The following is a 109,189-nucleotide window of genomic DNA, read 5'->3' on the forward strand; positions in this document are numbered from 1 at the left end:
GGCCAGCTCGATCGAGTGAATAAACGGTAAGGCATAAGCGATATGTTTGAATGTGTCACCGAGCAGGCTCACCTCCATCCAAGCCCCGCCCAGAAATTGCACGAGTGTAATATAAATCGTTCCGATACCTGAAATTTGTTTGTCCGTAAACACAGCCCCTAAACATAAACCGAAGAAAACGGACATCATCGCAATCGGCAGCAAGACAGCGATACCTGCGAGAAGATTCATCCACTCGGCGGATAAACCGGCAGCCGCTGCTGCGATAAAACAAATGACGATTTGTAAAATGGCTAACGGCAGCATCGGCATTGCATAACCGATGACATAATCGGCTGTTTTTAAAGGGGAAGCAAACAAACGGGTCAAAAGGGCGGTCTGTTTGTCTTTTGCGATCAGCAATGCAGAGAACATCGTAAGGAAAGCAAAACCGAAAACAATGAGTCCCGGTGCTAAATGCTGAATTTTAAAGGTATCAAGCGGCGCATTTTTTTCAATCGCCGTAAACAGAAACAATAGAATAACAGGCAGTGCGATTCCAAGGATAATAGACAGAGGGTCACGAAAAATTTCTTTGCGGTTGCGAATGGCGAAATCAAGCATAAAGACCCGCCTCCCCGTCACAAATCGCTAAAAAGGCATCTTCAAATGTAGCTGAATGAGTTTGCTTTTTCAGAGCCTCCGCCGTACCCAGTGCTTTTAAAGTCCCATTTTCTAAAATGCAAATACGATCTGCCAGGGCTTCAGCCTCTTCTAAATAGTGTGTCGTTAAAATAATCGTCATGTCACCCTTTAATGCCTCAAGATTTTTCCACAACTCGCGGCGTGAACGGACGTCCAGCCCTAATGTCGGCTCATCTAAGAAATAAATATCCGGCTTGGTGATCATTCCCATTGCGATGCTGAGGCGGCGCTGCATTCCTCCTGATAATGTTTTTGTTTTTGCTCTTTCTTTCTCTTTTAATTGAAACAATTCGAGCATCTCATCTGTTCTTTTTTTTGCTTCTTTTTTCGGAATTCCGTAGACTCCGGCTATAAACTCTAAGTTTTCCCGTACGGTTAGATGAGGAGCGATGGCTGTTTCCTGCGGAGACATATTCAATTTCGGTTTTATTTTATCCAAATCAGTCAAAATACTGTGTCCAAGCACTGATGCATCACCGTCATCCGGAGAAAGGAGTCCGCAAAGCATACTGATTAATGTCGTTTTTCCGGCTCCGTTCTCACCGAGTAAAGCGAAAAATTCCCCTTTCTCAACCGAGAACTCAAGACGGTCAACGGCGGCGGTTTCTTTATAATGTTTCGTTAATTGCTTCAGCTCAATCGCGTGCATTTACTCATCCTCGCTATCTTCATCGATTTGCTTAGCGTTTAAAATATCTTTTGCAAACTCGAAAAAGAGTTCTTGTTTAACAAGTGCGATACCTTGCTGGTCATCCCCGAGCATAAGCAGTGAATCCCCCGGATTTATATCGAAAACATCTCTTGCTTCTTTAGGAATGACAATCTGTCCTTTTGTACCCACTTTAACAGTCCCGAATATGTGTTTTCCTTTTGGTGCCGTCATGTTTATCCCTCCGAAATATGAATTGTACTTTTTGTATGAATTGTAATACTTCGCATACTAAACATACATTAACCTTCCATAAAATGCAATAAAATTCATGAAATAGTATTATTTTCATAAAAAAAGCACTCCTGCCATATCAACAGGAGTGCTTTTGATTTTATCGTTTGTGTTCCTTTATCATTTCCAGATGGGGGATGCCCGCATCGAGAAATTCTTCGCCGGATGTGACGCGGTATCCTTGTTTTTCGTAAAACGGAACCGCCTGCGTCTGCGCATGTAAGATAAAGCTGTCGGCGCCCTTGGCTGCCGCCGCTTTTTCAAGCGCCTGCATAATGATGGCTCCGACGCCTAAAGAACGATGGCTTTTCATCACGCAGATGCGCTCTAATTTTCCATGCCCGTCTTTCAAGCGCCATCTGCCGGCTCCGACCGGCTGGCCGCCGTCATATATGACTATATGCTCTGACGTGTCTTCGAATTGATCAATCTCTTCTTCTTCCGGAACGTGCTGTTCTTTAACAAAGACCTCTTTTCTGATGAAAAAAGCGTCGTTTAGCTGTTTTTCAGTTTTTGCGATGATGGATTCCAAGCAGTTATTCTCCTCCGCCTAATAAAAATGTTTCGTACACAGTCCATGAGCCGTTATCCAGCTGATAGAGCAAGTGAAAACGGTCGATGACTTCTTCGTGGGAAATGTCCAGCATTTTCAGCTGTCCGAGTACGTCGGAATGTTCATCTGACGACAGCTTCTGGCCGACCGTGACATGCGGAACGAAGCTGTATTCCGGCTCGCCGGATAATGCTCCTGAGTAGCATTTCTCACTCAGAGATTTTAATTCCTCCGTCGGCTCTGCTTTCATATATATCACATTATTCACAGGAGAAAACGAGCTGTATTTTGTGATTTTCAGAACGAGCGGATGCGACTCTTTCGCCGTCTGTCTCAGCTGTGATACGACCTGCTCGATTTCCTGTTCTGTCGCTTCAAACGGATCTCTTAGCGTCAGGTGCGGAGGAATGAGCGCGTAGCTCGGGTCGTAGCGTTTCCGGTACGAATTTGCGAGATCCTGTAATTTTTTTGATGGAAATAAAACAATACCGTATTTCATGAAAGTTCCCTCCTTAAATGAATGGTTACAGCATTTTTTTCAGCGCCGGCGTGATGAGCGGCTGCCAGTAGGTCCATTTATGATCCCCGTCGAAGGTTTCATACGTGTATTCAGACTGTTTGCTTTCCAGCAGCTGTTTGAGCTCTTCGTTCGGCGCGGTGAAATCCAGAATCTGGCCGTCTGTCGTGTGAACGCCGGTTTCTTTTTCTCCGATTTGATGATAAACGGAAATCTGTTTGAGATCCTCCGACTGCCGGACGGCATCCAGCACGTGCCCGTCAACATACGGAGACTGCATGATGACGTTTCCAAACATGTTCGGATAGTCAATCGCCGTCATGAGCGAAACGGTTCCGCCGAGGGAATCCCCGATCATGGTGCGGCCGTATCCGACTTGATAAGTCGGGTATTCTTTGTCGATAAAAGGAACGAGCTCATTTGCGATAAATCGCTTATATGAGGCGAACTTAGAGCCTTCTGGATGGTATGTGTTTCTTCGCTCCCGCACATTTTTATAAGGGACGCCGATAATGATGCAGCGGTCAATTTCCCCTTTTGACATAAGCTCTTCCGCCTGCCGCCCGATTCTCCCTAATCTGAAATAATCATGGCCGTCCTGAGCGATGACCGTATGATATTTATACAGGGGGGAGAAGGTGGCGGGCAGGTAGACCAAAACGGTCATTTCCTCTTCAAGCTCATGGGAGAAAAGTTTTTTCTCATGAATGATTCCGTTTTTTGATGCCACTTCGCATTCCTCCAGGCCGCTTCTTGTCTTGATGGTTTTTTCCTATTGTACCATGAATTATTAGAAATTTCTTTCTTCAGATGCACTTCTTGCGAGAGTTCAGATAAATAAAAAATTGTTGAAATCCATTTTATAGTGCGTTAATATAGAACAATCAGAAAATACAAAACAATATTCTTATCACGAGAGGTGGAGGGACTGGCCCTTTGAAACCTCAGCAACCGGTTTGCTTTGCCGCGGGAAGGCAAAGTGCCAAGGTGCTAAATCCAGCAAGCGATTCACATGCTTGGAAGATAAGAGGAAGAGAAAAGCTCCTTCTTCTTATGAAGAGGGGGCTTTTTTATTTTTGAAAAAGGATGGTGCTTACTGATGACGCAGCATGTTGATACAAAATTAGCCCAAATCGGAAATAGAAGCGAAGAAGCAACGGGAACGGTCAGTCCGCCGATTTATCTGTCCACCGCTTACCGACATAGAGGAATTGGAGAATCTACAGGCTTTGATTATGTGCGTACGAAAAACCCGACACGCCAGCTCGTTGAAGACGCTATCGCCGTGTTGGAAAACGGTGCGAGAGGCTTTGCTTTCAGCTCGGGAATGGCAGCCATTCAAACGATTATGGCTTTATTTAAAAGCGGAGATGAATTGATTGTATCCTCCGATTTATACGGAGGCACGTACCGTTTGTTTGAAAACGAATGGAGAAAATACGGCTTAAGCTTTATTTACGATGATTTCAGCGATGAAGACTGTTTACGCTCCAAAATAACGGAAAACACGAAAGCGGTATTTGTTGAAACACCGACAAACCCGTTAATGCAGGAGGCGGACATTGAAAAAATCGCCCGGATTACGAAAGAAGCCGGCCTGCTTTTGATTGTGGATAATACGTTTTATACCCCGGTGCTCCAGCGTCCGCTTGAACTGGGAGCGGACATCGTCATTCACAGCGCCACAAAATATTTAGGCGGGCACAATGATCTCCTTGCCGGTCTGGCTGTCGTAAAGGATGAAGAGCTCGGCGAGATCATGTTTAATCACCAAAATGCAATCGGCGCCGTTCTCCCGCCGTTTGATTCGTGGCTTTTAATGAGAGGGATGAAAACACTCGGACTCAGAATGCGCCGTCATGAAGAAAACGCCCGTGAACTTGCAGAATTTTTAGAACAGGAAGAAGAAATCGCCGACGTGTTATATCCCGGAAAAGGCGGGATGCTGTCTTTCCGGCTGCAAAAAGAGGAATGGGTTAATCCGTTTTTAAAGGCGCTGAAAACGATCTGTTTCGCAGAAAGTCTCGGCGGGGTGGAAAGCTTTATTACATACCCCGCGACACAGACGCACATGGATATTCCTGAAGACATCCGTATCGCAAACGGCGTCTGCAACCGTCTGCTGCGTTTTTCAGTGGGCATTGAACATGCAGAAGATTTGAAGCGGGATGTAAAGCAGGCATTACAGCAAGTAAAAGAGGGGGCCGTGTCATATGAGTAATCACAATTGGACGCTGGAAACCCAGCTCGTGCACAATCCATTTAAAACAGACGGAGCCACCGGAGCCGTCAGCGTCCCGATCCAGCATGCTTCCACATTCCATCAGTCTTCATTTGAAGAATTCGGGACATATGACTACAGCCGCTCAGGTACACCGACAAGAACAGCGCTTGAAGAAACGATCGCAGGTCTTGAAGGCGGAACGAGAGGCTTTGCTTTCAGCTCGGGAATGGCGGCGATTTCGACGGCGTTTCTGCTCTTATCCCAAGGCGACCATGTCCTCGTCACGGAGGATGTGTACGGCGGAACATTCCGCATGGTGACTGAGGTTCTGTCCCGTTTCGGAATTGAACATACCTTTGTCGATATGACGGACACAGAAGCTGTCGCCCGCGCCATCCGGCCGAACACGAAAGCCATTTATATGGAAACACCGTCAAACCCGACGCTCGGCATCACGGATATTAAGGGCGTCGTCAAACTGGCAAAGGATCACGGCTGTCTGACATACCTTGACAATACTTTTATGACGCCTGCTCTGCAGCGTCCGCTTGATCTCGGTGTAGATATCGTGCTCCACAGTGCGACGAAATTTTTAAGCGGACACAGTGACGTGCTGTCAGGCCTTGCCGCCGTAAAAGATGAAGAGCTCGGCAATCAGCTGTATAAGCTGCAAAACTCATTTGGAGCGGTGCTCGGCGTTCAGGACTGCTGGCTCGTATTGAGAGGCTTAAAAACATTGCAGGTCAGACTGGAAAAAGCGAGCCGGACGGCTGAGCGGCTGGCTGCCTATTTTGACGGGCATCCCGCCATCAAAAACGTTTACTATCCCGGCCTTGCCGGACACCCGGGAGCCGATACCCATAAACGGCAAGCGAGCGGAGCGGGCGCCGTCCTGTCCTTTGAATTGGAAAGCAAAGAAGCCGTCAAAAAGCTGGTCGAAAACGTATCGCTTCCGGTATTTGCCGTCAGCCTCGGCGCCGTCGAATCCATTCTCTCATACCCTGCAGCCATGTCGCATGCCGCCATGCCAAAAGCAGAGAGGGAGAAACGCGGCATCACAGACGGCCTTCTGCGCTTGAGCGTCGGAGTCGAAAACGCCGAAGATTTAGAGCGGGACTTCGAACAGGCATTGAAAAAAATAACCCCCGCCCAAGTGAGATCATAAACGAAAAGGGCGCCGTCAATTTTGTGACGCGCCCTTTTTTTATTTTAGATAAAAAAAGTGTTGACGAATGAGAAATCAGGATATATAATTATAAATGTCAGAGAGACAACAACATACCCAGCAACACATACATATCATGATTCCGTAGCTCAGCTGGGAGAGCGCTACCTTGACAGGGTAGAGGTCGCTGGTTCGAGCCCAGTCGGAATCATAGCCAAAACCCTTGCGTAGCAAGGGTTTTTTACTTTGCTTATTTATTGATTTTGTCATCATTCATCGAGTTGGGGACGAATTGGGGACGAAATTATTTTTTTGAGCTGATTTTGAAGAAGAATTTCAAAATCAACTCTGTTTTTGTGCTAGGTTTCTAGGATCGAACTGATTAAAGTGTTTTACTGTGCTATTTTCGAGTTTCTCGGTAACATGACCATAAATATCACTAGTTGTTCGAGCACTGGCATGTCCAGCTCTTCGTTGAATAGCACTGAGACTTTCGCCAGCTTCCATAAGGAGAGCCACCATAGTATGCCGCAAGTCATGAAGACGAACATCTTTTAGACCGTACTTCTTTTTTATTTTAGTCCATTTTGCGGTAGGGGTTGTATAGTAGTAAGGTTTTCCTTTACCACTGTGAAACACATATTGATGTTCTCCGCCTTCCCAGGCATCGCCAAGCAATAATTTTTCTTTTTTCCATATGCGATAATATTTAGCCAGCTCATTCATATAAAAATCAGGCATTTTGACGAATCGTTGAGAACTTTTTGACTTTGGGCTTTTGACATGAGGCTCTCCGTTAATTGTTTTAGAAATTGATCTATTTACGTATATTCCACCTTTGTCCCAATCTACATCCAAGTGCCATTCACAGGCAAGAGCTTCTCCTCTACGAAGCCCCCCGATCAGAGCTGCAAGATAATATAAGCGCCATTTAATATCTATTTCATACAACACTTTAATACATTCAGCTGCTTCGTCAGATTCAAGAAAGTTCATTTCTTTATTCTCAGCTTCTGGCGAACTCAATCCCTCAATAGGGTCGTCTTTTATCAATTTCCATTCCTCTGTGGCAGTTTTAAATAATGCTTGTAAGATTTTAAATATATCTTTGATTGTTTGATCACCTAATCCGCCAGGCTTTCCATCTTTTCTAGCCCCATCTTTAGATAAATCATCTATAAAATCAACAATATGAAGGCTTTTGATTTTGTCTATTTTTTTATGACCTAATGCTGGAAGAATGTGATTTTTTAAGTGATTTGAATATTTGACAGAGGTTGTAAAAGAGTAAGGCTTACCATTCTTATTAAAGAGTTTCTTTTCAATCCATTTTTCTGCAAATGAATCAAAAGTGGATTTTTCCGGAGCAATATACTCGCCGGCCTCTACTTCAATTCTGAAACGGTGCAGCTGGTCCTCAAGATACTCTTGTAATTTCCGTTTAGTCTTTAATAGCTTTGGATCTTCTATACGAATTGTTTTCTTTCTTCTATCCCTTTTACCTTTGGCATCGTAACCATTCTCAACAATTAATCTAAAAGAGTTTTTTCCACGGGGCTCTATACTGGCCATTTGGCTACCTCCTAACATTCAATTTACTTATTTGATGAAGATTTTTATGCCAGAGAATTGAAAACTGCTTTCTGTTGAATATTTCTAGCCGTTTAGCGGCCAAGGAATATGTCACATTAAATGTATCTCCTATTAATTTAATGGCCTCTGATTTAAGACGGGGCAGTTGCATTTTTATGAGCATGAACGTTGGTACACAGAAGTGATACATGAAACTGTTCGCCTGGTATTCCTGAAGCTGCCTGAACATTCTATTCATGTGAAATTGGTTTCCAGTATGTTTTAAGACATGGCATAGCTCATGAACAAAGTCTTGCCACTGTTCTTGTGGAGAGGCACGAGCATCAAGGACGACGCTATACTCACCGTTGATTTGAAACATGCAGCTTTCTCTTTGCTCATAATGCAGCCAGATACGAAATGCCGCGGCAATCCTTTCTAAATCAATGTCTTCAGGAGTTTCAATATTTAATCTGTGGTAGATTTTTTTGACTTCTTCTTCGAGGTACGATAGTTGGATTGACATTAAAAACACCACCATAAAGGGAATATATGTTCTGTTTTTGGTGTGAAAGAAAAGCCCATAGGGCCACTATAATTTTAAAAGCTGCTTTTTTTTCGCTGTAAACTCTTCTTCTGTCAAAAGACCTTCTTCTTTTAACTCAGCATATTTTCTAATTTCTGAAGCTATCATGTCAAAATCAGATAAATGCTGGTGAGTAGACTGGGCAGGGGACGGATCATTATTTTTTTGAGCAGTTTGTATTTCTTTTCTCACGTAGTTGACAAACTTATCATGATCCCCTTCTTGAATTCCCTTAATCAAGAATTCCTCTTTATGGGTTTTGAGATCTATCTGAAACCCTGTAAATGTTTCCTTTAAGATGGTGATGCTCGTAATTTCGTTATATGACCAGCTGATTATTCTATGGGCACCAGCTTTATCTGCAATATGATATAAGTTTTCTTTGGTAGCAATAAGTAAACCTTGAGTGCCGAATTTTTTGTCATTTAACACACCGAATATAGCTTCCATTATTACTTGGTTTTTCTTCCCCAATAATGGCTGGGCTGCATAATAAGTTTTCCTGAAAGCCCCTGAAGCTCTGCGTTTTTTTCCAAAGGCACTGTTATATACTTCCTCATTAGTGAACAAAAACGCCAAATTAATTTCCCCTTTATATGTAGTCACGGCTGAGTTTGTCTTTCTTTTTTTCTGATCCATTCCAGTTTGAATACTGAAGCAATCCAGAAGAGGACGATTGCTGAATCCCTTGATATAACTGGCTTCAACCTACTAATGAAAAATGCTTTCCCGTTCCAGTTCGGTTCTAATCCCGATCCAATCCCGATCTTATTAGTAAACAGAAATAACATAATAAATAATATAAATAAAGGTTTCGGCAGTTGTTACTTTTTAGGCTTGCGGCCTTCGCGTTCTTCTTTCTCTTTAAGGTACTTAATAAAATCAATTGCTTGTTTTTGACTTTCTTCTGAGAAATCACGAGCTTGTCTAAAGGCGAGTTGTAAATCAGGATCATCAAAAAGGTCAGTATTAAAAGCATTAGGTTCTTTGCCGGTTAGGAGATAGTCAGTAGTTACACCATACAGCTTTGCAATTCTCACAAGCATCTCGCCATCCGGTTTCCTTAAGCCGTACTCCCAATTCGCATATGTAGACATTGTTTTAATGCCCAATTTTTTTGCGACAAAAGATTTGCTCCAACCTTTTTTTTCTCTTAATTCAGTTAGAATTTTCCCTGTTATATTATCCATTATTATACACCTTTTTTCATTTGGTGTGTAAATTTTAACACGGTTTACACACAACAGATAATAACTTACACAAAAAGAATAAAAATATATTGACTTACCCTTATTGTGTATATTATTATGAGTTTAACGAGTTACACAAAAAGAGTAAGGTGGTGAGTTAAATAATGTTAGAAAATTTACGGGCGACTAGAATTTCTCAAGGAAAGACCCAAACCTTTATGGCTAAAAAACTCGGATACAGATCTGTAAGTGGGTATGCGAATATAGAAATGGGTCGTACAAAACCAAGTCTTGAAAAAGCACATCAAATATCCAAGTTGTTGAATAAAGATGTAGATGAACTTTTTTTTGATCAAAAGTTACACGTAACGAGTAAAGAACACACTGCTTAGGAGGCCGAGTATGACACGCAATACATTAACTGTGCAGGAAACAGCTGATTACCTGGGTGTTCACCATGACACAATTTACACAATGGTTCGAGAAAAACAAATTCCTCACTTTCGTGTGCGAAATCGGATTTTCTTTACCAAACACAATATTGATGCATGGATCGAAGCACAAGAACAAGCAATCATGAAAGAGGCTCTATAGAGTAAATATTTGTTTTTATTGTGGCCACAAAGCGAAATTTAGAGCCATGAGGCCGGATATTCGAAAAATCATAAGCCAATACAATAAAACATCTTTTGACCCTAATTAAATTTTAACAGCAAACAGCTGAATATATCAGGAGGCAAACATATGGAGAACAATCCGTACAACTTGCGGAATTTACCGAAGATCATGCGCTGTGTTCGTAAAGCGGCCGGGTTTACACAATATCAGATCGGCAGTTTGATAGGCGGGAAGGATCAACGTTACGTTTCCGATGTTGAAAATGGTTTTAGTAAGCTGACCCCTGAATTATGCATCAGGTGGTTTGAGGCGTGCGAGGCATACGAACATATTGATCTGGTACATTACCTTTTCAAACTGCACCCGACAACGGCTGCTCCAATAGACCCAGCTCTTAATGAGAGCGCAAGCACAGCGGTAATCAACATGATTCACCAGCTTGAAGAAGCATTGCAGGCAACAAAGCATTTAGCGCGCTGGCTGGCAAATGATAGGCCAGGCCGACAGGCGGAAGAACTGCCCATGGCCGATATTAAACAGATTTTTGATCTGATCCCAGCAAACAAAACGCTGATATATTCGCTGGCCCGCAGTCATGGCCTGAACATGAAGGAACTGGCTGAAAGATGGACGCGGAAAGCGCTAATGAGTCAAGTTGCAATGGCAAAAACAGAGGAAAGGCAGGCGGTGCTGGTATGAAAATCAATCAGTTTCTTAAAGCAGATGCAGATTCAGCAAAAAGGAAAATCGAGTCGGCGGAAAGGCTCTCTATCATGCTTTCGGAGGCGTTACGGGATGGCGATTATGAAGAAGCTATCAGTCTTGCAGGGAGCATCAAGGTTCTTACAGAGGATATTAACCGGCTGGCGAATAAAGGACGCTTACACCAAACCGTTTTAAATATAGCAGCCCGCGGGATTCAACTGAGTGTTGCGAGTAGGTGTTCACGATGAATATTGAAAATCCAATGGTCCTGAACAACTGGCATGATAAAACGACAGAACCGGAAACAAAAAAGGACTTTTTCGGGGATGAAGTAACGTCAGCAGATAATTATGTAATCGACAGCGGCGAGGTAATTTTACAAGACAATCTTAAACGCTATTTGAAAGAGCAACTTGGATTTAGGTTTCATTCAGCGCAGTAAAAAAAGCCCACTTGGCAGAGTGGACTTCAAAAGGTCTTTTGGTAAAGATTAGTTCCTTTATTATACCAAATTACCTCATAAAAGACAATGGAGGTTTTACACATGGCTAAACGAATAACAGCATCTTTCAGTGACCGAGCGGACGATCAGAAGCGTCTGGGACAAGTCGGCGGCTCGGTCATGTTCAGTAAGGGCAAACCGGTATTTTCCTTTCCGTCAATGGATGCATACCGAGAATGGCAGCGGCTCGGCACAGAAGCTTATTTGAGAAAGGTGGCAGAAGCACAATGAACGGACTATCTCAGGTAGATTACTCAGATTACATGCCGGCGCCCCAGCAGGATACTAGCGTGACTACGGAAGCGATGGTAAGCCGACAGGCTCAAGAAGTACAGGCGGCGATGATCATCGCAAAGAAATTCCCACGGGACGTATTCGCGGCGTTTGACCGGATTAAAAAAGCATGCGAACGGAGGCTTTTAGCCGAGAATGCGGTGTATGAATATCCTCGCGGCGGGACAAAGGTTTCCGGTCCATCTATCCGGCTGGCGGAGGCCTTGGCACAGAACTGGGGGAACATTGATTACGGAATTATGGAGTTGGAACAAAAAGCTGGTGAATCATCTGTCATGGCTTACGCTTGGGATCTTGAAACGAATACCAGGCAAACCAAAATATTCACTGTGAAGCATGAGAGAAAGGCAAAAGGTACAGTTACAAAGCTTAATGACGCTAGGGATATTTATGAAATGGTTGCCAATCAAGGAGCCCGTCGACTACGTTCCTGCATACTTGGAGTGATTCCTGGCGATATCGTTGACGCTGCAGTTGATATGTGCCAGAAAACGTTAATAAACGGCCATAAAGAACCATTGGAAGATCGGCTCAGAAATGCTTTATCAACATTCAAAAAAGAATTCGGGATCACCAAAGAAATGATTGAAGAATACATCGGCAGTAACGTCGATGCCTTTACAGAACAAGACTTTTTAAAGATTGGCCGCATTTATACATCTTTACGTGATGGTATGGCCAAGAAAGAGGATTACTTCAATGTGAAGGCCACAGGCGCGACTAGGTCAAAGGCTGAGGAAGAATTCAAAAAGCAGAAAGAGCAAGCTGACAAGCCTGCTGATAGTAAAGAAAAGGCGGGTGATCCTGCTAATGCGGATACCGGCGCTGAACAAGGAGAATTATTACTCTAACGAGATTGATAGACACTACATGTCAAATTCTCAATATAAAAGTTTTTTGCAGTGCGAGGCTGCCACGATGGCAAAGCTGAACGGAGAATGGACGCCGCCCACATCGGAGGCGCTCCTCTTCGGCCAATACGTTCATGCCTGGCTTGAGGGTGAACAGGCTTTTGATGAATTCAAGATGAATACACCTTCGCTATTTACTCAAAAAGGTCAGCTGTACAAGCAGTATCAGTTAGCTGATCTGATGATTGAGGCGATTCAAAATGATGATCTCTGTATGTTTGTTCTTCAAGGAGAAAAGGAAGTCATTGTAACTGCTGAATTGTTCGGTGTTCCGTGGAAAGGAAAGCTGGACGTATACAACCCAGCTGGCGGCCGTTTCTCCGATCTGAAAACAGCGCGGTCATTGCGGGAGAAAGTTTGGGACCCGGAAATAGGATATTGCTCTTTTGTTGAGGCATACGGTTACATCGCTCAGATGGCGCTTTACGCAGAAATTGAAAAACGGATGACTGGGCGTAACGAATGGCTTGAACCCCTGATCGTTGGAGTGTCGAAAGAAGACCCACCTGATAAAGCTGTCATCAATATTGATGAAGGAAGGATGGAAGTAGAGCTTGAGGAGATTGAGCAGCGGATGGGCCGGATTTTGCAAGTGAAACACGGCGGGGAGAAGCCGGAGCGATGCGAAAAATGCAAGTATTGCCGGGCTACTAATCAACTGAACAGTATCATCCATTTTTCGGAGTTGGTGAGCTGATGGAAAGGGAGTTGATTAGGATTCCTATCCCGCATTGTTATCTTTGGCTGGTCAAAACGGTTCAGCGCGACATGAGAAAGGACTTGTATACCCGGTACACGACTGACTACTTAAAGACAAATGAGCCGTCTCTGAGATTAGTAGAAATAGATTTCAAGGCTCTGACAGCACTGTGTGAAAGGAAGTAGGTGAGCGGCATGGATATGCAAGGTTTGGGGTATGTGGTCCTGCCCCGGCTGCCATTTAAAGATTCACGAGACGAGACAATATACGATTATTTATTCAAACGGGCGGAGTACAGGGCAGATCAAGAACTAAAGCTCGGGCAGACAATCATTAAGCTTGTAGATTTAGCCAAGCGCTTCAACTGGTCTTCTGATCAGATCAAATACTCGTTAGATCGGATGGTAAAGCAAGAGTATTTGAAGCTGGATCGGCTGCCGCAAAAACGTGGTTTCATTGTGACGGTGTTGAATTATGCCGAGTACATACAGCTTGGAAATTACAACAAGAAGATAGACCCGGCTCCAATACCTTTAGGACAGCAGGAGGTTGACGAAAAAATGAAAAACGCATTTGAACTATTCGAAAACAAAACAGCCCGCACCATTGGCACGATGGAGGTTCAGCGGCTCGGGTATATGGTGGATGATTACGGCGAAGAGAAAGTCATGGAGGCAATGAAACAGGCTTTCAGAAGCAAGGGCAACAACGTCAATCTAAATTACATTGAAGCAATCCTCTCAAACCCATTCAGCCAGAGACGAAAGGAGAAACATCAGTATGGAAGCTCGCAAAACGCAAGATATGGACGCGGCAATGAAGGCCATTCTAACCAAGCTCCGGGATCGGTCAGCAGCATCTTCAACGGGACAGGCCGCCTCAGAAGAAAAGGCTGAATACGAGTGCTCTGACTGCAAGGATAAGGGCATTATCGTTTACCGGATTCACCAAGACACCGAGCGTCAGCTGAGAAAAGAGCATAAGACAATGGAGAGCCTGGCCCCCGATCAAATGGTCAGGGAAGAGGATTATCTTGCGGGGAAAGTATGCTTGCCGGATAAGGCCCGGGAATGGAAAACCACATTTTCAAAGCAATGCGAGTGTGTAAAACGGAAAAAGATCGCCCGGCTTATGAAGGCCAGCGGCATCACGGAGGAATTCGAAAAGCTCCTTTTTGGAAACTTCATTAAGGACGGGAAGCCGGACATGATCAAGGACGCTTATGAGTGCGCAGTGGAATACTATAAGGATTTTCCCAACGTCATGGGAAAACGTTCAAACAGTATCGCTTTGCTCGGGCAGCCGGGCAGCGGAAAAACGCACCTGTTAACGGCGATCATGAACAATCTGATTAAGAAAAAATCAATTTACTGCATGTATTTCCCGTACGTTGAGGGAATGGGCGATCTGCGAAATGACTTTGACCAGTTGGAAACAAAGCTCGACGCCATGCGGAAAGCCGATGTCCTGTTCATTGATGACTTATTCAAGCCAGTGAAGGGGGAGCCGCGGGCGACGGATTGGCAAGTGGAACAAATTCAATCGGTTGTGAACTATCGGTACCTGAATCATAAGCCTCTGCTAATCTCTTCCGAGCTTGATACGGGCGAAATTTTGGATATCGACGAGGCGCTGGGCTCCCGGATTCATCAAATGTGCAGAGATTACACGGTGATCATTAAGGGCGACCGGATGCAATTAAACCATAGGTTAGGAGATTGGGAATGACAGAAAAAGCGAATTTCACAGCGACCGACGGAATGTATCTGTTCGGGCCCGCCGAGCAAACGGCCGGCCAGGACCTTACCCCGGCGATCCGGGTGCTTGAGGAAAAAATCAAACAAATGGAGCTGATGCACAGTGCTTAAAGCGGTGATCCTGCTGCCGGCCATCATCCTCACTGCGCCGTACAAGGAAAAGCAGATTCAGCACTGGGAACAAATTGACGGGAGGTAATGACGGTTGGATTCCATTCAGTTTATAGTTTACGGCGAGCCTGTTGCACAGGGGAGGCCGAGGGGATCTGTTATAAATGGCAAGGTTAAAATGCGTGATCCTTTGAAATCAAAGAATTTTAAACAATATGTTGCGCTGGTGGCGTCACAGTATCGGCCAAAACAAGTTATTACGGGACCTGTGGCAATGGATGTCAGAGTATTCAGACCAATGACGAAAGAAATTTCTAAATCCAAGACAAAAAGAGAAAATGCGGAAAAGGGTCTCCTGCGTCCCGTAACAAAGCCGGACGTTGACAACTATGTAAAGGGAGTTAAAGACGCCCTGAATCATCTGATTTACCGGGATGATAGCCAGGTAGTCGATCTGAAAGTTAGCAAGTTTTACAGTGAAGAACCCCGAGTGGAAGTCATTATAACGGAAATCCTGTCATAACGCTTTGCGGCAAAAGTTTGGTGCTTGAAAACTAAATCAATTCAGGAGGTTATCGCTATGCAAGAAAAGATCAATCCATACAAGCCTGGTCCAGTTAAGGAGTGGAAAATGACGCCGGAGCAGTTGGCGGCATACGTCGAAAAGCATCCAATCATCTACCGTGAGGAATTAAAGCCATCTGCTGGCGTAACGATGCGGCTGCCGTCATAAAACGTAAAAAAGCACCGAAGCTGCGCCTCAGTGCCCTTGATATGAACTGGTACTTCTATCATAGCACAGGGGGCGGCCAGAGTGAACAAGCCAACAGAAATAAAAAATCATGAAACAACTATTCAGCAAAGCATCGAGCCGGGGAAAGTCCGCATCATCGTTTTAGATGGCACTGAAGGGACTGCTCATCTAATGGACGCCCCGGAACACGGTAAAACAATCATTCAAACAATAAAAGGCGGCCTGGCTCGTTGTGATTACGAGATCGGCCATAAATTCAAATAGCAGGGGTTTCCCCTGCGGGGGAGGGACGGAAAATGTATCAAAACGAAATTGCCCGCAAGTGTGAACGCTGCGGAAAAATATATTATTCAGCTCAATGGGTTGTATGCAAAACATGTCTTTTAGACCGGGAGGCCCGGGCATGAAAGAATTCAAAATCAATTTGTCAAAAGGTGAAGTTTTATATACCGGTTCTTACATTTGCACCCTTTCAAAAACGGCGGCCAGTACACCGGAGCAAATTTCTTTGGAATCAGCAGCCGAAAAGCTCGCGGAAGAGTTAATCATGCAGCAGGCTATGAATCGGGAGCATCAGCGGCAACAGGAAGTCACGGTCATTCAGTTTCGGCAGGCTCAAGAAGAGATTAAGCGGCTTAAATACGAGAATGACAATTTCAGAAGGTTGCTTGCTACATTCACCGATGAAGAGGACGACCCTTTCGGAGTGGTAAGGAAGGCCTTAAACGGTCAGTTTCCTGCTGCATGGGAGGGTGATGCGGAATGAGCGGATTATCACAAGAACAAATTAACAAAAATTTGTTCGACGAAGTCCAGCGGCTCAGAAAGAAATCTAGGCATGACGAGGAAGAAATTCGACGGCTAAAGGCGGAGAACAAAAAATTAAGATCGGAAATTGAAGAACTGGAACAGATAACAAGAGATTTCGAATCTGCAAATAGCGATTTGGAAGATAAAATCTGGGGATTGGAGAATGATGCGGAATGAAAGTGAAACATGTTGATCAAGGTGGTTTGAAAAGTAACTGGCGGGAATTTGTTGATTTTGTTAAGTCAAATGGTACTGGCGCTTTTTTCGAATATTTCTTTGTCTTTCATGAAGACGAATGTGACGAAGCCTATATATTTGAAAATTCCTTGGAACTAGACGAATGGTTAGAACAGGAATTTTCGGAGGGGAATTATTACGAGGCCGAGGATATTGAGAACTCAATGGATGAATGGATAGTATGGGGGCTTGTTCCTGCTTCATCTGTTGAAAAATATCCGTCGTTATACAAGAAAGCAAGGAAAACATCAATTGTTATAGATGGTGAGACATTTCACAGAAAAGCAGCGACGATAAGCGTTGAGCAGACAGTTTCAGTATCAGCTTCAGTCATTTAAGGGGGAACAAAAATGATGCCATTACAAGTAGAACTTCAGCGGAACGTGAAGGCTACGAAGGACGAAGCAATGACCGTCGAGCAGGCGGCCGAGCTTTTAAAGGTTCACCCGGACTACATCCCGACGCTGGTCGCTCGGTCTGACGATCTGAAAATGATCGGCGATACCATTATCGCTAAACGGGATAAAACAAATATCTGGCTGGTCGGGGCATGCGTGGGGCTTTTCTTCTTCGCTGTTGCTGTGCTGCCGAATTTGATCGGGGGTTAAGGGATGGTACGCTCACCTTTAATCTTATTCGGCGGCAAAGGACATACGCCGAACACAACATAATGTACATCGAGCCTTTCGGCGGCTCGGCCAGTTCAGTGAAAACTATATATTAAATAGGGGGATTCAATGGCGCTGAGAATAATTTTTATGCTAATGGGGTTAGGATTCTGGTTTTATTTTCAGTACGAATACAGGCCGGACATGAAAGCAAACATCACGTTAATAGGAGCAATCATTGCATTCACGGCAGCGGCTTATTTTAATGATATTGATAAATTTAGAGAGAAGCAGGAATGAATAGGCTGTTTTGCTTAAAAATGAAGATAAGGACGGAAAGAAATGAAAATTTGGAAAGGAAATTATAAAATAGTTTAGAAATATATGGTATGATAGGCTCGTTGAATTCTGGTTAAAGGAGATTTTGTTATGATGCGAACTACACCTAGCCTATTTGATGTAAACCGTTTTTGGAAAGGTTTTAATGAATATAAAAATTACAAAGTTGATAATAAACAACATGATTTTTTTAAACTGTTTCGTAACGAAATTCCTGTAGCATTTGAGAAGGTATTAAAAGAAAAGCAGTTCAAGAATCGAGATTATATAAGCATCAAAGCTTCCACAGGTACTGGGAGGATTTCTGATTCATTCTGGATTGCTTTTCTTGATAATCGATTGACTACCAAAGGAAAAAGAGTATCGACTCAAGTTGGTATTTATATTGTTTTATTGTTTTCAGAAAGCGGAGACAATTTTTATTTAAGTATAGCAACTGGCACTGAAAACTTTAACTTAACTGAAATTAGGGAGCAAGCTAAAGCAGGTAAACAATTCTTTGCTAGACAGATTCAATCAAATGAAAAGTTACTAGGATTTAATACGGATGAATTTTATTTGGGTACGTCCGACAGGCCAAAAAAGTATGCTGCCAGCGCCCTCATCAACAAGAAATTTAATCTATTTACGTTTGATGAAGAGCAATTGCTTAACGATTTATTCATATTAAATGACCTCTTCTATGATTATGTCTATGAACATTATTTAGAAGAAAATAATGGCGAAACTGAACAAGAGAATTTAATAAAGAAAAAAACGATTAGAAGAAAAGTAATAAATGTTGAAAAGTACAGGTTGCTTCGCAAAGAAAAAGAGATTGCTAATGAATTAACTGGAAAGGCAGCAGAAGAGTTTGTCTTTCATAAAGAAAAAGATTATTTAATCAAAGAAGGCAGAAATGAATTGGCTCAAAAAGTTGATTGGATCTCTAATAGGGAAGACGGTCATGGATATGATATAAAATCTTATTTTCCAGATGGCTCTGACAAGTTTATTGAGGTAAAAGGTACCAAGTTTAAAAACAATGCTTATCAGTTTTATTTATCTGAACGTGAAAGAGTTGTTGCTGAAGAAAAGGGAAAAGAATATGTTTTAACATTGGTTGAGAACGTGGGGAATCCTAAGCTAATAAAAATCATAAAAGAGGTTAGGGACCCGGTTCATAAAATGTGTTTAAAGCCGCTAAATTATAGTGGCAAACTGAAACCAGAGGGATGCCAAGACAATGACGAATGAAATATTAAAAGACCTAAAATCAATATCAATTACATTCATAAAATTTCTTTGTGTTTTAGCAGTACTTACGATTATAGCAATTATATCTTGGCATTTGAAAGCATATGAAGTTATTTATTACATAATAGTAATAGGTGCTTACCTAATTATTTGGTTTTTAATATATTGTTTTTTAATAAGGCCGCAAAAAGTAAAAAGAGATAATTTGTACCTTTGGTTAGATTCTCCGAATTTCACAGACAAAGAGTTTATTCATGATTTATCGGAGGTTCCTGTTAAGGACTTGTTAGAAAATTTAGAGACAATTTATAAAAAATTATTGATTTATGCAAAACTCGATATAATTAAACTAAAATTATTAAAGGCATACTTCAAGACAAAAAGCTCAGGAAATATTATTGAGGTGCTTTTTCGCTCTTTAGTGGCAATAATTTCAGGACCTTTGTTATTATTTGTGATAAACAATAGACAATTATTTGTATTCCTAAAGCCCAAAGACTTCGCTGAGATTAATCCAACGTTTCTAACCGTGGCAAACATTTTAACTATAGTCTTGTTTTTCTTAAGTGTTCTTATGTTTTTGATATCTGATTCAGTAACAAATAAAAAAAGAAACCTTATAATTGAGGAAATACTTGACGTATGTATTAGCGAATGTAGTAACAAAAAATAAGTCCAAGACGGAAAGCCTGCGGACACTGATCATTGCACAGAATCACTGTGCTCTGATTGGTGTCCGTTTTTTATTTGAGCGGAGGGATGACATGAAGCAAGAAAAGAAAAAGCCCAATAATAACACGCAGGAGCGCTCAGATCGTTTCTGGCAACAAATGATGAACACGAACATGCAAACACTTAAACGAGGCAAGGACGGCGCATTTAAGCGCAAATAAGGGGGAGGAATCAGAATGCAGGATTTAATCATTGAATACAAACGAGCATTAAGAGAAACAAGAAAAATGTACCGGCTCTACAAAGATACGGCTGAAGTCAGTCTGACGGCTGAACAGATTAACGACAAAAAGATTATCAGTAGCATGATCAGCGATATTGAATTCACTCTCGAATGGCTGCAGAACGGAAGACAGCCGGGCGCCCGCCGAGGTGCTGACAGAAGAGATGCATATCAAAGGACGATTCTTGCTGATCCGCGCTTAATTGATGCGCTCCCGGAAGAATACGCAATCGTTCAAGAGGCTGAGGGAGAGGTAAGTGATTGGGATAAGGAAAGAATCGCTGATGCCCTATCCGTGCTTACCGAAAGAGAAAAAGACATTTTCATGATGCATGCTGTGCAAAACATGTCATTCGAAGAGATAGCGCAGTTATTGGGGATTAAAAAAGGAACCGTGCAGAAGAACATCGAACGTTCCCGCCTGAAAATGAAAAATAGAGCAGATCACAGCCTATTCTGTTTAGCATGAATAGGTTGTTTATTTATTGAAATATAAGAAAAGTTTGTGAAAAACCCTTTAAAGACTACTATTGTTATAGGTATAATGGTATTGTTTATTGTTACAAATTAGGGGATTCAAAGAGGATGATATTATGTACAATCTTAAAGAACGCGATGCAATTAAACGGTTCTTAAATGAGGAAACCGTTAATACAAGCGAAGCAATTGAAATGTTGGGCTTCACTCGTCAATACCTAAACCAGTTAGTTAAAAGCGGGGAATTAGAGCCGATGAAAGAAATGCCTCGGGACAGGCTTTTTCTGAAAGAGGATATTTTGGATTTTCAAAAACATAGAAGGAAATGAGCAAATATGAAAAAATTAATCGATGGTTCAACGATCTTATTCTTTATTCTGTTTGTGATATTGTTCACTAATTTTAATTATGGTCATCTCAGCACTCTCGATATTATTACTATGATTTTGGCAATGATCTGGTTGGTGTTGACTATAATTAATATAGCTCTAAAATGGAGAAACCTCCGAAATGGCTAAGTTTATTTTTGAGAGTATAGACGAGCTGAGAGATTTTATGGATAAAGAAATCATAACGACATCTGAAGCCATTGAGATAACTGGATGAAGCCGGCAGAACCTCAAGCAGCTGGTGGATTATAAAACATTGGTTCCGATTAAAACTACGAACAGTGATCGCCTATTCTTGAGAAAATATATTGAAGGCTATAAAAAGAAACGTTGATTGCACCCTGTCAAAAGGATGTTTTTTCGTCTTACGGTTGCCACCTATTTATGAAGGGCGCTTTCGTTCGACAAATCTTGCAAATAGTTCCTTTATCACACTCCTTAACCGATAATAAGGAGGGAGGTGAGAATATGATGCCAATGGTAAAAGAATTTAATGATTTTTTAGAGAAACAAGGGCATAGATCATGGGAAGAGATTGAAAAAGATATGCAAGATGAGTTGTGGCGGATTGGTAGAAAATACGGTGTGATAGGACCTACAGTATTCCATGAGTATATGGATTGGAAGGCAGGTAAACAGAAGAAAAAAGGATAGGTTTCATTAAGTTACTTTTGTTCATATTATATTTTTCAGATTAACTATAGAAGTGGTGAGAGAAATATGGATTTGAAAAGAATGGAAAAATCAATTGTGCATTTAAAATGTTACAGTGAAGATAAACAAGACTTTGGTACTGCTCTTTATGTGAAAAAAGGTAATAAGCAATATCTTATTACTGTGAAGCATCTAATTGTGAATAGAAATTCAGGAAAGCTCCATGAATCTATAATCAAAGCAAATAAATATGCTGAGAATCTCAAAACTGTAGGGGTCGATCAAATATATCGATTAGGATCTGGTGAGTCTGGAGAGGCGCCTGTAGTTTATGAAAATAATCACTTTGAGATGGACTTGGCTATTATATCACTTAATTTTAATGAGACAATTGAATTTAAGAGAAATTTAGAATCATCCGATTATACACCTTTGGATTTTAAACACATTTCTGATAAAAAGTTAACGGCAGGAGATGATCTATGTTTGATAGGGTATCCTGACTTTTCTGATTTAGGTGTCGTCAATCCTATGTTAACAAATCAGCATCTTCCTATTTATTCATTTGGCAAAGTGTCTTTGTTCCATAACGATTTAAACTACTTTATGGGCAATATGTTTAGTTATGGAGGTTTTAGCGGAGGCCCCATTATTTATAATAATAAGGTGGTTGGTATTAATACAGCTCAAATAGTAAACTATATAAATTGTGAGAAAGAGGAGCAACCAGTTATTAAGTATCCAATGAATTATATAATTAAGGGTGATATTATATTTTCGCTTATGAAAGAAATAGAATCAAATGAAAGCCAGCACCTGCACCTTTAAGGGTGCTTTTTTTGTTCCTTGTAAACTGGTTCCGGTAAGTCTCAGGAAAACTATTGGTGGTTAACGGTCTGAGTGCGGCGTCGGTTTAGAGGGAATATCTTTTCCAAAACAAACACGAATCAGAAGGGGGCGGCGGTGAATGTAGATGGCTGAAAAGCACATTCAGGCGTATAAGGATTACGTCAAAGGCATGAAATACAAGGATCTTGCCGAGAAGTACGGGGTGTCGGTGAACACCATTAAATCGTGGAAGCAGCGGCATGGTTGGGAAAGGAAAAAGGGTGCACCCATTGAAAAAAGTGTGCACACAAAAATAGGCGGGCAACCCGGCAACAAAAACGCATTAGGAAATAGCGGCGGGGCGGCTCCGGCAAGAAATCAAAACGCTGTAACACATGGATTCTTCTCAAAGTATTTGCCAGAAGAAACGCTTGAAATCATGGAAGAGATTCAGGAGCGTTCCCCTGCTGATATGATATGGGATCAGATTCAGATACAATATGCGGCTATTATTCGGGCGCAGCGCATTATGTTTGTGCAGGATCAGGATGACATGACCAAAGTTTTGAAAAAAGAGAAGCCGGGTGCGTTTGGTGATGAGCGAGAATGGGAGTTTCAATTCGCTTGGGATCGCCACGCAACATTCCTGAACGCTCAATCTCGGGCAATGGGGGAGCTCCGGAGCCTGATCAAGCAATTCGACCAGCTGGCGCATGAGCAAGATGAGCGGCGTCTTAAATTGGAACAAATGCGCTTGAATATCGAGAAGACGAAGAAGGCGGTTAATGGCGGCGACGGAAACACCCAAGAAAATGATATTGCCGCAATGTTGAGGAAAATGGTGAATGCCGATGGAACTGAATAAAAAGCAAAAGGAAGTTTGGGACAGCTTTATTAAAGAGCAACCCAAAATTCTGATTTGTAGCGGTGCAAAGAGGGCAGGGAAAACATTCGTGCTCCTTTTGACGTTCCTTGCTCACGTCAGTAAGTATCAGAATATGGGTTTATCCTTCATCATCGGCGGGGCTACTCAGGCAGCCATAAAACGAAATGTCTTGAACGATATGGAATTGATTCTGGGTAAAGAATTGAGGCTCGACAAGTCGAATGCCGTTGAGATATTCGGCAACCGTGTATATTGCTTTGACGGGGCCAATGCTGATTCATGGAAAAAAGCGCGGGGGTTCACGTCAGCCGGCGCATTCCTTAATGAAGCGACTGCCCTGCATGACTCTTTCGTGAAAGAAGTCATTTCCCGGTGCTCCTACAAAGGCGCTGTGGTCATGATGGATACAAACCCTGAGAACCCGATGCACACCGTCAAAACGGATTATATCGACAAAGACGGGCAAATGTTGAAAAGCGGACGGCTGAACATCCGGTCATTTCATTTCTCGCTGTTCGATAACAATTTTCTCGATCCGGAATATGTGGAGAGCATCGTGGCATCAACGCCGAGCGGCATGTTTACAGATCGGGACATACACGGTTATTGGGTGGCGCCTGAAGGAGTCATATACAAGGATTTCAATAAGGACATTCACTATATCAGCTCTGAGGAATTGGAAAATAGGCGTGTCAATTTCAAGAAGTATTTTGCGGGCGTCGACTGGGGATATGAGCACCCGGGTTCTATTGTTGTAATCGGACAAGATGACCAGGGGTGTTTTTATTTGCTCGAAGAACATGCAAAGCAACATGAGGAAATTGATTACTGGGTGAAGATAGCGAAGGGCATCAAAGAGCGATACGGCAACATCAATTTCTACTGCGATACTGCGCGGCCGGAACACGTTCAGCGATTCCGCAGGGAGAAACTGCGTGCATTGAACGCTGATAAGGCGGTCATATCCGGTATCGAAGAAGTGGCGCGGCTGTTTAAGCGAAATGAATTGTTCATCGTGAAAGATAAGGTCGCTCGCTTCGAAAAGGAAATTTTTATGTATGTTTGGAATCAAAAGACTGGCGATCCTGTGAAGGAATGGGACGACGTGCTGGACTCACTCCGGTACGCTCTGTATTCGCATAATAAACCGAAAAGACGGAGAGGGGTGAGCTGATGAATCATTTTATAGACATGATTGAACAGTCCGGCATAACGCCTGAATTGATTGATAAGATCATTCAGGAACATAAGCCGGATCATGACAGAATGAAAAAGCTTTATGATCGGTACCAGGCTGAGGTTCAGGGCGTTCCGATCTTATCCAGAGAAGCCATTGAATACGAGGATTTTGAAACAGGGAAATTAAAACGTATTGATCACAAAGTAAACAATAGGCTGAACAACTCGTTTGATTCTGAAATCATTGATACAAAGGTGGGCTATCTGTTTGGTCATCCTATTGCATATGAGTTTGATGAGAGCGGTGAAGCAAGTAATGCAAAACTTGTGAAACAGCTGATTGAAGGTTTCAATACGGAAAACAACATTGCTGATGAAGACAGCGAGTGGGGGAAAATGGCCTCTATTTGCGGTTACGGCGCCCGCCTCGCTTACGTTGATCGTTCTGGAAACGAGCGTATAAAAAATATTGATCCATGGGAATGCGCCTTTATTACTGATGGAAGCATCCATGAACCTGCTTACGCTTTGCGATATTACATGGTGTATGGCGGAAAGATCAAAGCAGAATTCTATGATCAGAAATATGTTTATTATTTCAGTACGAAAGAAAGCTCGGCCTTCACTCTTGATAAAAAAACTTTGCATCTTTTTGACGGCTGCCCCTTATTCGGTTTAGCGAATAACAAGGAACTAAAGGGAGATGCCGAAAAGGTTCTTTCGTTAATTGATGCGTATGACCGCACGTTGTCCGATGCATCGAATGAGATTGAGCAATATCGACTGGCTTATCTGATTTTAAAAGGGCTTGGCGCGGATGAAGAGACGCTTGATCAGCTCAAAAAGACCGGAATCCTTGAATTGTATGACGAAAAAGACGACGTAAGCTATCTGACAAAGGATATAAACGATGCCATCATAGAAAACCATCTTGATAGGTTGGAAGAGAATATCCTTCGCTTTGCGAAATCGGTCAATTTCTCCGATGAATCTTTTGGTGGGAATGTATCAGGGGTTGCGATGAAATATAAATTGATGTCGCTTGAAAACAAATGCATCACAATGGAACGGAAGATGACTGCTGCTCTGCGTTATCAATACAAACTGATCTTTTCCGCATGGGGCACTAAAAGGAAAGCGGCAGCGGAAGATTATAAAAAAGTTTGGTTTGGCTTTAAGCGGAACCTTCCGGCAAATGTACTGGAGGAAGCACAAACGACCGGACAGCTTAAAGGAATGGTAAGCGAAGAAACCCGTCTGTCTCTGCTGTCGTTTGTTGATGATGTCCAGTATGAGCTGAAGAAGATGGAAGAGGAAGAAGAGGAATACAGGCTCAACATGCCGCCGTTAACGGATGTGGAAACAGACGCGGGCGGTGATGAAGATGAACCAGAATGATATTGATAAGTACCTGGACGACATGATCACTGAGGATGCTCAAAAGATTGATGTCGTTTTTGCATCTCGCTTAAAGGAGATCAATGCACAAATTGCCCGGCTGTATGCGAAATACAGTAAGGACGGCCAGCTTACTTTAGCCGATGCCAACAAATACAATCGTCTGAACAAGGAAATGGAGAGGATGGCCGAGGAATCGCACAAGGCTTTCAAAACCATTCTGACTATTGTTGAGGCATTAGCAGCCAAGCAGTTTTTAGAGAATTATATGCGTTCTGCTTATCTATTTGAAATGGAATCCGTGGTTAACTTGGGTTTTAGCATTCCGACAGCCGAAGTCATTCGGCAGGCCGTTCTAAACCCTATAGCCGAATTGACTTTGTCAGCGATATACAGGCGGCATCGAGACGATTATGTCCGGCAGATTCAAATTTCCATCGCACAGGGCCTACAAGCGGGGGAGGATTATTCAAAGATCGCCCGCCGCATTGAAAGAGCGACCGAATTTGCCCGCAGGAAAGCCCGTGACGTGGCAAGAACAGAAGCTCATAGGGTACAAGTCTCGGCAAGGATGGAAAGCGCTGAAAAGGCCTCAAAACGGAGCAATCTTAAAAAGATGTGGAATGCTACCCTTGATCTAAAAACACGAGCCGGGCACAGGAAGCTGGATGGGAAGACAATAGAGCGCAATGGGCTCTTCAAATCAATTTACGGCGGCGGCGGACCGGCTCCGGGGCACATGAATAATGCGAAAGATGACATAAACTGCCGTTGTACGATTGCTTTTAAAGTAAACGGCGTCCTGCCGGATACGAGAAGGGCGAGGGAAGGCGGCAGCGGGGCAGGTCAAACAATCCCATACCAAACCTATGAAGAGTGGTACAAATCCATTGAGGAAAAGGGAAGACGTTAAACAGCGGATTTTTATTTTGTCCTGAGCATGACGTTAAAAGGCTTATTTTTCATGCACTCATAACAGGCGCGCACTGTAGAGGGCAAAGGAGGAAGAAGCGTAATGCCAACATTAGAAGATGTGAAAAAATTTCTTGAAGAAAATAAAGAGAACGAGGAAGTACAGTCGTATCTGAATGAACTTTCTGCCGTGTCTGCTGACAAGGTGAATGGGTTTTTAGATACAGAAGAAGGAAAACGTCTCATTCAGCCTCGGTTGGATTCTCATTTTACAAAAGGCCTTGATACGTGGAAGGCGAACAATCTCGATGCTCTGGTTGATGCAAAGGTAAAAGAGCTTTATCCGGAAGAGACAGAAGAGCAGAAGCGGATCAGGAAGCTGGAAAAGGAGCTGAAAGATCAAAAGACAGCAGCACAACGTGAAAAGCTTTTAAACAAAGCTGTTTCTTATGCTTCCGAAAAGCAACTGCCGGCAGATGTAGATGTAGTGGGATTCTTTGTCGGTGAGGATGAAGAATCAACGATGAAGAACCTCGGAGCATTCGAAGAGAAGTACAACGCTGCACTTCAAAAGGCTATTGAATCCAAGTTTCAAGAGAATGGCCGTGATGTCCAGTCCGGTAGCAACGAACCGACAAATCAAGATTTAGACATCAGCTCGCTTGCAGCTGAAGCAAGTATTAGAAAATAAGGAGGGCTATTAATATGCCGACATTCGATCCAAACAATGCATTAATGCAAGACTCAGTAAATGGGAAGGTTCCAACTGAACAAGGAACGCTGGTTTTAAAAGAGTTTATGACCCAATCTGCTGTCACAAAACTAGCAAAATATGAAGAAATGAGTAAGCCGGAGAAGGAATTCACGTACTTGGCTTCTGGACCGGGAGCTTACTGGGTTGGAGAAGGCGAGAGAATCCAAACTTCTAAGGCTCAATGGTTAACAGCAAAAATGATTTCAAAGAAATTGGGTGTCATTATCCCTGTTTCTAAAGAATTCTTGCGCTATTCTGTAACAGATTTCTTCACACAAATGCGCCCGGCTATCGCTGAAGCCTTTGCGATCAAATTTGATCAGGCTGCGTTATTCGGTGTAGATTCACCGTTTGGAAAAGGTGTATCTGTATTTGAAAAAATCAAGGAATCTGGTAACACAATTGCGTTAAACTCACTTGGCAATCTATATGATGAGTTAAACGGGGTCATGGCTCTTGTTGAAGACGCTGACAAAGATGTAAACGGCTTTACAACAACACGCCGATTCCGTCAAAAGCTCCGCGGCACAAAGGATGGTAATGGTCTTCCGATCTTTAACGATGCGACAGGCGGCGCCACACAGCAGGCTCTTGGCCTTCCGATTGGATATGCGGATTCTAAGTCATGGGATTACGAAAAAGCGGCATTTCTTGCGGCTGACTGGAATTACACACGTTACGGAATCCCTCAAGGAATGGAATACAAAATTTCAGAGGATGCAACATTGACAACGATTGTTGATGCAGACGGAAACCCGATCAACTTGTATGAGCGTGATATGGTTGCTCTCCGTGTAACTCAGCAAGTCGGATTCATGACATTGACCGATGATGCTTTTGCTGCTATTACACCAGTAACGGAGGCGTAAGCTTATGGGGTACACATCTAAAAACTATAACACTAATAACGGCGACAAATTGGTGATCGGCGGCGAGCTTGAAATAAAAGAGGGTGCGAAGGTGACCGGGTTATCGGGTTCTGCACCTGCTCCTAAAACTATCACTTCGGAAATGATCGGCGACGGAGAAGTGAAAAACATCAATATCGGTGATGGTTCTGTCCAAAATCGTAACATCGGCACCGGTAGTGTACAAAATGCCAACATCGGTGCCAAAGCAGTTACTTTAGCTAAACTCGGTGACGATGTGACAGCCAAACTATCTGATTTAGAGAATCGGATAAAAGCACTGGAAGGAGGCGGCGCGTGATATGAAAGCATCTAACGGTTCCAAAACCATTCAATGCACTGAAAAGGCTTTCGAGGTGGTTTATTCTCATATTGGCTTTAAGAGAGTGGATGAGGTCAAGAAGCCAGCTGCCGATCTTCTTGATATGACTGAGGCTCAACTGCAGAAGGTAAACAAAGATGAGGTTATTGCTTTCTTGAAAGAGAATGAATATGATTTTGACCCTAAAGCGCCTAAAGACGAACTGATCAAGATTGTCTTAGGTGAAGAGTAGGTGATTCAGTGGACATCGCACAAGTAAAGCGAATGACAGAGATTAAGACAGATAGGCATGACGAATATTTGTCTGAAATAGTCCCTATTTTGATTGAGTCTGCCAGTGATTTTTGTAGCAACACTTTCGATCCGAAGGCTTTACCAGCTGGCGTGAAGCTTTTTGTTGCGAAGGCTGCGGAATATAACATGAATTCTTCTGGACTCTCGGGAAGAAGCATGGGGGATGTGTCCTATTCGTACAATACAGAATTTCCTCGGTACATCACAAAACACCTTACGCCATATCGAAGGCTGAGAGTTAAATGATCTATGAGGAATTCCCGCACGTCATAACGTTTCAGCGGTGGGAAGAGGTGCCGGACGGCGGCGGGGGCTATGTTGAAAAATTCACTGATTATCTCACAACAGAGGCCTTTGTCGGCGGGATTACGTCCCGGGAATATTATCAGGCTCAGCAGCTTCAAAACCCGGTTGATTGCAATGTGTATTTCCCGTATCGCAATGATATTGAGAAGACAATGCGGATCATCTACGAAAACAAGGTGCTGACTCTCAAATCAGATCCGATCGACCAGGGCGGCATGCATGAGATTATGAATTTGAAATGTCAGGTAACGGGGGTGCTGAAGGGCAATGGCTGAGGTCAGTGGTAGATGGGTCAGGCAGATGAAAAGAGCCACGAGCGAGTTTAGAAACCGGGTCATAGACGATATTAAGCAGGTTGTCACAGACACAGCCGAGTTGATTTACAGCCATGCTGTTCTGAATGCTCCGACCGCCGCGATAGACGGGGGAAACCTGAAAAATTCAATTGAAATCGACTACCAAGAGGGCGGCTTACGGGCCGTTATTTCTGTTGGTGCCGATTACGCCGTATATGTGGAATATGGAACAGGGATTTATGCAGAGGAAGGCGGCGGCCGGCAAACGCCGTGGGTATATTATGACACCAAGCTTAATAGATGGGTGGTCACGCGGGGAATGCGGGCGCAGCCGTTCTGGAATCCAGCGGTGGACGAAGGCATGCGGTATTTTGCCAGTCAAATGTGATGGAAGGAGCTGTCATCATGCGATCTGCCCTGTGGCCGTTGCAGGCTGCTCTATTTAAGAGGTTATCAACAGACGAAGAGCTGAACGGGCGCGTCACAGGCGTCTTTGATGCAGTCCCGAAAGATCAGCAAAAGCCTTATGTAACAATGGGGGATGATGATGTTTCCCCATTTAAAACCAAGACATCCAGCGGTGAAGAAATCAATGTCGTTCTGCACTGCTGGTCAGGTTACAACGGAAAAAAAGAAGCAATGGAGATTTTGAGCCTCATGCTTCAAGCGTTAACAAGCAGGCCCCTAACAATAGAGGGCTTTTCTTTATGCCGTTCTGAGATGCGCAGCATGCAGGTGATCACTGATATTGACGGATACACGCGTCATGGCATTCTCAGAATGCGCTTCACAATAAACAATTGAGAGGATGAACAAAATGGCAGATTTATTGAATGGTATTGATGAGGTTTACTTTGTTCAACCGATGAATGCTACTTCAACTGAAGGTCTGTTTATCGCATTCCAAACAGAAGGCAGTCATACGAAAGAACAAGATACAAAAGATGAATCAACAAAGTCTGGCCGAATTGTTGGGTACGGCCCTAAATCTGAGAGCATCGAATTGACATATTATGCTGCTGTCTCTGATCCGGGTCAAACGGCGATTGAAGATGCTTATGACAACGAAGAGACAGTTCAGGTATGGAAAGTAAACCTGAATAAAAACAAAAACGATAAGCATGATTCTGAATATGGACATGCAATCATCGAGAACTTAGAAAAAAGTGCACCGCAAGATGGGTTTATTGAGGTTTCAACAACATTGCCTGTTCTCGGTAAGACCCGTAAAGGTGAGCTTGATCCTCTGCCTCAAGAATTAATTGACGAGATCAGATCTTCTGCCGGTGCCAAAGAGTTCATGCAGTTTGGCGAGAATGCCAAAAAAACAACTACGCCCTAATGCGCCCCAAAATCTATCGTTCACGGCTACAGCTGACAGCGTGACCGTGAAATGGGATGCGGTAGATGGGGCAACTTCATATAAGGTATACAGGGGAGCGAGCAAGCAGCTGGACGCAACTGTCATTGGCACATCCCACACCTTGACAGGAATTGCGGCCGATACGAAACTCACGGTCAACGTCTCTGCTGTGAACGATGCGGGTGAGTCCTCAATGACTGAGATTGTTACGCAAACACAAGCGGTTACGCCCTAACGTTCCCCGCAATATAACTGCGAAAAGCGCCACTTCAAATCAGGTGAGTTTTTCATGGGATGCGGTGAAAGGGGCGACATCTTACAATATTTACAGGTTTTATGCAAAAATAGCGACTGTCTCAAAGAATTCGTACACGTCGAATCCTAACCTAAAGCCGGACACCGCCTACATTTTTAACGTGTCGGCAGTGAACTCGGTCGGGGAATCGGAACGTTCGGCCAATTTTACGATACGAACAGAAAAGGAATCATAGGGTCCGGGCTTCCCGGGCTCTTTTTTAACATAAAAAAATAATCGGAGGTTTTATAAATGGCTTACTTAACTATCGGAGATAAAGAATACAAATCACGCTGCGACTTTGCTTTTGACAGATTGGCAAACGAAAAATATTCCACTGCGGACGAAAAGGGCAAAGGCGGCACAATGAATATTTACATGAGCTTGCTCAACGAAGAGGCTTCCTATCTTTCTGCTTTTTGGGATTGTGCACTCGCTTACTTGAAGAAAGAAAAGCCATCAATTGAGGCTATTGAAGAAGCAATTATTAAAATCATTGATGAGGACGAAACAGGCGACGCAATTGACAAGATGATCAATGAAGCATTCACAACGCTGGACTCGGCGGGTTTTTTCAAAGGCGTGATCCGTCAGCGCTGGAAGATGATGGAGAAGATGAACAAAGGGAAGAAACCGGCTCCGAACGAAACGCCGGAAATGGAAGCGAAGCGGCTGGAGGACGAAGAGAACGGCAAGGAAGTCTTGAAGATGATGAAAGAGGCATACAAAGAGAGAACGGGATCGACTATGACCAAATAATTACGAATTCTGCACATTGGCTCGGGGTTTATGATGTGGATTTAATCATGTCATGGACTCCTAACGAGTACAAGCTTCTGCTCAAAGGGGCCAAGTTGCGAGAAATAGATGAATTGGAGCTTATGGCAAGAAACGCCATGTTTCACCGTTACGCCATGAATGAGAAGCGCCCCAAAGAAACGAAAATGTTTGATGCGAAGAAGGCCAGACGCCAATTGGAGCGCAATATCACTGGCGATAACGACAAATGGCGTAAGACAGATGTAAACGAGCTCGGCAAGCGAGCCAAAGGGGTTCAGCGGTTTAATGATGCAATCCGCAACCACTTTGCAAAATCCGGACAAGGAATGGGGTGAGGGAATGACCGAAAGACTGACAGCAATAGTTGAAGCGCAGACACGAAGATTTACTCGCAGCATGGATCGTGTGAATGATATGATGCGCCGGATGAATGATCATCAGACGGTGGAAATTGACGCAGAGATCGCAAGCTTTCAGGCCAGAGTGCGGCAGGCCGAGCAGCAAATTGATAATTTTGTACATCGACATGAACGCACGCGGGTTGATTTAGATGCAGATTCAGACCCTTTAACTCGGGCCATCAATTGGGCGAAGCAAAGATTGAGACAGATTCCCCAAACTGTCACCACGCAATTAATGGGGAATGTCCGGCCGTTATCTTCCGCATTGGCACGCGCTAAAGCAGGGCTATCGGCGGTGGCGAACAGAATCACAACGACGATAGACGGAAATCCCACTCCTTTAGGGCGTGCTGTCGCTGTTGCGCGGTCAGCCATAGCATCAGTATCTCATAACGTAACTACCACTTTTAATGCGGCCACGTCGCCTATCATACGCGGGGTTTCGGCTGTCCGTTCAGCTTTGGCTTCACTGCCAAACAGAATTACCACGGTCATAAACGGAAACACGGCTGCGCTTATGCGCTCTGTGGCAACGGCACGCGCTGCTCTGGCGTCCTTGCCGAGAAGAGTATGGATTAGTATAGAAGCTCGAATTGATCGGTTTGAAACGTCAATGAACAGGCTTGCCAAGATCACAAACTCAGTTTCAACAGTCATCGGTCATTCAATTGCCGGGGCATTAACGTCCCTACTTCCTGCAATCTCGCCAGCCCTTGCAAGTATTGTCGGGGTAATCGGCTCATTGGGCCCCATGCTCGGGGTGGCAGCTGGCGGGGTTATGGGGTTAACGAGTGCATTTGCAACAGCGGGAACAGGCGCGGCGGCATTCGGTGCCCTGGCTATTACTTCAATAAGCGGTGTATTCAAAGCATCTGAAGACCTTGCAAAGCTGCAGGAGAAGCTGGACAATGCAACAAGCGCAAAAGAGCGCGCTAAAATCATGAAACAGATCAATAATCTGCAAAAATCTCTTGGAAAAGAAGAGAGAGAGGCATTAAAGAACCTCGAAGACTTCAAAGACAATTGGCGGGACATCGGTACGATGGTTCAAAAGCCGATCTTGAAAACATTCGGTATGTCTCTAAATACGTTTAAACTCGCTCTCAACTCACTCATTCCAATGTTTGACGGACTGGCGAAAGAGGGCGTGGGACTGGCGAAAAGCATGGACAAGGCTTTTAAAGCTCCGGACATGCAGAGATTCATTTCCTATCTGAACAAAGAAGCTCCGGGGGCGTTTGCTTCATTCGGCCGATCTGCCGGAAATGTCTTACGGACAGTTTTTAATCTGATCGTAGCATTCGGACCGGCCGGAAAAAGCATGACGAAATCCATCGAAGGAATAACCCAATCATGGGTGAAATGGTCAGCGAACTTGGGTTCTTCAAAGAAATTTCAGGCTTTCGTGGAGTATACAAAAACAAACGGCCCAAAACTGCTACAGATCATCAGAAACTTTTCGGGCGGTCTGACAAAGCTGTTTACCGGGTTCGCTCCTATGTCTCAAGACATGATGACATCTCTCGTAGACCTGACCAAGCGGTTCAATGAGTGGGCTGGCAGCGTTACGAAAACAAAAGAATTTCAATCGTTCATTGACTATATCAAGACCAACGGCCCTACAGTATGGAGCACATTGGGGCAGATCGCGAAAACTATCATCAACTTGCTTGTCGGCATGGCTCCACTCGGAAAAACGATTTTGGAGAATGTAAACGGGTTTTTGAAATTTACTAATGCGGCGATGGAGGCAAACCCGGCAATCGGGAAATTTATCGCAGTCGGTATCTCATTACTTGGAGCTTTAAGAGCTATTGTTCCGGCGATAGTAGCGGTCAGCGCTGTTACCAACGGTCTTAAAGATTTTAAAGATGCAGCTGAATATCTACGGACCTTTAAAACCACAGCTGCGGGTATAAAACTGACTGGCATGATTGGCCAATTAAAATCAGCGATAGCAACGATGGGTCAATTCATTGCGAAGTATACAGCGATGGCAGCAAGCGCAACAGCTAATGCTGTGAAAATGGCGGCATCGTGGACAGCCATGAAAATATCAGCGTTTGTTTCTGCTCTGAAGCGCGGCATTGTTCAAATGGGTTTATGGATCAAGAATATGACTGTAATGGCGGCTCAATCAATCGCAAGTGCTGCCCGTACAGCAACCGCATGGACAGCAATGAAGATCACCTCTTTTATCACAATGCTGACAAACGGGATTAAGCAGATGGTCCTTTTCATTGCCAAAATGACCGTGCTTGCAGCGCAGTCCATAGCACAGGCAACCCGCATGGCAGCGGCTTGGACGGCGGCGCAGATCAGCAATTTTATATCTTTGTTGGTTGCAGGCGGTAAGCAAATGGTTTTATTCGGCCGGCAACTCGTCGTGCTTGCGGCACAAGCGGCAGCACAGGCGGCACGTATGGCGGCATCATGGGTCATCGCAATGGGGCCTATCGGATGGATTACGGCGGCTGTCGTCGGTCTGGTTGCCTTGGTCATCGCGAATTGGGACACGGTAAAATCGGCTACAATTGCGGCATGGGGTGCTATTTCCAGTTGGCTGTCTACTGTCTGGACAGGTATAAAGACGATAGCAACATCAACATGGAACGGAATAAAGTCGTTCTTCTCTACTGTTTGGAATGGAATTGTATCGGCAGCTAAAAGCATTTGGAACGGCCTGAAAACATTCTTTTCATCAGTCTGGAATGGGATGAAAACTGCATTCACAACGGTATGGAACGGCATTAAGTCATTTGCCACTTCAACTTGGAAAGGCATTGTGTCAGTCGGGAAATCTGTCTGGAATGGTTTGAAAACGTTCTTTTCATCTGTTTGGAATGGAATGAAAACCGCATTCACAAGCATTTGGAACGGCATCAAAACAATTGCTACTTCGATCTGGAAGGGCGTTGTATCAGTTGGAAAATCAATCTGGAATGGATTGAAAACATTCTTCACCAGTTGGCTAAATACGCAAAAGAAAATCTTCAGCACCGTTTGGAATGCGATAAAAACTGTTGTTACCACAGTATGGAAAGCTGTATCGTCTACTGCCAAGAGCATTTGGAATGGGTTGAAGTCATTTTTTAGTAGCATGCTGAATGGCACCAAGAGTGTTTTTACAAGCGTGTGGAACGCTGTTAAAGGTTTTGTGACAGGGCTCTGGAAAGGGCTTGTGAGTACAGCTAAAAGCCTATTCAATAGTATGAAAAACGCTATTTCCGGCATAATGAAATCAGCAAAATCAACAATTACAAGCATATGGAACGGTGTCATGAAGTTTTTCCGCGGCATTAACTTGTGGCAGATCGGTAAGAACATCATCCAAGGCTTAATAAATGGTATCAGCGGCATGGCGGGAGCATTAGCGAGCAAAGTAAAATCAATGGCAAATGCTATTCCCAACGGCATGAAAAAGCTTCTCGGAATCCATTCTCCGTCAAGGGTAATGCGTGACCAGGTCGGTTATCACGTCGGTACCGGTATGGCGGCTGGTATTGATAAATCGCAAGGGAAAGTAAAAGCGGCCGCGGCAAAAGCAGCCAAAGCGGCTCAGAAGGCTGCTGAGGTAAAGGTATCCAACAAAATTAAGAACGCAGAAGTGAAGTATGACACCAAGAAAATGGGCGCCGATACGTATATCAAAACATTGCAGAAGATTCAGAAGCAAAACAAGCTGACCAGTGAGCAAAACCGAAAAATCCAGCGCGAGATATATCAGGCATCCAAAAGCGCCTCTGATAAACAAAAGAAGCTACTGAAAGAGCAGCAGCGCAAGGAAGCGAAGGCGAAACTGGCGTATACCAAGAAAGTATCAGATCAGATTAAGAAAGCTGAGGCAAAATACGATACAGGAAAAATCAGCGGGAATACCTATATCAAAACGCTTGAGAAAATCAAGAAGAACAAGCTGAATTCTGACCAGCAAATAAAGGTTCAACGGGAAATCTATCAGACTCAAAAAGCGATGGCTGATAAGGCCAGAAAGCAGAAGGAAGCCGAAAAGAAAGCGGCTGACAAACTTAACAAGGGCATTCTTTCTGCAAACAATACTTATCTCTCAAAATTCAAAAGTGTGAATGATAAACTGACTGCCGACATTAAGGCGGCCAACGATGCCTATAAAAAGGAGCTGCAAGACCGAACTGACGCGATTTATAACGCCATCGGTCTATTTGACGATGTATCAAGTGAAAAAGTGAACGGCTCCAAGCTGACTGCAAATCTTAAAAAGCAGCTGGACAAGATCAAAACGTTCAACAATGACATTTCAAAAATAGCAAGCCGGGCACCGAAGGCGTTCACAGACGAATTGAAAGAAATGGGTATCGGGTCAGCTGATCAGATTAATGCGATTTCACGCATGACAGATTCCGAGTTAAATGAGTATGTCAAGTTGTGGCAGGAAAAGCATAAGCTGGCGAGCACTCAGGCGGAACAAGAATTAACCGGACTGAAAAACGAGACAACTAAGAAAATAGTTGAATTACGCTCGGCCGCAAATAAAGAACTGGCACTTCTGAAAAATGACTATCTCCGCAAAATTGGGGAGCTTACAGTCGATGTAAAACAACTTGGTTCTCTCAAGAAAAGCGGAAAAGCCATCGGGTCAAATACAATGGCCGGCATTATTTCTGGAATGAAGAATATGAAGGGCGAGCTGGCGAAAGAAGCAAATTCCATCGCCTCGACAATCGAAAAAACCATTAAGAAGAAATTGAAAATCCATTCCCCATCGAGATTGATGCGGGATCAGGTCGGGATCATGGTTCCTGCTGGTATCGCTGTCGGGATTCAGAATGGTATCGGCACTGTTCAGAGAGCTATGGGAGCCGTCAGTGATGCTATGACTATTCACCAAGAGGATATGAATTTTGTATATGACACATCCATTTCTAGCGGTGAACTCGGCACGGTTAGAAAAGAATTGAGCGCGGACATCCGGAACCTTGAGTTGCCTGACAGGATGATTGTTATTGAGATGGACAGCAAGAAGGTCGGTCAAGGAGTAGAAAAGCCTGTCACAAACGCACAAAAAAGGTCAAACGCAAGGAGGGTGAGGTTTAATGATTAATTATCAGGAGTTGCTGCCTAACCAATGGAAAATCACGTTTGACGGCATTGATATATCACCCTTCTTTTATGTAAAGTCCACGGGCGGCCGAGGCGTGACAGGAAGAGAAGTGAATACAGCCACTATCGGGAATCGCCCCGGCGGTTTCCTGCGTGATACAAGAATTCCTGTAAGAGTCATAACCATTGAGGTTCTTTTTGCCTTCAGTAGTGAAGAAGAGCTGAAGAAAAAGCAGGAGGAATTGACTTTTATTCTGCACACTGAAGAGCCTAAACCGTTAATTTTTCACGATGAGCCTGACAGAGTCTATAATGCTGTCTTTGAAAGTATTTCAGAAGGTGAAGAACAGGGAGGCTTTCAGACTGCAACATTGACTTTTATCTGTCCCGATCCAAAAAAATACGGCCCGGCGAAGGATTTTGAATTTGATTCAGGTGTTCAAACTATTACTAATCCGGGCTATGCAGCCGTAGACCCAACAATCGAATGCGTTTTTGGTGAGAAAGCCACTTCATATGAGGTGGCTCTTCTTAATGCTGATGGGTCAGTATCGAAAACGATCAAGCTGCTGTACGATTTCATCGCTGGTGACACACTTGTAATTGATTCAGCAAAAAGAAAGGTCACTTGCAGCGGTAATTTAATCATGACAGCACTTCAAATTCAATCAGATTGGTTTCTGCTGCCGCCCAGGACGCCAGTTAAAATCAAGTTCAGTCATAAGAGCAGTATCAAATTTAATGAGGCATATTTGTAAGGAGGTCCGGTCATGGCTGACATTTATATACTTTCACCAGATGATAAATTATTGACAGTGCTGTCCAGCCACGGACGAGAAACCTGTACGTTCTGGGATGCAAAATACAAGGAAGAGCTCAACAAGGGCTCTTCTTTTTCTTTTGTAGCGGATGCCTCCCACCCTGACGCACGCTTCCTATTCGAAGAAAATCAAGTGGTATTCAAGGATAAAGACGGTGTAATGCGTCTGTTTGTCATTAAGGAATTGGATGATGCAGACGAAGAAGGAGAGGTTAATACCCAGGTTACCTGTGAGGCTGCCATAATGGAGCTTGCGGAAACCTTTGTAAAAGATTTCCGTCCTACCAATAAAACTGCACAGTTTGTACTGGACAACGTTCTTTCTCGGTCAAGATGGGTGGCGGAAGTAACGGCGGAGCTTGGAGTGAATACGACTACCTTCTATAAAAAAACAGCATTGGATTGTATCGCTGATGTGATCAATATATGGGGCGGAGAGCTTCAGGACACTATAGAATTTGATGGTAATAAGGTCGTCAAACGAATCATAAAAATACTTCCTCGTCGCGGTAAAGACAGCGGGAAGCGCTTTGAGAGTGATAAGGATACAACGAATATCCGGCGGACCGTTATCAGTTACCCGGTGACAGCTCTTTGGGGTTACGGGGCATCCATAGCATCTACAGATGAGGAAGGAGAGGAAACGGGCGGTTATTCCCGTTTTATTGATTTCTCTGAAGTAGAATGGAAAAAAACAAAAGGCGACCCGGTCGATAAGCCTTTAGGCCAGGAATGGGTTGGCGATCCGGATTTATTAGAAAGATTGGGGCGCCTTAAAGATGGGAAGTTGATCCATCGGGAAGGCCAGTTCAATAATGAAGATATAACGGAGCCGGAAGAGCTCTTAAAGGCCACATATAATCATTTGATTACGACTGCATGTAAGACAGAAATCAATTATGAGCTGTCCGTGCAACTGCTTGAGAGCGTGCCGGGACACGAACACGAACATGTGGAATTGGGAGATACAACGATCGCAATTGATCGAAACTTCGCTATCCCAATTGAGACATCGCAGCGCGTTATTTCAATGGAATACGATATTACCGACCCTGAAAATACTTGCGTTGTTGAGATCGGCCAATTTTTATCAGCATTACAAAAAGACGGCCGAATTGATCAAATTGAAAGCGTGATAGAAAAAAACCGCGGTACTTGGGAAAGTAAACCGGACGCTGGTGAGGTTACGGATGGAAGTTTCCCTGACAAAGCTCCGCCTGTTCCGTCGAATGTAGTGATCAAGCCAATGTTTCAGAATGTGGCCCTAACATGGGATTATGATCCGTCCAGTTTTATTGCGGCCTATGAGGTATATGCTTCACAAGTAAATGGATTCACTCCATTAAAAGAAAATCGTATTTTCAGAGGCAAAACAAGCGGATATGAGCATTTTACGGGAGTAAATGAAGTTTGGTATTATCGTTTGCGCTCAATCAACACACGAGGCACAGCAAGCGAATTCACGGATCAGTTTTCCGCAACCACTCAGCGTATTTTGACTGATGATATTGTTTTCGGAGCAATTACCAAGGAAAAACTGGCCGATCTGGCCGTTAACGCTGATAAGCTTTCCAGAAACTTTGATGATGCCAATATTTTGCCGGGTTCATTGTTAGATAGCAACTGGTGGTATGCCTATTCAGGCTCAAAGTACACGCTAGACAAAAAAGAATTCAATGAAATGACAATTTATCAGGATGGGAACAAGGCTTTTGGTGTAAGTCAACTTTCTGTAAAACAGACGATGTCGCTTATAAAAGATCAAGAATATACTCTGTCTTTTGAAGTGAAACGAAATAATACAACAGATATATCTTGGAATCATCTAAAAAAAGGCAGCACTTTTATTTCCTTGGATTCAAACGGGCTCACAGACATAAGCAATTACCCGGCTGATGAATTCGTAAGAGTGAATATTCAATTTACGGCACCGGAAACCGGTAATAATTACACAATTGGTTTGGGCGGCCGAGGTTCGGATGATAACAGTAATTGCAGTTATGTCGTAAGAAAAATTCAAATCAGAAAAGGAGCGGTAATTAAAGAATATGGCTACAGTCCCTATGACGTAGCCTTGGTTGATGGGGTTATCACGAATAACTATCTTGCAAACCTTGCGGTCGGTTCCGCCAATATTCAATCAGCCGCGATAACATCAGCAAAAATTGCAGACGCGGCGGTAGGGTCTGCGGCTATTGCGAACGCTGCAATTAAAAAGGCACATCTCGGAACAGCTATAATTGACACCGCACATATCATTGACGGAGCAATCACCAATGCAAAGATAGGGAGTTTGTCAGCGGACAAAATCACTTCAGGGACAATTAATGCTATTGATATAACGGGGTCTCTGATTAAGGGCGGACGCTTTGAACCGTTGAACGAATCATCTGCCTATAATTCATATATTGAAGGGAATAAGATTTATCAACGGTTTAACTATACAGTGACATCTGGAGAGCCGTGGAAAAGATATGATGAAATGACCATAACGAGTGGTCAAATTTCAATGGTTACCGGGGGGCGAGACACGGGAACAGACGAGCCTTCACGATATTTAAACCTCAGCAATGCTTCAATCAGTATGTCTGGTAATAAAAATCAAAGTGGATATGCTGAGATTCAGATGTACTGTAATGACTGGGATGCTTCAAAAGATTCAGATTCATCTGCGTGGTTACGCATGAAAAAAGGTGGGGCGACGACAATGTACATGGGAAGTTATGTTCCATCTCACCTTACTGACAACTATTTTACAATCAATACAAATGGTTCAAAGGCGACACACTACGTCGGAAATAAACAATATATGTTTGCAGAAGAAGATTTAATGCTTAGAGCAAAAACAGGTATAAACATCCAAGTTTTAGATGGTTCAGGTGGAATAGATCTTACACCGGGTGGGGAAAGAGCTGTAACAATGAGAGCGGGTGATAGTCCCGGATACCCGGGCGTGGCATTGTTAGGGATTCAAGTTGATAAGACTATCTCGGACACGCACGGGGCACTAAACACAAATGCAATTGTCCGACTGATGGAGACAGAAATAACGATGCCGTCCAAAGGAGATGCTTATACAGGGGTTGGAACTGATGTTTATTTACAAGGTATCTCAAGCATTGAGAATGTATTCTTAATTCTACCAACTGTATACGGTTCATATGCTGATCACGTTCACGCTCATGTAAATAGCCAGTCATCTACATCAGCGTTCCGGGTCTGGTTAAGAGGTACTGGGAGTTCAACGGCTATACTTGGCAGAAAGTTCAGAGTCAGATTTGCTGTTTTCATAGAACCAAGGTAAGAAGGGGAAAAATATATGATTAAAACAATTTTTGCTAATCCAGGTTGGTTTTATACCGCTGAAATTAAAGAGACCGAAGCAGGTATTGAAATTACAGCAGGAGAACTACGGGACGCGGAGGTCGAAGGGAAAATGTATCCTGTTGACGCTGCATATTTCGATCTGACACCGGACGACACTGCCACGGTCGAATATGTCCTGTGGTTAGATTTAGATAAAGAAAAAGAGATTGCTTCCCTTTCTCTAAGTAAGGCTTACCTTGACGGGAGAAGTTATTGTGCTTATGAAGGAAAAAACTTTTTGATTTCATTTCCTGTATCAGTGAGGGTGTCGCCAGATGGTACTAGGGAAGGCACAATTTTTATGTGCAGAGAAGACGGAGAGGAGAAGAAAGAAAATGAAGCTTGAACCAACAGTTGTAAATCCTAAACCAGATCCAAATAGTGAAAAAACAGAAGTCGAAAGGCTGAAAGAGCAAATTTTGGATCTTCAAAGAGCCTGTAATATCTTAATGGCAAATCAATCACAATGATCGGAGGAGAGCCCTATGGAAAGTCAAAGTACACTTTACGGTTTTTTTGAGGGCTGCTGGAATAACGGAACTGTTTTGACCATTGAAATGAAAAAGGCTGTTGAAAAAGGCCGCATCACTCAAGCGGAATATGATGAAATTACAGCAAAAGAGCGCGGTAATGCGTATCCGGATCAAGAATAGGGAGGGGAACGGAATGAAAGAAATGACAAAAGAGCAGCTTCAGGAACAGCTGCAGATTGAAATCTATAAATCCATTTCACTGCAAGAAGAATTGGATCAAAAGAATAAGGAACGCGCCGAATACAAGGCTTTATATACATTTGCGCAAAAGAAGCGCGAGGAACTTCAAGAACAATTAAATGCTGCACTGTCAGCGAAAGAAAATAATAGTGAACCAGCACCTGTAACCGAATAGGTGTTTTTATTTTGCCTCGAAGGAGGTGATCAAAATGGAGGGAATACATGTGTGGATGAATTTTGAAAGCTTACAGATCGCAAGAACATATCTTTTCGGGGAGGTGAAATACCTTGACTTGCTTTTGATACTCAGCATCTTGGATGTCATCACCGGCATTATCAAAGCGTGGAAAATGAAGCAGCTCCGAAGCCGCAGCGCGTGGTTTGGATATGTGCGGAAGATGCTCAGTTTTATGGTGGTCATCGTTGCCAACATTATTGATACGATAACAAATTTGAACGGTGTTCTGACCTTTGGAACCGTTCTTTTTTATATCGCAAATGAGGGTCTGTCCATCACGGAAAACTTGGCGCAGATCGGGGTTAAGATACCAGCCGTTATCACCGACAGGCTTCACGTTATTGAAAGCGACAACGATCAGAAAACAGAAAAAGACGATCAGGCAGCTGGTTAACCCGGCTGCTTTTTTATATTTCAAAACAGAATAGGAGAGATTTTTTATGACAATTGCAGTGAAAAAGAGATTAGTCCCAAGCGAAGAATACAGCCTGAAATGCCCGAATCCAATGACGCCGGAGTATATCACCATCCATAACACAGCAAACGACGCATCAGCCGCGAATGAAATCAGTTATATGACGGGAAACAGCGAATCGACAAGCTATCATTTTGCCGTAGACGATAAAGAAGTAATTCAGGGGATTCCGCTGGACCGGAACGCTTGGCATTCTGGCGACGGTACAAACGGAACCGGGAACCGTAAGTCTATCGGTGTGGAAATCTGCTACAGCAAGTCAGGCGGAGCGCGATATCAAGCAGCGGAGGCGCTGGCTATCAAGTTTGTCGCTCAGTTACTTCAAGAGCGCGGATGGGGCGTTGACAAAATCAGAAAGCATCAGGACTGGAATGGGAAATACTGCCCGCACCGTATTTTAGATGCGGGGCGCTGGGATGAAGTGAAAGCGGCCATTGCTGCAGAACTTGAACGCCTTGGAGGTAAAAAGGCATCCAAACCACAAAAAATAGATTCAAAGACCAACGGGGCGACGTACACCGTCAAGAAAGGCGATGCCCTTTCTGTAATTGCAGAGAAAACAGGAGTAAGCATGAAAACCCTGCAAAGCTTGAACGGCATTAAGAACCCGAATCTAATCAGAGTCGGCCAGGTAATAAAGCTGACGGATTCGGCTGGCTCACCATCCGGCGGCAAGAAATCATCCTTCCGCCTTCCAGCGGGTATTTTTAAAATCACAAGCCCGTTAACCCGAGGGGAGGCCGTAAAACAGATTCAAACGGCGCTGGCGGCTCTTCATTATTACGCGGACAAAAGTGCGAAGAGTTTCGGAATAGACGGCGCATATGGCCCGAAAACAGCGAATGCGGTGAAACGATTCCAGTCCATGTATGGCCTGTCTGCTGACGGCATCTATGGGCCGAAGACAAAAACAAAGATCGAAGCGCTTCTGAAATGAAAATGAGCAGGCATTAGGCCTGCTCATTTTGTTTTAAGTCATTTGTTAGGTATTCTATATCTTGTATGTACCGTTGTATAGTTTCCTCAATTGCATCTCTTACAACCCGAGGGTAACCCTTTTCACCTTCCTGTTTCTGCTCCTTCTTCAGTTCTTCTAAATCCTCTTTAAACAATTTAATAGCAGTCTTTTTTTGGTCAACATTCATATGATTGTAAATTTTTCTCATGATAAGTCTCCTTTTTTAACTAATTTTAAACAAAAATTATAAATTTTAGTATATAATACTATATTGGAAGGAGGTGGTAAAATGAAAAGGATTATGTCAAGCGTAATTATTCTGTCTCTCACAGGCTTACTTTTAGTATCAACACTATTACCAAGCGTTGCAAGTGCCGCAACTCCTAATAGTCAAACTGAGACTAAAGGAACAACACAGAGTGTTAATGTTCAAACTAACACTGTGAACAATTTGGCTGAGGAACAGAGTGAGGAGCCAGTGTTCCACACTACCGGCATTAAAGGCTATCTAGTCAAATTAGCTGCAAATACAGTCTCCTTAGGAATTAGACATGGCGGAGCAGCGGTTGGCCAAATATTAAAACATGCCGACGCTAAAGCAGCAAAAGCATTTAAAAAGAATTCAGGCTACATAGCAGATAAGATAGATGAAATAGCTGAACTTCCCGATGTTACTGCACATATGATTTCGGACAAGCTATTTAAGGCTTTGAAGGGTAAGATTGGCGGAGGATCGGCCAAAATAATTGCTGATGGTGTTTATTATGCTATTAATCTATTGTTGTTCTAAAAGCAGGTAAATGCCTGCTTTTCCTCTTGGTGAATGTATAAGCTCTGAAAAAAATCAGAGGCAGAGCGTTAAGAAGTATCGTTTGTATGATGAATGATTCCCTTCTCGTGACGAGGAGGTTTTTTTGTGATGTACGGCCTGACTGCTGATGGCATTTACGGGCCGAAAACAAAAGCGAAGCTTGAAGCTCTACTAAAATAAGAGAATCCCTTCTCGTTATGAGAAGGGACTTATCTTTTTATTCATCGTATAGTTTATTAACCAAATCGGTAAATGAATCAGATATATGACTCAAAGCTCCATCAGGGTCTTCATAAGCAATTTCATGATCCCAGAAAACCACAGAGGGATTTTCTTTATTCTGACGATAATCGAAACAGATTTCATTACCGAAAGGATCACAGGCGAAAGGGACTATCCCTGAAAGCATTCTTCCATCCTGATAATCTTCTAAAACCTCTAAAATAAAACTTGAACTATCCTCAGTTAGACCATGTAATCGATTAAAAACCGCGCCTTTTGTATTTTCATAGTCAAAAATCTTTTTACTTGGGCGTGCTCCATTGTTGTTTAATATAGTTGAAATGTAGTCGTTTGGAAACTTAATATCTAAAGCCTTTTCGATTTTTTTAACAGTTGTTTCCCCGATAGGTTCTTCGGCGAATCTCCACTCTGTCATATTGACCAACTCCTATCTGTTCTTACTTCCTCCACCCCAAAGGTGCCGGCCTCCTGTATGGCCTGTTTGCCGATGCACCTTTTGGTCAACTAATTGCATTCTCCCTGAATCTTGGTGATGATGCCAAGTATATCCGTCTGGTGTTTCACCAGCTTTTATCATTTCGATTTGAAGGTCATTGAATTGATTTCTAAGTAAAGGATCTCTTTCAATTTCTTCTTTTAATTTTAAGGTTGCATCTTTAAATTGTAAATAATCGCTTTCCTTATAAAGTTTGGAATCAATCTTTGTATCAAATTTTGCTTTGAAAATTGGGAAACCGTCTTTATTATATGGAACTCCAGTTTTAGGGTGTTTTTGGTTTTTTAGATGGCCCATTTTTAAGTTAACTGTTTTGAGGTTTCCATATTCATCTCTGTAAGTATAAGGTGCGGCTTTAGTAAACAAATCATCCTTTGATTGAACTAATCTCTTTAAAAGCGGCGTATTTTTAACATTAATAGTATTCCCGGCGTCTTGTAAAATCCCTTCTAATGCCGGGGTATATCTATTGGCATAAGGCTTGACAGATGGATTGCCATTTTTAATCTTTTCGCTAGCCGCCTTCCCAACTTTAGCAAGATCTTTTGAGCCTGTTGAGACAGAGGACTTTCCGCCTTTCAATAACAGAAGACTTCCGCCCAAGTAAGTAACATAGTGCATCCGTGTATATGCATCCCCGTGAATCATCTTTTTATCCCAATCATCCTTCAATGTGTCAACCATACTTTGATAGACACCTAGATAATCGTATTCCAGAACAGTATCCAGAACTTTTTGAGGATCTTTGTTTAAGTTGTCAATTGTCCAACCGATATTCCATCCGAGTTGAAGTGCTCCTTCACCGGTATCCTTGGCAAGATCGTATACACCAACAAGCAGACCTTTGGCGCCATCACCTATGATTTGCAATGCTTCTTTTCCGTTATCCATGAAAGCTTTACGCTGTTCCAGAAATGAAACAAATTCAAGCTGTTCAGGGGTGAGATTCTCATAGCCAACCTTTTTGGCGATTTCTAAGTATTCATCCGGGTCGGTTACGCCATCAGCCAGCTTTTTCTTCAGATCCTTGATTTCACGCTCTTTCGCTTCTTCCTTTTTAATCGTCAAATAAGCATCCGAATGTCTTGCGATATCGCCTTTTTTCTTATGGATGTCGCTTTCACGGTACGCTTTGGCGTTGTAGTGAAGCGGCGTGGCGCTTTTTCCTTTGCCCGTGGCGTTTTGGAGCTGCTGGAAATCTGCTTGGATAAAATGTTCATTTGCTTCGGTTTCTGCGTATTCTTTCGTTAGATCGTGATCAAGCTTGCCGAGTTTATGTATCGTTTCGCTTCTTTTTTTGTCAGCTGAAGAGAGCTTCTGATCTGTGCTTTCCGTTGAAAACAGATCAAGCGAGATGATGTCTTCGATCTCTCCGAGGATGGAGCGCATGTCCTTTTTCTGCTCTTCCATAATCGCCTTTGATTTACTGAGGGCGTGGGTGAGCTCATGCTCCAGAAATGATTCCTCCACATGCGAATTGGAAAGTCCGGCATCTTCGACCTTACCGGGAAGGCTTGTGAGAAATGCGATTTTCATATCGATCAGATCAAGCCAGCTGTCTGTGACGCCGGCGTGATCCTGAAAAAAGGCTTTGATATTGTCAGCGCCCCGGCCTGAAAAGTCGCTGTCACCGAGGTCAGCCATACCTTGAAACGCTTTTTTTAGATTGACCATCTTGCCGCGCAGTTCTTTGTATTCATTCGCACGCTGTTTGGCAGCGGTCAGCAAGCTGTTTGCTTCAAAAACTTTCATGACCATATCCTTTCATCTGAAATGCTTTAACAAGATATTACCATGGAAGAATGAAGAAAAAGACAAATGAGTATTTCGAAAGAGGAAAATGATTAATATGACCTGAGTCTTTGTTCTTATCTTTGTGTTATTAAGCAATTGAGAAGAGCTTAAAAGTGATAGGCGGGTAGCAGCTTGGAATCACCCAGCGAGGTTGATCACTCTTTTGACTTCAGGAAAGCTCAAACCGGTTAAAAAGGTTGGAGGAGTTACATTGGTTTTGCTTGAACATGTACAAGCACTTAAAAAAGAATTAGAAGCCGGCCGGAAGAAATACAGGCCGTATGATGACAGCCCTTCTCGAGACGAGGAGGATTTTTGTTTGTCATACGTTTGCCAACTGAATGAGAATGAGTGTTCTCTTGTCTAAAATAAGCCATGTTTGACTAAAATATTTTTAGAAATAAATTTTTAGGCTTAAACATAGGATTTAAAAGGGTTTTTTAGGGGTAAACAAAAATTGATTAAACTTTCCCACTTGTAAACTTAGTGTTGGTGTAGTATAGTGATCACAGAAAAACAAAAATTACCACTTGAATATTTTTGTAATACCAGATATACTAATAAGTTATCTGTTTGGAGGAATTGTTATGAGTATCAGAAAATGGTTTTGTTTAGAGGAAAAAGAAAACCCAAGTTTGGCAGATGTTTGTTTTGAAAAACTATTGGGTGTCTATTTTGAGTCTCTAACTAAGTATTTTTCTGTAGATGATTCGTTTGATATATTTCAATTTTTAGAAAAGTTAAAACATAAGAGCTTAAACCCTGTTGATAAATCGTTTTTAGAATGGGTGCAGCTCAAAGGTATTCAAAGAATCAAAGAAAACTCAGAATTAGACCTTCCCAATACAGATTCCTTATTGGCCATGCTTGAATACGACGAATTCATAATCAGGAATGAAATTGAACTTTCAAATATGGAAGAGGTAAGAAATAACCTTATTACCAGCATAAACAGTATTCCTGAATATATCTCATCTTCATTAGAGATTTCGGCTTCTGAAGAAATTGATGATAATGTCTTTAATGTTAATGACGTCGATGGAATAGGTTTTTTTAATGAAAGTTCCTATTTTTCTGAGGAAGCTTTTGTAGAGACGATAAACAACTCTGAACCTGCCATTACAGTGGGTTCTTTTTTTATGGAGGAATTTACATATGGAAACACTAGAATATTACAACCTGATCAAAAATTCTATGCAACTAAAAAAGGTTTATCTAAAATCGCTTAACTGTATAAATAATGGGTTAACTGATAAAAATAGAGCTTATAAAATTGCTTTAACAGTTAATCGGAAAGTAGAGACTATTTCAAGGAATTTAGTTGAAATCCAGTTAGCAACAGAAGTAAATTTTGGAGAAGAAGATGAAGCTTTTTCGTTTGAAATCGTGTATCAAGGTGTATGTGAATTAAGAGAAGAAGTAGAAATAGATGAGACAGAGTTTGAGGAGTTTGCGTATGATCAGGCGGTCCCTCTCCTATTACCATATGCAAGAGAATGTCTATCAAGTACCTTGGCTAGAATGAATCTTCCAGTATATAATATCCCGACTATTGATGTTTTAGAAACTCTAAAACAGAATACAAAAAGAGAACTTTTGTCGGAGTAAAACTATATGAAGGAAAATTATAAAACTATTGTTTTTAAAAGGACAGATAGTTTAGAACCTTTTATGATCGAGGCAACCAGAGAAATAGCCGATCACTTTAAATCTAAAAGGCCTTATTTTATGCAGTTTTGTTCAGTGATTAGAAGTTCTTATAGTTGGGATATTAGAAACTGGGAGAATCAATTTAAAAGACACGAAGTTATATTTGAAAGGTTAAAAGGAACAAAACTAGTAAAAATAATGAAAAAAGCTTTTAATAATTGCAACTCTAAAGCTGATTTAAATAAATTAAGGGGTACGATGGTAGAATCATTATTAATCGCTAAGAATGGCGGTTATAATATTCTGAGTAAAAATTCAAAAAAAACCTTTGGGTGGGGTGCGAAAGTAGTTTTACACAAGGGTGATCAACAGTCTGAGGTGGCATATATCTGCCCCTATAATAAGAGTGGGGTCGTTGACAAAAACGGTTGTCGAAGACGTTCTTCTATAGACTTTGCAAGCTGGGATGGATTTCATGGTCAATTTTATGAATGTAAAGTTTTACCCGATAAAATCGGGTGTTCAGAAGTAGAATACATGAAAACATTAAAAGAAGAGCTGAATCAATATCAAATTAGTCACGAAGTCTTCTTTGTTTCTGTTTATGATAAAGAGGCGGTAGAGGAAATTCTTAAAGGTTACGATTTAAAGGAACCGGCATATAAAGCGATAGGAATTAAAGAATTAGGTGTGTAATCTAAAAAGCTCACTAAAAGGTGGGTTTTTTTTGTTCCCTTGGGTATCCACATTTATCTTACACAATATCAGTATGCGCCGGCTCATTTTTCAATCCATCCATCGAAGAATCAGTCACTTGATAATTGGTATACTTCATATGCTGCAGTAGCTAAAAGAGAATTAAATGGAATAAACCATGTTTGTAATGAGTCAAAACATCCACTTCTCTTTTTTCTTATCCCACTTCAAAATGCGTTGCCTCATCAAATTTTTCACAGCAGCACGGATCGTCTGCTCATCTTTTCCAGATTTCCTTTTCAATTGTTCCATGGAGGGATTTTTCCCGAAACGGGTCATATTATAAATAATACGATATACTTTACGCTCAAAATCGGTCATTGCAATTCAACTCCTGCAAAGATGATATGCGAACTTAGGTTCTGTTGTCAATGAATCTGATTTGGGGACAGTTGGGGACGAATTGGGGACCAACTTGTTCAATTTTAGCCAAAACAGAAGATTTTTTATCAGAAAGACTTGTCAGCAAACCTTATAAAATCAGGTTTCAAAATAAAACTTCTGTTCGTATCAGAAGATAATCACTACCTTGACAGGGTAGAGGTCGCTGGTTCGAGCCCAGTCGGAATCATAGCCAAAACCCTTGCGTAGCAAGGGTTTTTTACTTTTTATTGAAACAGCTCTAGAGGCTTACATTATTCCAGTAAGAAGGGCAAGGAAATGGCATTGATAGCTATTATGCACTGAAAACCGAAAATTCGTCAGACGGTTCCTAATGAGTTCTCCAGATAGTAACTGCGGATCGAAAACAAAGTGAAACTTGAAGCGGTATTAAGTAATAAAAAGGTCCCTTGAATTTCAAGGGACCTAAAGTTTCAATCATCACTCTTATACCTTTGGGGGATCTTGTCTCTCCAGTCGAGTATAAGTTTTTTGAATTTTTCTGTCTCCATGGAGCTTCTATCGTTTTCATTTTCTGTATAAAGGTGTTCTATGACTGTTTGATCTTCTTTTATATATGCAATGGTTGTACTTAGTTGAATCTCATAATCTTCAGAAGAACCATCCAATACATCTTGAATAATTTTCAAGTATTCATCAGCTTCATCTACCGAAACAATGTCTTCAATGAAATCAGAAAAGTATTCTAACTCTGCGGGGAGAACTACTCGTAAGTATCCTAAATGGTCTCTTTTACATTCAAATATATATTCCATAATAAAATCAATCATTCCCTTGGTTTTTTATATAAAGGATATGCAGTAGCTATTGAGCCATCTTTATTAATATACATCTCTACATCAAATACAGCCGATATGGTTTAGCGACTTTTTGTTCATCAGAGAGATGGGAAAAATCCCATAAAATGAGATTAGAAGAATATAAATTAAGTCCATTATTATGGGATTTTTTACTACCCTCTTTTTCTGCAGTTTATACCACTTCAATTTATCTGTCATCAAAAATGCGGTCGAACGATTCAGTCCATGTTTGTTTTGAAGACATACGGCATTTACGGACTAAAAACGAAAGCGGAGCTAGAAGTGAAATTGAAATTATAAAAGAAGCCCTTCTTATAAGAGGGCTCTTTTTCTAACTATGTTGTTTTAAGGTGTTTTTTAATTTGTTCAGTGACTTGCTTAAGCCATTCTAATGGAGTTATATCATCTTCAGGAAAGTATATGCCATCCGCTGCTTCCTCTATAAATTCATTCTTGTCTTCTTCTGAATAATCACTATTTACAAACTCAGTTAGTGCTATTAAATCTCTTTCTTTTAGTTTTTGTGATGCTTCATTTAAATATTCATCAAGTGCATTTGCCGGAGACTCTATATCTTGGTGGAAATGTCCACCGAGAAATCTAAATAAAGGATCAGAAACTTTAATTTCAATCATTGCTTACCACCACCAAGAATCGTTATCTTCAAATATAAGAGATGGTAAGTATATTATTCTATATAACTTTCTGCTATATCAATATCATTTGTCATTTCTAGGCCAGGGAATTTTCATCTAATTTTCTTAAACAATCAATAAGGTCTTTACTTTGCAAACTTTCAGCTAAATCTTCAAATACCTCACTGACCCAATATAAATCTGCTTTATTACAATTTTCTAGAGTAGCTGATTGTATTTTCTTCGTTTTCTGAGAGCACTTCAATTATTTCATCCCAACTTTTTTGAATGCCATAGTCATCATTAAGATTAAGTTTTTTTCTTTTAATTAATATATCTTTCATTTTTTTCTCTAAATTCATATTGATTCTCTTAACTAAGAAGGGCTAATATTTTCATATTGCTTTTCCTATTGTTACATCTCCATCATGGAAAAATTCAATAACATAACCAGATTCGCTGAACATGAAGGTATCTGAACCTACAGCAGTTACATCATCAATTACGTTTAAGGCGTTGTCTAAGCTGGTTTTTACAGCTGGATAATCACCGTAAGCCCAAAGGAGAATAACAGTTTTATTATCTATTTTATTCTCAACTAACCATTCATCAATATCTTCAGCGTAATCAATAGATCTGTGATAAGTTACTTCATCCCATTTAATTCTTCCCCATGATGTGAAGGGGAAACTTTCGCCAAGTTGCTCATGATATTTACGTGTCTCAGAAATAGTGAGGACTTCTTTGTTATCTCCAAGAGCTTCTAGACATTCTTCGTATAAGGTCATATTAACACTTCCTATTTATTTAAATGTTTTAAAAGGGATTTATAAGTATCTTCGTTTCCGTTAAAAGGTATATAATATTTCTTTGCCTTATCTCCTTTTCCATTTCTATAATCCTCAACATTTATATGAGGTCCCTTTTCGGGGTCATAATCTAATCTCCAAAGGACTTTATTATCTCCAGACATTCGGCCAGTAACTTTACCAAAGCCTGCGCTTTTAGATAAAGTACCTATAAAAGGTTTTGAATCTATTCCTAAATCACCAATTAGATTTAGCGCCTCATTTCTAGCTTGTTCATATGTGTCTACCTTTGGAAGCGCAACTTCTCTTGATTTTTTGGAAAGGCCTTTTTTAACTGTCTTGTTTTTTGATGACTTACCATTGATTGATTTAAAGAGTACACTACCTTTAGTGGAATCGGCTATTCTTTTTAGGAGTGGTGTATTCTTCACATTAATAGTATTCTCAGCATCTTGAAGGATTCCTTCTAATGCAGGAGTATACCGATTGACAGGAGATTTGTAAAACTGTTTTACAGACTTTCCGCCTTTCTTAATTGTGCCACCAGCTTTAGCAAGATCTTTCGAGCCTGTTGAGACAGAGGACTTTCCGCCTTTCAATAACAGAAGACTTCCGCCCAAGTAAGTAACATAGTGCATCCGTGTATATGCATCCCCGTGAATCATCTTTTTATCCCAATCATCCTTCAATGTGTCAACCATACTTTGAAAGACACCTAGATAGTCGTATTCCAGAACAGTATCCAGAACTTTTTGAGGATCTTTGTTTAAGTTGTCAATTGTCCAACCGATATTCCGTCCGAGTTGAAGTGCTCCTTCACCGGTATCCTTGGCAAGATCGTATACACCAACAAGCAGACCTTTGGCGCCATCACCTATGATTTGCAATGCTTCTTTTCCGTTATCCATGAAAGCTTTACGCTGTTCCAAAAATAAAACAAATTCAAGCTGTTCAGGGGTGAGATTCTCATAGCCAACCTTCTTGGCGATTTCTAAGTATTCATCCGGGTCGGTTACACCATCAGCCAGCTTTTTCTTCAGATCCTTGATTTCACGCTCTTTCGCTTCTTCCTTTTTAATCGTCAAATAAGCATCCGAATGTCTTGCGATATCGCCTTTTTTCTTATGGACGTCGCTTTCACGGTACGCTTTGGCGTTGTAGTGAAGCGGCGTGGCGCTTTTTCCTTTGCCTGTGGCGTTTTGGAGCTGCTCAAAGTCGGCCTGAATGAACTGTTCGTTCGCTTCGGTTTCTGTGTATTCCTTCGTTAGATCGTGATCAAGCTTCCCGAGCTTATGTATGGTTTCGCTTCTTTTTTTGTCAGCTGAAGAAAGCTTCTGATCTGTGCTTTCGGTTGAAAACAGATCAAGCGAGATGATGTCTTCGATCTCTCTGAGGATGGACCCCATGTCCTTTTTTTGCCCTTCCATAATCGCCTTTGATTTACTGAGGGCGTGGGTGAGCTCGTGCTCCAGAAATGATTCCTCCACATGTGAATTGGAAAGTCCGGCGTCTTCGACCTTGTCGGGAAGGCTTGTGAGAAATGCGATTTTCATGTCGATCAGATCAAGCCAGCTGTCTGTGACGCCGGCGTGGTCCTTGAAAAAAGCTTTGATGTTGTCAGCGCCCCGGCCTGAGAAGTCGTTGTCACCGAGGTCAGCCATACCTTGAAACGATTTTTTCAGATTGACCATCTGACCGCGCAGTTTTTTATATTCACCCGCGCGCTGTTTGGCAGCGGCCAGCAGGCTGTTTGTTTCGAAAACTTTCATGACCATATCCTTTCATTCGAAATACTTCAACAAGATATTACCATGGAGGAATGAAGGGAAAGACAAATAAGTATTTTGAAAGTGCAAAATGATTAATTTGTTCTGGGTAAATTTACTTATTTTATGATCGGGAATTGGGGAAGAGTTAGCTTTAGGTTGAATCGGTTGTTAGAACATCATGTGACGCACCTCCTTTACAAAGCATACACACATATTAGAGGGCTGAAATTCACCCGTATGAATTGGATACGGCGGCCCAAACGGCTTTTCGCATGGAACCAACATGCGGCAACTGGTCAACAGCTTTAGAAATTTCATCCTAACAGGGAAGTCCGGCAAGCATTGGGAATATAAAGGAATATAGGCTTACAGCTATGAAGGATGTATGAAAATCCGTCAGATGGCGAAGGAAAGGCAATCTCCATGTGTCGTGACAGTTCGGATGCGGGTGTATGGAACTTCTCGTTCATCCGGAGTTATGTCAGGGGACGAAAAGACTTTTTTTGAGGAGGAAGCGGAATGATTGAATTTACACGGCCATCGCCTATGAAGAAAACATGCACGATGCACCCGGGAAAGGAATCTGTCAGATCGGTTTCGTTTACTGATTTTAACGGCAATTCTGTAACAGTAACCCTTTGTCAAATGTGTCTGGCTGAATTAAAAATGAAAGCCGCGACTGAATACAGGAGCATGACAGAGGAGCGGGCCAAACTGAATCGTTTCAAGATTGGTGATCATGTGTATTTAGAGCATTTGGGAGTAGTCAGCGAGATAAAAAACATGGAAGGCGCTCAAGTGGCAAACAGGACAGACACAGACGGAGTCCGGAAGGCTACCCCTAAGGAAATCGCAGAGTACAAAAAACAGGGGAAGCAATGACGGTGAAAAAACGATTCAGTCAATCATTTATCAGTTGTGTTACTTACAGGAGCGGCGGCCGTTGCGCCGCCTGCTTCCGCGGCTTGGTCCAGGTGGCAAAATGAATTCGGGTAGAGCGGCCGGGTGTTTACGGATGCCGCGATTTATACAAGAAGCACAGCGGGGCAGTTTTAAAACGGCAACGCCTTTGAAATCAATCAACGTGAAAACGATCCGGAATAAGACCGGAAAGGGAACCTATGTCATTCAGCTGGACTGATACTCTACATTCAGGCAAGCGGAACTATATCGGAACATTTGAATCAGCTAAATTTCAAATCAAATAAGGGAGATTCGATGGCGCTGAGAATAATTTTTATGCTAATGGGGTTAGGATTCTGGTTTTTTTCAGTACGAGTTTAGGCCGGACATGAAAGCGAACATCACATTAATAGGTGCAATCATTGCATTCACGGCCACGGCGTTTTTTCAAGATATTGATAAGTATATAGAGGAGCGGGAAGGTAAATAAATCCGATATAAATAGTGATTTCCCTAAAAGAACTAAATAAAATCCATAATTCGCCGATTCTAAAAAGAGACTATTAGAAGAGGAGGAAATGTTATAGATGTTGTTGGATTGTTTAAGAGTATTGGGATACCAGGTTATATAGCTGCTGCAGGTATCTTAGTTTACGGGTTAGTTGTAACATTTAGGCCAATAACTACTTTAACTGCCAATATATTTGAAAAGAAGCTTTTTTCTAAAGAGAAATTGTTTACTATAATGATTTGGCGGCACTTTTGGCAGACAGTATTTTGGACAGTGGTATTTCTTACTATATTAAGTTTGAGTAATTTACCAGAATGGACAGTTAATTTCAATACATCTACGACTGTTGGTACAATAACTGCTACGATTGGAGAAATAATATTCGCAATCATATTGTTTATCATAGAATTTGAGGACATGGACTGGGGATTTACGAATTTTTTCAAACCAAAATGGATAAGGTTTAGCGTTGTTATTGTTTTTGTAACATGTTTAATATTGTTCTATGTTGCGCTTGATGGTTGTATAATCGGAAGTATCAAAGGCGAGAACCAGTTAATTAAACTAATTTATATTCTGGGTCTTCCTTTTATTTTTTCTTTACCAGTTCCATTTTTAATGAGGCCTGTTTCCAGATTAGTCGAATGGTCAAAAGATAAATATATTGTTATAGATAGATCCGAACAAGAACGTCAACAAAATCCTTCAACAAATGAAGAGAGTGATGACTGTTGGTATATTTTACATGCTGTCAGCAAGGAACTTATTTTGTTAGGAAATGAACCAAATCCTAAATTATGCACGGAAACAAAAATAATAAAATTAGACGAACTATGTGATAAAAAAATGTTTATAAAAGACAAAACTTGATATAGTCCAAGACGGAAAGCCTGCGGGCACTGATCATTGCACAGAATTACTGTGCTCTGATTGGTGTCCGTTTTTTATTTGAGCGGAGGGATGACATGAAGCAGAAAAAGAACAAGCCCAATAAAAACACGCAGGAGCACTCAGATCGTTTCTGGCAATAAATGATGAACACAAACATGCAAATACTTAAACGAGGCAAGGGCGGCGCATTTAAGCGCAAATAAGGGAGGAATCAGAATGCAGGATTTAATCATTGAGTACAAACGAGCATTAAGAGAAATAAGAAAAATGTACCGGCTCTACAAAGATACGGCTGAAGTCAATCTGACGGCTGAACAGATTAACGACAAAAAGATTATCAGTAGCATGATCAGTGACATTGAATTCACTCTCGAATGGCTGCAAAACGGAAGACAGCCCGGCGCCCGCCGAGGTGCTGACAGAAGAGACGCATTTCAAAGAACGATTCTTGCTGATCCGCGCTTAATTGATGCGCTGCCGGAAGAATACGCAATCGTTCAAGAAGCTGAGGGAGAGGTAAGTGATTGGGATAAGGAAGGATCGCTGATGCCCGTTCAGTACTTACTGAAAGAGAAAAGGACATATTCATGATGTATGCTGTACAAAACATAAAACATGTCATTCGAAGAGATAGCGCAGTTATTAGGATTAAAAAGGAACTGTGCAGAAGAACATTGAACGTTCCCGCATGAAAATGAAAAATAGAGCAGATCACAGCCTATTCTGTTTAGCGTGAATAGGTTGTTTATTTATTGAAACATAAGAAAGGTTTTCAAAAAAATCTTTAAAGAATACTATTGTTATAGGTATAATGGTGTTGTTTATTGTAACAATTTAGGGGATTTTAAGAGGGTGATGTTAATGTACAATCTTAAAGAACGTGATGCAATTAAACGGTTCTTAAATGAGGAAACCGTTAATACAAGCGAAGCAATTAAAATATTGGGCTTCACTCGTCAATACCTAAACCAGTTAGTTAAAGTGGGGAATTAGAGCCGATGAAAGAAATGCCTCGGGACAGGCTTTTTCTGAAAGAGGATATTTTGGATTTTTAAAAATATAGAAGGAAATGAGCAAATATGAAAAAATTAATCGATGGTTCAACGATCTTATTCTTTATTCTGTTTGTGATATTGTTCACTAATTTTAATTATGGTTTTCTTAGCGCTATCGACATCATTACTATGATTTTGGCTTTGATCTGGTTGGTGTTGACTATAATTAATATAGCTCTAAAATGGAGAAACCTCCGAAATGGCTAAGTTTATTTTTGAGAGTATAGACGAGCTGAGAGATTTTATGGATAAAGAAATCATAACGACATCTGAAGCCATTGAGATAACTGGATGAAGCCGGCAGTACCTCAAGCAGCTGGTGGATTATAAAACATTGGTTCCGATTAAAACTACGAACAGTGATCGCCTATTCTTGAGAAAAGATATTGAAGGCTATAAAAAGAAACGTTGATTGCACCCTGTCAAAAGGGTGTTTTTTCGTCTTACGGTTGCCACCTATTTATGAAGGGAGCTTTCGTTCGACAAATTTTGCGAATGGTTCCTTTCTCCTACTCCTTAACCGATAATAAGGTGAGAGGGGGAAGAAGAGTTGAAAAAAATATTTATAATCATTCCTATATTGATTTTTGTTCTATCTGGTTGCGGCGTGGATACAAAAGAGGCTGAATTGTTTTTAAAAGAGCTATCAAAAAATAAATCAGTTTCACAATATCTTAGTGAAGCGCCAACTTTAGATTACACTAACACTATAAAGAAGTATTATGAGTTTAAAATCAACCTGTCCATGAATAAGGAATTCACGCAACTTTCTAATAAGGAAAAATATAAAATTCTTTACAAAGTTTATGAGTTAATTGAGGATAAAGGTTTTTCTTCTGCAATCAACTGTGGAGATAAGTATACTTGTTCAGTAGATGAAGTACATGCAAAGTATAAAAACGATGATTATACAATCGATTTTAAACACGGGGATTCTTTGTACCAGTTAGAAAAAAATGATGAAGTAATTTTTGATTTAGAGGATGAAAAAGAGAAAAGAAATGAAAATTCATCAGAAGAAGAGGCACAATCAGCTGATGACCAGACCATATATAATTACATGGAAAACGAATTTAATAGAATTACAAATTACGGGGAAAATTACACCCCAGAGATCCATGATTCAATGGTTGCTGAGCTAGCAAGCGAAAAGTTTGGTATAACTGTTGATGAAGCAAATGAAATATACGTGAGCATGTCTATGAATAAATATAAATAAATATAACAGGCGTAAATCCTAGAATAAGATTCATAATTTTAAAGCACCTCATTCCGAAAGGTGCTTTTTTATATTCTCTGTAAACTGATTCCGGTAAATCTCAGAAAAACAATTGGCGGTTAACGGTCTGAGTGCGGCGTTGGTTTAGAGGGAATATCTTTTTAAAAATAAACACGAATCAGAAGGGGGCGGCGGTGAATGAAGATGGCCGAAAAGCATATTCAGGCGTATAAGGATTACGTCAAAGGCATGAAATACAAGGAAAAATACGGGGTGTCAGTGAACACCATTAAATCGTAAAAACAGCGGCATGGTTCGGAAAGGAAAAAGGGTGCACACAAAAATAGGCGGGCAACCCGGCAGAGAAAACGCATTGGGAAATAGCGGCGGGGCGGCTCCGGCAAGAAATCAAACGCTGTATCACACGGGTTCTTCTCGAAATATCTGCCGGAAGAAACACTATCCATTGAAGAGATTCAGGGGTGTTTTCAATTAAATTTTCAGCTGATTTCCTAACTGTCACGGAAAACATCACACAGGAATTATATTGACTTTCATCCTGTTTGTAATGTTAATTAGAAGATGTATACAAAATCATTATAATGAGGAGGTCTGGATGTGAAAAATAAAGCGAGAATACAATTTGGAATATGCATTGGACTTTTATGTTTAAGCTTTACCGGTTTCAATCCTTTATTTGGCTCAGCGCATGCTGAAGCGAAATCTATAGAGGACGCAAAAATGACAAGCTGTATAACGAATCAGAAATTTGTTCAGCTTGAGAAAAAATTTGATGCCAGGCTCGGCGTTTATGCGATTGATACAGGTTCAAACAAGACAATCGCCTATCGGCCGAATGAACGGTTTGCTTACGCATCAACCTATAAAGTTCTGGCTGCCGCTGCTGTTCTGAAGAAAAGCTCAAATGAAAAACTTAATGCCATCATCCGCTACAGCAAAGACGATTTAGTTACATATTCCCCAATCACAGAAAAACACCTGGATACAGGCATGAGCCTGAAAGAAATCTCAGAAGCCGCTGTCCGTTACAGCGATAATACCGCCGGGAACCTATTGCTGCAGCAGCTTGGCGGCCCCAAAGGTTTTGAAAAATCACTGAAACAGATTGGGGATCATGTAACAAAAGCTGATCGATTCGAGACGGATCTAAACTCTGCGATTCCTGGGGATCGTCGTGACACAAGCACCGCAAAAGCACTGGCGAATGACCTTAAGACTTTCGCTTTGGGTAACACTCTCACGGCTGACAAGCGCACGATTTTAACAGATTGGATGCGGGGCAACGCTACCGGCGACGAACTGATTCGGGCAGGCGCTCCTGCAGGATGGGAAGTCGGCGATAAATCCGGAGCCGGAAGCTACGGCACACGAAACGACATTGCGATCGTTTGGCCGCCTGACAGAGCCCCAATTGTTTTGGCAATCCTGTCAAACCGGTTTACGGAAGATGCCAATTATAATAATGCTCTTATCGCTGAGGCTGCAAAAGTCGCTCTTAATGATCTTAAATAAACATTGCCGTTCATTTTTTATGGACGGTTTTTTATATGTTGAGAATGCGGTATGCCGGTTTCGTTTTTCGATAAATATTATAATGTAAAGCCATAAAAAGATGGGAAGAGGGGGAATTTCGATGCATTACATAACGGCATGCTTAAAAATCATCAGTGATAAAGACCTTAATGAAATAATGAAAGAGTTCAAAAAACTTGAGGAAGAAACGAACAAAGAAGAAGGCTGTATTCAGTTCCATGCTTATCCGCTCGAACCATCAGAACGCAAAATCATGCTTTGGGAGATTTGGGAAAACGAAGAAGCTGTTAAAGTCCATTTTACGAAAAAACATACAAAAGACGTTCAAAAACAAGAATTAACGGAAGTAGAATGGTTAATGAAAAGCAATGTGAATGAGTAAAAGGCTTTGTCTATTGTTGGCTGACTCTGCCGGCAACCATCATCAGTTTCATTCACTAAAACCCTTGCTGTGCAAGGGTTTTTTACTTTGAAAAGTTCTTTATATCGCAGTCTTTTTATGGGTAAGGAACAGACTTGGAATGAAGATGGCCGCAAGGATGATGGCGGATACTAAGAATCCGGCATGGTAGCCTTTTAAACTGTTCGAAATCGTCGGATGCAATCCTTGTATGACAGTTGCGGTAACGGTTGCGATCACAGCTGACCCAAAGCTGGAACCGAGGTTTTCAATCATATGAATACCGACACCTGCTTCCGGAAGCTGTTTGCTGTCAAGGCCTGTATAAGCGTCACTCATCAATGGGAGCATAATTCCTCCAAAACTGGTGCCGCGGATAAATAATACGACGGAAATCCAAATCATACTTGTGTTATCGGTGATAAAAATAAGCGGGATAGATCCGATCAGCGAAAGAACAAGACTGACCGTAACCACGTATTTCGCACCGATCTTATCAATCATTTTTCCGATCAGCGGACGAGTCACGAGCATTCCGACTCCTTGAGGGATTAAAGCGAGTGCTGCTCCGACTGCCGTGAACTGACGAATGTTTTGAAAAAACAGCGGAAGTATTAACATCGGCCCCATGATGGCAACATTCGCTAAGAACAACCCGATCGAAGATGCTAAGAAGCTCTTGTTTGCAAACAAATTCATAGGCAGCACGGTTTGGTTTTTCTTGATCAGATTATATACAAGATAAATGACTGCTGAAACAAGACCGATACCCGCCCATAAAATGGTGTCGCTATTGTTAAATGATGCATGATCCGCCGCTTTCGTAATACCGTACATCAATGCCGCGCTCATTAATGACAAATTGATAATCCCGAAAATATCGAGTTTACGATCTTTGTTGAATGGTTCAAAGTCTGGAATGGTTTTCATCATAAGCGGTGCAGCAATCAAAACGATGAACACGTTGATGTAAAAAATCCAATGCCATGAAGCGCCTTGGACGATGAAGCCTCCGATGACAGGTCCTAAGATCGGGCCGAAGATCATAGGGGTGCTGACGATTACCATCACTTTTCCCAGGTTTTCCGGACCTGCCGTTTTAACCAAGAGTGTTGACATAAGCGGAGTCATAATGCCGGCGCTGAATCCTTGAAGCAAACGGAAGAAGATGAAGCTGGAAACGTCACGGCTCATTCCCGCAAAAACAGAAATGACACCAAAGGCGATGACTGAGCCGATGAAGATTTTCTTACCGTTATATTTATTCATAAGCCAGCCGGATACGGGTACTGCAATCGCAAGTGCTAAGACATAGCCTGTAACGGACCACTGAATGGTATCCAATGTCGTGTTGAAGTCTTTGGTCAGTTTGTCGATGGCGATGTTTACCATCGTAGAGTCAAGCATTGGAGCGATTGCTCCCAGTGCAATAGCCCAGGCGGCTGTGAGAACTTCTTTTGGCACCCGAAGTTCCTTTCTTTTATGTGTTGACATATTACTCTCCTCTCAAAATTGCTATCTTTGTTTCCTCGTCAACAAAATAATAGAGTGATTTTGTTTCTTTGTCAACAATAAGAGGGATATAAAAAGGCAGCCCGTTTTCATGGAGAAGGGCTGCCTATGGTTTTATTCATATTTATTCCGATTTCATGTCTGCACCAAGTTTCTTTATTTCTGAATCCAAATGCCTGCTGTATGTTTCCACGAAGTTCAGCATCGTGTCAAATTGTTCATCAGTTACTTGTTCAAACACGATTTTGTCCCGTTCTTGAAACTCTTTGTGCAATTCCTCGTGAATTTTATAAATGACTTTTCCTTGCTCAGTAAGCCTGAAATAGATTTCTTTCTTGTTAAGCGGCTTCTGATAGCTTTCGATAAGGCCTTTATTGATAAGCTTCTTCGTTAATTTACTTATGGCGCCTCTTGTCATATAAAGGGACTCCGCAAGTTTTGTCACATTGGCGTCTTCAATTTTTTCGATGAATTCGATGCAATGCACTTCAGAAGGTTTATGCCCCTTAAGTCTTTCTTCCATCTTCAGCCTATTCAGCCACACCATCTTGTTAAAAAAGTCCCTGAAATCCGTGAGGAGCTGTTCTTTTTTGTCCATGTCCCGTCCTCCTGCTCGGTGGTGCTTACACAATATTATAAAATGTTTGTTTCTTTTTCAACAATCGTAAAGTTATTATTTAGGAACTGAGAGATAGTGCGCAGAAATAAGAAGGAGGGGGAACAGAAGAAGTATTCTATTTAAAAAGCGGTTTTTTAACCGAAACGTGGGTTTTCGGGTATTTTTCTTTCCGTATTCGTTACTTGCTCTTTTTCATAACAGGCTAACACTACAGCCTTATCAAAAAGCAGGCTGCGCAATGAGCCTGCTTGAGATTAGGCATCAATCATTTTCCTGTTGCGGCATCATGAAAAGCGTCGATTGCGGTTGTGTATTTCAAGACGTTTTTAGACACTTTGGCGGTTGCGCCTAATGGGTACGCGTCTGACAGAACGCTGGAGTGAGCTTCGGGTTCCCAGTAAAATACGCCGGTTCCTTTGCCGCTCGGAACGGCTTTCACCAGTTTTATGGTGTCTTTTATGGTCCAGTAGGAATCTTTCGGATTATTTTCATCTCCGCCCAGTTCAACCACCATGACTTCCTTGTTGTAGCGTGAGGCGATGTCATTCAAATTAGATGATAAATGGCCGGTGAGCTCCCAGTACGGCTTACCTTCCCAATAGGGATAGAACGAAACGCCGATAATGTCGGTTTTCCCGCCGTTTTTAAAGAATTGATCAAACCACCATCTGAATAGGCTGTTGTCCGTGCCGTGTGCCAAATGGCTGATGACCTTGGTGGCCGGGCTGACGGATTTCACGGCGTCATAGCCTTTGTTCAGTAAGGCGGTCAATTTGCTGAAATCGTTCGTGCTGCCGTCGGGCAGTAAAATTCCTGAATTCATTTCATTCCCTACTTGCACCCAATCAGGGGAGATGCCGTGATTTTTAAGTTCTTTCATGACATCGTACGTATGGTTATACACGGCTGCCTGCAGCTGGCTGTTTGAATAGCCGGTCCATTGGTTCGGCTTGATCTGGTGGCCTGGATCAGCGAACACATCACTGTAATGGAAGTCAACCATTACCTTCATTCCTAACGCTTTTGCCCTTTTTGCCGCCGCAAGTACGCCCGCTTTGTCACTATAGCCGAGCATGGTCCATGTTGTGCCGTCTTTCAGCCAATAATAGCTGCTTGGCGGATTCACAAACACTCTCAGTCTCACGGCATTTATTCCGTGATCTTTAAGAATCTGCAAGGCATCTTTCTGTTTTCCGCCGTCATCCAGCCAGCGCACACCTTCGTCCTCCATTTGTTTCAGCCATCCTATATCAGCGCCATAGGCAAACGGGGCATCCGCTTTTGCTTTAGGAGACTTCTCAAAGAATGTAAAAGCAGTGAAAATGAGAGAAAGACAGATTGCGTTTACAAATACACGTTTCAATCGGTTTTTGAACATCACAATACCTCCTGATAAAAAAGATTGTTGATTGATTTCACTCTGAATGTTTCAGCTGCCATTCTCCAATAACGTCGTGAAACGCTGAAACGCCTGAATTCCTTCGGGTGTCATTTTAAAAACGCCTGCATCGGTCAGCGCGCGTAAAAATACATTCGCGGTTTCTTTTTGTAAAACAGCGGCTGCATTTTCCGGTGTCACGTCTTCATCCGCTTTGATGTTTTCGGCCCACGGAAGATGAATGTCTTTGATGTCATGAGGTTCATTCAGTAAATACTTTTTCACTTCTGCCAGCTCATCTTTCAGGCGGGGAGGTAAAACGGCGAGTCCCATCACTTCAATCAGACCGATATTTTCTTTTTTGATGTGATGCACATCTTGATGCGGGTGAAAAATGCCATCCGGATAATTTTCGGAGGTGCGGTTGTTTCTGAGAGCGAGATCGATTTCAAAATCCGTTCCCCTGCGTCTGGCAATTGGGGTGACGGTATTATGGGGTTCATTTGTCTTTGCGATGATGCTGACGGTTTCGTCTGAATATTCCCGCCACTTTTCAAAAACATACGCAGCGGCATCTGTCAGCAAATCCGGATCTTTTGCGCGAAGGCGGATCACTGATACCGGCCACTTCACGGCTTCGGCCTGAACGTCTGGAAAATGACGTATATGAAAAGGGTAGAGGGAACCCGCTTTTGCCATCGGAAACTCATGGGCGCCGCCTTGATAATGATCGTGAGAAAGAATGGAGCCTCCTACGATCGGCAAGTCTGCGTTTGATCCCGCGAAATAATGCGGGAAGATTTCCGTTATGGCCAGAAGCCTTCTGAAGCTGTCACGGCTGATGTTCATCGGCTTGTGCACGCTTGAAAGAAAGATAGCGTGCTCGCTGTAATACGCATAAGGAGAGTATTGAAACCCCCACTGTTCTCCCGCTAAGTCAAGCCTGATGATGCGGTGATTTGAACGGGCGGGGTGATGCGGTGTTCCGGCATACCCCTCGTTTTCCATACAGAGCAGGCATGTCGGATACCGGTTTTCCGGACTGTTTTTTACCGCGGCGATGTCTTTAGGGTCTTTTTCGGGCTTTGATAAATTAATGGTGATGTCCAATTCCCCAAAAGGTGTTATTGAGCGGTACACGATATTTTTTCGAATGGCCCGCGTCTTAATATAGTCGTTGTTTTGGCTCAGTCGGTAAAAGTAATCTGTTGCTTTTTTCGGGCAATCTGATAACAATTTGCTGAATGCGGCATTGATCAGAGAAGGGGCCGGCGTGATCACGTCCATGATTCTGCTTCCCAGCATGTCTCTTTCAGCCGGCGTATCGTTAATGATTGACCGTTTTACCGCGTCTTTCACCATTTCGTCCAAATAGTGAAGCCTGTTTTGTTTCTTGATATGCTTCGGTTCTGCATAATCCGTCAGTCCGAGCAGATCGAGAAGTCTGTTTCTTGTGTAAATCACATCTGTTTCATTTATGTCGCCTAAGACAGTGCTTTCTTTCAGAAACCCTGCCACTGATTCAAAAACTTCAATGACCGCCGCCTCCATTTCATTTGTCCTTGTATCCGTTTGGATGTTGCCGATGCCAATTCCATGCTGACGCAATGATTTCCGATATGTCCGTTTGTTTCGGATTCCAGCCCAGAATGTTCCGCGCTTTATCGCTGGAAGCGATGAGGGTGCTTGGATCACCGGGTCTTCTTGCGGCCGCTCTTACTTTTATGTCTCTTTCGGTCACTTGCCGGGCCGCTTCCGCCATTTCTGATACGGAAAACCCGCTGCTTGATCCTAAATTGAAAATGCCGCTGTCTCCGCCGTTTTGCAAATATTCCAGAGCGAGAATATGGGCATCGATTAAATCGGAAACATGGACATAATCGCGGATGCACGTGCCGTCTTTTGTATCATAGTCAGTGCCGAATATCAAAACCTCCTCGCGCTGACCGAGCGCGGTTTGTAAAAGGATAGGGATAAGGTGGGTTTCCGGATGATGATCTTCTCCGATGGAACCGTCCGTTTTCGCGCCGGCAACGTTAAAATACCGAAGCGAGACATATTTTATGCCGCAGGCGGTTTCACACCACTTCAGCATTTTTTCTGCCATGAGTTTTGATTCGCCGTATGCGCTTTCCGGCTTTTCCGGCATGTCTTCTGTGATGGGCACTTTTTCAGGTTCGCCGTATACAGCGGCGGATGAAGAAAACACAATGTGTTTCACCCCGAATTCCTGCATGACCTCCAGTGTAATTTGCGTACCGTACACATTATTATTGAAATATGAAAGAGGGTCTTTCATTGATTCGCCGACAAGGGATTGAGCGGCAAAATGGAGAACGCCTGTTACGTTCTCCTTCGCAAACACAGAGCGAAGAAACGGTTTGTCACGGATATCTCCATGGTAAAAAACTGCTTTTTCATGAACAGCTTTCCGGTGGCCTGTCTGCAGATGATCCACAGCTATCGTTTTCAATCCTTTGTTTAATAATTGATCAACCGCATGAGAACCGATATAGCCGGCTCCGCCGAGAACGAGAATCGCCATGATTTATTTTCCCCTCCATTCAGCCGCGCCATCGCTTATATCAGCGATGTAAAAAGAAGCTTCAAGACCTGTCCTGCTGCGGTAGTGAGATGAAACGGCCCGGATAAAGCCGGCGGTTTCTTCACTTTCCACAATGGCTATGGCGCAGCCGCCGAACCCCGCGCCCGTCATCCGCGCTCCGAGTGCTCCTTCTTTCCAGGCTGCTTCAGCGAGCGCGTCTAATTCGTCACCGGTCACTTCATAATCATCGCGTAACGAACGGTGGGACGCATTCATCAGCTCGCCGAACGTTTTCAAATCATTCGATTTGAGAGCTTCCGCGGCTGAGAGGGTTCGCTCGTTTTCATTGACCGCGTGCCGGGCTCTTTTACGCAAAGTTTCACAGGAGAGAAGGGATTCGAGTTCGTTGAATTCTTCTGACGTCAATTCCGCAAGTGATGCGATATTCCGATATTGCCGCAGTTCTGAAAGAGCCTCGTCGCATTCGCTGCGGCGTTCATTATATTTTGAAGCCGCCAGCTCCCGGCGCTTGTTCGTATTCATAATGACGATTTTATATCCGTTAAAAGCAGCCGGAATCATTTCGTGCTCAAGCTTATCGCAGTTTAACAGAATGGCCATGTTCTTTTTGCCTTTTTGCACTGCGAATTGATCCATAATGCCTGAATTCACGCCGATAAATTCATTTTCGACTCTTTTTCCGATAAGCGCCAGTTCAGTATCGGAAACATCCAGGCTGAATAACTTTCTTAAAATGGAACCTGTTAACATTTCAATGGAAGCGGAGGAGCTTAAACCGGCTCCGTTTGGAATCGTACCGTGAAAAAGAATATCCATTCCGCTGTCTATTTGGCCGCCGGCTTTAAGAAGGTAATGGATCATCCCCTTCGGATAATTGGCCCAGCCGTCTTCTTTTTTGTATGCTGTGGCGGAAAGATCAAGGCAGACAATGCCGCTGTCAGGAAAGTTTTCTGAGTATAACCGGATCTGGTGATCTCCGCGTTTTGCGCATACGGCATAAGTTCCGATCGTGATCGCGCATGGAAGAACGTGGCCGCCTATATAATCCGTATGTTCCCCGATCAGGTTGATCCGGCCGGGTGCGAAAAACAGTTCTCCGTTACTTCTCTTGAAAATGTCTTCGAATCTTGATTTCAAAAGTTTGGCTTCCATGATAAACCTCCGATTCTATTTTGAGGTATGCTCCAGTATGAACTGAATGGCTTTTTGTGAATTTCTGGTGAGGCTGATATATTCTGCTCCTTTCGTTGCGATGAGTTTCACTTGCAGGCGGTCCGCATCTTCTTTAATGTCATCGTAATAAGAGCCGACCTGCGGAGCCAAAATGATCATATCGAAGTCTTTCATGATGTCGTAATGGGATCCGTAGGCGCCTGCTGAGGCGGTAATCGGCACGTTATATTCTTCGGCTCCTTCTGTCAGTGCGTTCGCAAGCATGGCGCTCGTTCCCGCTCCGGCGCACAGCACTAACACATTGGTGCTGTGTTCCAAGGCGGATGAGGATTCCTGAAGATTTGTGCTGATGACGGAGGACGCGTCTTCGGAGGCGCCGGCCATGGCGGGCTGTAATGTTTGCGGCGCGGTTTCAGGCTCGGTGTGTTGGGCTTCTTTCGCCGCTAATACTTTGTCATAAGCTTTACAGAATGGCAGGTATATCAGGAAATCGACAATGATTAATACAGCTGTCAGCACAAAAGCCGAGAGCCCCATGCCGGTTCCGAGAATCAAGCCGGCGGGCGCCGGGGTGGCCCACGGAAGAACATACATAAAACTGTTCATTCCGATGACATCCACGAAAAATTTAAACAGACAGACATTCACCATCGGCGTTACAACAAACGGAATGAAAAAATAAGGATTTAAAATGATCGGCGCAGCAAAGAGCAGAGGTTCGTTTACTGCGAAAGACACCGGAACCGCGGATGCTTTTCCGACTGCTTTCAATTGCTTGGATTTCGCGAAAAGAAGAAAGATAAACGGAACCACAAGGGTTGCGCCGGTTCCTCCCATTGTGCCGACGAAGTTCCCGAGTCCGACGGTCAGCACGTTGGACGCCTGCTCACCGGCATTATGAAGCTGAAGGTTCGCCTCCACATTTGCGTAAATAATAGCTGCGATGGCCGGTTCCACAATAGAAGGCCCGTGAACGCCGACAAACCAGAACAGCGCCATCATTCCCCAAATGACACAAATCCCCAGATAACCGTCTGCGGCGGTAAAAAACGGCGATAAGAGAGAGGAGAGAGCCTCTGCAAACGATACGTTCAGCGTGTTCCTGATCAATAAATCAACGATCACCATGGCCAAAACGGAAAAAGCGAACGGAAAAACATCTTTAAATGTTTGTGAAATGGTACCCGGTACTTCTTTAGGCATTTTAATCGTAATATTTTTCAGCACGCAGAATCTGTAAACGTTCACTGTTATGAAAGCGGATACAAAAGCGGCTAAAAGACCTTTTGTGCCGAGGTATTCCGTGGAGAATCCGCCGTCGATTTGAGTGACGCTTAAAATGAGAAACCCGACGACTGAAGCAAGCATCGCTGAAACGGGGTTGATCCCTTTGTTTTTCGGCATTTTTCGGTTCATTGATTCACTCAGGCATTTCGCACTTGTTGCCGCAACGATCAGACCGAGGACGCCCATTGAATAGTTATAAACTTTCCAAAGCCATTCAGAAACACTTTTAGGCCAAGTGAAACCCAACACTTCCGGCACAGCGGCGGTGAGGATGAAAATGCTCGCGAATAAAATAACAGGCATGGCCGTTAAGAAGCCGTCGCGGATCGCGCCTAAATAAATGTTTCTTGAGATTTTTTCAAAAAACGGTTTTCCCTTTTCGATTTGCTTGATGATACCGTTCATTTTTCCACTCCTTATCGGCGGCTTCGGTAGAGTTCTATAAAATCCTGAATAAGATCACGGAGCAAAAGGGTTGTCATCAAGTGGTCCTGACCGTGAACGAAAATAAACCCTAATTCCATGTCCTTGCCGTCAGCTTCTTCAGCTAACATTTTCGTTTGCGCATTGTGGGCGAGGGTTAAATTTTCATCGGCGCTTTTCAATGCTGCTTCCGTGTTTTCGAAGTTTCCGGCACGGACTTCTTTCAGGACTTTCAATAAAGTGCTTCTGGCGTCGCCGGCATAGGCGACGATTTCAAAACCGAGCATCTGCAATTCTTCCTTTGTCATGAAAAAAACCTCCTAAAGACGGCACACATGATGAAAAGAGACTCTTTTCACCATGTATGATCGTTAAATGATTGTTTTTGTTTCACTTACAAGTTTGTACCAGTAGGCCGATTCTTTCGGATATCGTTTTTGGGTGTCAAAGTCGACGTAAAAAAGACCGTAACGTTTGTTGTAGCCGTTGGTCCATGAAAATAAATCCATTAAGGACCATAAGAAGTACCCCTTTACATTGACTCCGTCGGTAATCGCTTTACTGACGGCTTCTAAATAGACTTTTAAATAGTCGATTCTTGCCTTATCCATAATGATGCCGTCTTCAAACTCATCTTTATAGCCCATGCCGTTTTCGGTAATGTACATTTTGTTATATTGCGGATAGTCCCGTTTGATGCGCATCAGCATGTCATACATGCCTTCAGGATAAATGAGCCAGTCCCAATCAGTCCGCTTCAGGCCTTCTTTGTAAATTCTTTCGCCGATTCCTTTTACTTTATAGACCGAAGTGCCCTTATCGCCCGTTCCGTTATGGTGAATAACGGTTTCTCCGTCGTACGCTTTGACGAAATGGCATTGATAATGATTGATGCCGAGATAATCATTGCGCGTTGAAGCTTTTTTCATCACGTCAAAGTCACTGTCTGAAAACTCGTATGAAGCGCCGTTTGCCTCACAGATTTCATCCAGAGCCCGCATGGTTTCCTCAGAATAATAGCCGAGGTAGGTGGCGTCGAGGAGGAATCTCACTGATAACGCGTCATCCAGAAAACAGGCGTGGCGGTCTTCTTCTGAGTCGCTGGCGGGATATTTTGTTTCCAATGAGTGGACGACACCGATTTCTCCCGGATAGCCGCCGTCTTTAAAAAGATTGACGGTCATCGCATGCGCTACCATCATGTGATGGAGGCATTGAATGACTTTTGTGATATCACTTTTAATTGATGGCGGGAAAACCCCGAGTAAATACTGGTTGGTGGCTGTGGGATAAATTTCGTTAAACGTGCTCCAATATCTGATTTCGCTGAATTCTTTAAAGCAAAACTCCGCATAGCTGACAAACGCTTCTATTGCAGCGCGGTTGAGGAAATCTCCCTGGTCAAATAATCCTTTCGGTGTATCGAAATGATGCAGCGTGACAAAAGGGGTGACGTTGCGTTTATGGCACTCTGAGAAAATACGATGATAGTAATCAACACCTTCCTGATTGATTTTGCCCGTGCCGTCAGGGAAAATTCTCGTCCAGGCTATAGAAAGGCGGATGCCGTTTATTCCGAATTTTTCACATAGTTTAATATCTTCCGGAAACTGGCGGTAAAAATCACTTGCCGGATCAGGGCTGAATCTTCCCTGTTTTTCAAGAAATTCATCCCAGGCCACAGGCCCTTTGCCGCCTTCTTTTGTGGCGCCTTCCGCTTGATATGCCGCAGTCGCCCCGCCGAAAATAAAGTCATGAGGTAATTTGAGCATTACTGAATCCTCCTTCGCCAATGTGGGAATTGAAGTTTGTTAATGTTTGTAATTGTTATCTTTTGTTTAATAGTAAACGCATACATTTTTGTTGTCAATAGCTTCATAAAGAAATAACATCTGTTTTCATAGGGGTTTTATAAGTTTTTCGTTGTTTTATATGTTGATTATGTTGTTTGTTAGTGTTTGTTTTTGTTGACCAGAGTGCCGCGGTGTGTTAGATTGTGTGTAAAGTTGAGGGGATGATTGAACATGTTAAAAAAAGAGCGTCTTTTAAAAATCATCGATATCGTAAACTCGCGGGGGTTTATTACGGTGAGTGATATTATCGATGAACTGGATGTTTCTGATATGACAGTGAGAAGAGATCTGGACGAGCTGGATAAGGCCGGAAAAATCGTACGTATTCACGGAGGCGCACAGAGCATATCTTATTCCATTGATCACGAATTATCGCATAATGAAAAACTGGGTGTTCAAATGGATGAGAAGGAGAAAATCGCGGAACTCGCAGCTTCATATGTAAATGACGGCGATACCGTTTTTTTAGGGCCCGGCACGACGATTGAACTTTTAGCCAAACACCTGCTGCATAAGCGAATCAGGATTATCACAAACAACTATCCCGTATTTGATATTTTAAAGCATGGTGACACTGCCGACACCATCCTGATTGGCGGCGATTTCCGAAAAAATACCGGTGCCTTCGTCGGGCCCATCGTGAACGGCAATCTGCAGAAATTCAATTTTACGAAAGCCTTCATCAGCGCCAACGGCATACATAATGATGAGATTTCTTCTTACAGCATTGAAGAAGGGGAAGCTCATCAAATCGCGCTGAATAATTCGCGGACGAAATTTTTGCTGGCGGATAATAAAAAATTCAACCGGGAAGATTTTTACGTGTTCTATAACTTGCACGATATGGATTATCTGATTACGGATGATAAAGTGATGAAAGATGTTCAAATTCATTACGAGCAATATGTAGATGTCAAAATCGCAAAAAAATAAAAAAGGCGGGCGGTTCGATGAAAGGGGTTATTTTTGATTTTAACGGCACGATGTTTCAAGATTCGCATCTGCACGAAAAAGCATGGTTTTTCATGGTGAAAAAATACGCGCCGAAAACCATTTCTGATGAAGACATTTTCGTTAACATTCACGGGAGAACAAACAGTGAAATCCTGACGTATTTTATTTCCGGCGATTTAACAAATGAAGAAATCAAGAAGCTGTCTTTTGAAAAAGAAGCCTACTACAGAGAATTATGCCTTGAAAACAAAGATGAGTTAAAGCTGACGAAGGGACTGACCGGCGTATTGAACCATCTGAAAAAATCAGAAACGCCAATGACCATTGCCACGGCTACGGTAAAGGAAAATGTCGAGTTTTACTTTGACGTCTTTCAGTTGGATCGGTGGTTTGATTTTGACAAAGTCACGTTTGATGACGGGAGCTTCCCCGGAAAACCGGCGCCGGATATTTTTCTCATCGCATCGGAAAAGTTAGGCCTCAGGCCTGAAGAATGCTTAGTCATTGAAGATGCCTTTTCGGGGCTCACAGCGGCGAAAAAAGCAGGTGCAGGCAAGATTATGGCCATTGACCCGCTCGGAAAAAACCGCGCGCTATTTGAAGAAAAACAGCTGGCGGATGACGGGATACTGACAGATTTCACCTCGTTTTTTGAGGTGATTGCCGGACATTCTGTTTGAGAGATCAGCCGGTTCTTCATGGCGATATGGCTGTACAGGCTGCGGACTCCGTTCGCAACACGGGATGTTTTTGTGTTCGGCGGTGTCTGCTTCTCGTGAAGAAAGGGGTTTCGCTTTTTAATCGGAGTCACTTTTAAGACAGGGGTATCCCTGTTTTTTTTATTTCCTCGTATTTACAAAGAAGCGCTAAGGTGCTTATTGCTGACTGTTTATATGTTTTACGATAAAATCCTGAGCATACAAGAAAACCAGCCATCCTGTAAGTCCAAGCCCTGATGCGGCAATGAAAGACAGTGAATGGCGAAGAGCGATGCCGATAATGACCAGCATAATGACTGTGGAGGGGATGCCGGAAGCCACGCTGAATGCCAAATGACTTAATGTCTCCTTCGTTTCGCCTTGGATGTACAGCCAAACCATGCTCAGCATACTGACAATTGGTAAAGCCGCTATTATACCTCCATAACTCGGGCTTCTTTTTGATATTTCAGTGATAATCCCAATAATAGCAGCGGAGACAATGATTTTAACGATCGTAAACATCTTCAGCACGCTCCTTCATCAAACTGAATGCTTTTAAGACAAGTGTTCTTTCTTCATTATTCATGCTGTCAAAAAGAAGCTGTTTAAGCTTTTCTTCATCAAGACCGGAATGCCGGTAAAGGACATCCGCCCCCAAACTGGTAAGTTTTAAAATGACTTTCCGCTCATCCTCAACACTTCTGGTTTTATAAACGTACTTTTTCTGCAGTAACCGCTTTATATGTTCCGAAGCGGTATTATGTGATACTTGAATCGCTTCGGCAATGTCTTTTATTCCGACTGCCTTCTCTTTTTGAATGACTTGCAGAATCCGTACACCTTGGTGAGTAATTTTTTCATGGTGCTGATAACGGAGCCGGTAGTAAATATCTGTCCAGAGGTCATTTAATCGCATGATTTCGTTTGACATCATCATCCACCTTCTATCGTTTATTAAGATTATATCTTATATTACGATATATTTTTGCAGATTGAAAGCAATTTTTGAGCATGAGGGAGCGGCATTCGTTCTGTTTTTAGTAGATTGGAAAAGACAAGCGGCCGCAGCTTCAACGAATAAACTTGTTTCATATACTCTCAATAAGTTATTTCCCTTATTTTGGAAACGTCAGCTTAATACCTTCCGCATATAAATAAGGGCGCTGACAATATGATAAAGAACCAAAGTATATATTCAAATGCAGTTTTTTTCAGCAGGGCAGTCTTGTGCTGAAAGAAAAAGATACGGGGGATAAAAAGCGGGTAAGAAGATAAGGACAGGAGAGAGACGGATGGAACTTGATTTTGTGATTCGTCTGGCGGTTGCGGGTCTGCTTGGGGCTCTTATTGGATTGGAGAGAGAATTCAGGGCGAAGGAAGCCGGTTTGAGGACGCATTTTTTAGTGGCCGTCGGCAGCGCCTTGATGATGATCGTTTCCAAATACGGCTTTTTTGATTTGTTATCCAACAGCCATACGTCCTTTGATCCGAGCCGGGTGGCGGCGCAGGTCGTCAGCGGCGTCGGATTTTTAGGAGCCGGCACGATTATTTTGCAGCGGCATGTCGTGCGGGGGCTTACGACGGCCGCGGGGATTTGGGCTACGTCGGGCATCGGGCTGACGATCGGGGCAGGTATGTATGTCATCGGCATCAGCGGCACGATTTTGGCGTTAATCGGGCTTGAACTGTTAAATTTTCTGTTTAAACCGGCGGCGCATTCTTTGTCTGTCAGTTTCAGGATTGAGGAGAAAGCCGTCATGCATGATATTTTAACTTCTCTTGAGGAAAAAGGAATTCTTATTACGTCCTATGAATTGAATAAGGCGGTGCTTGAAGTGAAGGGAAGGGTGAAAAGCAAAAGCGGGAAAGCGGCAGTAATGGAAAAAGTTCAAGCTCTCCCGTATATTCTGTCGGTCAAAGTTGAATAGCAGACAGGGGAAGCCTCCTGTCTGCGGTCATTTCTTTTAAAACATTAATACCAAGGATAGAACGGGATATACGGCCGCGGATAGTATGGATACGGTCTGGGGAAATAATAAGGCGGCCGCGGGTAGTATGGATATGGTCTGGGGTAATAATAAGGCGGCCGCGGATAATGATATGGCACCCGTTCGTGGCTCTCGGCTGTGTCTTCATGGTAGAAAGGATCGTACAAGAGGAAAACCTCCTTTTCAAATGTTGGTTCCGTTTACCTTATTCCTGTATGCCAGGTATGGTGTACGTACAACGGGCAAAAAAAGACGCCGGTTATCATCCGGCATCTTTTTTTACACTTTCACATCAATTGAATGTCCGGCAGTCGGGTGCTGGGACGGCAGCATTTTCACTGTTTCTTCCGCCGCAGCCTGTGCATGCTGCATGACCGTTTTTGTTAAAGCGATATTTACATTCTGCGCCAGAGATGCTTGGTGCATAGCGATTGATAACGCAGGGATATCCATAGCTTCCACCTCCTTATCCCTTCATATCGGCGGCGTGCTCCGATTATGAAGGGGACTGGCGGTTTCTTTTTACGGCCCATTCTAAAAATGCGGCAGCGCATACCCCGAGGGTATAGGCGAAAATGTCACTCCAGACAAATTGCCAGCCGAGGATCAGCCCGCCGAGCGTGCTGCTTCTGATTGCGTCAATCCAAGGCGCGTGATACAGCTGGCTGCATTCAATCAGACAGCAAAACGAGAGGCTCAAAAATGCGGCTGTTTCCGTCCGGATGTTCCGAAACAGAAGCCCGAATCCTGTAAAAATCATTGCCGCCCACAAGGCATCTCCTAAATAAGCGTTTATGATGCCGGGCAATAGGGCGGTGATGTATGCGGTTCTGGACAGCAAACCGAGGGCGATGATAAAAACGGTACATATTCCGTATGTCAATGGATGTCTATTCACTTCACACTGTTCCCCTTTTTTTGTACTCCCATGTATTGTAAGGAACGACGGAAAAGCTGTCTATGAAAAAACGGCCCGGGAGGCCGCTTTTTTTGCGTTATCTGGCTTTTAGGTTGACATGGTCTGCTTTTTGATCACTGCCGATGACGAAGCGGAGCTCATACTGCCCCGTATGGTAGACGTAATCTGTTTCGCCCGTTTTTGGCACTGTCAGGATTTTGTCAGCGCTGCCGATTTGTTTGCTTAAGACGTCAGGTGTGACGCTGCCGAGGTTTAAGCGCCGCTCAACCCCTGTTCCGAAATAGCGTATTTCCGAGATTTTTCCGTTTTTATGATAGGAAAATCCATAACCGGGGTTTCCCATGTTCCAGCTGTATAAATCAAATGGATTGCGGCTGTCTGCTTTTTGTTCCGGCTCGCCGATTTTATCGTAAACGTCCTGTCTTGTGCTTTGGTTGATTTTCAGGCCTCTCACATTTTGCGGCATTTCCCCTTTAAACGCCGATTGGTAAAGGCTGTACACCAGTTCTAGTGCACGTTGATTTTCCGTTTTTGAAGCGGCTGCGGCATGGACGGGCTGTATAACCGAAAATGCTTCTGCGCCGAATGCGCATCCCGTGAGCATCACTGCCGATAATCCCGTGGCGAGTGTTTTTTTCTTCAACATATGTGAACGCCTCCTTTTTACCGCTCATACCCGTATGTTTCCTGAGATAAACGAGATGTTTTAGTGAAAGGCCGGCTGGGAATCATAGAGGATGTATAGAGGGGTACAGAAAGGGGAAAAGAAAATGGCTGGTACAAAGAAAGTTACAATCAATGGGGTTGAAATGGAAGCGCCGGACGGCCAAACCGTTTTGCAGCTTTTGAACAATAGTTCAATTGACGTGCCGCACGTGTGTTATCATCCGAGTCTCGGGCCGATTGAAACGTGCGATACCTGTATCGTCAATGTTAACGGGGAACTGGTGCGTTCGTGTTCCGCGCAAATAAAGGACGGAGATGTCATTGATACGCTTTCGTCCGATGTGAAAAAAGCGCAGATTATCGGCATGGACAACATTTTGCACAACCATGAATTGTACTGCACGGTCTGTGATTACAACAATGGGAGCTGCGAAGTACATAATACCGTAAAGGAAATGAAAATCAATCATCAAAGCATTCCGTTCGATCAAAAACCGTATCCTAAAGATGAATCAAATCCGTTTTACCGATATGATCCCGACCAGTGCATTTTGTGCGGACGCTGCGTCGAAGCCTGTCAGGACGTACAGGTAACCGAAACGTTAAGCATTGATTGGGAGCGGAAACGCCCGCGGGTCATTTGGGATCAGGATGTGCCGATCAATGAATCATCATGTGTTTCCTGCGGACATTGCTCGACGGTATGTCCGTGCAATGCCATGATGGAAAAAGGCATGGAAGGCGAAGCGGGGTATTTAACAGGCATTAACCAAGAGACGCTTCGGCCGATGATTGACATCACAAAAGGGGTCGAAACCGGGTACGGATCGATTTTGGCCATATCGGACATGGAATCGGCCATGCGGGATGAAAGAATCAAAAAAACGAAAACCGTATGCACTTACTGCGGTGTCGGATGCAGTTTTGATATATGGACAAAAGGAAGAGACATTTTAAAGGTCGAGCCTCAGGCCGAGGCGCCAGCAAATGGCATTTCGACGTGTGTGAAAGGGAAATTCGGCTGGGATTTCGTCAATAGTGAAAAGCGCCTTACCAAACCGCTTATCCGGGAAGGAGACTCGTTTCGGGAGGCGGAATGGGATGAAGCGCTGCAGCTGATCGCTGATAAATTTACCGATATAAAAGAACATTTCGGCCCGGACGCACTTGCCTTTATCACATCTTCCAAATGCACGAATGAAGAATCATACGTGATGCAGAAGCTTGCGAGAGCCGTCATCGGCACAAATAATGTCGACAACTGCTCACGCTACTGCCAGTCTCCCGCCACGGCCGGATTGTTCAGAACGGTCGGATACGGCGGTGATTCAGGGTCGATTACAGATATAGAAAAAGCTGAGCTCGTGCTGATTATCGGCTCAAATACGTCTGAGTCTCACCCCGTCCTGTCCACACGCATTAAACGTTCTCATAAACTGCACGGACAGAAGCTCGTTGTCGCTGACTTGCGAAAACATGAAATGGCCGAGCGCTCCGATGTGTTTTTCCAGCCGCGTGCCGGATCAGATATTGTCTGGCTGAATGCCGTATCGAAATATCTGCTTGATCACGATTTGGCGGATACTGCATTTCTGAAGGAGAGAGTGAACGGATTAGATGAATTTGTGAAAAGCCTTGAACCTTATACAATGGAATATGCGGAAAAACATACCGGTGTGGACAAGGATACCCTAATCAAAGTGGCCCGGATGATTCATGAAGCCGGCAGCGTGTGCGCACTGTGGGCGATGGGTGTCACCCAGCATATCGGAGGAAGTGATACGAGCACGGCCATTTCCAACATGCTTCTTGTGACCGGAAATTACGGCAAGCCCGGCGCAGGCTCATATCCGCTTCGGGGCCATAATAACGTGCAGGGAGCCAGTGATTTCGGCAGTATGCCTGACAGCTTCCCCGGTTATGAAAAAGTAACGGATGAAAAAGCCCGCAAAAAGTATGAGCAGGGCTGGGGAACAGACTTGCCGAAAGAAATCGGAATGACAAATCATGAAATGATCGAAGGCATCCACTCAGGAAAACTGAAGTCCATGTACTTAAAAGGAGAAGAAATGGGGCTTGTCGACTCCAATATTAACCATGTTCATGCCGCATTTGAAAAGCTTGATTTCTTCGTTGTGCAGGATATCTTTCTTTCGCGTACGGCCGAGTTCGCCGATGTCGTGCTTCCGGCAAGCCCGAGCCTTGAAAAAGAAGGGACGTTTACGAATACGGAACGGAGGGTGCAGCGCCTTTACAAAGTGTTTGAACCGCTGGGCGATTCAAAGCCTGATTGGCAGATCATTACGGACATCGCCAACCGTCTGGGCGCTGATTGGCACTATGAACATCCGGCAGACATTATGGAAGAAGCGGCAATGCTTTCGCCGCTCTACGCAGGCGTCACTTACGAACGTCTCGAAGGCTACAATTCACTGCAATGGCCGGTTGCAGCGGACGGAACCGATTCACCGCTTTTATTTACGGATAAGTTCCCGTTTTCAGACGGCAAAGCGATTCTATATCCCGTTCAGTGGACCGAGCCGAAAGAATTTGGTGAAGAATATGATATCCATGTGAATAATGGGCGGCTGCTCGAGCATTTTCACGAAGGGAATCTGACTTACCGATCAAAAGGAATATCCGAAAAAACACCGAGTGTGTTCCTTGAGGTCTCGCCCGAACTCGCCGAAGAAAGAGGGCTGGAAGACGGAACGCTTGTCCGTCTGACATCACCGTACGGAAATGTGAAAGTCAAATGCGTCATCACAGACAGGGTAAAAGGCAAACAAGTCTATCTTCCGATGAACGATTCAAAAGACGCCGCCATTAACCTTTTGACAAGCAGCTATGCCGATAAGGATACCGATACACCGGCTTATAAAGAAACATCAGCGAAGATGGAGATTTTGAAAAAAGAAGGCGTTAATCCGCTTCCGAAAATCAATTTCCGTTACGGAAACCCGCAGCCGCAGATCGGTGTCCGGGTTGATCGGAAATGGGCGCGTAAAGATTATGTATTCCCGGGAGACGCCGTAAAAAGGGGGAAACAGCAAAATGGCTAAAGCAATCAGCGGCATCCGAAAACAGACCGTCACAGAAGAAGACAAACGAAAAAAGGACTTAGAAGAGATCGAGACGGCTCTTTTACGAAATAAAGACGCGATTTTGGAATCTCTGCATATTCTTCAGCACATGAACGAGCGCGGCGTTTTGGCGCTTCTGCGCGGGCTCTTCGGCCAGGGAGACAAAGTGATGGATATCCTCGTGAAGAAGGCGAATACTCCGGAAACGGCCAATATGCTGAAAAATCTCCTGTTGTTAAGCGGCGTTCTCGGCATGCTCGATGTAAAACAGCTTGAGCCGTTTATCGTTAAAATCAATGCGGGGGTCACAAAGGCCGTCGAGGAAAAAGACAGCGGCAGGAAGACCGGGTATTTTGATATCGTCCGCGCTTTAAAAGACCCGGAAATCAACAAGGCCGTCACTCTGCTGTTTTCTTTCCTGAAAGGCATGGGCGCTGATACGAACGATATGGAAAGAAATACGCAGCCTCCTGAAGACCAAAAGCAGCACCAGAAACCGCAGACGAATGAGTGAACATATCTCCCGAGCCTGGCCGAAGGCTCGGGTTTTTTGTGCGCTTCTCCTGTTTTCTTGGGAGAAATTTCACCTCCGGATTCATGACTTTTGTTGTGTTATGTTAATAGTTAAGGTTATGAATAGAAAAAAATTGAAAATATGTGCTAGGATAAAATTCAAGGTACGTCAACTATTCAAATATGAAACAATCAGGAGTGATGAAACATGAGTAAGCTGAGGAGCACGAGACAAGCCATCCAAAGAACCCTGATGAAAGGAAAAAACGGCCTGGACGTATACAACCCTTTTCCTTGGTACGAAAAAATGAGACGGGAAAGCCCTATACACTTTGATGAAGAAACGAAGGTTTGGAGTGTGTTTTTATACGATGATGTCAAAAAAGTCATTAGTGATAAAGAGACGTTCTCAAGCCTCATGACTGATGTGAAAAGCTCGATTGCAAAGTCCATGCTGAATATGGACCCGCCGAAGCATACCCAAATCAGATCCGCCGTCAATCGCGCTTTCACTCCCCGCGTCTTGAAGGAATGGGAGCCGAGAATTAAAGACATTACCGATCATCTCCTGAAACAGGCAAAGAACAAAGGGCGGATTGATATCGTTAAAGATCTCTCTTACCCTTTGCCGGTCATGGTGATTTCAGAATTATTAGGCGTTCCGTCCGAACGTATGGATCAGTTTAAAAAATGGTCGGACATTCTCGTCAGCATGCCGAAAGATGCGAGTCCTGAAGCGGCGGAGAAAAATCAGCAGGAACGTGACCAATGTGAGGCGGAGCTGGCGGCGTTTTTTGCGGAAATAATAGAAAGCAAACGAAAACAGCCCGGCCAAGACATTATTTCTATTTTGATAAAAGAGGAAGAAGAGGGAGAGAAGCTCACGGCAGAAGATCTGATCCCGTTTTGCAACCTGCTTTTAGTGGCGGGAAATGAAACAACGACTAATCTCATTTCAAATGCGGTTTACAGCATATTAGAGACGCCCGGCCTTTATGAAGAGCTGAGACAGGACCCTTCTCTCATCGCGCAAACGGTGGAAGAAACGCTGCGTTTTCGCGCTCCCGCTCCGTTTGTCAGAAGGACGGTCCGGCACGACACTGAACTGCGCGGACGCCGCTTGAAAAGCGGGGAGATCGTTCTCTGCTACGTTGCATCTGCCAACCGTGATGAAAACAAATTTGAGAAGGCGGGCGTATTTGATATTCATCGCCAATCGAATCCGCACCTTTCCTTCGGATTCGGCGTACACTTCTGCTTAGGCGCTCCGCTTGCCAGACTTGAAGCGGAAGTGGCGCTGAAAGGAATTGTAAAAGCCTTTTCACACCTTGAGCCGGTCCGGATTGAGCCGATCCGAAACAGTGTCATGTACGGGCTGGAGTCTTTAGAAGCGGAGATAAACGAAAATGAGGGAGAAGAAAAATGATGAGAAAAACACACATCGCCATTATTAATGTGGCCGCTCACGGTCATGTCAATCCCACGCTGCCCGTAGCCGAGGAACTTGTCAATCGCGGGTATAAAGTGACATTCGCTACGACTGAGGAATTTGAAGCTTCCGTTGCCAAAACGGGCGCCATTCCCGTTTTATACCGCACAAGCATAAAGGCGGACCCGGAGACGATAAAAGATCGGGTAAACAAAAATGACGCGTTTGTGATGTTTCTGGAAGAAGCGGTTGAAGTGCTTCCGCAGCTGGAAGAGCTGTACAAAGACGACCTTCCTGACATCGTCCTGTTTGATTTTTTAGCTCTTGCCGGAAAATTGTTTGCGGATAATGGCGGCATCCCGGCCGTAAAGTTCTGCCCGAGCTATGCAATGAATGAGTATTTTCAATTAGGAAGAGACGAAGAAACACTGGAAGCGGCCAAACAGGCGATAGAAGAATACCAGGAGCAGATTGAAAATGAACAATTGAAACGGATGACAATGGAAGAATTTTTCATGCCTGAAAAACTGAATATTGTCTTTATGCCAAGGGCCTTTCAGCCGAAACAGGAAACCTTTGATGAACGATTCTGTTTTGTGGGTCCGTCTCTTGGAGAACGCACAAATACGGGAAGTCTGGAAATTGATGCAGCCGATGACCGTCCGCTTATGCTCATCTCACTGGGAACGGCGTTTAACGCCTGGCCTGAATTTTACCAGATGTGTATTGACGCGTTTCGGGACTCGGACTGGCGGGTTATTATGTCAGTCGGCACAACAATTGATCCGGAAAGTTTTTCGGATGTCCCCGATCACTTTATCATCCGCCAGCACGTTCCTCAGCTTGATGTGCTGGAGAAAGCAAAGCTGTTCGTATCTCACGGCGGGATGAACAGTACAATGGAGGCGATGAATGCGGGTGTCCCGCTCGTTGTCGTTCCGCAAATGCACGAACAAGAGGTTACCGCAAAGCGTGTGGATGAATTGGGGCTTGGCGTGCATCTGCCGCCGAAAGAAGTCACTGTGGCCCGTTTGCAAAAAGACGTTCAAAACGTATACGGCGATAAAAACATCCTCAGCCGCGTGAAAAGCATGCAGCAGAAAATAGAAGAAACCGGCGGCCCCAAACAGGCTGTTTGTGCCATTGAAGAATTTTTGAAAAAGGCGGCCGTCGAAAATTGATTGAGAAACAGGCAGCGCACCGGAAGACGGCTGCCTGTTTTGTTATATGTTTTTCTTCATGCCGCATCTCCGGCATTCCCTCAAAAATTTTCCGCCCTTCACTGAGCTTTTAAACAGCGTGTAGTCGCAATTGTCACATCGGCCGCTGTGAACATCAGGATATTCATTGAACTCATAAATGACCGAAGTATCGTATCCTTTTGTCTCGAACTCTTTTTTTGTTTCCATGATTGAAAATCCCTCCGCGAATCAAATCGTTCTGCCCGGTTAATGATACAGCAACTGCACGGGGGATTCAACGGGAGCATAGCTTGATTTTCCCGGCTGATTGCGTAACAATAATAGAAATAAATGACGGCCTGCCATAGGGCGCCCGGCATCTGAAGGGAAGAAGAAAACAGCGATGGGAAAAGGATTGAACGGGAAACGGATTGCCATCGGCGGTTCGCGGAAAACAGAAGAGATCACAAGATTAATAGAAAAGCAGGGCGGAACGGCGGTCGTCCGTTCCCTCCAAGGAACCGTATACCTGGCGGAGGATCAAATTGAACCCGACGTAAGAACATTTGCCGGGCAAAAAGCCGACTGGGTGATATTCACCACAGGCATCGGTACGGAAACGTTATTGTCGGTATCGGAAAAAATCGGTCTGAAAGAAGAATTTTTAGCGGCCGTTCATGAAGCGAAAATCGGCTGCAGAGGCTATAAAACATATGCGGCCTTAAAAAAGCTCGGCATCACGCCGCATGCCTCAGATGAAGACGGTACAACAAGAGGGCTGATCCGCTCCTTGGAACGATTTGACTTTAAAGATAAAAAAGTCATGATACAGCTTCATGGCGAAAAAGCGCCGGTCTTAACGGAGTTCCTTGAGAAAAACGGAGCGGAGGTATTCCCTGTTCTGCCGTATCAGCATATTCCGCCTGAAAGGGAGACGGTCGATAAACTGCTGGGAGAGCTGTTAAACGGAGAGGTCGATGCCGTATGTTTTACGACAGCCATTCAAGTGCGTTCTCTCTTTGATTATGCAAAAGAAAAAGGGTTCACAAAAGAAGTGCAGCAGGCATTCGAAAAACAAGTGCTTGCCGCCGCAGTCGGCAAAGTGACGGCTGAAGCGATCCGGGATGAAGGGGTAAAGAGGGTCCTTGCTCCGGACATTGAGCGGATGGGAGCGATGATTATTGAATTATCCCGTTACTATGAATCTCTGACCTTGTCATAAATCATTCAGCAGGGAAAAAAGCCTACGCTTCCCTGCTGAATTTTTTTAATTGCCAATGTTCCGTGAAAAGGGAAGGATATGTCAAGGCGCTGAGTATGATACATGTAAGAAGAGCGGAGGCCATCGTTGTAAAAACGATCAGCAGCTGAAAGCGCACCGCCTGTATCGGATCAGCCCCCGCTAAAATCTGCCCCGTCATCATGCCGGGAAGCTGAACGAGACCCAATGTTTTCTGGCTTTCAAGCGTCGGAATCATACTGAGCTTCATACTGGACGTCAATATCTGCCGGACGGCCTGCTTAGGCGTTCCTCCGAGAGAGAGAATCAGTTGGATCTCTTCTTTCCGCAGATCCGCTTCCGAACTGAGCTTGTTTAAAAACAGGCTTGAGAGCACCATGGAGTTTCCGATAACCATGCCGCTTATCGGAATGACATATCTTGAAGTGAACGGAATGATATGCAGGGTCAGTAAAAGTCCCTGCGTCACGGTTTCCGCGATCGCCAGTGTCAGAAAAACGCGCCAAAATGAGCCGATCCGCATTTTGGCGCGTTTGGAGACATTGTGCGAAGCGGCCGTGAGCATGAGAAGCACCATTAATATGATAAATATCGGGTGATCACCGCGAAAAATCAGCGACAGCACATAGCCGATGATGAGAAGCTGAATGACGGCCCTGACGGTTGCGACGATCATATCCTTTTCGACGCCGGCTTTAAAAGATTTAGACAGGAATAAAGCGATAATGACAAATATACTTGTCAATAACAGAGAAAGATCATTCATATCAGCACCCGCTCCCTTGTAAAAGCGCCCGGGCCTTTTCATGTTTCGGTTCCTTAAAGAACGTTTTCGTTTCCGCGGTCTCTAAAAGCCGTCCCTCAGCCATAAACCATACCGTATCGGATAACCGTTCGGCTTGTTCAAGGTTATGGGTGATCCACAGGACCGTCAGCTGTTTTTGCCGATGGAGTTTCGTAATCAGTTTCTCAATGATGAGAACGGATGACGGGTCCAGCGCCGAGGTGATTTCATCCAGCAGCAGGATGGACGGCAGTCCGGCGAGGGTTCGCGCTAATGAGAGCTTCTGCCGCTGCCCTCCGGATAATTCTTTTGCATTTCGATCCAGAAGCCCGCACGGAAGGTCTGTAAAATCTGCGAGCTCTTCAGGCGTATAGTGCTGTGCCTCGTGGAGTTTTTCTGCGAGCAGAAGGTTGTCCCGCACCGTTCCCTCGAGGACGGGAGCTGATTGAAATGCAAGGCCCGCGGTTTTTCTGAGCTCTCTGATGTCCCAGTGTCTTATTTCTTTTCCGAATACAAGCACTTCCCCTTCATCAGGTGTATTCATCAGATTGCACAGTGACAGCAATGTGCTTTTTCCCGCGCCGGAAGGGCCTATCAACGCCGTGATAGAACCTTTTTGAATATGTCCGGTTACACGGCTGAGGACATCAAAGGACGTATTGTTTTGTTCAAAGCGTTTGCCGGCTGACAGAAAAGATATTGCCGGAATTTCTTCTTTCATACAGGAGGACACCTTTCGTAAAAAAATCAGGAACCGGTGAGATTGGCTGCCGTTTGCTCAGCCGTTTTCTGGTCTGTCTGCCGGGAAGCGAATGTATGCATGACCATTCCCGCAATAATAATGAACAGTCCGGCAAATGAAAGAAGTGACGGAAACGCCGCGGATAAAAAGACGATTTCGCCGATCAGTGCAAAAAGAACCTCTCCGGACTGCGTCGCTTCAACAGCAGCGAGCTTCTGCGGCTCATTCCTCACCATATCGGTGGCGCGGAAAAATAATACTGTTGCGATAACGCCAGAGCTGAGTGCGACGATAAAGGATTGGAATGACTGTCCCATTGACGGAAGCCCGTCTCTATGCCAGCCGAAAGCGGCGATCAAAAGCCAAAACGGAAGGCTTGCGAGCGTCATGCCGAGCACCCGCTGAAACGTATCGAGTTTTCCGCCGTATTGTTCCAGCATTTTGCGGTTGCCGAGCGGATAGGCAAAAGCGGCGATGACGACCGGCACCACGCTGAATAGTATCGTGCGGCCGGACAGAGAACCCGCATGCTGAAGCTGAATCAGACCGGCTCCGATCAGGATGATGACGGAAGTAACCAGCGAAATCAGCGGGATCTTTTGTCTGACGGAAACCGGGCCCGCCGGTGAATTTTTTGTTTCGTAGAAAAACGGCGACAGAAGCACACCCGCGACAATTGTAATCTGCCACGTGCCGGCGATCAGCCAGCCCGGCCCATATGCCGCCGCAAACGTAATCGGGGCATAAAAAAGCACGAACCCGGTAAAACTCCACTTCAGCCAAAAAAACGGTTTTTTTCGGATTTCATGCCAGAGCGGCCCCCATTTTCCTTTCGCATAAACGATCAAAAATAAAAACGGAACCATAAAAAGAAAACGCAGGGAAGAGCTCCACATCCAGCTTCCGCCGGAAAGCTCCATCGCCCTGTTTAAAATAAATGTGACTGCAAAAAACAGAGATGCCAATATTCCGATCACGATGGCTTTCATTAAATCCCTCATTTTGACACATATTTTTTTATACTATACTATTCACCGGCAGGCTTCGCAATGGAATATGAGAAAATAGCGTTTTAACAAATGATGAATGGGAAACAGACATATACGGAGGTGAAAACAATGCAGAAAGAGGATATTCAAGTGCTTTATTTTGAAGATGACGGCCGCATTCCGAATAACCCGAATCTTCCGCTTGTTATTTATAAAGCGGTATTTAATGAAGAAACGGTGCAGAAAGCAGAGTCCGTCCTCCGCCGACACGATTGGTCGAACAGCTGGACGGGCGGAGTATTTCCGTATCACCATTTTCACAGCACCACGCACGAAGTTCTTGTCGCGGTAAAAGGAAACGCGGTTTTGAGGTTCGGCGGGGAACAAGGAGCGGACGCCGTTCTTCAAATGGGAGACGCCGCGGTCATTCCGGCCGGCACCGGACATAAAAAACTGTCGGGCAGTTCTGATTTTACCGTGATCGGGGCTTATCCGGGCGGCCGGCAGTACGATACAAAAACGGAGAAAAATGATAGAACTTCAGAAGAAATCAGCCGTGTCCCGCTCCCGGAATGCGACCCCTTTACGGGAAAAACGGGCCCGCTATTAAAATTGTGGGAGAAATGACAGGGGAAAAGCGGATGGTCTGTAAAAAAATAGCCTAAAAGAAACGTTATTACACCCCCGCCATATAAATAATTTCATAAACGAAACAATTCACGTTCAAATTTTGTTCAAAAAGTGTTATTATATAAGAGTAAATCAAATTGGGGTTTTTTATGTTTGCTATTTTCAGAGAGGAAAAAGAAATTTTGACTTATTCAATTGTTTTTGTTGATATAAAAATAATACTGGATATGGCAAAGTGAAAAACTGGGTAGTAAACATTTATTTTTGTAAATGATTGTGCATGAATTCACAATCTTGCTTTTTCATGCTTTTCTGCATGAAGGGGGAAAGGCTACCCTTTCCAAAAAAATCAGCATACTGCTTATAGTAAAGGAGAATCGGATATGCCAGAAACAATCGATCAAACAAATGCATCTGTCAGCCAAGGCCAACGCGATCTTATTGATCAGCTGCTAAAACCTGAAGTTCAAGAATCACTGACTGTTTTAGTGGATCAGCTTCCAAAACTGACTGAGTTAGTAAATATTTTAACGAAGTCTTATGATTTTGCACAGTCTGTAGCGACAGACGAAGTATTGAAGAGCGATACAGTGGGTGCGCTTACAGAAATTCTTGAGCCGGTGAAAGAAACAGCGAAAGAAGTGGCGGCTACTGCGATCGAAGCAAAAGACCGCGCGGATGCAAGCAATGAAACGATCGGACTTTTCGGCCTGCTGCGCATGCTGAAAGATCCTCAAGCTCAAAAGCTGTTCCGTTTTGCTAACAGCTATCTTGAAATCATGAACGAAAAACAAAAATAATCTCAGATTCAAATTGATATAAAGGACGGAGGATATACGATGTCAAAACATATTGTCATTTTAGGCGCTGGTTACGGCGGAGTTCTTTCTGCTTTAACCGTTCGCAAACATTACAGTAAAGATGAAGCACGCGTAACCGTTGTGAACAAATACCCGACTCACCAAATCATTACGGAACTGCACCGCCTTGCAGCGGGCAACGTGTCTGAACAGGCTGTTGCTATGCCGCTTGAAAAACTTCTGAAAGGAAAAGACGTCGACATTAAAATCGCAGAAGTCAATTCTTTCTCAGTTGATAAGAAAGAAGTTGCCCTTTCTGACGGTTCTAAGCTGACTTATGACGCGCTTGTTGTCGGACTTGGTTCTGTTACGGCTTATTTCGGCATTCCTGGACTCGAAGAAAACAGCATGGTGCTGAAATCTGCTGCTGATGCCAACAAAGTATACAAACACGTGGAAGACCGTGTGCGTGAATACGCTAAAACGAAAAACGAAGCTGATGCAACGATCCTTATCGGCGGCGGCGGCTTAACAGGCGTCGAGCTTGTCGGTGAGCTTGCTGACATCATGCCGAACCTTACGAAAAAATACGGCGTAGATCCGAAAGCAATCAAACTGAAATTAGTAGAAGCAGGTCCGAAAATTCTTCCTGTTCTTCCTGATGACCTTATCGAACGCGCGACAAAAAGTCTTGAAAAACGCGGCGTTGAGTTCTTAACAGGTCTTCCTGTTACAAATGTTGAAGGAAACGTTATTGATCTGAAAGACGGTTCAAAAGTCGTTGCCAACACATTTGTATGGACAGGCGGCGTACAAGGCAACCCGTTAGTCGGCGAATCCGGCCTTGAAGTGAACCGCGGACGTGCGACGGTTAACGATTTCTTACAATCTACTTCTCACGAAGATGTATTCGTTGTCGGAGACAGCGCTGTATACTTTGCGCCGGACGGCCGTCCGTACCCGCCGACAGCGCAAATCGCTTGGCAGATGGGTGAACTTGTGGGTTACAACCTGTTCGCTTACTTAGAAGGAAAAACGCTTGAAACATTCAAGCCTGTAAACTCTGGTACGCTTGCAAGCCTCGGACGTAAAGACGCGGTTGCCATCATCGGAGCGAACTCTACTCCGCTGAAAGGTCTTCCGGCATCTTTAATGAAAGAAGCAAGTAACGTACGTTATTTAACACATATCAAAGGATTATTCAGCCTCGCTTACTAATCCTTAAGATCACACAGAAGACATTGCCGGACTTTCTCGGCAGTGTCTTTTTTTTGTATGAAAATGTTAACGGATACAATTTTCTGAAAAATAAAATAAAAATGATTGATATGTGAGAAAGAGGAAGCTAAAATAAAAAAGAACCATTTTGTTAACGTTAACATTTTTTAAGAGGGAGGATGAAAATGTGAAAGCTTTTATGGGTGATGATTTTTTACTGGATAGTAAAACGGCCGTAAAGCTGTACAGGGAATACGCCGAAAACATGCCGATCATTGATTATCACTGTCACTTAAGCCCAAAGGAAATCTATGAAAATAAAACCTTCGCAACGATTACGGAGGCATGGCTTTACGGTGACCACTACAAGTGGCGGATCATGAGGGCCAACGGCATTGAAGAGCGCTGCATTACCGGAAACGCTTCAGATGAAGAGAAGTTTTTCGCCTGGGCAAAAACGGTGCCGATGGCGATAGGCAATCCGCTGTACAGCTGGACGCATTTAGAGCTGCAGCGCTGGTTCGGCATTTATGACGTATTGAATGAAAAAACGGCCGCGGCAATTTGGAAAAAAACGAATGAGCTCCTGCAGGGAGACGGGTTTGGCGCAAGGGATCTCATTCTGAAATCAAATGTCAAAGTCATTTGCACAACCGACGATCCTGCCGATGCGCTGACATACCACGAACTGTTGAAAGAAAGTGATTTTCCGGTTCAAGTGCTGCCCGGATTTCGGCCTGACAAAGGACTGGACATCAGCAGCCCGGGTTTTGCCGATTGGGTCCGTTCGCTGGAGAGCGCTTCCGGAATGGCTGTCACCACCTACCAATCGTATTTAGATGCGTTAGAATCCCGCGTCCGCTTTTTTCACAATGCCGGGGGAAGAGTGTCGGATCATGCGTTAGATCAAATGGTTTATGCCGAGACGACCGAAGAGGAAGCGGCCCGGATTTTTGCAGCCGGATTAAGCGGAGAGCATGTGTCTTTTGAAGATGAAAAGAAATTCAGAACACGGACACTGCAATATCTTTGCGGTCTTTACGCCGAACTGGACTGGGCGATGCAGTTCCATATTAACGCGTTAAGAAATACCAATACAAATAAGTTCAGCAGCCTCGGTCCTGATACGGGATATGACTCAATTAATGATGAACGTATCGCAAAACCGCTTGCCCGGCTGTTAGATTCCGCCGAAAAAAAGCGGCAATTGCCTAAAACGATTTTGTATTCTTTGAATCCGAATGACAACTATATTATCGCCAGCATGATCAACAGCTTTCAGGATGGGAAAACACCGGGGAAAATTCAATTCGGCACAGCCTGGTGGTTCAATGACACGAAAGATGGAATGCTCCAGCAAATGAAAGCGTTATCAAACACAGGCCTGTTCAGCCGTTTTATCGGGATGCTGACGGATTCAAGAAGTTTCCTGTCCTATCCCCGCCATGAATACTTCAGGCGGCTTGTCTGCACGCTGATCGGCGGCTGGGCGGAACAAGGCGAAGCGCCTTACGATATGGAGCTTTTAGGAAAGATTGTCGAGGGGATTTGTTACCGGAATGCTGAGGAATATTTCCGCTTTTAAAAAATGGAATGAAAGAGGTGGCCTATGAGTAATGTGCCTGTCGTGACAGCACCTGCCGCAAAAGTGAAGGAGCATAAGCTGAGTCTGAAAGAAAAAGTATCCTATGGTTTTGGAGATTTTGGTAACGGATTTATGTTTGATCTCGGGCAGATCTATTTGCTGAAGTTTTTCACAGATGTCGCAGGCATTCCGGCAGCGTTCGCCGGCAGTATTTTTTTGGTCAGCAAGCTGTTTGCGGCTGTGACTGATCCGATTGTCGGCTCGGCCATTGACTACAGAAAAAAGATCGGACCTCGGGGGAAATTCAGGCCGTACTTATTATTCGGAAGTATTATTCTTGCGGTCATGACCGTATTGATTTTTGTGTCACCGGACGTGAGCGTCACCTGGAAGCTTGTGTACGCCTATGCTTCTTACATGTTGTGGGGGGTCGCTTATTCTTTCGTCAATATTCCGTACGGCTCCCTCGGCGCGGCCATTACACAGGATGCGGAGGACAGAACGGCGCTTTCCGCATTCCGCCAGATAGGCTCCCTCGGCGCGCTGCTCATTACAAGTGTCATCGTCATCCCGATTCTTGTTCATTTTGATAACGTTCACATCGGCTACCCGGCAGTCATGGGAATGATGGCCGTAATCGGAATCGCGGGATTTATGATCTGCTACCGAAACTGCAAAGAAAGAATTATCGTCCGTGAAGCGCCGAAAGAAAAGCTGTCCGTCATGTCGGTTTTCAAATGCTTTATCGGCAACAAACCGCTTCTGACCGTCGTTTTCATGACGATTTTCTCAATATCGGCATACAACATTAAATCCGCTATGCTTGTTTACTTCGCCCAGTACAATCTCAACAATGCGGAGCTGATGTCCTACATGAGTTTTATCATCATCGGTTCTTCATTTTTAGGTGTTTTGTTTATGCCGAAACTCGTCAAACGTTTCGGAAAAAAGCAAACGGTGATGATCGGTTTTGCCGTCAGCGCCGCGGCTGATGCGCTGAATTTCTGTCTCCCGTCAAACGTATTTATCTTTACGGCGTTAGCGAGCATTGCTTTTATCGGGATCAGCATACCAAACGGCATTACGTGGGCGCTTGTGTCGGACATTATTGATTACGGAGAATGGAAGACGGGTGAACGGAAGGAGGCGACGACATATTCGCTTTTCAACTTCTCCAGAAAACTCGCCCAATCTTTATCAGGTTTTCTTTCAGGCATCGGGCTGAGCGTTATTGGCTATATCCCGAATGCATCTCAGACAAAAGGCACGCTGATCGGGATTAAAGGGCTTCTGCTGCTGTACCCGGCTTTCGCTTTAGCGTGCGCCATGCTGATTATCGGTTTAATGTATAAACTGACGGACCGGCAGCATGCCGAGCTCGTTCAGGACTTACATCATGCAAAACCTTAACTTTAGTGATTTTATGGACTGGCCGTTAATGGTACAATAGAAATAAATGCCAGCATACAGAAAGAAAGGAAAAACGATGGTAACCATAAAAGATATCGCAAAACTCGCCAACGTATCCCACACAACCGTATCCCGGGCACTTAACGGCAGCCCCTACATTAAAGAGCATACAAAACAGAAAATATTAGAGCTCGCTTCACAGCTGAATTACACACCGAATGTAAATGCAAAAAGCCTTGCCATGCAAAAGTCCCATACGATCGGACTGTTTTTTACAAGCATCACAAACGGAACCTCACACAGCTTTTTTTCCGATACCATCAAAGGTGTAAACCGCACAATCAGTGAGGAATACAATTTGTTCGTCCGCGCGATTGACGACCTGAAAAGCTTTGAAACCATTACGCCCATGAGATATGACGGAATCATTTTAATGAGCCAAAGCGACAGTGATAATTCATTTATTTATCATATCCGCGAGAAAAACATCCCGCTTGTCGTGCTGAACCGGGACATTGATGACCGGAGCATCACGAATATCCTGTCAAACGATAAAGAGGGCTCCAGACAGGCGGTCGACTGCCTGATCGCAAACGGACACAGAGATATCGCGATCATTGAGGGAAAGGAAGGATTCAGGTCAACTTCTCAGCGGAAAGAAGGCTATTTGACATCTTTAATTGATCATTCTATCCCGATTAAGCATGAATACAGTGTAAAAGGCCGCTATGATATGGAAAGCGGCAGTCAGGCGATGGAAAAACTCTTGGCGCTTCAATCACCGCCTACGGCTGTTTTTTGTTCAAACGATGATATGGCGATCGGGGCAATGAATGCCATTTTCGCCAAAGGCCTGAACGTTCCGGAAGATATATCCGTTATCGGGTTTGATGACATCGGCATTTCCCAATACATGACGCCGAGGCTTTCGACAGTAAAACGCCCGGTTGAAAACATCAGCATTCTCGGCGCAGAGAAGATTTTGGCGCTAATCGCCGACCCGGATACGGCGGCGGAAAAAATATACGAAAACACCGAGGTGATGATAAGAGATTCAATTAAAAACCTCACATAACGGCCCGTCTGATTATCCGGGTTTTCACGCGGAGAAATGTTAACGTGTGCATAAATACAGAAGGAGGCGGACAGCTTGCAGCAGCTGAATAAAAAGATGTGCGGCGAATACATTCAATATCCTGAAAAAGTCCTTCAGTTCGGTGAAGGCAACTTTTTGCGGGCTTTCGCTGACTGGCAGATCGATCAATTGAATCAATTGACGGATTTTAACGGAAGCGTTGTCGCCGTACAGCCGAGAGGCTCTGAGAAAATCAAACGTTTAAACGAGCAGGACGGTTTATTTACGCTTTTTTTGCAGGGGATAAAGGACGGAAAACCGGCTGAAGAACACATGATCGTCAAATCCATCAGCCGCGGCATTGATCTTTTTTCTGACTATGATTCCTTTAAACGGCTGGCAGCACAAGAGGAGCTTCGTTTTATCATTTCCAATACGACAGAAGCGGGAATTACGTTTGAGAAAGGCGACCGGCTTGAGGATAGACCTCAAAAAACATTCCCCGGGAAATTAGCGGCGTTTCTTTATTTCCGCTATAAGGCATTTGCGGGTGACGCCGAGAAAGGGTGCATTGTGCTTCCATGTGAACTGGTCGAAGAAAACGGACGGAAACTGAAGGCGGCCGTGCTTCAATATGCCGGGCTGTGGGAGCTGGAACCTGATTTTACTCAATGGATTCATGACGCGAACATCTTCTGCAATACCCTCGTGGATCGGATTGTTCCCGGATTTCCTGTTGATACCGCGGAAGAACTTACCGATTTTCTCGGATACGAAGACCGTCTGCTTGTGGTTGGTGAGCATTATTATTTGTGGGTGATAGAAGGGCCGGAACAGCTTCAGAATGAGCTTCCTTTTGCTGAGGCCGGGCTGAACGCACTGATCACATCTGACCTTACGCCTTACAGGACAAAAAAGGTGAGAATCTTAAACGGCGCTCACACGGCATTGGCGCCAGTGGCTTTACTATACGGACTGCAAACCGTCCGGGAAGCGGCTGAGCACGAGGTGACGGGCAGATTCATCGAAGAGCTGATCAATGAAGAAATCCTCCCTGTGCTGCAAATGGAGGGTGTCACCCAATACGCGGCAGATGTGTTACAGCGGTTTAAAAACCCTTATATCCACCATTATCTGCAAAGCATTACCCTTAACGCCGCCGCGAAATTCAAAACAAGAAACCTGCCGACGCTGAAGGCTTATATCGAACAGGAGGGCCGCCTACCTGAGAAGCTGGTATTTTCGTTCAGCGCCATGATCTATTCATACTGGAACGGACCGAACAAACCGGCTGACGGCGAGGGGGTTCTTAACCGTTTTCAAATGGCGCGGTCCCGTTGCAAAGATGATATGTTTCAAGCGGCATCTGCCATATTAGGAGAAGAGCGATTGTGGGGGAAGAATCTGAATCATCTTCCGGAGCTGACTGAACGAACGGCTTTTTTTCTGTCTGTCATTCATAAGCGGGGTATGAAGCATGCGTTACATGAATGCTGCGGAAAAAAGGGGGAAGTGAAATGAAAGAGGTCATAAAAATCCATAAAAACGATAACGTGCTTCTCGCCATGCGCCATTTTAACAAAGGGGAGCGGCTGCATACAGACGGACTGACGATTGAAGTGAAGGACCCTGTAAAGCGGGGGCATAAAATCGCGCTGCAAACCATTGAAGAAAACGGCAGCATCATTAAATACGGTTTTTCAATCGGGCGTGCGACAAGGCGGATTTCGGCCGGCGAGCATATTCATACCCATAATCTGCAAACGAATTTATCCGATGTGCAAGAATACACGTATTCACCGCGCTTCGAGGACAATTCTTTTACAAATGAGAACCGGACATTTAAAGGCTACAGAAGAGAAAACGGTACATCCGGCGTTCGGAATGAACTGTGGATCGTGCCTACAGTCGGCTGCGTAAACGGCGTCGCTGAGAAAATCCTGCAGCGTTTCGTAAAAGAGGCGAAAGACATTGCGCCCTTTGACAATGTGCTGGTTTTAAAGCACCAATACGGCTGCTCCCAGCTTGGCGATGATCATGAAAATACGAAACAAATGCTGATGAACGCCATCCGTCATCCAAATGCGGGCGGTGTGCTGGTTTTAGGGCTCGGCTGTGAAAATAATGAGCTGGCGGCGATTAAGGAAACGCTTTCTGAAGTGAACGGAGATCGGGTGAAATTTCTCGAATCACAAGCTGTCACAGATGAAATTGAAGCGGGTACTGCGCTTCTTAAAGAGATACACCTTGCGGCAAAGGGAGATAAACGTGAGGAGATTCCGCTGTCAGAATTGAGCATCGGATTGAAATGCGGCGGGTCGGACGGTTTTTCCGGCATCACCGCAAACCCTTTATTAGGGAGATTTTCAGATTACTTGATTGCACAGGGAGGGAGCACGGTCTTAACGGAGGTGCCTGAGATGTTCGGCGCTGAGACGATTCTCATGCAGCGTGCGGCGAGTGAAGAAGTGTTTCATAAAACAGTCCGATTGATCAATGATTTCAAGCAATATTTTATGAAGCACGAGCAGCCGATTTATGAAAACCCGTCACCAGGGAATAAGGAAGGCGGCATTTCAACGCTCGAAGACAAGTCGCTCGGCTGCACCCAAAAAGCCGGTCTTGCACCGGTTTCTGATGTGCTGACATACGGTGAAACACTGAAAACAAAGGGATTGACACTGCTCAGTGCGCCCGGCAATGATTTAATCGCTTCTTCAGCGCTCGCCGCGGCGGGCTGTCACATCGTTTTGTTTACAACCGGAAGAGGCACGCCGTTCGGCACATTTGTCCCGACTGTGAAAGTATCAACAAATACCGATTTATTTCAATCAAAGCCTCATTGGATTGATTACAACGCGGGCAGATTGGCGGAAGACCAAACAACAGAAGATCACATTGTGAGAGATTTTATTCAATACATTATTAAAGTTGCAAGCGGAGAATTTGTCAATAACGAAAAAAACGATTTTCGGGAGCTTGCAATCTTCAAGTCCGGTGTGACGTTATAAGGGAAAAGGCGATCTGACAACAGACCGCCTTTTTTATATTAATTTTATTCCGCTGATTAAAATAATCGCCGCCATCACAAACTGCAGGGGGCGCGGTGAGAATTTCGGCGAAAAGAAGCTGCCGAGAAGCACACCCGGCACAGAGCCGATCAACAGATTCAATACAAGCAGGTAATCGACGCTTCCAAAGCTTGCGTTTAACAAACCGGCAGCAGTTACGAGCAGAAAGGCATGTGCGATATCCGTTCCCACCACTTCTGCCGTTTTCATTCTGAACAGGTATAACATGGCGATCGCAAATAATGAGCCGGATCCAATAGATGTCAGGCCGACGATGAAACCGAAAATGACGCCGATCAGTATCATGAGTGTCCGCTTTTCTTCAAGCGTTTTTTGCTGCCAGCGGTTCGGCCGCAGTCTTTTATCGAAAAAAAGGCGGGCGATAATGGAAATGGCGACAAGGGTCAGTACGTAGCCGAGCGCCTGTTTGATAATCTGCTCCTGATGCTGGTGAAAAGCGGGAAACAAGTGAAGAACACCGATGGCGGCTGTTGCGCTGGGAATGCTTCCGAGCGCCAAGTAACCGACAAGTTTAAATTGAACGGTGCGCTGCTTCCAATGAGAAACGACACCGAACAGTTTGGTGATGGAGTTATATAAAAGGTCAGTGCCGACGGCGATTGAGGGGTTGATCCCCAAAACGATCAGTAAAGGAGTCAAAAGCGCTGCTCCTCCCACACCCGTCAATCCGACAAGCGTTCCGACAAAGAAACCCATAAACACAATGCTTACTGTCATCTGTGTGCCTCCTGAATAATCCTACTATTTTTATCAGATTATATATGATTAAGAGGCGGTAATCAATTAAATTTTCGGAAAATTTTATACAGAACAAAAAATCCGCCAGCCTGCTGTTATGTCGCAGACCGGCGGATGGCCGGATTATGATTTTTGCTGATAAAACGGAAGTTCCGTGTGGCCCATTTCTCTGACATACACGAAAAGATTGCCTTTATGATGAATTTCATGCTCCATCGCAAGCTGAAGGAGAGCCGCGCCGGTCACTTTTCTGCCGAAAGAGGCGGTCAGGTCAATTTCGCGGTTCAGCTGCTCTTCTGTCAGCTGTGACAGGATGTCTGTCGTTTTTTCAGTACACGTTTCAGCCAGTTTGACGAGGTCTGTTTCTGCTTCTTCTTTCGGTTTGTTCTGGATGGCTGATGCGTTTCCGTCGTTAATGACGTTTGCAAACATAAGAAAAGAATAAACCATGTGTTTTACAAGTTCCTGAGCGGACATTGATGTCTCTGCCGGCTTATAATCGTAATGTTCGCGGCTGATTTTTTCCGCCAGCTCAATCGTCACGTTTCGATGTGACAGAAAGTGGCTGACCAATTGATTTTGTGCTGTCATGTGAAAACCCCCATTTAATACAGAATAAAAAGCTGCAAGGATATGCTATATCAACGGCACGGAAGAAACAAGCAATAAGCTTGTGACGGAGATAAATCGTTGCGGATATCCGAAATTCGACAATTGCGGTCTTTTTGCGTTCTTCTTTTTCTAGCAAATATGATAAAATATGACATATCTCGGTCATTCCAAAAGGGGGGATTTATTGAGGATGAAGCAGACTATTCCGTCCTCTTTTGTCGGGCTCAAAATTAATGAATGGTATACCCATATCCGGCAGTTTCACGTCCTTGAGGCGGAGCGCGTCAAACGTGAAGTAGAGAGAGAGATCGAGGATATGGAAGAAGATCAGGATCTGCTGCTGTATTATTCATTAATGGAATTCAGACACCGTGTCATGCTGGATTACATCAAGCCCTTAAAAGAGGACCCTTCTCAGCCTGAGTTTTCAGAATTATTGGAAGACATTGAAGGCAACCAGTATAAACTGACAGGACTGCTTGATTACTACTTTAATTTTTTTCGAGGAATGTACGAATTTAAACAGAAAATGTTCCTAAACGCCATGATGTATTACAAACGGGCTGAAAAAAACCTTGCACTCGTTTCTGATGACATCGAGAAAGCTGAGTTTGCTTTTAAAATGGCCGAGATATTTTACAACCTGAAACAAACCTACGTCTCCATGAGTTATGCCGTTCAAGCCCTTGAAACGTACCAATCGTATGAGACGTACAACGTCCGCAGAATCCAATGTGAATTCGTTATTGCAGGGAATTATGATGACATGCAGTATCCAGAAAGAGCATTGCCCCACTTAGAACTTGCTTTAGATCTTGCAAAACAAGAAGGCAATCCCCGTCTTATCAGTTCAGCCTTATATAATCTCGGAAACTGTTACGAAAAAATGGGAGACCTCTCTAAAGCAGCCGAATATTTTGAGACATCCGTTTCCATTTGCAGGTCAGAAAAGTTCGATAATCTTCCGCATTCTATTTACTCATTAACACAGGTTCTTTATAAACAGAACACTACAGCCGAAGCAGAGAAGCAATACCGCCTCGGGCTCAGTATCGCCCGCGAATACAATGATGAATTGTTTGTGAATCTGTTCCAATTTTTACATGCGTTATACGGCAAGGAAATGGATAACGCATCCGTCAGGCACACGTTTGATTTTCTGGAAGAACACATGCTGTATCCGTATGTGGAAGAATTGGCGCATGATGCTGCCAAATTTTACATGAAACACGGACAGCCTGAAAAAGCGCTCACGTTTTATGAAAAAATGGTGCACGCCCAAAAACAAATCCAGAGAGGAGATTGTCTATATGAAATCTAAACTGTTGTCAGGATTGCTGCTTGTTGCTGTCGGGTTCAGCTTTACACAGGTGATCGGCCATGAAAGCCATTTGGAAAACCAAGCGGACGGCACATTCCATATTGCCGCGCGCAACCAAACATAACATAAAGACCCTTCTGTGGAAGGGTCTTATTTTTTGCGTGCGTATCCATTCCATTTTTATCCGAATGCAGGGTCTATATGCTCAAGTTATCTGTCCTACGAATGCCACCTATTGATGAAAAAGGCATAAGGAGAGATGAAGAGTGGGGATTGAAGTGAAAAAACGGCTCGTATCGGCTGATAAATATGCGTTAAAATGTCCGAATCCGATGACGCCGGAGTATATTACCATTCATAACACGGCAAACGACGCATCCGCCGCTAATGAAATCAGCTATATGACGGGAAACAGCGAATCAACGAGCTATCATTTTGCGGTTGATGACAAAGAAGTGATCCAGGGAATTCCGTTGGACCGGAATGCCTGGCATTCGGGAGACGGCACGAACGGTACCGGAAACCGAAAGTCGATTGCTATAGAAATCTGTTACAGCAAGTCAGGCGGCGAACGGTACAGAGCCGCAGAAGAACTGGCGATTGCGTTCGCGGCGCAGCTTTTGAAAGAACGGGGCTGGGGGATTGACAGAATCAGAAAGCATCAGGACTGGAACGGAAAGTACTGCCCGCACCGCATTTTGTCTGAAGGCCGCTGGGATGAAGTGAAGGCGAAGATTGAAAAAAAATTAAGCGGGAGTATGCCGGCGAAAAAAGCCTCTATTGCTTCTTCCGCGTCTGAATACCATGTGAAAAAAGGCGACACCTTATCGGAAATCGCCGCATCGCACGGTGTCAGCGTAAAATCGCTGCAAAGCATCAACCATATCACCGATCCGAATCACATTACAGTCGGACAAGTGATCAAGCTCGCTCAGACGGGTTCTTCTTCAAAAAGTCAGGCTGTGTCTTCCTATCCGCTTCCATCCGGTGTGATCAAAGTGACGAAACCGCTGACGAAAGGGACAAACGTAAAACAAGTGCAAAACGCTTTATCCGCTCTTTATTTTTATCCCGATAAAGGAGCAAAAAATCATGGGGCGGACGGCGTTTACGGTCCGAAAACGGCAAATGCCGTAAAACGTTTTCAATCCGTCAGCGGATTAACGGCAGACGGAATTTACGGCCCGAAAACGAAGGCGAAAATTGAAGAAAAACTGTAATCAATAAAACGGAAGCCCCCCGGGCTTCCGTTTCTTCTTACATACAAACTGCTGCAAGGGCCTTTTGAATATCATAAATGCTTTCATCTTTTTTAAACTGCTTTGAGACAGCGGGAAGCTCCGCGCCTGAAATCCAAATTTTCAGCTCTGAATCAAGGTCAAAGCGGCCGGCAGTTTCTACGCTGAATCTGGAAATGCTCTTGTACGGAATGGATTGAATCTCCGTTTTCTTCCCTGTGAGTCCCTGTTTATCAACAAGAATAAGACGCTTATCCGTAAAGACAATGATATCTCGGACAAGCTTAAATGCGGCGTTGACATTCTCACCTTCCAGCAGAATACGAGCCAGTTCTGCTTTTGCTTCAGCCGTCGATATTGTCGACGCATTGCCCAGCAATCCATTGATGAACCCCATGATATATCCCCCCTGATACGTATTCTATCAAATCATACTATAAAAAGGTTTCCATTCCCAGGTGAGTAGAGTAAACTGGTGCTGACTGGAAAAGGAGAGCATGTTACACATGAAAGATAGATATGATAATTTCGCAGCCCTATCTGCTGCTGAATCGGAATACAGAATTATTTATGAAGAAAAAGAGGGAAGTAAATGTATCGTCCTCGCTCCCCACGGCGGCAGGATTGAGCCGGGTGTCAGTGAGCTGGTGCGGGCATTTTCTGACCAAAGCTCAATTTATTTATTTGAAGGAACGAAGCGGTGCGATAACCGTTCTCTCCATTTGACAAGCACACGTTTTGACGAACCCCTGGCTTTAGAAAAAGTGACCGCCCATCATTACGGATTGGCTTTTCATGGGTATCATGATCTGAAAAAGGCAAATACACTCGTCGGGGGCGCGGATCTGGAAAAAGCAAGACTGATTTGTGATCTGCTGCGTGAAGCGGGGTTTGATGCCGAGCTGACAGAGAAGAATGATCGGCTGGCAGGTGTAAATCCCGGCAACATTGTCAATCGGACAAAAAGGAAAATGGGGCTGCAATTGGAAGTGAGCACGGCGCAGAGACACGCGCTGTTCAGTAATTTTGGCTGCCGGGGAGAAAAATATACGCCAACCGATCTGTTTTTTCGGTATGTAGAAGCCGTGAAGGCCGGTTTTTATGATAAATGAACAGGGGGCCCGTTCTTATATTTACTGGAGCTATACGGTGCAAGAAGTGCTTGGCGGGCAGCACGGTGAGAACAGCGTCATGATGCAAAAAACCTTTCCTGCGATTTAAAATGCCGACACTCTGGCGGCAGAGTATCGCTAATTTTCAATAAAATACGGCGTTTTTTCTTCAGCGGCATGCAAGTGTGTCTGTCCGCTTTCATAATACACATTCGGCCGCTTGTCGGATAACAGACAAGCGAGCCGCTTCTGAAATTGAATACCTGCTTTACGCCGTTCAAACAGCTCCAGCCTTTTTTCCGCAAATGATGCCGTCACCCGGAAAGCGGCTGCGATTAAAATAACGGCATGGCTCCTTCGCTGGGGAAGCTCCATGTTTAACAGCATAAAGGTCGGCACACAGAAGTGGTACATAAAATGGTTGGCCTGAAATTCCTGCAGTTCCCTGAACAGCTTGTTCATATGAAAATGGTTGCCGGTATGTTTCAGCACATGGCACAGTTCGTGCGCAAAATCCTGCCATTGCTCTTCGGGTGACTTTTTTTGATTCAGGACGATGCTGTACATGCCGTCCCGCTTCAGCATCATACTGTGCGTATCTTCAAAATGAATCCAAATGTCAAGCTCCTTGGCAATCATCTGCATATCAATATGGAGAGGGGCGGTCATTCCCATGCGGCAATATAAGTTTTTGACGTATTCCTCAAGATGTGTTAAAAAATCGCCCAATTGAATACACCCTTTCGAACATATGTTCTTTTTTAAGCGAGAAAGAAAAGCCCTGATCGGACTTTGAATCAATTCCCTTTTCTTTTAAAAATAAACATTCAGCTTTTATATCGGCTGAACGTTAAGCAGTTTAAAGGAAAAGAGCGGATTATTTATGTTTCGGCCTGCGGTTTTTTTCTTTTTCTTTTAAATAATTAATGAATTCAATTGCCTGCTGCTTGCTTTCCGGAGAAAAGTCCTGCATGTCCCGATATGCGATCTGCAGGTCGGGATCGGCAAACATGTCTTCATCTGAAGGTTCTTTTCCGGTTAACAAATAATCAGTCGACACTTTGAAATAATCCGCAAGCTTTTGCAGCGTGTCGTAATCGGGTTCAGATCGGCCGTTTTCATAATGAGAATATCTGGCGCGCGAGACACCGATATGATTTGCGACTTCTTCCTGTGTTTTCTTTCCTCTGAGATTCTTTAATCTTCCGCCTATCATCCGAATGACCTCTCTTTTTTCAACACCCTAAGTTACTTATGATTATAGATACAAAATGTATCAAAATAAAGAGATGATAAAAAAAGTATCAAAAAGATCTTGATGATACGAAAGGTATCGTATATAATCAACATCATAGGGATACGAAATGTATCAAAATACGATAAGAAATTGATCAGGAGGGTGAGAGATGAAGCCGATAATCATCCGTTTCAGCAGCAATCCGGCTGACCAGAGATGTTTAGGAAAAGCAGGCGGTTCGATATCTTTTACCGCTTGCGGACTACCGGTATTCCGATTTGATAACCGATTGCAGTATGAACGCTATATAGGTCTGAAGACAAACGGAGACGTTCCTTATGAGTCGTAAAAGCTACCCGTTTTTCATCTATTCCGGATTATTGAATTCAGAACATTATGACAAAATAGGGTCCGCCATTTGGCTGTTTTTATGGTTCATCAGCTCAACGACAAAGGAACACGTAAAAGACGGTGTAAAGTGGGGGATCGTCCTTGGTCATAAGCCCGTAAAAGCAAGAGAGATGGCCGATGTATTTGCCGTCAGCGAAAAAACCGTCAGACGGTGGCTTGAGGTTTTGGAACAGCATGAATATATCAAAACCGTCCGCGCCCCTTACGGACTCATCGTCTCCGTAAAGCACTCGAAAAGATTCACGCCGAAAAAGACATTGACCCGCCCGGAAGCAACTGACCGGACAATATCGGCGGATCACCGGGACAAAAATGTCCGGAGAGAAATAGATATAACAAAAAATCATACTGCTGAAGAAGCGATTAACGACATTGCCGCCCATTTTATCAGATTAAGGTCTGCACAGGAGGGGCGGAGCGTATACCCGTCGCCCCGGGATTATCAGGCCATCGCCCGTATTGTTTCCCTCGGTGCGTCAGCACAAGAAGCAATCAAATGGCTCGGCGAATGCTTTACCGCTTTTGAACAGCGGCGCACATCTTCAGCTGAAACGATCAAGGCTTTCAGCTATTGCGCCAAGTATATGGAAGACCGCTTGAATGCACGAATTGCGGGGAGGACAATCACAACAAAAAAAGAGAGGAATACGATACATGACAAAACGAACGATCGAGCAGATACTGGCCGACCTGAAAAACGGAAAACGTCCATTACTGGCGGACAGACCGGAAGAATCAGACGAAAGCCGCTTTGACTGTCCGCTCTGTAAAGATCAGGGCGGTTATCTCAAAAACCAGCTGGGAATGGATGTGTGGGTTAAGTGCCGCTGCGCCGCCGAACGAAAAGCAGAGCGCATCCTCAGCGCAAGTGAGATTACAGGCGCCTTTCGGAAGCTGGATTTCAAAGGATTTATCACGCGGGGCAAGCCTCAGGCAGTCGTCGACGCATATGAGTGCGCCCTTGAATATGTTGAAAACTTCGACAAGATTAAAAACTGCCGGAAAAACAGCATTGCCCTTTTAGGGCGTCCGGGGTCGGGAAAAACCCATCTTTTGACCGCTCTCAGCAATTATGTCATGAGACAGATGCAGACACCCGTGCTGTATTTTCCTTTTGTGGAGGGCTTTACGGATTTAAAAAATGATTTTGATCTGCTTGATGCAAAGCTTGGCCGTATGAAACAGGCGGATGTGCTTTTTATTGACGATCTGTTCAAACCGCTGAACGGAAAACCCCGGGCGACCGATTGGCAGATTGAACAAATGTACGCCGTCGTGAATTACCGCTATTTAAATCATAAGCCGGTTCTTATCTCGAGCGAGCTGGCCTGTGACGGACTGGTGCAGGTTGATGAAGCCTTGGGCACAAGAATTTATGAGATGTGCAGCGATTATTTAGTCATCATTAATGGCAATTCATTTGACGTAAACCACAGATTAGAGGGGGCGAGATAATGTGTAAGCTGTGCGGGCCGAAGAAGGTCATTGTGACGGAAACGGGTTTCGGCGCTGTCTTTCACCCTTGCCCGAACTGCAAAACAGGCACTGATTTAACGCCGGTCATTAAACGTCTTGAGCGAATGGTTCAAGACGCAAAAGCGAGGCTTGATGCACGTGTATAAATATATTAAATGGCTTTTTTGCCTGCTGTTCAGGGCGAAACGGATAGAAAAGCAAATTGAAGCATGGCATGAGGCTGATGGAAAGTGAGGATAACCATTGCAAGAAAAACACAGCCCCGCTCCATGGCGGGCCGTACACAGCGGAGAAGAAAAAACCATTTACATTTATTCCGCTTACAGCGAAGCGGATAAAGAGAAGTTCCCTTATTCAAACGGAAGGCTCATCGCGGCCGTTTTCAACTTAAGTTCATACTCTCAGCAGATCAACGCGGCATTGATGGCAAAAGCCCCGGAACTTTTTGAGGCGGCCGAAACGGCTCTCCGCCTGCTCCGGGGAGAAAGTTCTGAAGAAAAAGAAGCGTTCATAAATGAGCTCGGAAGCCTCATACATGAAGTAAACATCCTGAAAAAAACGGAGGACGTAAAACATGAATCCTAAAAAACTGACTGACATTGAACATACAACATTACAAAGCCAGCTGGAAGAAGGCAAGGTTCGGGTGATTATTATAGACGGACTGAAGAAGGAAGCATGGCTCGCCGAAGCGCCGGAGCACGGCAAAACGCTTGTCGAAACGCGAAAAGGGGATCTGGCCCGGGTCGAATATGAAATCGGCTTTAAATTGAATTAATCGAAAAAAACAGAATACGTCCAAGACGGAAAGCCTGCGGACACTGATCAATCGCGTACATGCTGCGCATTGGTTGGTGTCCTTTTTTTGTTCCGAAGAAGAGGAGGATCTGCATGGAAGACTTACTATTTGAATATAAACGCACGCTGAAAGAGACGAAAAAGTGGTACAAGCAGCTGGAGGAAGCCGATGAAACGGTGCTTACTTCAGAAGAACTGAAAGATAAAAAAATCATCAGAACGATCATTACAGATGTGGAATATGTCATCGAATGGCTTGAAAAAGGCCGGCAGCCCGGCATAAGAAGAGCGATAGACCGCAGAGACGCTTATCAGAGAATGCTGATTAAAGATCCGAGAATCATAGAAACCTATTCGCAGGCGCTGATGTTTGAACCTTCCGGGAATGTGACTGAAGAAGACAGAATCAGACTGCGGGACGCATTAGCCGTTTTAACGGATAGAGAAAAAGAAATGCTGCTGCTCCACAAAGCGGAATGCTTTTCATATGAACGGATCGCCGCCTTGCTGAATGTAAAGAAATCAACCGTACAGACGACGGTCAAACGGGCGCTTCTAAAAATACAAAAACAGCAGGAACAAAGAAATCAATCGCCTGCTTCATAAGTTGTCATACGTTTGCCACCTAGAAGTGAACAGACGATCACAAAAAGCGGCCCGATTAGAAGCCGCTTTTTATTATAGACAATCATGTCGGAGGTGGCGGTGATGCCGTAGCATGAAAAACGCAAAAAGAAAACAGGCATTTACAATCTATCAGTCTCATAAAGGCCGCATCACAAATCGCGCCCTTGCCGGCAAATCAGGCGTATCCGCAAGAACGATCGGCAGATGGAAAAAAGAAGGGCGCTGGGACGAGGCGCTTCATAAGAACGCGGAAAGCGGCGGAAAAAATAACCCGGGCGAAGGTGATGAGTTAAACGAACGCCAGCGGCTGTTTTGTCTTTATTATGTGAAAAGCTTTAACGCCACCCAATCTGCGATAAAAGCCGGGTATTCACCGGAAAGCGCGCATGTGACGGGAAGCAGGCTGTTAAAAAACGAAAAAGTCGCCAAAGAAATCAGCCGCATGAAAAAGGAAATGGTCAATAAAGTGTTTGTCGAAGCGATGGACGTTCTTCAAGTCTATGTGAAAATCGCTTTCGCCGACATTACCGATTATGTAACCTTCGGAAAAAAAGAGGTTCAGGCCTTCGGAAAATCAGGGCCGCTCTTTGACGAAAATGATAAGCCGATTATGCAGGAAATCAGCTACGTTGACGTTAAAGATTCGCACCTTCTGGACGGAACCATCGTCACAGAAGCAAAACTCGGAAAAGAGGGCATTGCAATAAAGCTTGCCGACAAGATGAAGGCTCTTGAAAAGCTGTCCTTGTACTTTGACCTTTTCCCTGATCAATTTAAACAAAAAATCGAAAATGAAAAATTAAAGCTGGCACAGCAGAAGATGGAAAAAACAGAAGACAGCCAAAAGCCGATTGACATTGTCATTACGCGGAAAGAGGAACGGTCATGATTGAAAAAGCGGTCAACCCGCGCTTTGAAGATTATTTGTTCAATTGGAATGAAACGTACCAATTTCTCGTCGGAGGCTACGGCTCGTCAAAAAGCTATCATACCGCGCTGAAAATCATCCTGAAGCTGCTTCGTGAAAAGCGGACGGCGCTTGTCGTGCGGGAAGTTTTCGATACGCACAGAGATTCTACGTTTGCCTTGTTTGAAGATATTATCGGGGAGCTTGAGCTGGGACATGCTGTAAAAGCCGTGTCTTCACCGATGAAGCTGAGATTTTCAAACGGAAGCCGGATTATGTTTAAAGGGATGGACAACCCGGCCAAATTGAAATCCATTCATCATATTTCACTGATTTGGATTGAAGAATGCTCTGAAGTGAAGTATGAAGGCTTTAAGGAGCTGATCGGGCGTCTGCGCCATCCCGAGCTTTCGCTTCATATGATATGCACCACAAATCCCGTCGGCACCTCCAATTGGACGTACCGGCATTTTTTTCGTGATGAGCAAAAAAAACGCTTCGTATTGGATGATCAGACGCTGTATGAAAAAGGCACCGTCGTTAAGGGGGATACGTATTACCACCACTCCACAGCGTGCGATAATCTGTTTTTGCCGAAAAGCTATATTAAGCAGCTGGACAGTTTACGGCATTACGATCCCGATTTATACCGGATCGCCCGCAAAGGACAGTTCGGCGTCAACGGCATCCGCGTGTTTCCGCAGTTTCAGGTCATGGAGCACAACGAAGTAACGGAGCGGATTGCTTCCATCAGGCGCCCCCTGTTTCGGACCGGCATGGATTTCGGTTTTGAAGAGTCATACAATGCGGTCATCCGGCTTGCCGTCGATCCGTATCAAAAAGAGCTTTATATTTTCTGGGAGTATTACAAAAACAAAATGACCGATGATCAGACAGCTGAGGAGCTTCAGGAATTGGCGGATCAAAAAGAGCTGATCAAAGCGGATTCGGCTGAGCCGAAAAGCATCCAATATTTTCGCAGGCAGGGCTTTTGCATGGTTGCGGCCAAAAAGTTTCCGGGCTCAAGACTTCAGTATACAAAAAAACTGAAACGGTTCAAACACATCTATTGCTCAGACAGCTGTCAACATACGATCCGCGAATTGCAGAACTTAACGTACGCAAAAAACAAAAACGGCGCTCTGTCGGAAGATGAGTTTTCAATTGATCCCCACACACTTTCAGCCATTTGGTATGCGCTGGATGACTATGACGCGGCGGATCTGAAAGATGCATCACAAAAACGGAGACGTCCGAATCGGGAAAGGAGGAGGTAGGCGTTGCCGAACTATCAAAACGTTAGAGCCACCGTCTTTAAATCAAAAATGGCCGCGCCGCAGGCAAGGCAGATGAACGAAGATCAATTTGCCGATCTGTACGGCGAAGACATCATTTCACCGCCCTATAATCTCATTGAACTGAAAACAATCGCCGAATACTCGACGATTCTTCAGCAGTGCATTGACGCGTATCGGGTCAATATTACGGGTTTTGGGTTTGATGTGGAATACACCTTTGATGTAAATAGCCCAGATTGCTCCCCGTCAAAAAAGGCCCGGGCCGAAAAAAACTGGATGAAGCTGGAGAGCTTTTACAAATGTCTTCATTTTGATGAATCGGCCGAGACGATCCTCGGATATGCGATAGAAGACCGTGAAAAAACGGGCAACGGTTTTCTCGAAGTGCTTCGGGACGGGGCGGGAAAACCAGCGGGGATTGAATATCTGGATGTGAAACATATGCGCGTCTGCGGTGTGACTGATCCCGTTGAAGTTACATTTTCTTATGAAGAAAATGGCGCATCCAAAACGATTAAAAGGCAAAAACGGTTCCGTAAATATGTTCAGATGCTGAACGGTCGGAAAGTGTTTTTTAAGGAATACGGCGATCCCCGCATGATGGACATGAGAACCGGCGAATACGTAAAGACCCTGTCTGAAGAATACCGGGCAAATGAAGCCATTCACTTAAAAATCGGCAGCGGCACTTACGGAATTCCGCGCTGGGTCGGCAATATCGTCAATCTATACGGCGCCCGGAAAGCGGAAGAACTGAATTTTATGTATTTCAAGCAGGGCCGTCACGTGCCGGCCGCCATTACGGTTGAAAACGGCATGCTGTCAGAAGCATCGTACAAAGAAC

The 109,189-nt window shown here is 43.9% G+C and carries 134 protein-coding genes, 1 tRNA gene, 8 pseudogenes and 1 riboswitch (2 of these 144 only partly in view); of the genes and pseudogenes, 100 read left to right on the plus strand and 43 right to left on the minus strand.

Going from position 1 to position 109,189, the window contains the following annotated elements:
• The 6 genes from NSQ37_RS11450 to NSQ37_RS11475 all read right to left on the minus strand — a co-directional run.
• A protein-coding gene (locus NSQ37_RS11450; protein WP_033574528.1) for an ABC transporter permease crosses the window boundary here: on the minus strand, positions 1–603 show its 5' portion. The gene continues 120 nt to the left of window position 1, outside the view; only the first 603 of its 723 coding nucleotides appear in the window; the start codon lies at positions 601–603; its stop codon lies beyond the left edge, outside the window.
• Entirely contained in the window at positions 596–1,333 is a 738-nt protein-coding gene (locus tag NSQ37_RS11455; RefSeq protein ID WP_007409079.1) for an ABC transporter ATP-binding protein, read from the minus strand. The genes NSQ37_RS11450 and NSQ37_RS11455 overlap by 8 nt, the downstream gene beginning before the upstream one ends.
• Positions 1,334–1,567, minus strand: coding sequence for an AbrB/MazE/SpoVT family DNA-binding domain-containing protein (locus NSQ37_RS11460; RefSeq protein WP_007409078.1), 234 nt, complete (start codon positions 1,565–1,567; stop codon positions 1,334–1,336).
• Positions 1,568–1,727: 160 nt separating this feature from the next.
• Positions 1,728–2,159, minus strand: a complete 432-nt coding sequence (locus NSQ37_RS11465) for a GNAT family N-acetyltransferase (RefSeq protein ID WP_061581917.1) — start codon at positions 2,157–2,159, stop codon at positions 1,728–1,730.
• A gap of 4 nt (positions 2,160–2,163) precedes the next feature.
• Positions 2,164–2,679, minus strand: coding sequence for a YjcG family protein (locus NSQ37_RS11470; RefSeq protein ID WP_007409076.1), 516 nt, complete (start codon positions 2,677–2,679; stop codon positions 2,164–2,166).
• A gap of 25 nt (positions 2,680–2,704) precedes the next feature.
• Entirely contained in the window at positions 2,705–3,427 is a 723-nt protein-coding gene (locus tag NSQ37_RS11475) for an esterase family protein (RefSeq protein ID WP_341123752.1), read from the minus strand.
• A 174-nt stretch (positions 3,428–3,601) separates the two neighbouring features.
• A riboswitch (SAM riboswitch) is annotated at positions 3,602–3,727 on the plus strand.
• A gap of 69 nt (positions 3,728–3,796) precedes the next feature.
• Between NSQ37_RS11475 and NSQ37_RS11480 the strand changes: the two genes are divergently transcribed.
• The 3 genes from NSQ37_RS11480 (at position 3,797) to NSQ37_RS11490 (ending at position 6,297) form a co-directional block, all read left to right on the plus strand.
• Positions 3,797–4,918: a methionine biosynthesis PLP-dependent protein gene (locus NSQ37_RS11480; protein ID WP_012117314.1), complete on the plus strand. Its 1,122-nt coding sequence runs from the start codon at positions 3,797–3,799 to the stop codon at positions 4,916–4,918.
• The gene (gene metC / locus NSQ37_RS11485; RefSeq protein ID WP_007409073.1) at positions 4,911–6,086 is read left to right on the plus strand and encodes a cystathionine beta-lyase; all 1,176 of its coding nucleotides are present in this window, start codon (positions 4,911–4,913) and stop codon (positions 6,084–6,086) included. The genes NSQ37_RS11480 and metC overlap by 8 nt, the downstream gene beginning before the upstream one ends.
• Positions 6,087–6,224: 138 nt before the next feature.
• Positions 6,225–6,297, plus strand: a tRNA-Val gene (locus tag NSQ37_RS11490).
• Positions 6,298–6,428: 131 nt separating this feature from the next.
• Here NSQ37_RS11490 and NSQ37_RS11495 read toward each other — a convergent pair.
• The 4 genes from NSQ37_RS11495 to NSQ37_RS11510 all read right to left on the minus strand — a co-directional run bounded on the left by NSQ37_RS11495 (position 6,429) and on the right by NSQ37_RS11510 (position 9,434).
• Entirely contained in the window at positions 6,429–7,658 is a 1,230-nt protein-coding gene (locus NSQ37_RS11495) for a tyrosine-type recombinase/integrase (RefSeq protein WP_327997709.1), read from the minus strand.
• A gap of 4 nt (positions 7,659–7,662) precedes the next feature.
• Positions 7,663–8,184 (minus strand): ImmA/IrrE family metallo-endopeptidase, encoded by a 522-nt coding sequence (locus tag NSQ37_RS11500; protein WP_015388434.1) that lies wholly within the window; start codon positions 8,182–8,184, stop codon positions 7,663–7,665.
• 66 nt (positions 8,185–8,250) lie between these two features.
• On the minus strand, positions 8,251–8,823 hold the full coding sequence (locus NSQ37_RS11505; protein ID WP_061046889.1) for an SHOCT domain-containing protein: 573 nt from the start codon (positions 8,821–8,823) through the stop codon (positions 8,251–8,253).
• 245 nt (positions 8,824–9,068) lie between these two features.
• The gene (locus NSQ37_RS11510; protein WP_061046888.1) at positions 9,069–9,434 is read right to left on the minus strand and encodes a helix-turn-helix domain-containing protein; all 366 of its coding nucleotides are present in this window, start codon (positions 9,432–9,434) and stop codon (positions 9,069–9,071) included.
• 164 nt (positions 9,435–9,598) lie between these two features.
• On the opposite strand from NSQ37_RS11510, the gene NSQ37_RS11515 reads away from it, so the two are divergent.
• From NSQ37_RS11515 to NSQ37_RS11775, 52 genes are all read left to right on the plus strand, one after another.
• Entirely contained in the window at positions 9,599–9,826 is a 228-nt protein-coding gene (locus NSQ37_RS11515; protein ID WP_179960591.1) for a helix-turn-helix transcriptional regulator, read from the plus strand.
• A gap of 10 nt (positions 9,827–9,836) precedes the next feature.
• Complete coding sequence (locus NSQ37_RS11520; protein ID WP_014470596.1) at positions 9,837–10,028, plus strand: helix-turn-helix domain-containing protein; 192 nt, start codon at positions 9,837–9,839, stop codon at positions 10,026–10,028.
• A 150-nt stretch (positions 10,029–10,178) separates the two neighbouring features.
• Positions 10,179–10,751 (plus strand): helix-turn-helix domain-containing protein, encoded by a 573-nt coding sequence (locus NSQ37_RS11525; protein ID WP_015388430.1) that lies wholly within the window; start codon positions 10,179–10,181, stop codon positions 10,749–10,751.
• Positions 10,748–11,005 carry a YqaH family protein gene (locus NSQ37_RS11530; RefSeq protein ID WP_341123762.1) on the plus strand — a complete coding sequence of 86 codons (258 nt, stop codon included), beginning with the start codon at positions 10,748–10,750 and terminating at the stop codon, positions 11,003–11,005. The genes NSQ37_RS11525 and NSQ37_RS11530 overlap by 4 nt, the downstream gene beginning before the upstream one ends.
• A complete protein-coding gene (locus tag NSQ37_RS11535; protein ID WP_007408618.1) occupies positions 11,002–11,199 on the plus strand; it encodes a YqaI family protein in 198 nt (65 codons plus the stop codon). The genes NSQ37_RS11530 and NSQ37_RS11535 overlap by 4 nt, the downstream gene beginning before the upstream one ends.
• A gap of 102 nt (positions 11,200–11,301) precedes the next feature.
• Positions 11,302–11,490, plus strand: coding sequence for a hypothetical protein (locus tag NSQ37_RS11540; RefSeq protein WP_015239597.1), 189 nt, complete (start codon positions 11,302–11,304; stop codon positions 11,488–11,490).
• A complete protein-coding gene (locus NSQ37_RS11545; RefSeq protein WP_150941127.1) occupies positions 11,487–12,404 on the plus strand; it encodes a hypothetical protein in 918 nt (305 codons plus the stop codon). Before NSQ37_RS11540 ends, NSQ37_RS11545 begins: the two co-directional genes overlap by 4 nt.
• Positions 12,364–13,161, plus strand: coding sequence for a PD-(D/E)XK nuclease-like domain-containing protein (locus NSQ37_RS11550; protein WP_020954292.1), 798 nt, complete (start codon positions 12,364–12,366; stop codon positions 13,159–13,161). Before NSQ37_RS11545 ends, NSQ37_RS11550 begins: the two co-directional genes overlap by 41 nt.
• A 197-nt stretch (positions 13,162–13,358) precedes the next feature.
• Positions 13,359–14,060 carry a DnaD domain protein gene (locus NSQ37_RS11560; RefSeq protein ID WP_341123763.1) on the plus strand — a complete coding sequence of 234 codons (702 nt, stop codon included), beginning with the start codon at positions 13,359–13,361 and terminating at the stop codon, positions 14,058–14,060.
• Positions 13,945–14,892: an ATP-binding protein gene (locus tag NSQ37_RS11565; protein ID WP_150115950.1), complete on the plus strand. Its 948-nt coding sequence runs from the start codon at positions 13,945–13,947 to the stop codon at positions 14,890–14,892. Before NSQ37_RS11560 ends, NSQ37_RS11565 begins: the two co-directional genes overlap by 116 nt.
• Positions 14,889–15,032 carry a hypothetical protein gene (locus NSQ37_RS11570; RefSeq protein ID WP_007408611.1) on the plus strand — a complete coding sequence of 48 codons (144 nt, stop codon included), beginning with the start codon at positions 14,889–14,891 and terminating at the stop codon, positions 15,030–15,032. The genes NSQ37_RS11565 and NSQ37_RS11570 overlap by 4 nt, the downstream gene beginning before the upstream one ends.
• A 94-nt stretch (positions 15,033–15,126) precedes the next feature.
• Positions 15,127–15,555: a RusA family crossover junction endodeoxyribonuclease gene (locus NSQ37_RS11575; RefSeq protein WP_007408610.1), complete on the plus strand. Its 429-nt coding sequence runs from the start codon at positions 15,127–15,129 to the stop codon at positions 15,553–15,555.
• Between the two features lie 57 nt (positions 15,556–15,612).
• Positions 15,613–15,765, plus strand: coding sequence for a hypothetical protein (locus NSQ37_RS11580; RefSeq protein ID WP_003155895.1), 153 nt, complete (start codon positions 15,613–15,615; stop codon positions 15,763–15,765).
• A gap of 81 nt (positions 15,766–15,846) precedes the next feature.
• Positions 15,847–16,050, plus strand: a complete 204-nt coding sequence (locus tag NSQ37_RS11585) for an XtrA/YqaO family protein (protein ID WP_003155894.1) — start codon at positions 15,847–15,849, stop codon at positions 16,048–16,050.
• A 139-nt stretch (positions 16,051–16,189) separates the two neighbouring features.
• The gene (locus NSQ37_RS11590) at positions 16,190–16,552 is read left to right on the plus strand and encodes a hypothetical protein (protein WP_341123764.1); all 363 of its coding nucleotides are present in this window, start codon (positions 16,190–16,192) and stop codon (positions 16,550–16,552) included.
• Positions 16,549–16,773, plus strand: a complete 225-nt coding sequence (locus NSQ37_RS11595; protein ID WP_327997718.1) for a hypothetical protein — start codon at positions 16,549–16,551, stop codon at positions 16,771–16,773. The genes NSQ37_RS11590 and NSQ37_RS11595 overlap by 4 nt, the downstream gene beginning before the upstream one ends.
• Positions 16,770–17,171 (plus strand): hypothetical protein, encoded by a 402-nt coding sequence (locus NSQ37_RS11600; protein ID WP_047936195.1) that lies wholly within the window; start codon positions 16,770–16,772, stop codon positions 17,169–17,171. The genes NSQ37_RS11595 and NSQ37_RS11600 overlap by 4 nt, the downstream gene beginning before the upstream one ends.
• A 12-nt stretch (positions 17,172–17,183) precedes the next feature.
• Positions 17,184–17,441 (plus strand): hypothetical protein, encoded by a 258-nt coding sequence (locus NSQ37_RS11605; RefSeq protein ID WP_150941133.1) that lies wholly within the window; start codon positions 17,184–17,186, stop codon positions 17,439–17,441.
• A 129-nt stretch (positions 17,442–17,570) separates the two neighbouring features.
• Positions 17,571–17,741, plus strand: a complete 171-nt coding sequence (locus NSQ37_RS11610; RefSeq protein ID WP_007408605.1) for a hypothetical protein — start codon at positions 17,571–17,573, stop codon at positions 17,739–17,741.
• A 129-nt stretch (positions 17,742–17,870) separates the two neighbouring features.
• Positions 17,871–19,016, plus strand: coding sequence for an MrcB family domain-containing protein (locus NSQ37_RS11615; RefSeq protein WP_327997719.1), 1,146 nt, complete (start codon positions 17,871–17,873; stop codon positions 19,014–19,016).
• Positions 19,006–19,689: a hypothetical protein gene (locus NSQ37_RS11620; protein ID WP_007408603.1), complete on the plus strand. Its 684-nt coding sequence runs from the start codon at positions 19,006–19,008 to the stop codon at positions 19,687–19,689. Before NSQ37_RS11615 ends, NSQ37_RS11620 begins: the two co-directional genes overlap by 11 nt.
• 91 nt (positions 19,690–19,780) lie before the next feature.
• Positions 19,781–19,909 carry a hypothetical protein gene (locus NSQ37_RS11625; RefSeq protein WP_327997720.1) on the plus strand — a complete coding sequence of 43 codons (129 nt, stop codon included), beginning with the start codon at positions 19,781–19,783 and terminating at the stop codon, positions 19,907–19,909.
• Positions 19,910–19,924: 15 nt separating this feature from the next.
• The gene (locus tag NSQ37_RS11630; RefSeq protein ID WP_327997721.1) at positions 19,925–20,440 is read left to right on the plus strand and encodes a sigma-70 family RNA polymerase sigma factor; all 516 of its coding nucleotides are present in this window, start codon (positions 19,925–19,927) and stop codon (positions 20,438–20,440) included.
• 124 nt (positions 20,441–20,564) lie between these two features.
• Positions 20,565–20,777, plus strand: coding sequence for a helix-turn-helix domain-containing protein (locus NSQ37_RS11635; protein ID WP_327997722.1), 213 nt, complete (start codon positions 20,565–20,567; stop codon positions 20,775–20,777).
• 528 nt (positions 20,778–21,305) lie between these two features.
• Positions 21,306–21,491, plus strand: coding sequence for a hypothetical protein (locus tag NSQ37_RS11640; protein WP_341123766.1), 186 nt, complete (start codon positions 21,306–21,308; stop codon positions 21,489–21,491).
• A gap of 66 nt (positions 21,492–21,557) precedes the next feature.
• Positions 21,558–22,319 (plus strand): S1 family peptidase, encoded by a 762-nt coding sequence (locus NSQ37_RS11645; RefSeq protein WP_341123767.1) that lies wholly within the window; start codon positions 21,558–21,560, stop codon positions 22,317–22,319.
• Positions 22,320–22,464: 145 nt separating this feature from the next.
• The gene (terS, locus tag NSQ37_RS11650) at positions 22,465–23,184 is read left to right on the plus strand and encodes a phage terminase small subunit (RefSeq protein ID WP_341123768.1); all 720 of its coding nucleotides are present in this window, start codon (positions 22,465–22,467) and stop codon (positions 23,182–23,184) included.
• On the plus strand, positions 23,171–24,379 hold the full coding sequence (locus NSQ37_RS11655; protein ID WP_335425824.1) for a PBSX family phage terminase large subunit: 1,209 nt from the start codon (positions 23,171–23,173) through the stop codon (positions 24,377–24,379). Before terS ends, NSQ37_RS11655 begins: the two co-directional genes overlap by 14 nt.
• The gene (locus NSQ37_RS11660; RefSeq protein WP_335425811.1) at positions 24,379–25,782 is read left to right on the plus strand and encodes a phage portal protein; all 1,404 of its coding nucleotides are present in this window, start codon (positions 24,379–24,381) and stop codon (positions 25,780–25,782) included. Before NSQ37_RS11655 ends, NSQ37_RS11660 begins: the two co-directional genes overlap by 1 nt.
• Complete coding sequence (locus tag NSQ37_RS11665) at positions 25,769–26,695, plus strand: phage minor head protein (protein WP_341123773.1); 927 nt, start codon at positions 25,769–25,771, stop codon at positions 26,693–26,695. The genes NSQ37_RS11660 and NSQ37_RS11665 overlap by 14 nt, the downstream gene beginning before the upstream one ends.
• 102 nt (positions 26,696–26,797) lie before the next feature.
• Positions 26,798–27,385 (plus strand): DUF4355 domain-containing protein, encoded by a 588-nt coding sequence (locus NSQ37_RS11670; RefSeq protein ID WP_300945675.1) that lies wholly within the window; start codon positions 26,798–26,800, stop codon positions 27,383–27,385.
• 14 nt (positions 27,386–27,399) lie between these two features.
• Positions 27,400–28,317 carry a phage major capsid protein gene (locus tag NSQ37_RS11675; RefSeq protein ID WP_341123774.1) on the plus strand — a complete coding sequence of 306 codons (918 nt, stop codon included), beginning with the start codon at positions 27,400–27,402 and terminating at the stop codon, positions 28,315–28,317.
• A 4-nt stretch (positions 28,318–28,321) separates the two neighbouring features.
• A complete protein-coding gene (locus tag NSQ37_RS11680) occupies positions 28,322–28,657 on the plus strand; it encodes a hypothetical protein (protein WP_003155858.1) in 336 nt (111 codons plus the stop codon).
• A 1-nt stretch (position 28,658) separates the two neighbouring features.
• Positions 28,659–28,910, plus strand: a complete 252-nt coding sequence (locus NSQ37_RS11685) for a hypothetical protein (protein WP_341123775.1) — start codon at positions 28,659–28,661, stop codon at positions 28,908–28,910.
• An 8-nt stretch (positions 28,911–28,918) separates the two neighbouring features.
• Positions 28,919–29,218 (plus strand): phage head-tail connector protein, encoded by a 300-nt coding sequence (locus NSQ37_RS11690; RefSeq protein WP_341123776.1) that lies wholly within the window; start codon positions 28,919–28,921, stop codon positions 29,216–29,218.
• Complete coding sequence (locus NSQ37_RS11695; protein ID WP_013351229.1) at positions 29,215–29,553, plus strand: phage head closure protein; 339 nt, start codon at positions 29,215–29,217, stop codon at positions 29,551–29,553. Before NSQ37_RS11690 ends, NSQ37_RS11695 begins: the two co-directional genes overlap by 4 nt.
• Complete coding sequence (locus NSQ37_RS11700; RefSeq protein ID WP_341123779.1) at positions 29,546–29,962, plus strand: HK97 gp10 family phage protein; 417 nt, start codon at positions 29,546–29,548, stop codon at positions 29,960–29,962. The genes NSQ37_RS11695 and NSQ37_RS11700 overlap by 8 nt, the downstream gene beginning before the upstream one ends.
• 17 nt (positions 29,963–29,979) lie before the next feature.
• Positions 29,980–30,378: a DUF3168 domain-containing protein gene (locus NSQ37_RS11705; protein WP_015239630.1), complete on the plus strand. Its 399-nt coding sequence runs from the start codon at positions 29,980–29,982 to the stop codon at positions 30,376–30,378.
• A 13-nt stretch (positions 30,379–30,391) separates the two neighbouring features.
• Positions 30,392–30,916, plus strand: coding sequence for a phage major tail protein, TP901-1 family (locus NSQ37_RS11710; protein WP_017417511.1), 525 nt, complete (start codon positions 30,392–30,394; stop codon positions 30,914–30,916).
• Positions 30,891–31,172 (plus strand): fibronectin type III domain-containing protein, encoded by a 282-nt coding sequence (locus NSQ37_RS11715; protein ID WP_218791594.1) that lies wholly within the window; start codon positions 30,891–30,893, stop codon positions 31,170–31,172. Before NSQ37_RS11710 ends, NSQ37_RS11715 begins: the two co-directional genes overlap by 26 nt.
• Positions 31,141–31,428, plus strand: a complete 288-nt coding sequence (locus NSQ37_RS11720) for a fibronectin type III domain-containing protein (protein WP_255034080.1) — start codon at positions 31,141–31,143, stop codon at positions 31,426–31,428. Before NSQ37_RS11715 ends, NSQ37_RS11720 begins: the two co-directional genes overlap by 32 nt.
• Positions 31,429–31,484: 56 nt before the next feature.
• Positions 31,485–31,991, plus strand: coding sequence for a tail assembly chaperone (locus NSQ37_RS11725; RefSeq protein ID WP_326134092.1), 507 nt, complete (start codon positions 31,485–31,487; stop codon positions 31,989–31,991).
• Positions 31,992–32,038: 47 nt separating this feature from the next.
• A complete protein-coding gene (locus tag NSQ37_RS11730) occupies positions 32,039–32,347 on the plus strand; it encodes a hypothetical protein (protein WP_095315853.1) in 309 nt (102 codons plus the stop codon).
• A gap of 4 nt (positions 32,348–32,351) precedes the next feature.
• Positions 32,352–37,493 carry a hypothetical protein gene (locus tag NSQ37_RS11735; RefSeq protein WP_341124684.1) on the plus strand — a complete coding sequence of 1,714 codons (5,142 nt, stop codon included), beginning with the start codon at positions 32,352–32,354 and terminating at the stop codon, positions 37,491–37,493.
• Positions 37,486–38,250 (plus strand): distal tail protein Dit, encoded by a 765-nt coding sequence (locus NSQ37_RS11740; RefSeq protein WP_341123781.1) that lies wholly within the window; start codon positions 37,486–37,488, stop codon positions 38,248–38,250. The genes NSQ37_RS11735 and NSQ37_RS11740 overlap by 8 nt, the downstream gene beginning before the upstream one ends.
• Positions 38,251–38,262: 12 nt before the next feature.
• Positions 38,263–41,616 (plus strand): prophage endopeptidase tail family protein, encoded by a 3,354-nt coding sequence (locus tag NSQ37_RS11745; RefSeq protein WP_341123782.1) that lies wholly within the window; start codon positions 38,263–38,265, stop codon positions 41,614–41,616.
• A gap of 15 nt (positions 41,617–41,631) precedes the next feature.
• A complete protein-coding gene (locus tag NSQ37_RS11750; protein ID WP_335432641.1) occupies positions 41,632–42,024 on the plus strand; it encodes a hypothetical protein in 393 nt (130 codons plus the stop codon).
• On the plus strand, positions 42,014–42,148 hold the full coding sequence (locus NSQ37_RS11755) for a hypothetical protein (protein ID WP_264819774.1): 135 nt from the start codon (positions 42,014–42,016) through the stop codon (positions 42,146–42,148). Before NSQ37_RS11750 ends, NSQ37_RS11755 begins: the two co-directional genes overlap by 11 nt.
• A gap of 15 nt (positions 42,149–42,163) precedes the next feature.
• Positions 42,164–42,331 carry an XkdX family protein gene (locus NSQ37_RS11760; RefSeq protein ID WP_335432645.1) on the plus strand — a complete coding sequence of 56 codons (168 nt, stop codon included), beginning with the start codon at positions 42,164–42,166 and terminating at the stop codon, positions 42,329–42,331.
• Between the two features lie 13 nt (positions 42,332–42,344).
• On the plus strand, positions 42,345–42,566 hold the full coding sequence (locus NSQ37_RS11765) for a hypothetical protein (protein WP_269388921.1): 222 nt from the start codon (positions 42,345–42,347) through the stop codon (positions 42,564–42,566).
• Between the two features lie 34 nt (positions 42,567–42,600).
• Complete coding sequence (locus tag NSQ37_RS11770) at positions 42,601–43,023, plus strand: phage holin family protein (protein WP_015239640.1); 423 nt, start codon at positions 42,601–42,603, stop codon at positions 43,021–43,023.
• A 46-nt stretch (positions 43,024–43,069) separates the two neighbouring features.
• Complete coding sequence (locus NSQ37_RS11775; protein WP_341123785.1) at positions 43,070–44,041, plus strand: N-acetylmuramoyl-L-alanine amidase; 972 nt, start codon at positions 43,070–43,072, stop codon at positions 44,039–44,041.
• A gap of 13 nt (positions 44,042–44,054) precedes the next feature.
• On the opposite strand, the gene NSQ37_RS11780 is transcribed toward NSQ37_RS11775, so the two are convergent.
• The gene (locus NSQ37_RS11780) at positions 44,055–44,270 is read right to left on the minus strand and encodes a hypothetical protein (protein ID WP_017417298.1); all 216 of its coding nucleotides are present in this window, start codon (positions 44,268–44,270) and stop codon (positions 44,055–44,057) included.
• Between the two features lie 81 nt (positions 44,271–44,351).
• Here NSQ37_RS11780 and NSQ37_RS11785 point away from each other — a divergent pair, with 81 nt between their 5' ends.
• Both NSQ37_RS11785 and NSQ37_RS11790 read left to right on the plus strand, forming a co-directional pair.
• Positions 44,352–44,852, plus strand: a complete 501-nt coding sequence (locus NSQ37_RS11785; protein WP_017417299.1) for a hypothetical protein — start codon at positions 44,352–44,354, stop codon at positions 44,850–44,852.
• Between the two features lie 120 nt (positions 44,853–44,972).
• Positions 44,973–45,053: pseudogene (locus tag NSQ37_RS11790) on the plus strand (peptidoglycan-binding domain-containing protein); the annotation flags it as partial.
• Positions 45,054–45,090: 37 nt separating this feature from the next.
• Here the strand turns inward: NSQ37_RS11790 and NSQ37_RS11795 are convergent.
• Entirely contained in the window at positions 45,091–45,531 is a 441-nt protein-coding gene (locus tag NSQ37_RS11795; RefSeq protein ID WP_007408575.1) for an SMI1/KNR4 family protein, read from the minus strand.
• 12 nt (positions 45,532–45,543) lie between these two features.
• On the minus strand, positions 45,544–47,364 hold the full coding sequence (locus NSQ37_RS11800; protein WP_326134100.1) for a T7SS effector LXG polymorphic toxin: 1,821 nt from the start codon (positions 47,362–47,364) through the stop codon (positions 45,544–45,546).
• 629 nt (positions 47,365–47,993) lie between these two features.
• On the opposite strand from NSQ37_RS11800, the gene NSQ37_RS11805 reads away from it, so the two are divergent.
• Genes NSQ37_RS11805 through NSQ37_RS11815 form a run of 3 tightly spaced genes read left to right on the plus strand, consistent with a single transcriptional unit; the run spans position 47,994 to position 49,752 of the window.
• Positions 47,994–48,635, plus strand: a complete 642-nt coding sequence (locus NSQ37_RS11805) for a hypothetical protein (RefSeq protein ID WP_341123789.1) — start codon at positions 47,994–47,996, stop codon at positions 48,633–48,635.
• A complete protein-coding gene (locus NSQ37_RS11810) occupies positions 48,562–49,014 on the plus strand; it encodes a protein-export chaperone SecB (protein ID WP_268471095.1) in 453 nt (150 codons plus the stop codon). The genes NSQ37_RS11805 and NSQ37_RS11810 overlap by 74 nt, the downstream gene beginning before the upstream one ends.
• 6 nt (positions 49,015–49,020) lie before the next feature.
• The gene (locus NSQ37_RS11815; RefSeq protein WP_300945726.1) at positions 49,021–49,752 is read left to right on the plus strand and encodes a hypothetical protein; all 732 of its coding nucleotides are present in this window, start codon (positions 49,021–49,023) and stop codon (positions 49,750–49,752) included.
• Positions 49,753–49,944: 192 nt separating this feature from the next.
• Here NSQ37_RS11815 and NSQ37_RS11820 read toward each other — a convergent pair whose 3' ends face one another.
• The 6 genes and pseudogenes from NSQ37_RS11820 to NSQ37_RS11845 form a co-directional block, all read right to left on the minus strand.
• Entirely contained in the window at positions 49,945–50,133 is a 189-nt protein-coding gene (locus NSQ37_RS11820) for a hypothetical protein (RefSeq protein WP_300945728.1), read from the minus strand.
• Between the two features lie 494 nt (positions 50,134–50,627).
• On the minus strand, positions 50,628–50,984 hold the full coding sequence (locus NSQ37_RS11825; RefSeq protein WP_160222981.1) for a tRNA-Val4: 357 nt from the start codon (positions 50,982–50,984) through the stop codon (positions 50,628–50,630).
• 365 nt (positions 50,985–51,349) lie between these two features.
• Complete coding sequence (locus NSQ37_RS11830) at positions 51,350–51,649, minus strand: contact-dependent growth inhibition system immunity protein (protein WP_095352238.1); 300 nt, start codon at positions 51,647–51,649, stop codon at positions 51,350–51,352.
• Positions 51,650–51,702: 53 nt separating this feature from the next.
• A pseudogene (locus NSQ37_RS11835) lies at positions 51,703–52,011 on the minus strand (hypothetical protein).
• A 33-nt stretch (positions 52,012–52,044) separates the two neighbouring features.
• On the minus strand, positions 52,045–52,437 hold the full coding sequence (locus NSQ37_RS11840) for a CDI toxin immunity protein (protein ID WP_021494070.1): 393 nt from the start codon (positions 52,435–52,437) through the stop codon (positions 52,045–52,047).
• Positions 52,438–52,448: 11 nt separating this feature from the next.
• The gene (locus NSQ37_RS11845) at positions 52,449–54,227 is read right to left on the minus strand and encodes a T7SS effector LXG polymorphic toxin (protein ID WP_341123794.1); all 1,779 of its coding nucleotides are present in this window, start codon (positions 54,225–54,227) and stop codon (positions 52,449–52,451) included.
• Between the two features lie 519 nt (positions 54,228–54,746).
• Between NSQ37_RS11845 and NSQ37_RS11850 the strand changes: the two genes are divergently transcribed.
• The 10 genes and pseudogenes from NSQ37_RS11850 (at position 54,747) to NSQ37_RS11895 (ending at position 60,742) form a co-directional block, all read left to right on the plus strand.
• On the plus strand, positions 54,747–55,109 hold the full coding sequence (locus NSQ37_RS11850; protein WP_167340609.1) for a hypothetical protein: 363 nt from the start codon (positions 54,747–54,749) through the stop codon (positions 55,107–55,109).
• A 36-nt stretch (positions 55,110–55,145) separates the two neighbouring features.
• A pseudogene (locus NSQ37_RS11855) lies at positions 55,146–55,435 on the plus strand (hypothetical protein).
• Positions 55,436–55,728: 293 nt separating this feature from the next.
• Positions 55,729–56,511 (plus strand): hypothetical protein, encoded by a 783-nt coding sequence (locus NSQ37_RS11860; RefSeq protein ID WP_076423904.1) that lies wholly within the window; start codon positions 55,729–55,731, stop codon positions 56,509–56,511.
• 95 nt (positions 56,512–56,606) lie between these two features.
• Positions 56,607–56,735: pseudogene (locus NSQ37_RS11865) on the plus strand (hypothetical protein).
• A 13-nt stretch (positions 56,736–56,748) separates the two neighbouring features.
• Positions 56,749–57,268: pseudogene (locus tag NSQ37_RS11870) on the plus strand (sigma factor-like helix-turn-helix DNA-binding protein).
• Between the two features lie 125 nt (positions 57,269–57,393).
• A pseudogene (locus NSQ37_RS11875) lies at positions 57,394–57,587 on the plus strand (DNA-binding protein).
• Positions 57,588–58,137: 550 nt separating this feature from the next.
• Positions 58,138–58,806: a hypothetical protein gene (locus NSQ37_RS11880; RefSeq protein WP_122503834.1), complete on the plus strand. Its 669-nt coding sequence runs from the start codon at positions 58,138–58,140 to the stop codon at positions 58,804–58,806.
• Between the two features lie 204 nt (positions 58,807–59,010).
• Positions 59,011–59,286: pseudogene (locus NSQ37_RS11885) on the plus strand (phage terminase small subunit); the annotation flags it as partial.
• A 132-nt stretch (positions 59,287–59,418) separates the two neighbouring features.
• Positions 59,419–60,339, plus strand: coding sequence for a class A beta-lactamase (bla, locus tag NSQ37_RS11890; protein WP_253613225.1), 921 nt, complete (start codon positions 59,419–59,421; stop codon positions 60,337–60,339).
• Between the two features lie 121 nt (positions 60,340–60,460).
• On the plus strand, positions 60,461–60,742 hold the full coding sequence (locus NSQ37_RS11895) for a putative quinol monooxygenase (RefSeq protein ID WP_007407331.1): 282 nt from the start codon (positions 60,461–60,463) through the stop codon (positions 60,740–60,742).
• A gap of 99 nt (positions 60,743–60,841) precedes the next feature.
• Here NSQ37_RS11895 and NSQ37_RS11900 read toward each other — a convergent pair whose 3' ends face one another.
• The 9 genes from NSQ37_RS11900 to lacG form a co-directional block, all read right to left on the minus strand.
• On the minus strand, positions 60,842–62,254 hold the full coding sequence (locus NSQ37_RS11900; protein ID WP_220007079.1) for an MDR family MFS transporter: 1,413 nt from the start codon (positions 62,252–62,254) through the stop codon (positions 60,842–60,844).
• 142 nt (positions 62,255–62,396) lie between these two features.
• Positions 62,397–62,870 carry a MarR family transcriptional regulator gene (locus NSQ37_RS11905; protein ID WP_059367188.1) on the minus strand — a complete coding sequence of 158 codons (474 nt, stop codon included), beginning with the start codon at positions 62,868–62,870 and terminating at the stop codon, positions 62,397–62,399.
• 286 nt (positions 62,871–63,156) lie between these two features.
• The gene (locus tag NSQ37_RS11910) at positions 63,157–64,269 is read right to left on the minus strand and encodes a glycoside hydrolase family 53 protein (RefSeq protein ID WP_253613074.1); all 1,113 of its coding nucleotides are present in this window, start codon (positions 64,267–64,269) and stop codon (positions 63,157–63,159) included.
• Positions 64,270–64,320: 51 nt separating this feature from the next.
• Positions 64,321–65,820 (minus strand): UDP-glucose--hexose-1-phosphate uridylyltransferase, encoded by a 1,500-nt coding sequence (galT, locus tag NSQ37_RS11915; RefSeq protein ID WP_253613223.1) that lies wholly within the window; start codon positions 65,818–65,820, stop codon positions 64,321–64,323.
• A gap of 1 nt (position 65,821) precedes the next feature.
• Positions 65,822–66,814, minus strand: coding sequence for a UDP-glucose 4-epimerase GalE (gene galE / locus NSQ37_RS11920; RefSeq protein WP_099566645.1), 993 nt, complete (start codon positions 66,812–66,814; stop codon positions 65,822–65,824).
• 3 nt (positions 66,815–66,817) lie between these two features.
• Positions 66,818–67,987 carry a galactokinase gene (locus tag NSQ37_RS11925; RefSeq protein WP_043021284.1) on the minus strand — a complete coding sequence of 390 codons (1,170 nt, stop codon included), beginning with the start codon at positions 67,985–67,987 and terminating at the stop codon, positions 66,818–66,820.
• Between the two features lie 15 nt (positions 67,988–68,002).
• Positions 68,003–69,700 carry a PTS lactose transporter subunit IIBC gene (locus NSQ37_RS11930; RefSeq protein WP_059367181.1) on the minus strand — a complete coding sequence of 566 codons (1,698 nt, stop codon included), beginning with the start codon at positions 69,698–69,700 and terminating at the stop codon, positions 68,003–68,005.
• 11 nt (positions 69,701–69,711) lie between these two features.
• Positions 69,712–70,026, minus strand: a complete 315-nt coding sequence (locus NSQ37_RS11935) for a PTS lactose/cellobiose transporter subunit IIA (RefSeq protein WP_007407323.1) — start codon at positions 70,024–70,026, stop codon at positions 69,712–69,714.
• 63 nt (positions 70,027–70,089) lie between these two features.
• A complete protein-coding gene (lacG, locus tag NSQ37_RS11940) occupies positions 70,090–71,490 on the minus strand; it encodes a 6-phospho-beta-galactosidase (protein ID WP_132106222.1) in 1,401 nt (466 codons plus the stop codon).
• A 252-nt stretch (positions 71,491–71,742) separates the two neighbouring features.
• On the opposite strand from lacG, the gene NSQ37_RS11945 reads away from it, so the two are divergent.
• Complete coding sequence (locus NSQ37_RS11945) at positions 71,743–72,504, plus strand: DeoR/GlpR family DNA-binding transcription regulator (RefSeq protein WP_022553515.1); 762 nt, start codon at positions 71,743–71,745, stop codon at positions 72,502–72,504.
• A gap of 17 nt (positions 72,505–72,521) precedes the next feature.
• Positions 72,522–73,205, plus strand: a complete 684-nt coding sequence (locus NSQ37_RS11950; protein WP_007407320.1) for an HAD family hydrolase — start codon at positions 72,522–72,524, stop codon at positions 73,203–73,205.
• A gap of 195 nt (positions 73,206–73,400) precedes the next feature.
• Here the strand turns inward: NSQ37_RS11950 and NSQ37_RS11955 are convergent, their stop codons facing one another.
• Complete coding sequence (locus tag NSQ37_RS11955) at positions 73,401–73,748, minus strand: DUF3147 family protein (RefSeq protein ID WP_160241894.1); 348 nt, start codon at positions 73,746–73,748, stop codon at positions 73,401–73,403.
• Positions 73,732–74,157 carry a MarR family winged helix-turn-helix transcriptional regulator gene (locus tag NSQ37_RS11960; protein ID WP_015239656.1) on the minus strand — a complete coding sequence of 142 codons (426 nt, stop codon included), beginning with the start codon at positions 74,155–74,157 and terminating at the stop codon, positions 73,732–73,734. The genes NSQ37_RS11955 and NSQ37_RS11960 overlap by 17 nt, the downstream gene beginning before the upstream one ends.
• Before the next feature lie 361 nt (positions 74,158–74,518).
• On the opposite strand from NSQ37_RS11960, the pseudogene NSQ37_RS21255 reads away from it, so the two are divergent.
• Positions 74,519–74,915: pseudogene (locus NSQ37_RS21255) on the plus strand (MgtC/SapB family protein); the annotation flags it as partial.
• A 283-nt stretch (positions 74,916–75,198) separates the two neighbouring features.
• Here NSQ37_RS21255 and NSQ37_RS21260 read toward each other — a convergent pair.
• The 4 genes from NSQ37_RS21260 to NSQ37_RS11980 form a co-directional block, all read right to left on the minus strand.
• A complete protein-coding gene (locus NSQ37_RS21260; RefSeq protein ID WP_076983061.1) occupies positions 75,199–75,381 on the minus strand; it encodes a hypothetical protein in 183 nt (60 codons plus the stop codon).
• Positions 75,382–75,493: 112 nt separating this feature from the next.
• Complete coding sequence (locus NSQ37_RS11970; RefSeq protein WP_012117340.1) at positions 75,494–75,667, minus strand: YjfB family protein; 174 nt, start codon at positions 75,665–75,667, stop codon at positions 75,494–75,496.
• 43 nt (positions 75,668–75,710) lie between these two features.
• Positions 75,711–76,112, minus strand: coding sequence for a ribosomal maturation YjgA family protein (locus NSQ37_RS11975; RefSeq protein WP_020955665.1), 402 nt, complete (start codon positions 76,110–76,112; stop codon positions 75,711–75,713).
• A gap of 97 nt (positions 76,113–76,209) precedes the next feature.
• Positions 76,210–76,779, minus strand: coding sequence for a YjgB family protein (locus tag NSQ37_RS11980; protein WP_136396283.1), 570 nt, complete (start codon positions 76,777–76,779; stop codon positions 76,210–76,212).
• 124 nt (positions 76,780–76,903) lie between these two features.
• On the opposite strand from NSQ37_RS11980, the gene fdhF reads away from it, so the two are divergent.
• The 4 genes from fdhF to NSQ37_RS12000 all read left to right on the plus strand — a co-directional run bounded on the left by fdhF (position 76,904) and on the right by NSQ37_RS12000 (position 83,005).
• Positions 76,904–79,861, plus strand: coding sequence for a formate dehydrogenase subunit alpha (fdhF, locus tag NSQ37_RS11985; protein ID WP_076423932.1), 2,958 nt, complete (start codon positions 76,904–76,906; stop codon positions 79,859–79,861).
• Positions 79,854–80,396: a DUF1641 domain-containing protein gene (locus tag NSQ37_RS11990; RefSeq protein ID WP_253613070.1), complete on the plus strand. Its 543-nt coding sequence runs from the start codon at positions 79,854–79,856 to the stop codon at positions 80,394–80,396. The genes fdhF and NSQ37_RS11990 overlap by 8 nt, the downstream gene beginning before the upstream one ends.
• Before the next feature lie 207 nt (positions 80,397–80,603).
• The gene (locus NSQ37_RS11995) at positions 80,604–81,821 is read left to right on the plus strand and encodes a cytochrome P450 (protein ID WP_012117345.1); all 1,218 of its coding nucleotides are present in this window, start codon (positions 80,604–80,606) and stop codon (positions 81,819–81,821) included.
• Positions 81,821–83,005, plus strand: a complete 1,185-nt coding sequence (locus NSQ37_RS12000; protein WP_326365125.1) for a macrolide family glycosyltransferase — start codon at positions 81,821–81,823, stop codon at positions 83,003–83,005. Before NSQ37_RS11995 ends, NSQ37_RS12000 begins: the two co-directional genes overlap by 1 nt.
• Positions 83,006–83,047: 42 nt before the next feature.
• Here the strand turns inward: NSQ37_RS12000 and NSQ37_RS12005 are convergent, their stop codons facing one another.
• Positions 83,048–83,233 (minus strand): hypothetical protein, encoded by a 186-nt coding sequence (locus NSQ37_RS12005; protein WP_003154919.1) that lies wholly within the window; start codon positions 83,231–83,233, stop codon positions 83,048–83,050.
• 175 nt (positions 83,234–83,408) lie between these two features.
• On the opposite strand from NSQ37_RS12005, the gene NSQ37_RS12010 reads away from it, so the two are divergent.
• Positions 83,409–84,227 (plus strand): uroporphyrinogen-III synthase, encoded by an 819-nt coding sequence (locus tag NSQ37_RS12010; RefSeq protein ID WP_039251834.1) that lies wholly within the window; start codon positions 83,409–83,411, stop codon positions 84,225–84,227.
• A 22-nt stretch (positions 84,228–84,249) separates the two neighbouring features.
• Here the strand turns inward: NSQ37_RS12010 and NSQ37_RS12015 are convergent, their stop codons facing one another.
• From NSQ37_RS12015 to NSQ37_RS12025, 3 genes are read right to left on the minus strand one after another with little or no spacing between them, the layout of a single operon-like run.
• Positions 84,250–85,011 carry an ABC transporter permease gene (locus tag NSQ37_RS12015; RefSeq protein ID WP_053573478.1) on the minus strand — a complete coding sequence of 254 codons (762 nt, stop codon included), beginning with the start codon at positions 85,009–85,011 and terminating at the stop codon, positions 84,250–84,252.
• A gap of 1 nt (position 85,012) precedes the next feature.
• Positions 85,013–85,750 (minus strand): ABC transporter ATP-binding protein, encoded by a 738-nt coding sequence (locus NSQ37_RS12020; protein WP_341123824.1) that lies wholly within the window; start codon positions 85,748–85,750, stop codon positions 85,013–85,015.
• Positions 85,751–85,776: 26 nt separating this feature from the next.
• Positions 85,777–86,760: a DMT family transporter gene (locus NSQ37_RS12025; protein WP_253613066.1), complete on the minus strand. Its 984-nt coding sequence runs from the start codon at positions 86,758–86,760 to the stop codon at positions 85,777–85,779.
• Positions 86,761–86,889: 129 nt separating this feature from the next.
• On the opposite strand from NSQ37_RS12025, the gene NSQ37_RS12030 reads away from it, so the two are divergent.
• The 8 genes from NSQ37_RS12030 (at position 86,890) to NSQ37_RS12065 (ending at position 96,489) form a co-directional block, all read left to right on the plus strand.
• Positions 86,890–87,387 (plus strand): cupin domain-containing protein, encoded by a 498-nt coding sequence (locus NSQ37_RS12030; protein ID WP_061862095.1) that lies wholly within the window; start codon positions 86,890–86,892, stop codon positions 87,385–87,387.
• Between the two features lie 386 nt (positions 87,388–87,773).
• On the plus strand, positions 87,774–88,190 hold the full coding sequence (locus tag NSQ37_RS12035; RefSeq protein ID WP_003154908.1) for a DUF1641 domain-containing protein: 417 nt from the start codon (positions 87,774–87,776) through the stop codon (positions 88,188–88,190).
• Positions 88,191–88,229: 39 nt separating this feature from the next.
• A complete protein-coding gene (locus tag NSQ37_RS12040) occupies positions 88,230–89,408 on the plus strand; it encodes an NAD(P)/FAD-dependent oxidoreductase (RefSeq protein WP_012117352.1) in 1,179 nt (392 codons plus the stop codon).
• Between the two features lie 187 nt (positions 89,409–89,595).
• Positions 89,596–90,993: a glucuronate isomerase gene (gene uxaC / locus NSQ37_RS12045; RefSeq protein ID WP_015239666.1), complete on the plus strand. Its 1,398-nt coding sequence runs from the start codon at positions 89,596–89,598 to the stop codon at positions 90,991–90,993.
• 24 nt (positions 90,994–91,017) lie between these two features.
• Positions 91,018–92,403 (plus strand): MFS transporter, encoded by a 1,386-nt coding sequence (locus NSQ37_RS12050; protein ID WP_032871247.1) that lies wholly within the window; start codon positions 91,018–91,020, stop codon positions 92,401–92,403.
• A 76-nt stretch (positions 92,404–92,479) separates the two neighbouring features.
• Positions 92,480–93,478, plus strand: a complete 999-nt coding sequence (locus NSQ37_RS12055) for a LacI family DNA-binding transcriptional regulator (protein WP_043021273.1) — start codon at positions 92,480–92,482, stop codon at positions 93,476–93,478.
• Positions 93,479–93,553: 75 nt separating this feature from the next.
• Positions 93,554–94,999 carry a tagaturonate reductase gene (locus NSQ37_RS12060; RefSeq protein ID WP_253613064.1) on the plus strand — a complete coding sequence of 482 codons (1,446 nt, stop codon included), beginning with the start codon at positions 93,554–93,556 and terminating at the stop codon, positions 94,997–94,999.
• Positions 94,996–96,489, plus strand: coding sequence for a UxaA family hydrolase (locus NSQ37_RS12065; RefSeq protein WP_253613063.1), 1,494 nt, complete (start codon positions 94,996–94,998; stop codon positions 96,487–96,489). The genes NSQ37_RS12060 and NSQ37_RS12065 overlap by 4 nt, the downstream gene beginning before the upstream one ends.
• Positions 96,490–96,522: 33 nt before the next feature.
• On the opposite strand, the gene NSQ37_RS12070 is transcribed toward NSQ37_RS12065, so the two are convergent.
• Entirely contained in the window at positions 96,523–97,287 is a 765-nt protein-coding gene (locus NSQ37_RS12070; RefSeq protein ID WP_020955677.1) for a sulfite exporter TauE/SafE family protein, read from the minus strand.
• 144 nt (positions 97,288–97,431) lie between these two features.
• Positions 97,432–97,899 carry a DinB family protein gene (locus NSQ37_RS12075; protein ID WP_025284602.1) on the minus strand — a complete coding sequence of 156 codons (468 nt, stop codon included), beginning with the start codon at positions 97,897–97,899 and terminating at the stop codon, positions 97,432–97,434.
• Positions 97,900–98,104: 205 nt separating this feature from the next.
• On the opposite strand from NSQ37_RS12075, the gene NSQ37_RS12080 reads away from it, so the two are divergent.
• The 3 genes from NSQ37_RS12080 (at position 98,105) to NSQ37_RS12090 (ending at position 100,461) form a co-directional block, all read left to right on the plus strand.
• On the plus strand, positions 98,105–99,241 hold the full coding sequence (locus NSQ37_RS12080) for a Rap family tetratricopeptide repeat protein (RefSeq protein WP_087920760.1): 1,137 nt from the start codon (positions 98,105–98,107) through the stop codon (positions 99,239–99,241).
• Positions 99,231–99,365, plus strand: coding sequence for a PhrA family phosphatase inhibitor (locus NSQ37_RS12085; RefSeq protein ID WP_003154881.1), 135 nt, complete (start codon positions 99,231–99,233; stop codon positions 99,363–99,365). Before NSQ37_RS12080 ends, NSQ37_RS12085 begins: the two co-directional genes overlap by 11 nt.
• Before the next feature lie 142 nt (positions 99,366–99,507).
• Positions 99,508–100,461, plus strand: coding sequence for an N-acetylmuramoyl-L-alanine amidase (locus NSQ37_RS12090; protein WP_015417280.1), 954 nt, complete (start codon positions 99,508–99,510; stop codon positions 100,459–100,461).
• Positions 100,462–100,498: 37 nt separating this feature from the next.
• On the opposite strand, the gene NSQ37_RS12095 is transcribed toward NSQ37_RS12090, so the two are convergent.
• Complete coding sequence (locus NSQ37_RS12095) at positions 100,499–100,876, minus strand: PH domain-containing protein (protein WP_007610770.1); 378 nt, start codon at positions 100,874–100,876, stop codon at positions 100,499–100,501.
• A 109-nt stretch (positions 100,877–100,985) separates the two neighbouring features.
• Between NSQ37_RS12095 and NSQ37_RS12100 the strand changes: the two genes are divergently transcribed.
• Positions 100,986–101,591 carry a poly-gamma-glutamate hydrolase family protein gene (locus tag NSQ37_RS12100; RefSeq protein WP_015239671.1) on the plus strand — a complete coding sequence of 202 codons (606 nt, stop codon included), beginning with the start codon at positions 100,986–100,988 and terminating at the stop codon, positions 101,589–101,591.
• 138 nt (positions 101,592–101,729) lie between these two features.
• On the opposite strand, the gene NSQ37_RS12105 is transcribed toward NSQ37_RS12100, so the two are convergent.
• Positions 101,730–102,320 carry an ImmA/IrrE family metallo-endopeptidase gene (locus NSQ37_RS12105; protein WP_007610775.1) on the minus strand — a complete coding sequence of 197 codons (591 nt, stop codon included), beginning with the start codon at positions 102,318–102,320 and terminating at the stop codon, positions 101,730–101,732.
• Positions 102,321–102,468: 148 nt separating this feature from the next.
• Positions 102,469–102,807, minus strand: coding sequence for an HTH-type transcriptional regulator Xre (xre, locus tag NSQ37_RS12110; RefSeq protein ID WP_015239672.1), 339 nt, complete (start codon positions 102,805–102,807; stop codon positions 102,469–102,471).
• A 190-nt stretch (positions 102,808–102,997) separates the two neighbouring features.
• On the opposite strand from xre, the gene NSQ37_RS12115 reads away from it, so the two are divergent.
• The 10 genes from NSQ37_RS12115 to NSQ37_RS12160 all read left to right on the plus strand — a co-directional run.
• Positions 102,998–103,177, plus strand: coding sequence for a hypothetical protein (locus tag NSQ37_RS12115; protein ID WP_032866121.1), 180 nt, complete (start codon positions 102,998–103,000; stop codon positions 103,175–103,177).
• Positions 103,167–103,994 carry a hypothetical protein gene (locus NSQ37_RS12120; protein WP_020955681.1) on the plus strand — a complete coding sequence of 276 codons (828 nt, stop codon included), beginning with the start codon at positions 103,167–103,169 and terminating at the stop codon, positions 103,992–103,994. Before NSQ37_RS12115 ends, NSQ37_RS12120 begins: the two co-directional genes overlap by 11 nt.
• Positions 103,894–104,694 (plus strand): ATP-binding protein, encoded by an 801-nt coding sequence (locus NSQ37_RS12125; protein WP_031378815.1) that lies wholly within the window; start codon positions 103,894–103,896, stop codon positions 104,692–104,694. Before NSQ37_RS12120 ends, NSQ37_RS12125 begins: the two co-directional genes overlap by 101 nt.
• On the plus strand, positions 104,694–104,861 hold the full coding sequence (locus NSQ37_RS12130) for a hypothetical protein (RefSeq protein WP_003154863.1): 168 nt from the start codon (positions 104,694–104,696) through the stop codon (positions 104,859–104,861). The genes NSQ37_RS12125 and NSQ37_RS12130 overlap by 1 nt, the downstream gene beginning before the upstream one ends.
• A gap of 97 nt (positions 104,862–104,958) precedes the next feature.
• Entirely contained in the window at positions 104,959–105,300 is a 342-nt protein-coding gene (locus NSQ37_RS12135) for a hypothetical protein (protein ID WP_043021268.1), read from the plus strand.
• Entirely contained in the window at positions 105,290–105,493 is a 204-nt protein-coding gene (locus tag NSQ37_RS12140) for an XtrA/YqaO family protein (protein WP_032871270.1), read from the plus strand. Before NSQ37_RS12135 ends, NSQ37_RS12140 begins: the two co-directional genes overlap by 11 nt.
• Before the next feature lie 113 nt (positions 105,494–105,606).
• Positions 105,607–106,119 (plus strand): sigma-70 family RNA polymerase sigma factor, encoded by a 513-nt coding sequence (locus tag NSQ37_RS12145; RefSeq protein ID WP_007407279.1) that lies wholly within the window; start codon positions 105,607–105,609, stop codon positions 106,117–106,119.
• Between the two features lie 112 nt (positions 106,120–106,231).
• On the plus strand, positions 106,232–107,029 hold the full coding sequence (locus NSQ37_RS12150; protein ID WP_007407278.1) for a terminase small subunit: 798 nt from the start codon (positions 106,232–106,234) through the stop codon (positions 107,027–107,029).
• Positions 107,026–108,324 (plus strand): PBSX family phage terminase large subunit, encoded by a 1,299-nt coding sequence (locus tag NSQ37_RS12155; RefSeq protein ID WP_167340615.1) that lies wholly within the window; start codon positions 107,026–107,028, stop codon positions 108,322–108,324. The genes NSQ37_RS12150 and NSQ37_RS12155 overlap by 4 nt, the downstream gene beginning before the upstream one ends.
• Positions 108,325–108,372: 48 nt before the next feature.
• Positions 108,373–109,189 carry the 5' portion of a phage portal protein gene (locus tag NSQ37_RS12160; RefSeq protein ID WP_094031916.1) on the plus strand. The gene runs 575 nt beyond the window's last position, so only the first 817 of its 1,392 coding nucleotides appear in the window; it begins with the start codon at positions 108,373–108,375; its stop codon lies off the right edge, out of view.

Source organism: Bacillus sp. FSL P4-0334 (assembly GCF_038004825.1).
In the GTDB taxonomy this organism is placed as follows: domain Bacteria; phylum Bacillota; class Bacilli; order Bacillales; family Bacillaceae; genus Bacillus; species Bacillus velezensis.

What these genes read in the sequence shown, in the direction of transcription:
- NSQ37_RS11455 (WP_007409079.1), bottom strand. Translation starts at nt 1,333, where the DNA reads ATGCACGCGATTGAGCTGAAGCAATTAACGAAACATTATAAAGAAACC.
- NSQ37_RS11460 (WP_007409078.1), bottom strand. Translation starts at nt 1,567, where the DNA reads ATGACGGCACCAAAAGGAAAACACATATTCGGGACTGTTAAAGTGGGT.
- NSQ37_RS11470 (WP_007409076.1), bottom strand. Translation starts at nt 2,679, where the DNA reads ATGAAATACGGTATTGTTTTATTTCCATCAAAAAAATTACAGGATCTC.
- NSQ37_RS11480 (WP_012117314.1), top strand. Translation starts at nt 3,797, where the DNA reads ATGACGCAGCATGTTGATACAAAATTAGCCCAAATCGGAAATAGAAGC.
- metC (WP_007409073.1), top strand. Translation starts at nt 4,911, where the DNA reads ATGAGTAATCACAATTGGACGCTGGAAACCCAGCTCGTGCACAATCCA.
- NSQ37_RS11495 (WP_327997709.1), bottom strand. Translation starts at nt 7,658, where the DNA reads ATGGCCAGTATAGAGCCCCGTGGAAAAAACTCTTTTAGATTAATTGTT.
- NSQ37_RS11500 (WP_015388434.1), bottom strand. Translation starts at nt 8,184, where the DNA reads ATGTCAATCCAACTATCGTACCTCGAAGAAGAAGTCAAAAAAATCTAC.
- NSQ37_RS11510 (WP_061046888.1), bottom strand. Translation starts at nt 9,434, where the DNA reads ATGGATAATATAACAGGGAAAATTCTAACTGAATTAAGAGAAAAAAAA.
- NSQ37_RS11515 (WP_179960591.1), top strand. Translation starts at nt 9,599, where the DNA reads ATGTTAGAAAATTTACGGGCGACTAGAATTTCTCAAGGAAAGACCCAA.
- NSQ37_RS11520 (WP_014470596.1), top strand. Translation starts at nt 9,837, where the DNA reads ATGACACGCAATACATTAACTGTGCAGGAAACAGCTGATTACCTGGGT.
- NSQ37_RS11525 (WP_015388430.1), top strand. Translation starts at nt 10,179, where the DNA reads ATGGAGAACAATCCGTACAACTTGCGGAATTTACCGAAGATCATGCGC.
- NSQ37_RS11530 (WP_341123762.1), top strand. Translation starts at nt 10,748, where the DNA reads ATGAAAATCAATCAGTTTCTTAAAGCAGATGCAGATTCAGCAAAAAGG.
- NSQ37_RS11535 (WP_007408618.1), top strand. Translation starts at nt 11,002, where the DNA reads ATGAATATTGAAAATCCAATGGTCCTGAACAACTGGCATGATAAAACG.
- NSQ37_RS11540 (WP_015239597.1), top strand. Translation starts at nt 11,302, where the DNA reads ATGGCTAAACGAATAACAGCATCTTTCAGTGACCGAGCGGACGATCAG.
- NSQ37_RS11545 (WP_150941127.1), top strand. Translation starts at nt 11,487, where the DNA reads ATGAACGGACTATCTCAGGTAGATTACTCAGATTACATGCCGGCGCCC.
- NSQ37_RS11550 (WP_020954292.1), top strand. Translation starts at nt 12,364, where the DNA reads ATGCGGATACCGGCGCTGAACAAGGAGAATTATTACTCTAACGAGATT.
- NSQ37_RS11560 (WP_341123763.1), top strand. Translation starts at nt 13,359, where the DNA reads ATGGATATGCAAGGTTTGGGGTATGTGGTCCTGCCCCGGCTGCCATTT.
- NSQ37_RS11565 (WP_150115950.1), top strand. Translation starts at nt 13,945, where the DNA reads ATGGAAGCTCGCAAAACGCAAGATATGGACGCGGCAATGAAGGCCATT.
- NSQ37_RS11570 (WP_007408611.1), top strand. Translation starts at nt 14,889, where the DNA reads ATGACAGAAAAAGCGAATTTCACAGCGACCGACGGAATGTATCTGTTC.
- NSQ37_RS11580 (WP_003155895.1), top strand. Translation starts at nt 15,613, where the DNA reads ATGCAAGAAAAGATCAATCCATACAAGCCTGGTCCAGTTAAGGAGTGG.
- NSQ37_RS11590 (WP_341123764.1), top strand. Translation starts at nt 16,190, where the DNA reads ATGAAAGAATTCAAAATCAATTTGTCAAAAGGTGAAGTTTTATATACC.
- NSQ37_RS11595 (WP_327997718.1), top strand. Translation starts at nt 16,549, where the DNA reads ATGAGCGGATTATCACAAGAACAAATTAACAAAAATTTGTTCGACGAA.
- NSQ37_RS11600 (WP_047936195.1), top strand. Translation starts at nt 16,770, where the DNA reads ATGAAAGTGAAACATGTTGATCAAGGTGGTTTGAAAAGTAACTGGCGG.
- NSQ37_RS11605 (WP_150941133.1), top strand. Translation starts at nt 17,184, where the DNA reads ATGATGCCATTACAAGTAGAACTTCAGCGGAACGTGAAGGCTACGAAG.
- NSQ37_RS11610 (WP_007408605.1), top strand. Translation starts at nt 17,571, where the DNA reads ATGGCGCTGAGAATAATTTTTATGCTAATGGGGTTAGGATTCTGGTTT.
- NSQ37_RS11615 (WP_327997719.1), top strand. Translation starts at nt 17,871, where the DNA reads ATGATGCGAACTACACCTAGCCTATTTGATGTAAACCGTTTTTGGAAA.
- NSQ37_RS11620 (WP_007408603.1), top strand. Translation starts at nt 19,006, where the DNA reads ATGACGAATGAAATATTAAAAGACCTAAAATCAATATCAATTACATTC.
- NSQ37_RS11625 (WP_327997720.1), top strand. Translation starts at nt 19,781, where the DNA reads ATGAAGCAAGAAAAGAAAAAGCCCAATAATAACACGCAGGAGCGCTCA.
- NSQ37_RS11630 (WP_327997721.1), top strand. Translation starts at nt 19,925, where the DNA reads ATGCAGGATTTAATCATTGAATACAAACGAGCATTAAGAGAAACAAGA.
- NSQ37_RS11635 (WP_327997722.1), top strand. Translation starts at nt 20,565, where the DNA reads ATGTACAATCTTAAAGAACGCGATGCAATTAAACGGTTCTTAAATGAG.
- NSQ37_RS11640 (WP_341123766.1), top strand. Translation starts at nt 21,306, where the DNA reads ATGATGCCAATGGTAAAAGAATTTAATGATTTTTTAGAGAAACAAGGG.
- NSQ37_RS11645 (WP_341123767.1), top strand. Translation starts at nt 21,558, where the DNA reads ATGGATTTGAAAAGAATGGAAAAATCAATTGTGCATTTAAAATGTTAC.
- terS (WP_341123768.1), top strand. Translation starts at nt 22,465, where the DNA reads ATGGCTGAAAAGCACATTCAGGCGTATAAGGATTACGTCAAAGGCATG.
- NSQ37_RS11655 (WP_335425824.1), top strand. Translation starts at nt 23,171, where the DNA reads ATGGAACTGAATAAAAAGCAAAAGGAAGTTTGGGACAGCTTTATTAAA.
- NSQ37_RS11660 (WP_335425811.1), top strand. Translation starts at nt 24,379, where the DNA reads ATGAATCATTTTATAGACATGATTGAACAGTCCGGCATAACGCCTGAA.
- NSQ37_RS11665 (WP_341123773.1), top strand. Translation starts at nt 25,769, where the DNA reads ATGAACCAGAATGATATTGATAAGTACCTGGACGACATGATCACTGAG.
- NSQ37_RS11670 (WP_300945675.1), top strand. Translation starts at nt 26,798, where the DNA reads ATGCCAACATTAGAAGATGTGAAAAAATTTCTTGAAGAAAATAAAGAG.
- NSQ37_RS11675 (WP_341123774.1), top strand. Translation starts at nt 27,400, where the DNA reads ATGCCGACATTCGATCCAAACAATGCATTAATGCAAGACTCAGTAAAT.
- NSQ37_RS11680 (WP_003155858.1), top strand. Translation starts at nt 28,322, where the DNA reads ATGGGGTACACATCTAAAAACTATAACACTAATAACGGCGACAAATTG.
- NSQ37_RS11685 (WP_341123775.1), top strand. Translation starts at nt 28,659, where the DNA reads ATGAAAGCATCTAACGGTTCCAAAACCATTCAATGCACTGAAAAGGCT.
- NSQ37_RS11695 (WP_013351229.1), top strand. Translation starts at nt 29,215, where the DNA reads ATGATCTATGAGGAATTCCCGCACGTCATAACGTTTCAGCGGTGGGAA.
- NSQ37_RS11700 (WP_341123779.1), top strand. Translation starts at nt 29,546, where the DNA reads ATGGCTGAGGTCAGTGGTAGATGGGTCAGGCAGATGAAAAGAGCCACG.
- NSQ37_RS11705 (WP_015239630.1), top strand. Translation starts at nt 29,980, where the DNA reads ATGCGATCTGCCCTGTGGCCGTTGCAGGCTGCTCTATTTAAGAGGTTA.
- NSQ37_RS11710 (WP_017417511.1), top strand. Translation starts at nt 30,392, where the DNA reads ATGGCAGATTTATTGAATGGTATTGATGAGGTTTACTTTGTTCAACCG.
- NSQ37_RS11715 (WP_218791594.1), top strand. Translation starts at nt 30,891, where the DNA reads ATGCCAAAAAAACAACTACGCCCTAATGCGCCCCAAAATCTATCGTTC.
- NSQ37_RS11725 (WP_326134092.1), top strand. Translation starts at nt 31,485, where the DNA reads ATGGCTTACTTAACTATCGGAGATAAAGAATACAAATCACGCTGCGAC.
- NSQ37_RS11730 (WP_095315853.1), top strand. Translation starts at nt 32,039, where the DNA reads ATGTCATGGACTCCTAACGAGTACAAGCTTCTGCTCAAAGGGGCCAAG.
- NSQ37_RS11735 (WP_341124684.1), top strand. Translation starts at nt 32,352, where the DNA reads ATGACCGAAAGACTGACAGCAATAGTTGAAGCGCAGACACGAAGATTT.
- NSQ37_RS11740 (WP_341123781.1), top strand. Translation starts at nt 37,486, where the DNA reads ATGATTAATTATCAGGAGTTGCTGCCTAACCAATGGAAAATCACGTTT.
- NSQ37_RS11745 (WP_341123782.1), top strand. Translation starts at nt 38,263, where the DNA reads ATGGCTGACATTTATATACTTTCACCAGATGATAAATTATTGACAGTG.
- NSQ37_RS11750 (WP_335432641.1), top strand. Translation starts at nt 41,632, where the DNA reads ATGATTAAAACAATTTTTGCTAATCCAGGTTGGTTTTATACCGCTGAA.
- NSQ37_RS11755 (WP_264819774.1), top strand. Translation starts at nt 42,014, where the DNA reads ATGAAGCTTGAACCAACAGTTGTAAATCCTAAACCAGATCCAAATAGT.
- NSQ37_RS11760 (WP_335432645.1), top strand. Translation starts at nt 42,164, where the DNA reads ATGGAAAGTCAAAGTACACTTTACGGTTTTTTTGAGGGCTGCTGGAAT.
- NSQ37_RS11765 (WP_269388921.1), top strand. Translation starts at nt 42,345, where the DNA reads ATGAAAGAAATGACAAAAGAGCAGCTTCAGGAACAGCTGCAGATTGAA.
- NSQ37_RS11770 (WP_015239640.1), top strand. Translation starts at nt 42,601, where the DNA reads ATGGAGGGAATACATGTGTGGATGAATTTTGAAAGCTTACAGATCGCA.
- NSQ37_RS11775 (WP_341123785.1), top strand. Translation starts at nt 43,070, where the DNA reads ATGACAATTGCAGTGAAAAAGAGATTAGTCCCAAGCGAAGAATACAGC.
- NSQ37_RS11780 (WP_017417298.1), bottom strand. Translation starts at nt 44,270, where the DNA reads ATGAGAAAAATTTACAATCATATGAATGTTGACCAAAAAAAGACTGCT.
- NSQ37_RS11785 (WP_017417299.1), top strand. Translation starts at nt 44,352, where the DNA reads ATGAAAAGGATTATGTCAAGCGTAATTATTCTGTCTCTCACAGGCTTA.
- NSQ37_RS11795 (WP_007408575.1), bottom strand. Translation starts at nt 45,531, where the DNA reads ATGACAGAGTGGAGATTCGCCGAAGAACCTATCGGGGAAACAACTGTT.
- NSQ37_RS11800 (WP_326134100.1), bottom strand. Translation starts at nt 47,364, where the DNA reads ATGAAAGTTTTTGAAGCAAACAGCTTGCTGACCGCTGCCAAACAGCGT.
- NSQ37_RS11805 (WP_341123789.1), top strand. Translation starts at nt 47,994, where the DNA reads ATGAGTATCAGAAAATGGTTTTGTTTAGAGGAAAAAGAAAACCCAAGT.
- NSQ37_RS11810 (WP_268471095.1), top strand. Translation starts at nt 48,562, where the DNA reads ATGGAAACACTAGAATATTACAACCTGATCAAAAATTCTATGCAACTA.
- NSQ37_RS11815 (WP_300945726.1), top strand. Translation starts at nt 49,021, where the DNA reads ATGAAGGAAAATTATAAAACTATTGTTTTTAAAAGGACAGATAGTTTA.
- NSQ37_RS11820 (WP_300945728.1), bottom strand. Translation starts at nt 50,133, where the DNA reads ATGACCGATTTTGAGCGTAAAGTATATCGTATTATTTATAATATGACC.
- NSQ37_RS11825 (WP_160222981.1), bottom strand. Translation starts at nt 50,984, where the DNA reads ATGATTGATTTTATTATGGAATATATATTTGAATGTAAAAGAGACCAT.
- NSQ37_RS11830 (WP_095352238.1), bottom strand. Translation starts at nt 51,649, where the DNA reads ATGATTGAAATTAAAGTTTCTGATCCTTTATTTAGATTTCTCGGTGGA.
- NSQ37_RS11840 (WP_021494070.1), bottom strand. Translation starts at nt 52,437, where the DNA reads ATGACCTTATACGAAGAATGTCTAGAAGCTCTTGGAGATAACAAAGAA.
- NSQ37_RS11845 (WP_341123794.1), bottom strand. Translation starts at nt 54,227, where the DNA reads ATGAAAGTTTTCGAAACAAACAGCCTGCTGGCCGCTGCCAAACAGCGC.
- NSQ37_RS11850 (WP_167340609.1), top strand. Translation starts at nt 54,747, where the DNA reads ATGATTGAATTTACACGGCCATCGCCTATGAAGAAAACATGCACGATG.
- NSQ37_RS11895 (WP_007407331.1), top strand. Translation starts at nt 60,461, where the DNA reads ATGCATTACATAACGGCATGCTTAAAAATCATCAGTGATAAAGACCTT.
- NSQ37_RS11900 (WP_220007079.1), bottom strand. Translation starts at nt 62,254, where the DNA reads ATGTCAACACATAAAAGAAAGGAACTTCGGGTGCCAAAAGAAGTTCTC.
- NSQ37_RS11905 (WP_059367188.1), bottom strand. Translation starts at nt 62,870, where the DNA reads ATGGACAAAAAAGAACAGCTCCTCACGGATTTCAGGGACTTTTTTAAC.
- NSQ37_RS11910 (WP_253613074.1), bottom strand. Translation starts at nt 64,269, where the DNA reads ATGTTCAAAAACCGATTGAAACGTGTATTTGTAAACGCAATCTGTCTT.
- galT (WP_253613223.1), bottom strand. Translation starts at nt 65,820, where the DNA reads ATGGAGGCGGCGGTCATTGAAGTTTTTGAATCAGTGGCAGGGTTTCTG.
- galE (WP_099566645.1), bottom strand. Translation starts at nt 66,814, where the DNA reads ATGGCGATTCTCGTTCTCGGCGGAGCCGGCTATATCGGTTCTCATGCG.
- NSQ37_RS11925 (WP_043021284.1), bottom strand. Translation starts at nt 67,987, where the DNA reads ATGGAAGCCAAACTTTTGAAATCAAGATTCGAAGACATTTTCAAGAGA.
- NSQ37_RS11930 (WP_059367181.1), bottom strand. Translation starts at nt 69,700, where the DNA reads ATGAACGGTATCATCAAGCAAATCGAAAAGGGAAAACCGTTTTTTGAA.
- NSQ37_RS11935 (WP_007407323.1), bottom strand. Translation starts at nt 70,026, where the DNA reads ATGACAAAGGAAGAATTGCAGATGCTCGGTTTTGAAATCGTCGCCTAT.
- lacG (WP_132106222.1), bottom strand. Translation starts at nt 71,490, where the DNA reads ATGCTCAAATTACCTCATGACTTTATTTTCGGCGGGGCGACTGCGGCA.
- NSQ37_RS11945 (WP_022553515.1), top strand. Translation starts at nt 71,743, where the DNA reads ATGTTAAAAAAAGAGCGTCTTTTAAAAATCATCGATATCGTAAACTCG.
- NSQ37_RS11950 (WP_007407320.1), top strand. Translation starts at nt 72,522, where the DNA reads ATGAAAGGGGTTATTTTTGATTTTAACGGCACGATGTTTCAAGATTCG.
- NSQ37_RS11955 (WP_160241894.1), bottom strand. Translation starts at nt 73,748, where the DNA reads ATGTTTACGATCGTTAAAATCATTGTCTCCGCTGCTATTATTGGGATT.
- NSQ37_RS11960 (WP_015239656.1), bottom strand. Translation starts at nt 74,157, where the DNA reads ATGTCAAACGAAATCATGCGATTAAATGACCTCTGGACAGATATTTAC.
- NSQ37_RS11970 (WP_012117340.1), bottom strand. Translation starts at nt 75,667, where the DNA reads ATGGATATCCCTGCGTTATCAATCGCTATGCACCAAGCATCTCTGGCG.
- NSQ37_RS11980 (WP_136396283.1), bottom strand. Translation starts at nt 76,779, where the DNA reads ATGTTGAAGAAAAAAACACTCGCCACGGGATTATCGGCAGTGATGCTC.
- fdhF (WP_076423932.1), top strand. Translation starts at nt 76,904, where the DNA reads ATGGCTGGTACAAAGAAAGTTACAATCAATGGGGTTGAAATGGAAGCG.
- NSQ37_RS11990 (WP_253613070.1), top strand. Translation starts at nt 79,854, where the DNA reads ATGGCTAAAGCAATCAGCGGCATCCGAAAACAGACCGTCACAGAAGAA.
- NSQ37_RS11995 (WP_012117345.1), top strand. Translation starts at nt 80,604, where the DNA reads ATGAGTAAGCTGAGGAGCACGAGACAAGCCATCCAAAGAACCCTGATG.
- NSQ37_RS12000 (WP_326365125.1), top strand. Translation starts at nt 81,821, where the DNA reads ATGAGAAAAACACACATCGCCATTATTAATGTGGCCGCTCACGGTCAT.
- NSQ37_RS12005 (WP_003154919.1), bottom strand. Translation starts at nt 83,233, where the DNA reads ATGGAAACAAAAAAAGAGTTCGAGACAAAAGGATACGATACTTCGGTC.
- NSQ37_RS12010 (WP_039251834.1), top strand. Translation starts at nt 83,409, where the DNA reads ATGGGAAAAGGATTGAACGGGAAACGGATTGCCATCGGCGGTTCGCGG.
- NSQ37_RS12015 (WP_053573478.1), bottom strand. Translation starts at nt 85,011, where the DNA reads ATGAATGATCTTTCTCTGTTATTGACAAGTATATTTGTCATTATCGCT.
- NSQ37_RS12020 (WP_341123824.1), bottom strand. Translation starts at nt 85,750, where the DNA reads ATGAAAGAAGAAATTCCGGCAATATCTTTTCTGTCAGCCGGCAAACGC.
- NSQ37_RS12025 (WP_253613066.1), bottom strand. Translation starts at nt 86,760, where the DNA reads ATGAAAGCCATCGTGATCGGAATATTGGCATCTCTGTTTTTTGCAGTC.
- NSQ37_RS12030 (WP_061862095.1), top strand. Translation starts at nt 86,890, where the DNA reads ATGCAGAAAGAGGATATTCAAGTGCTTTATTTTGAAGATGACGGCCGC.
- NSQ37_RS12035 (WP_003154908.1), top strand. Translation starts at nt 87,774, where the DNA reads ATGCCAGAAACAATCGATCAAACAAATGCATCTGTCAGCCAAGGCCAA.
- NSQ37_RS12040 (WP_012117352.1), top strand. Translation starts at nt 88,230, where the DNA reads ATGTCAAAACATATTGTCATTTTAGGCGCTGGTTACGGCGGAGTTCTT.
- NSQ37_RS12050 (WP_032871247.1), top strand. Translation starts at nt 91,018, where the DNA reads ATGAGTAATGTGCCTGTCGTGACAGCACCTGCCGCAAAAGTGAAGGAG.
- NSQ37_RS12055 (WP_043021273.1), top strand. Translation starts at nt 92,480, where the DNA reads ATGGTAACCATAAAAGATATCGCAAAACTCGCCAACGTATCCCACACA.
- NSQ37_RS12065 (WP_253613063.1), top strand. Translation starts at nt 94,996, where the DNA reads ATGAAAGAGGTCATAAAAATCCATAAAAACGATAACGTGCTTCTCGCC.
- NSQ37_RS12070 (WP_020955677.1), bottom strand. Translation starts at nt 97,287, where the DNA reads ATGACAGTAAGCATTGTGTTTATGGGTTTCTTTGTCGGAACGCTTGTC.
- NSQ37_RS12075 (WP_025284602.1), bottom strand. Translation starts at nt 97,899, where the DNA reads ATGACAGCACAAAATCAATTGGTCAGCCACTTTCTGTCACATCGAAAC.
- NSQ37_RS12085 (WP_003154881.1), top strand. Translation starts at nt 99,231, where the DNA reads ATGAAATCTAAACTGTTGTCAGGATTGCTGCTTGTTGCTGTCGGGTTC.
- NSQ37_RS12095 (WP_007610770.1), bottom strand. Translation starts at nt 100,876, where the DNA reads ATGGGGTTCATCAATGGATTGCTGGGCAATGCGTCGACAATATCGACG.
- NSQ37_RS12100 (WP_015239671.1), top strand. Translation starts at nt 100,986, where the DNA reads ATGAAAGATAGATATGATAATTTCGCAGCCCTATCTGCTGCTGAATCG.
- xre (WP_015239672.1), bottom strand. Translation starts at nt 102,807, where the DNA reads ATGATAGGCGGAAGATTAAAGAATCTCAGAGGAAAGAAAACACAGGAA.
- NSQ37_RS12115 (WP_032866121.1), top strand. Translation starts at nt 102,998, where the DNA reads ATGAAGCCGATAATCATCCGTTTCAGCAGCAATCCGGCTGACCAGAGA.
- NSQ37_RS12120 (WP_020955681.1), top strand. Translation starts at nt 103,167, where the DNA reads ATGAGTCGTAAAAGCTACCCGTTTTTCATCTATTCCGGATTATTGAAT.
- NSQ37_RS12125 (WP_031378815.1), top strand. Translation starts at nt 103,894, where the DNA reads ATGACAAAACGAACGATCGAGCAGATACTGGCCGACCTGAAAAACGGA.
- NSQ37_RS12130 (WP_003154863.1), top strand. Translation starts at nt 104,694, where the DNA reads ATGTGTAAGCTGTGCGGGCCGAAGAAGGTCATTGTGACGGAAACGGGT.
- NSQ37_RS12140 (WP_032871270.1), top strand. Translation starts at nt 105,290, where the DNA reads ATGAATCCTAAAAAACTGACTGACATTGAACATACAACATTACAAAGC.
- NSQ37_RS12145 (WP_007407279.1), top strand. Translation starts at nt 105,607, where the DNA reads ATGGAAGACTTACTATTTGAATATAAACGCACGCTGAAAGAGACGAAA.
- NSQ37_RS12150 (WP_007407278.1), top strand. Translation starts at nt 106,232, where the DNA reads ATGAAAAACGCAAAAAGAAAACAGGCATTTACAATCTATCAGTCTCAT.
- NSQ37_RS12155 (WP_167340615.1), top strand. Translation starts at nt 107,026, where the DNA reads ATGATTGAAAAAGCGGTCAACCCGCGCTTTGAAGATTATTTGTTCAAT.